Raw genomic sequence first — 115,011 nt, 5'->3', positions numbered from 1 at the left:
CGGGCCCGTCGATCCGCGCGTGGCGACCCCCGCTGGACGGTGTCGCCGAGGTGCTGCACGCCCGGTTCGGCGCGCACGCGTACCCGATGCACGCGCACGACACCTGGACGCTGCTGCTCGTCGACGACGGCGCGGTCCGCTACGACCTGGACCGGCACGAGCGCGGCGCGTTCGGCGAGATGGTCACCCTGCTGCCACCCAGGGTTCCGCACAACGGCACCGCCGCCGACCGGCACGGCTTCCGCAAACGCGTGCTCTACCTGGAACCCGGTCACCTGCCCGGCAACCTGGTCGGCGCGTCCGTGGACACCCCGGCACTGGCCGACCCGGCGCTGCACCGGATGATCTCGACGGTGCACCGGCTGGTCCGCTCCCCCGGCGACGAACCGGCCGCCGACGACCTGCTCACCGTCGCCCTGGAACGGTTGCGCAGCCGGCTCGGCGACCACCCCGCGCCACCGCCGCACGGTGGCGCGGCCCGGGATCTCCGCGAGCTGCTGGAGGCGCACATCGTGCCGGGCCTGCCACTGCGCACGGCCGCGGCCACGCTGCACTTCGCGCCGGCGCACCTGGTCCGGTCCTTCCGGCGCGAGTTCGGCATGACCCCGCACCAGTACGTCATCTCCCGCCGCGTCGACCTGGCCCGCCGCCTGATCCTGGCCGGGCAGCCGATGCCCGCGGTCGCGGTGGGCAGCGGCTTCTACGACCAGCCCCACCTGATCCGGCATTTCAAACGGATCCTCGGGGTGAGCCCGGGTCGCTTCGCCCGCCCGCGCTGAGCGCCCCCCGCTGACCTGCCCTTACCCGAACCTTTCGCCGGCCTTACACAGGTCTTACTCCAGCCTCGCTCCGGCATGGGGCCGACCTCGGCCCGGCCTCACGACCGGTCTCGGCCCGGCCCCTCGGGCGGCCACGGCCCCGGCCTCTCGAGCGGTCTTCTCCCGGCCCCTCGGGCGGCCATGGCCCGGACCCGCCCTCGGCCATGGCCCGGCCTCTCGGGCGGCTTGACTCTGACCCAAGGGGAAGGTTCAGGCTGGTTGCCGAGGGCGGGTTTCCGATGTGGGACGCGGGTCAGGAGCGATGGGCGACGGTGCCGTCCACAACGGTCAGCGGGACCGCAGACTCGGCGAATTCGTCCGGGCCGGCGGTCAACGGGTCCAGGGTGAAGGCGGACAGGTCGGCCCGGAAGCCGGGCGCGATCCGGCCGATGTCGGTCCGCCCGGCGGCGGCCGCAGCCTGCGTGGTGTATCCCTCGAGGGCCATCCGGGCGGTGAGCGCCTGGTCCGGCAGGATCGGCTCCACCTCCGGCGCACCGGCCGGCCGCCGCAGCCGGGCCGCCGCCATGATCCCGCGCGGGTCGAAGGACGCGATCGGCCAGTCCGACCCGAGCGCCAGCCGAGCACCCTGATCCCGCAGGTCACGGGCCCGGAAAGCGCGGTCGGCGCGCTTCTTGCCGAGCCGCCGCGACCAGTTGTCGGTGTGGTCTGCCCGGGTGTAATGCGTGCAGTGCGTGGGCTGCATGCTCGCGGTCACGTCCAGCTCGGCAAACCGTGCGACCAGCTCGGACGGCATGGTCTCCAAGTGTTCGACACGGTGCGGCACCCGCGGCCGGGGCAGCCCGGCGAGGGTGTCCAGGACGTAGCGGATGCCGGCGTCGCCGATCGCGTGCGTGACGATCGGGATGCCGTGCCCGGCGAGGTGTCCGGCCGCCGCGGCGTATTCGGCCGGGTCGGGCCAGAAACAGGCCGTCGACTCGCCGTGCGTGTCCGGCTCGTCGAGCCAGGCCGTGCCACCGTCGATGGTTCCGTCGATCATGAATTTGGCGCCCTCGACCCGCCACCGGCGGCCACTCAGCCGCTGCTGCTCGACACACTGCTCCAGACCGTCGCCGGGCATCACGAACGGGGCGCAGCGCCAGGTCAGCGGCAGGTCACCGTCGGCCTCCAGGTCGCGGAACAACTCCAGCGAGTCCAGCCCGAAATCCATCGCGTTGGCCGAGGTCAGCCCGCTGGCCGCCATCCGGTTCATCAGGTCGCGCAGCCGGGCGCGCCGATCGCACGGGTCGTCCGCCGGCAGCATCTCGTGCACCACCATCGCCGCTTCGAGTTCGAGCAGGTGCCCGGTCGGCCGCCCGGCTGGGTCACAGACCACGCTCGCCCCGGAGGCGAACTCCCGCGGCCCGGTGATCCCGGCGATCTCCAGCGCCCGCGGGCTGACCAGCGCCGAGTGCGCGTCGAAGAGCACCAGGAAGACCGGCACGTCCGGCCCGAGCGCCTCCACCAGCGGCGCGTGGGTGACCGGGGCGCCCTCGAACGCGTTCGGGTCCAGCCCGAATCCCTCCAGCCATTCCCCGGCCGGGCCGGCCGCGGCACGCAGCGTCTTTGTGAGCTCGTCGCGGGTGCGCACCTGGGACAGGTCGACGCCCCGGGTCATGCTGAGCCCCATCACCGGGTGCGCGTGCCCGTCGACCAGGCCCGGCGTGATCGTGGCGGCGCCCAGCTCGATCAGTTCGGTGCCGGGGCCGCGCCAGTCACGGACGTCCGCCCGGTCGCCGACCGCGGTGATCACCCCGTCCGCGACGGCGATCGCGGTCGGCTGTGGACCGGGAAGCAGGGTGTGGATCCGATCCGCCATCAGGATCAGGTCGGCGGCGGTCATGTGCGCGCTCCTCACGGACGGTGGTCACACGGCTACTACTTGCCTGTGTACCGCCTCCGGTGCCACCCGGTTCAGCCCCCGTTCCGGCAAATCTCGGCCGGACTACTCGGACGGGACCATCCAATCCAGCACCGGTGTCCCCTGCAGAGTGACGATTACGCACATCAGGAGCAGCAGCACCCCGCTCCAGAGCACCACCTTGCGGAAGATGTCGCCTTCCCGACCGGCCATCCCGACGGCGCCCGCGGCGATCGCCAGGTTCTGCGGGCTGACCATCTTGCCGAGCACCCCGCCGGAGGAGTTGGCGGCGGCGAGCAGCAGCGGGTCCAGTCCGGCTTTCGCCGCGGTCTGCACCTGCAACGCGCCGAACAAGGCGTTCGCCGAGGTGTCCGAGCCGGTCACGGCCACCCCGATCCACCCGAGGATCGAGGAGAGGAAGACGAAGACACTGCCGGCCGTGGCCAGGAACGCGCCGAGGGTGCTGGTCTGGCCCGACTGGTTCAGCACGTAGGCCAGGGCCAGCACGGCCATCACGGTGACGATGGCATGCCGCAGCTCGACATAGGTCCTTCCGTAGGCTCGCAGCGCCGCACCGGGCCGGACCCGCAGCACGACCGTGGTCAACACACCGGCGATCACCATCAGCGTGCCGGCCGCCGGCAGCCAGCCGAAGGTGAAGTTGGTCGAGGCCAGGGGTTTGCCGTTGACCCCGACGACATCCAGGCCGGGCCACCTGAAGACCACCGTCCACGGCTCACCGGCCAGCGCCTCCTTGACCGGCCCGAGGTTAGCCACCGCAAAAATCACGATGATGATCAGATAGGGCGCATAGGCCCGCGCAACCTCCACCGGCGCATCACGCCCCGCAACGCCGCCCTCAGCGCGCCCGGCCACACCCTGCCCGGCCCTCGCGGACTCATCCGCGGCCCGATCCGGCCGCGCCCGATCGCCGCCCGCCCCACCGGCCGCCTCCGGACCGCCCAACGCCGCCCCACCCCCAGCGCCCGCGCCATCCGACCCGCCCGCAGTCCCCGCATCGCCCGACCCACCCGGGTCGCCCGCATTGCCCGCGCCGCCCGCGTTGCCCGACCTGTTTGGGGCGCCCGCAGCATCCGGGCCGCTCCCGGTGCCCGCGCCGCCCGGCCCGTCCTCGGTGCTCGCACCACCCCGCCCATCTGCGGCTCCCGACGGATTTCCGGAACCCGACCCACGCGCCGGACCGGCGGAGCCGGCCGCTGGGCCGACGGTGCCAGCCGACCGGCCGACGGTGGTGAGGGACGCCGGCGAGCGCTCTCGGCTGACCTCCTCGGACAGGTCCGGGGTTTCCGAGGGCTGCCAGAAGCGCAGCAGCAGGACGACCGCGGCGGCTGCCGCCAGGGAGGCGATGATGTCGGTGAGGGGAACGGAGATGTAGTTCGACGCGAGGAACTGGCCGACTGCGAAAACGAAGCCCGCGACAACAGCGACGGGCCAGGTCTGCCGGATCCCGCGACGACCGTCCACGACGGCCACCAGGACCAGTGGCACCACCAGGGCCAAAATCGGCGTCTGCCGGCCGACCATCGCGCCGAGCGTGTCGGTGTTCAGGCGCGGGTCGGTGCTCGCGCCGGCGGTCACCGTGCCGAGCGTGGTGATCGGTGTCGCCAGGGCGCCGAACGCGACCGGCGCGGTGTTCGCGATCAGCGCGACCGCAGCGGCCCGCAGCGGCGGGAAGCCGAGCGCCATCAGCATCACCACGGTCACCGCGACCGGGGTGCCGAACCCGGCGAGCGCTTCGAGCAATGCCCCGAAGCAGAACGCCACGATGATCGCCTGGATCCGCATGTCCGGGCTGACCCGTTCCATCGAGCGGCGCAGCACGTCGAAGTGGCCGCTGACCACGGTCAGGTTGTAGACCCAGATCGCGTTGATCACGATCCACAGGATCGGGAAGAACCCGAACGCGGCGCCCTCGGACGCCGACAACAGCGCCTGACCGACCGGCATCGCATAAACGGTGACCGCCACGATCAGCGCCACCACCAGCGACACCACCCCGGCCAGCCAGGCCCGGACCCGGAACACCCCGAGCAGGAGAAAGAGAGTGAGCAGCGAGAGCACCGCGAAGATCGCCGAGAGCGCCACGGAGTCCGCGACGGGGTCGGTCACGATCTGGAACTGTTCCGCAAGCAGCCGATCCGCCATCGCAGCCATCCAGGGTCATCGATCACCTCCCCGCAATCTAGCCGCAAACCCCCAGCAACGAAACCACACCGCGAAACGAAGCCCCCCACCGCGCGCGGCACCGCCGGCCAGGCCCGTTCGCCCTCACCAGGAAGCCGCAGGCCGGGGTGACCTGACCCAAGGAGACCACCGAAGACCAGCCGGCACCCGCTCGCGCGACGTCCAGCCAGCACCCGCTCGCGCGACGCCCAGCCAGCACCCGCTCGCGCGACGCCCAGCCAGCACCCGCTCGCGCGACGCCCAGCGGGGCCGCCAGCAGCGACCCACCACCCGGCAGCCGACAGCGTCCAGAGAGGCGGCACTTACCGCCTCTCTGGCATCCTAGGAGGCTGGGTTACCAGACCAGGCGCCCCGATCCCCGCGGTGGAATGCCCTGCCCCTCGACCGACCGGGTCGCACAGGAAGCCGGACGACCATCGGGTCAGGCGGCCGGATCGTCGCGGCCGGGCGGCCGATGTGGCCGGGCGGCCGGCGCGGCCGATGTGGCCGGGCGGCCGATGTGGCCGGGCGGCCGATGTGGCCGGGCGGCCGATGTGGCCGGGCGGCCGATGCAGCCGAGCAGCCGACGCGGCCGATGCGGCCGGGCGGCCGGGCGCGATGGCCACCGCGAGCAGCACGGCGGGCGCAGGCGCTACCTATTGCATCGCGAGCCAGATCCGGTCGGTGGTGAACGGGATCTCCGTCATCCGCACCCCGATCGCGTCCCGCAGCGCGTTGGCCAGCGCCGGAGCGACCGGGTTGTACGGGCTCTCACTCATCGACTTCGCCCCGAGCGGCCCGATGCTGTCCACCGTCGCCGCGAAGTGCACCTCCGTCCGCGGGGTGTCCGCGAACGTCGGCAGGTGGTACTGCCGGAACGTGGTCGTGGTGACCGCCCCGGTCTCGTCGAGGTCCACGTGTTCGGCAAGGGTCGCGCCGAGCGCCTGCGCCACCCCGCCCTCGATCTGCCCGCGCAGCTGCAGCGGGTTCATCACGGTGCCGGCGTCGGCGCTGTGCACGCTGCGCAGGATCCGCAGCTCACCGGTGTCCGGGTCGACCGCGACCCGGAACCACTGCGCGTTGAACGCCACCGACCGGGGTGTCCCGTCGAAGTGCCCGTGCGCGACCTCGCCCCCCTCGGTGCGCAGCGCGCGCGCCGCCCTCAGCACCGCCTTCCCGGCCACCACCACGCCGGTGGAGGCGAACGCGCCGGTGTCGTGCTTGACCACGTCGGTGTCCGACTGCCGGATCACGATCTTGTCGGGGGTGACGCCGAGCTCGTCCGCGGCGATCTGGGCGTGCACGGTGGTGCTGCCGTTGCCGAACTCGGCGGTGCCGACCGAGAGTTCGAAACGTCCGCCGGGGAGCCGGCGGACGGTGGCGTCGGCGAAGTGCCCGCCGGGCGGACCGGCCGCGATCATCGCGATCGCCATGCCCTCGCCGACCAGCCAGCCGTCCGGGGCATCGTCCGGCAACGCCGCAGCGGCACGAAGACGGGCGAGGCACTGGTCCAGGCCGTAACTGGCGATGCCCAGGTCCTCGACGTGGTCGCCGGGCGCGGTCAGGTCGTCGCCGTCGCGGACCACGTTCAGCTCGCGGAACGTGACCGGATCCATCCCGATCCTGCGGGCCACCTCGTCGAGCACCGACTCGACGGCGAAGGTGACCTGGCCCAGGCCGTAGCCGCGGAACGCGCCGGCCGGGACGGTGTTGGTGTAGACGGCGTGCGCGTCGGTGCGCATGTTCGCGCACCTGTAGACCGCGACCGACTCGTGGCAGCCGTGGAACATCACCGAGGCGCTGTGGTTGCCGTACGCCCCGGCGTCGACCAGCACGTCCAGGGTCAGCGCGGTGAGCGTGCCGTCCCGTGTCGCGCCGGCCTTCATGGTCACCGTGAACGGGTGCCGGGTGGTCGAGCCGTAGAACTGCTCGGAGCGGGTGTACTCCCACTTCACCGGCCGGCCGGTGCGCATCACGGCGAGCGCGACCAGGTCCTCGACCAGCATCTCCTGCTTGCCGCCGAAGCCGCCGCCGACCCGGCCGGCGATCACCCGGACCCGGTCGAGGGGCAGGTCGTAGAGCGACGCGACGGCCCGCCGGGTCAGAAACGGGGTCTGCGTGCTGGACCGGATCACCAGGCGGCCGTCGTCGTCGAGCCAGCCGACCGCCCCGTGCGTCTCCAGCGCGGCGTGCTGCACCCGGGCGGTACGGAACGTCGCCTCGTACACCTCGTCGGCGGCGGCGAACCCGCCGGCCACGTCACCCATCGACGCGTGCAGCTCGCCGATCACGTTGCGGTCGAGCTTGTCGCCGTGCACCAGCGGCGCGCCGCCGGCCAGCGCGAGGGCCGGGTCGAGCACGGCCGGGAGGATCTCGTACTCGACGCGCAGCCGCCGGCAGGCCTCCTCGGCGGCCGCCTCGCTGGTCGCCACGACCGCCGCGACACGCTGGCCGACGAACCTGACCACCTCGTCCAGCACCCGGGTGTCGGCCGGGTCCTCGGCCACGTTCTCGTGCTGGGCGGTGGAGAAGAGCCGGTCCGGCGCGTCCTTGTGGGTGAGGATCGCCTCGACCCCGTCGACCTGGAACGCGGCCGAGGTGTCCACCGCGACGATCCGGGCGTGCGCGTGCGGCGAGCGCAGCACCTTGAGGTGCAGCACGCCGGGCACATCCAGGTCGAACGTGTACCGGGCGGTGCCGGTGACCACCTGCGGGCCGGCCGGTGCGCCGAGCGCCGCGCCGACCGCGCAGCCCGGGCCGGGCGTGGCCAGGTTGTCCACGCCGGCGACCGCGTCGGCGATCGCGCGGTAGCCGGTGCACCGGCACAGGTTGCCCTTCAGCGCGCGCGGCAGGTCGTCGTGCTGCTCCTCGGTCAGCGCCGCGGTCGTCATGATCAGACCGGCCGTGCAGAACCCGCACTGGAAGCCCTGCGCGTCGAGGAACGCGCGCTGCACCGGGTGCAGCTCGTCGCCGCGGGCCAGGCCCTCGACGGTGGTGACCCGGCGGCCCTGCGCGCGGAACGCCGGGTAGACGCAGGAGTGCACCGGCTCGCCGTCGACGTGCACCGTGCAGGCGCCGCAGTCGCCGGCGTCGCAGCCCTTCTTGACCCCGAAGCAGCCCTCCTCGCGCAGGTAGGTGCGCAGGCACTGGCCGGGCCGGGGCGCACGCTCGTGCGACGTTCCGTTGATCTCCACGCTCATGCTGCGCCCTCCTTCGGCATGCCCTTCCGGCCCTCGCCTGCGAGATCATGATTCGGTGCGGCCAGGTGCCGCTCGGTGCAGGCGGTCATGCCCCTATCTCCGTCCTGATCTGCTCCGCGAACAACCTGGTCAAGTGCATCCGCCAGGCCGGGCGGCCGTGGATGTCGTCGGTGTAGGCGTCCGGCGGGATGGTGGCCACGGCCGCTTCCACGTCGCCCGCCGACGGCGGCGCGCCGAACCGGAACACCCAGGGCCGGCGGGTCGCGGCGGTCACCGTCAGCGTCAGGCCGCCTCCGGGCTCCGCCCGGCCGATCAACAGGGCCGCGGACCGTCCGTGCTGATGCAAAGACCCTCTTCGGTACGACGTACGCGACCGGAGCGACGCCGCGGGCAGCAGGACCGAGCGCAGCAGCTCCCCGTCCCGGAGCACCGTCCGCCCGTCGCCGGTGACGAACTCGGCGACCGGGACGCGGCGCTCGTCCCCGGCCGGGCCGATCAGCGTGCACACCCCGTCCAGCGCCGAGCCCAGCGAGATCATCGGGCCGGCCGGCAGCGCGGCGCACAGGTTGCCGCCCACCGTGGCCACGTTCCAGATCTTGAAGGAGGCCAGGAACGAGTGGCAGCACTGCCCGACGATCCGGTGCCGTTTCAGCCGGGCGGCCAGTTCGGCGATCGTGCAGGTGGCCGCGACCTCCACCCCGTCGTCACGCACGGTCAGCGACGGCCAGCCGGCCGAGGGCAGGTCGAGCAGCCGGGAGACGTGTGGACGTGGCTCGCCGAACAGCGCCGTGCCGCCGCCCAGCCAGGCGTCGCCGGGCCGCCACATGCCGGGTGCCGCGGGGCTGATCACTTCGGTAACCGTGTGCAGATCCACGTTCGTACGCTACGCGCCGCGTGTTTCGGATCTTGGATTCTCGAAAGACGGTTCCGGGCGGGACCTTGTGTGGTCCGCAGTCGGGACCTTTGGCCCTGATCGACGGGTATCACCTGGTCAAGGCTCATGGGGACGTTGCGGAAAGGATCTTCGGTGGATTCGCTCGACCTATCGCGGTGGCAATTCGGAATAACCACCGTGTACCACTTCATCTTCGTTCCGATAACGATCGGACTTTCGGCCCTGGTCGCCGGACTGCAGACCGCCTGGGTCCGGACCGGCAAGGAGCACTACCTCCGGGCGACCAAGTTCTGGGGCAAACTCTTCTTGATCAACTTCGCGATCGGGGTGGTCACCGGCATCGTGCAGGAGTTCCAGTTCGGGATGAACTGGTCGAACTACTCACGCTTCGTAGGCGACATCTTCGGCGCCCCGCTCGCCATCGAGGGCCTGCTCGCGTTCTTCCTGGAGTCCACGTTCCTCGGCCTGTGGATCTTCGGCTGGGACAAGTTGCCGAAGCGCCTGCACCTGGCCACCATCTGGCTCGCCTCGCTCGGCACGATGCTCTCGGCGTACTTCATCCTGGCCGCCAACTCCTGGATGCAGCACCCGGTCGGCTGGACGATGGGCGACGGCCGGGCCGAGCTGACCAGCATCGGCGCGGTGCTGACCAACAGCACCACACTGGTCACCGTCCCGCACACGCTGACCGCCTGCTTCCTGACCGCCGGCGCGCTGCTGCTCGCGGTCAGCGCCTGGCACTTGCGCAAGGGCCACCAGGAGGAGGTGTTCCGGCCGTCGCTGCGGCTGGGCGCCTGGGTGGTGCTGATCGCCGGGCTGGGCGTGCTGATCACCGGTGACCTGCAGGCCCGGGTGATGACCGAGCAGCAGCCGATGAAGATGGCCGCCGCCGAGGCGCTCTACGAGAACACCGAGTCGGCCTCGTTCTCGGTCTTCACGATCGGCTCGCTGGACGGCAGGCAGGAGGTCTGGAGCGTTCGGATCCCGTCGCTGCTGTCCTTCATGGCCACCGGCACCCCGGCCGGCGAGGTCGAAGGGATCAACGACCTTCAAGATCAATACCAGCAGACGTACGGCGAGGGCGACTACACGCCGATCGTGCCGGTCACCTACTGGTCGTTCCGCCTGATGATCGGGTTCGGCGGGCTGGCCATGCTGGTCGCCCTCGCGGCGCTCTGGTTCAACCGGGGCGAGCGCCGGGCCCGGAGCCGCTGGCTGTGGATCGCCGGGATCGGCACGGTGGCGATGCCGCTGCTGGCCAACTCGTTCGGCTGGATCTTCACCGAGATGGGCCGCCAGCCCTGGACGGTGTTCGGCCTGTTCAAGACCGCCGACTCGGGCAGCCCGTCGGTCTCCACGACTGAGGCGGCCACTGGCCTGATCGTGCTCACCGTGCTCTACGGCGTGCTCGCGGTGATCGAGGTCGGGCTGTTCCTGAAGTACGCCGGAGCCGGCGCCCCCGAGATCCCCGCTGACCCCGGTGACGAGGCCGAGGACCGGCCGCTCGCCTTCGCGTACTGAGGACGACATCCATGGAACTCACCACCTTCTGGTTTCTGCTGATCACCGTGCTCTGGGCCGGCTACTTCCTGCTCGAGGGCTTCGACTTCGGCGTCGGCATCCTGCTGCCGTTCGTCGGCCGGGACGATCGCTCCCGCCGCCTGGCGATCAACACGATCGGCCCGGTCTGGGACGGCAACGAGGTCTGGCTGATCGTCGCCGGCGGCGCCACCTTCGCGGCGTTCCCGGAGTGGTACGCCACCCTGTTCAGCGGCTTCTTCCTGCCGCTGCTGCTGATCCTGGTCTCATTGATCGTGCGCGGCGTGGCGTTCGAGTACCGCGGCAAGCGCGACGGCGTGACCTGGCGCAAACGCTGGGACATCTCGATCTTCGTGTGCAGTCTCGTGCCGGCGGTGCTCTGGGGTGTCGCGTTCGGCAACATCCTGCGCGGCGTGCCGCTCGACGCCCGGCACGAGTACGTGGGCGGATTCGTCAACCTGCTCAACCCGTACGCCCTGCTCGGCGGGCTGACCACGCTGGCGCTGTTCACCCTGCACGGCGCGGTGTTCCTGGCGCTCAAGACGGACGGGCCGATGCGCGAGCAGTCCGGTCAGATCGCCGAGACCATGGCCATGGTCGCGGTGCCGGTCGCGGCCGGGTTCCTGCTCTGGACCGGGATCGCGCACGGCGACGGGTGGGGCATCGCCGTCTCGGTGCTCGCCGCGCTCACCCTGGTCGCCGCGATCCCGCTGACCCGGGCCCGGCGCGAGGGCTGGGCGTTCCTGGCCACCGCGGCGACGCTGGTGCTCGCCGTCGCGGCGCTGTTCGTGACCCTGTTCCCGGACGTGATGCCGTCGACGCTCGACCCGGCCAACAGCCTGACCGTGCACAACGCGTCGTCGACGCCGTACACGTTGCGGGTGATGACCTGGGTGGCGGTGTTCTTCACCCCGGTCGTGCTGCTCTACCAGGGCTGGACGTACTGGGTGTTCCGCAAGCGCCTCAAGCTCAGCGACATCCCGGCGTGAAGCCGCTCGACCCCCGGCTGCTGAGGTACGCCCGGAGCACCCGGGCCTACCTGGCCGCGACCGTCGTGCTCGGCGGTCTGCACGCCGTGCTGCTGGTCGCCCAGGCCACCCTGCTGGCGAGCGCGATCACCGCGGTCTTCCTGGACGGCCGCCACCCGGCCTGGCTGCTGCTGGCCCTGACCGTCCTCGGCCGGGCCGGGGTGGCCTGGCTGCAGGAGCTCGCGTCGGCCCGGTCGGCGGCCGCGGTCAAGAGCGAGCTGCGCGGCCGGCTGCTCGGCCACCTGGTCGCGCTCGGTCCCGCCCGGCGCCGACCGGCCGGCGAGGTCGCCACCCTGGTCACCCACGGCCTGGACGCGCTCGACGGGTATTTCGCCAAGTACCTGCCGCAGCTGGTGCTGGCCGTGCTGGTGCCGGGCATCGTGCTGGTCCGGCTGCTGCCCGCCGACCTGACCGCGACCGTCACGATCGCGGTCACCCTCCCGCTGATCCCGGTCTTCATGGCCCTGGTCGGGATGCACACCGAGGCGCAGAACCGGCGGCAGTTCCGGCTGCTGGCCCGGCTCTCGCACCACTTCCTGGACGTGGTGGCCGGGCTGCCCACCCTCAAACTGCTCGGCCGGTCCCGGGCCCAGGCCGGGATCATCCGGCGGATCAGCGCCGAGCAGCGCGAACAGACCATGCGCACGCTGCGGACCGCGTTCCTCTCCTCGCTGGTCCTGGAGCTGCTGGCCACCCTGTCGGTGGCCTTGGTCGCGGTCGGCATCGGCCTGCGCCTGGTCTCCGGGAACCTGGACCTGAGCACCGCGCTGCTGGTGCTGATCCTGGCGCCGGAGGCGTACCGGCCGCTGCGCGAGGTGGGCGCGAACTACCACGCCAGCGCCGAGGGGCTGGCCGCCGCCGAGGAGGTCTTCGCGATCCTGGCCGAACCGGCCGCGCCGGACGGGACCCGGGCGCCGGTCTCCGGCCCGATCGTCTTCGACGGCGTCGAGGTGCGCTACCCGGACCGTGCCGAGCCCGCCCTGCGCCTCACCGCGACGATCCTGCCCGGCGAGGTGGTCGCGCTGACCGGCCCGTCCGGGTGCGGCAAGTCCACCGCCCTGTCGGTGCTGCTCGGGTACGCCACCCCGGCCGCCGGGCAGGTCACCGTCGGCGGGGTGCCCCTGGCCGAGCTGGACCGGGCGGCCTGGCGGCGCACGATCGCCTGGGTGCCGCAGCGCCCGCACCTGTTCGCCGCGTCGCTGCGGGACAACATCGCGCTCGACGCCGGCCACACCGAGGCGGAGATCCGCGCGGCTGCCGAGGCGGCCGGGGTCAGCGAGTTCGCCGCCGGGCTCCCGGACGGCTACGACACCGTGCTCGGTGACGCCGGGACCGGACTGTCCGCCGGGCAGCGGCAGCGGGTGGCGCTGGCCCGGGCGTTCGCGCGGGACGCGCCGATCGTGCTGCTCGACGAGCCGACCGCGAACCTCGACGAGGCCACCGCGGCCGGGGTGATGGCCGCGATCCGTGAGCTGGCCCGCGGGCGGACCGTGCTGATGGCGGCCCACCGACCGGAACTGATCAGCCTGGCCGACCGCGTGATCGAGGTCGGCGCTCCCCAACTCCTCCCCGCGGGACGGTCATGACGCTCTCGACCTACCACGTCCTGCGCCCCGCCTGGGGACGGCTCACCCTGGCCGTGCTCGCCGGAGCCGGTGCGGCCGGATCCGCGGTGGCCCTCGCGGCGATCTCCGCGTGGCTGATCTCCCGCGCCGCGCTGCACCCGCCGGTCCTGCACCTGATGGTGGCGATCGTCGCGGTCCGCGCCTGTGGCCTGAGCCGTGGCGTGCTGCGCTACCTGGAACGGCTGATCGGGCACGACGCCGCGTTCCGGATCCTGGCCGGCGTGCGGGTCGGCCTCTACCGGCGCCTCGAGGTGCTCGCACCGGCCGGGCTGGCCGACTTCCGCCGCGCCGACCTGGCCCAGCGGCTCGCCGCCGACGTCGACGCGGTCCTCGACCTGGTCACCCGGGTGCTGCTGCCCTACGCGGTGGCCGCCGTGGTCGGGCTCGCCTCGGTGCTGGTGATCGGCGCGCTGGTGCCGGTCGCCGGGCTCACCCTGGCCGCCGCGCTGCTGGTCACCGGGGTGCTGGTGCCGCTGCTGCAGCGGGCCGCCGCGCGCCGGGCCGACGGGCGCCTGGCGCCGCTGCGGGCCGAGTTGGCCACCGGCGTCGTCGACCTGGTGCACGGGATGCCGGACCTGCTGGCGTACGAGGCAGTCGAGAACCGCCGCGAGCGGCTCGCGGACCTGGACGCCCGACTGACCTCGGCCTCGCGGCGCTCCGCGGCGACCGCGGGGGTCGGCGCCGCGGTGACCGCCCTCGGCACCGGCGTCAGCGTGCTGGCCGGGCTGCTCGCCGGGGCCGCCGCGGTGCGCGCCGGCAGCCTGCCCGGCGAGCTGCTCGCCCTGGTGGTGCTCACGCCCCTCGCGGTCTTCGAGATCGCCGGGCCGTTGCCGGCCGCCGCTCAGCGGTACGCGACCGCCCGGACCTCGCTGCGCCGCCTCACCGAGATCTGGTCCGTCCCGGACCCGCTCAGCGGAAAGGACGCAACGGTTCCGACCGTCGCCGCTGATCCACTCGACTGGCCCGCTGAGATCCACGCTGCGGGCTCAACGGCGTCGATCGGTACCCGAGTGCCGCATCTGAAAATGGCGGGCGTGACGGCCGCCTGGACCGCCGATCGCCTGGCGGTGACCGAACTCGATCTGGACCTGCCGCCCGGCGCGCGCGTCGCCCTGGTCGGGCCGAGCGGGTCCGGCAAGAGCACGATCGCCGCGCTGCTGGTCCGGTTCCTCGACCCGCGCACCGGCCGGATCACCCTGGACGGCACCGATCTGCGGGACATCCCGGCCGCCCGGGTCCGGGAGATCGTCGGCTACCTGCCCGAGGACGCCTACCTGTTCGACACCACGATCGGCGCGAACCTGCGGATCGCCCGGCCCGGCGCCACCGACGCCGACCTGCTCGGCGCGCTGGCCGGCGCCCGGCTGCGGGACTGGGTGGACACCCTGCCGGACGGGCTGGAGACACTGGTCGGCGAGCACGGCCTGGCGCTCTCCGGCGGGCAGCGGCGACGCCTCGCGCTGGCCCGGCTGCTGCTCACCGGCGCCCGGGTGCTGATCCTGGACGAGCCGGGCGAGCACCTGGACGACGCCACGGCCGGCGCACTGGTCCGCGACCTGCTCCAGGCGGCCGGCGAGCGGACCGTCCTGCTGATCACCCACCGGACCGCTGACCTGGCCGGACTGTCGGTCCACGCGCTCTAGGACACCGGGACCGGGGCCGGCACCGGCACGGCGGGCAGCGTGACGGTGAACGTGCTGCCCCGCCCCACCACCGACTCCACCGAGATCGACCCGCCGTGGTCGCGGACGATGTCCCGGACGATCGCCAACCCCAGCCCGGGCCCCTGCACCGCCTGGTCCATCGCGTTGCCGGCCCGGTGGAACGGGGTGAACAGCCCGGACACGTCGGCGGCCGGGATGCCGATCCCGGTGTCGATGACCACGATCGTGACGGTCTCCTCGTCCGCGCCGCACCGGCAGGTCACGCTGCCGCCGGCCGGGGTGAACTTGATCGCGTTCTCCACCAGCTTGCGCAGCGCCCGCTGCAGTTGCGTCCGGTCGCCGCGCACCCAGGCCGGCTCGGCGGCGACGGTGACCCGCAGCTCCTTGGCCTGCGCCGCCGTACCCAACTCGGCGTGCACCGCGGCGGTCAGCGCGGACAGGTCGACCGGCTCGGTGAGCGTGTCCGCCGCGGTGGCCGGCCGGTCCAGCAGCAGCAGGTCACCGATGGTGTTCTGCAGCCGGTGGGCGTTGCGCAGCACCGCGTTGACCGAGCGGCGCTGCGTCGGCGACAGCTCGTCGTCGTCCTCGGCGAGCATCTCGGTGTAGCCCAGGATGCTGGTCAGCGGGGTGCGCAGCTCGTGGGTGACGGTCTGGATGAAGACGTCCTTGCGCTGGTCGAGCATCCGCAGCTCGCTGATCAGCAGGTCCTGGTGCACCCGGACGCTCTGCTGGCGCAGCGCCCGCTCGATCTCCCGGGCCACCCCGGCGAGCAGCCGCCGCTCCGACTCGGTCCACGCCGCGGCGTCCTCCCGCCGCTCGGACGAAGCGGCGTCCACCCGCCGCTCCGACGGGTCGATCCGGTCCGGCCCGTCGGCCCGGCAGACGTAGAGGTAGCCGCCCGGGCACTCGGCGTCGCCACCCAGGGTGACGGACAGCCCGCCGTCGGCGTGCGTCACCGGCTCACCGACCGGCCCGTCGGACAGACCGTCGACGATCGCCGGGTCGAGGTCCGGGGCACCGGCCGGCCAGCACACGGCGACCTGCCCGGTGCCCGGCACGTACAGCCGGCTGCGCACGGTGCCCGCGCCGAGCGCGGCGCCGATCTGCGCGACCACCCGGTATCCGGTGATCGCCGGGTCGGTGTCCTCCCGCTGCAGCTCGGCGGCGACCGTCTGGCGCAGCCCGGCCCGGGCCGACCGGGTCTTCTCCGCGGCGAGCAGCTCCTCGGTCTGCGCCGCGAGGTCGTTGAGCGCGTCGACCACGGTGCGCAGTTCGACGGCGCCGTCGACCGCGACGCGGGCCGAGCGGTCCCCGGCGGCCTGCCGGCGGATGGTGTCGCCGACCCGGGCCAGCGGGACCAGCAGCTGACGGCGGCTGACCCGGACCAGCAGGTATCCGGCGATCAGCACGGCCACCACCAGGGCGCCGGACGAGATCGCGAGCGTCCGTTCCATCCGGCGGTCGGCGGTCTCCTCGGAACGCCACTCGGCGGCGATCGCGTCGTCGGCGGCGCTGTTCACGGTCCGCAGCCGGTCGAAGAGCTGCTTGCCCAGGGCGTTGCTGGGCATACCGACCGGCGAGCCGCCGGTCGCGATCGGGATGGCGTACTGGTCGAGCCAGTCGTCGACCGCCTGCCGCTCGGCCCCCAGCAGTTCGACGGCCTGCCGGTCGCGGGTCTGCGCGGCCGCCCGGGCCAGGACGACGAGGGCGGCGCCCCGGCCGTTCTGGTACGGCTCCAGGAACAGCCGTTCGCCGGTGAGCTGAAACCCCCGGAGCCCGGTCTCCGCGTCGGTCATCCGCTGCAGGGCGAGCCGGTTGGCCTCCCGGGCCGCGGCGATCCGGTCATTGCGCCGGTGATGGTCCTCGCGCAGCTGCGCGCCGACGCCGAACTGCACCACGAGGAACGCCGTGAACAGCACCAACAGGGCGGCGAAGCCCAGGTTGAGCCGGCGCTGCAGGCTCATCGGCCGCGCTCCTCGGACACGATCATGCTTCTCACATCGGCAGGGAGCGGTCGGCACATGAGCGGGGCAGCCCATTCGGTGGAGATCAACATCCCCCGGACCGGCGGTTCACCTCGCCGTAGCGGTCGGATAAACCCGTTTCTGAGAGTTCTCTGGATTTCGTTACCGATCCGTAACCGACGATGCGTCATAACCCGCGGTCACCACGCCGGTCGTGGATCGAGGCCGGTTGTCCGGTTTGCTGCAGGAATTTCGGACACCCGGGACAGCAACATCACGCTGCGTTAACAAGATCAAGTGATGTGGGTTACTGACTAGTAGCCAAGCCCCTTGTAGTCACCGTGCGGGGGCGGCAACATTTCCCGAACATTACGACGACGGCATCGACTTGCCTCACTGTCGACGGTTGGCAGAAGTGTCGCCCGTCGATGCGAGCCATTGGCGGTGCGGCAGTCTCGCCGTCATCACTTTCTATTGGAGGATCCGTGAAGGATGCGCAGAGCGCTCCGGCCGCCGGACGCACCAACTGGCGCCGGTTTGCCGTCGCCGTGGGCGTTCCGACCGCCGTGGCCGGTGGACTTGTCGTTGCCCTCGCGCAGGGCGCCCTCGCCGCGAACATCACGGTGTCGGGCACGCAGTTCAAGCTGACCGCCGACCACCTCGAGGGCCGGGGCTTCACCCAGTACGGCGGTGCGGTCACCGACGTCAGTGGCAAGACCACCTACGACGCCACCTCGGGCATCCAGCACGCCGACCTGTACAACCTGTGCCAGTCGGTCAACGCGGGTGTGTTCGTCCTCAAGATCACGGCGGCCACCGACGCGAAGTACGACGCGGCGAACCCGGCCGACTCGGCGAAGAACGCGGTGCAGGCCGACGACCTGCTGATCGGCATGTCCGAGCTGGGCGGCGACGCCACGTTCAAGAACATCCAGATCGGCCTGGACGCCTCGACCCTGAACGCGGACGGCGCTGCCACCCACGGCCGGGCCGGCACCTTCGGTCAGCAGGCCAGCGGCGTCAGCATCGAGAACCTGAAGCAGCAGGCGTACCTGACCACTGCTTCCAGCTTCAAGCTCAAGGGCATGAGCCTCAAGCTGCTCTTCGGTGGCACCAAGGACGAGTGCTACTGATCTAGCTCGACCGGGGCTCGTGGAGCGACTTTCCGCGGGCCCCACCCTTTTGCCCGGTAAAAAAACAATGGAGGACGAGTGGCGACCGACGACTTCTGGAGCAGGTACCGCCGGTGGCGGCGGAACCGGCCGTTCTGGGGTGGCCTGTTCCTATCGCTGTCCGGTCTGCTGCTGTTCTTCAGCTCCAACCTCTCCCTCTTCAGCGACCTCAAGCTGGAGATTCACATCGGGCCGCAGGGCTTCCTGTCCTACGTGCTGCCCGTCGTGATGCTGATCTGCGGCATCCTCGTCTGGACCACCCCGGCCCAGCGGATGTTCTACGGCATCGTCGGCCTGCTGACGGCGCTCTACTCGTTCATCGGCCTGAACTTCGGCGGCTGGTTCCTCGGCATGCTGACCGGCCTGATCGGCGGCGCGCTGGCGATCTCGTGGATCCCGGCCACCGCCGGACCGGACGTCCCGGCTCAGGAGCCGCTCGACAGCTCCGGCCCGGACAGCTCGGTGGAATACCCGGACTCCCCCCAGGTCTACACCGGGCCGGGCGAGTCCACCCAGGTCATCCCGGTCGCCGGGCACGACGACCGGCCGCACGGCACCGCCACCCTGCGCTCCTCGGCGCAGAGTGACCCGAGCATCCTGCCCGGCTTCGACCAGCCGCGCGGCGACGAGCCGGATTCCGGCCGGGGCATCAACCGCAAGACGCTCGCGCTGATCCTGGTGCCGGCGTTCGTCGGCGCCAGCATGCTGGTCGGCAGCCGGATGCCGGCCAACGCCGCCGAGGAGTGCCCCGAGGGCCTGCCCTCGATCACCACCTCCGCCTCCGCCTCGCCGTCGCTGTCGGCCTCCGCCTCGACGGCGCCGGCCAAGGACGCCGAGAAGCCCGCGGCGTCGAGCTCGGCCAAGCCCAGCGCCACCAAGACCACCACCGCGCCGGAGACCTCCGCTTCCGCCTCGGCCTCCGCGTCCCCGGCCGCCACCGAGGACGGCAACCCGGTCCTGGACGGCATCCAGGACGTGGTCGACGGCGTCGGCAACCTGCTCGGCCTCGGCGACGAAGAGGAGTCGCCCACTCCGAGCGCGTCGCCGTCGGCGTCGGCGACCGAGCCGGCTGAGCCCACCACCGCGCCGGCCACCACCCCCGCGACCACCGCTCCGGCGACCGGCGACACCGCGCCCGCCGCCCCGGCCAGTCCGGCCGGCGGTTCGGCGTCGGCTTCCGCCTCCGCGTCGGTCTCCGCGTCCGCCTCGGTCGACCCGGACATCCTCCCCTGCCTCGGCGCTCGCCAGCAGGGCAAGGTCGCCGAGGGCGCCGTCCCGAAGTCCGCGATCAAGCCGGGCATCATGAAGGTCGGCACGCTGAACATGTACGACCCGAAGTACGTGGGTGTCATCGACCTCCCCACCGCGAACGGGCCGGTCAAGGTGCTGCAGTTCGACATGTCCAAGGCCACGAACGAACCGTTCAGCCTGACCATCGACGAGGCCGGCGACGCGACCACGGTGATCAAGAGCGCCAAGCTGACCACCGACGGGAACGTGAAGTTCTACACGCCGAAGTTCTCCGGCAAGTTCTTCGGCGTCCTCCCGATGACCTTCACGCCGGAGGAGCCGCCGCCGCTGACCCTCCCGTGGATGGTCTTCACCGACGTGACCATCGACCTGGCCTACGTCAGCTGCAACACGCTGACCGCCGAGCCGATCACCATCACCGCGAACTGAAACTCCCCCGAGAACGGCCCGGCTGATCGCTGCCGGGCCGTTTTTTCCACCCCTCTGCGGTACGACTACGGAGCGCCCGTCCGCAGGCTACGAGCCGAGTCCCGCCCGTGAGGCGAACGCGAGACTGCTCCCACTCCCGGCCGCAGCGCGACTCCCGACTTTGGCTGGCTCTCAGGGGTGTCTCCGCGCTGCGGAGACACCCCTGAGGCCCAGCCGGGACCCGCAGGCGCGCCTCGGTCCAGGGCAGGCCGCGGTCCTGCGGGGTCGTGCCCACCCACGGACGTCGCCCCGGAGGGCTTCGCGTTCTGGACGCGCCAGCGGCCAGCGAAGCCCGCAGGGGTCCCGGCGGGAGCGACGATCTGTACCCCGGCGGACGCACGACATCAAGCTCTTGATCTTGAATTTTCGCTAGGCGGATGCCGGCCAGATGTCCGGTTCGAACCAGCGGACTACCCCCTTGCCGGAGGCCTTGGCGGCATACATCGCGGTGTCGGCCTGGCGCAGCAGCGAGCTGATGCTGCCCGCCTGCCCGGACCGCAGCGCCGCCAGGCCGATGCTGCCGCTGATCGTGACCTCGGCGCCGTGCACGGTCATCGGTTCCGACAAACGGCGCAGAAGCCGCTTCGCCACCGCGTCGGCGCCACCGCCCACATCGGTCACCAGGATCGCGAACTCGTCCCCGCCGAACCGGCTGACCAGGTCGGACTCGCGCAACTCGGCGGTCAGCCGCTGCGCCACCACGATCAGCACCTCGTCGCCGGCCGCGTGACCGAGCGTGTCGTTGACCGGCTTGAAGCCGTCCAGATCGAGCATCATCGCGCAGACGCCGGCCCGGCGGCGGGTCAGTATCTCGGCGGCGCGGGCCCGGAACGCCACCCGGTTCGGCAGGCCGGTCAGGGCGTCGTGGTGCGCCTGGTGCGACAGCGCGAGTTTCTGCGCCTCGAGGACCACCGCCATCCGACCGACAGTGATCAGGGTGAGGAACTGCCGGATCAGCACCAGCGAGAAGCTGGACAGCAACAGCCAGACCAGGACCGGGTTGAGCCGGCCGTCGCGCGCCTCGCGGGCCGCCGCGACCCCGACCGCGATCACCACCGGCAGGTACGGCAGCAGCGCCCACGGGCCGAAGACCAGGCGTTCCATCACGTCGGCGCCGGGCCGGGAGATCCGCAACCGGCTGGAGACCGCGGTGGCCCAGGCGCCCAGCACGTAGCCCGCGCCGACGCCGTGCTGGTACCACGGCCCGCCGACGACGTCGTTGCGCAGCGAGAGCATCACCGTCGCGGCCTGCAGCAACGCGGCGCCGGCCAGCACCTGCTGCGCGCTCATCCCCCGGTTCGGCGCGGACTCGGAGAGCGTCACCAGCGCCACCGACGAGCCAAGCATCAGGACCGCGACGATGGCGATCGCGTAGCCCTCCGGCACGCCGCCGATCCGCCCGGTCACCCCCGAGAGCACGTATTCCCAGGCCAGCGCGAAGACGGCGCCGGAGACCGCGGCCACGTCGAGCACCCGGCGCACCGCGGCGATCCCGCGCAGCCGGTGCCCGGCCAGCAGCACGGCGGCCGGGACCAGGGCGGCCGCGACCATGGAGAGCAGCGCGCCGGCGCCGTTGAGGGCGGGCAGGCCGGCCGTGGCGGCCAGCATCAGCAGGTTCGAGACGCTCCAGGCGGTGCAGGCCACGGCGCCGAACGCGTACCCGATCCGGATCGGCCGGGCGTCGCGGGTCTGCCGTGCCCGCCGCCGGTAGTGCCACGCGGCGTAACCGCTCGCGGACGCCACGATCATGTCAGAGAGGGCAAATCCGACGGACCGCGGCAAGTACGGGTGGAGCAGTTGGACCGCCGCGGCGAGGCACGCACCCACCGTCAGCGCCGTCCGCAGTCGCATGCCCACCCCACGTTCCCCGTAGAGAGAGGTGTGTACGGCTTCCCGGGTCGCGCCGGATGGCCGAGTATGGCATAGATCCCCGACCAGATCCGGTCCCGCCGAGGAGGCCCGCCGTGTGCCGCAACATTCACCAACTGCACAACTTCGAACCGCCCGCCACCTCCGACGAGGTGCACGCCGCCGCGTTGCAGTACGTCCGCAAGGTGGCCGGCTCCACCCGCCCGTCACAGGCCAACCAGGCCGCTTTCGATCAGGCCGTGGCGGCGATCGCGGCGGCCACCCAGGAGCTGCTGGACAGCCTGGTGACCACCGCGCCGCCGAAGGACCGCGAGGTGGAGGCGACGAAGGCGCGGGCCCGGGCGGAGAAGCGCTACGCGTCCTGAGCCGCTTTGGGGTGATGTTGTACGGTCCTCACGGCAATTTCGGTCGATCATGGACATCGATCGGAGTCGGGGCACCGGCCCCGGATGCCCGGGCGGTGGGAGCGTGAGATGTCGCGGCCGAGTGACTGGTGGATCCTCGACCTGGGCGCCGACCCGGCACCGGGTGAGCCCGCGAACCTGCTCACCACGGGCAGCCGGTTCCTCGACTTCGCCGACGACGCGCGCCGCGCCCGGCTCGCGGTGGACTCGCTGCAGGGCGACGGCGCGGTGCTCACCTGGATCGGCCAGTCCGGCGATGTGTTCCGCGAGCAGTTCGGCGAGCTGCCCGACCAGCTGCGCAAGGTCGACGAGTCGCACCGGACGGCGGGTGAGGCCCTGCAGGCCTTCGCGCCGAAGCTGCAGAACGCGCAGGCGATGGCGGACCGGGCCCTGGCCGACGGGCGGATCGCCCGGGAGCAGCTCGACGGCCTGGCCGGCCGGCTCAACCTGGCACAGGGCGACATGACCGCGATCTCGCGGCAGGCGCAGTCCCTGCAGCAGGGCACCGACCCCGACCCGGAACAGGTCAAACAAGCACTCCGGGACTCCACCGCGGCGCAACAGCGGCTGGCCGACGTGCAGGGCAAGGTGGCCTCCGCCGAGCAGGCGCTGAACGCCGCGAAGTCGCTCGCCGAGCAGGCCCGGGAGCTGCGCGACGGCGCCGCCCGGGAGTGCCGCCGGGAGATCGCCGAGGCGTCCGACGCCGGCATCCAGCCCCGGTCGTTCTGGGAGAAGCTCGGCGACTTCTTCAAGGGCCTGTGGGACATCATCTGCGAGGTGGCCAAGTGGGTCGCCCTGGTGGCCGGCATCATCGCGATGATCATCGGCGGTCCGCTGGCCTGGATCGCCCTGGCGGCCGGCGCGATCCTGTTGATCAAGGCGATAGTCGACTATGCCCAAGGTAAGGGCAGCATCGCCGATCTGATCTTCGGCATCCTCGGGATCATCCCCGGGGTCCGCGGCCTGACCTCGCTGGGCCGGCTCTCCGCGCTCTACAAGGCCGGTGGCCTCAAGGCGATCGGCCAGGCCGCGATGGCCTCGATGCAGCAGACCCTGCGCGGGATGGCCGGTGCCCTCGGCCACGCCGCCGGTGGCACGGTGACCGTCGTCAAGAACCTGATCAACAAGCTGTCCGGGAAGATCAACGACCTGCCGATCCGTACGTCGAAGCGCTCGATCGAGATCCCGGCCTGCGGCGACCCGGTGGACATCAGCACCGGCCGGGTCTTCATGACCGAAACGGATCTCGACCTGCCGGGCGCGCCGCCGCTGCTGCTGGAACGCACGCACCGCTCCGACTACCGGGACGGCCGCTCGTTCGGCCCGTCCTGGGCGTCGACGCTGGACCAGCGGGTCGCGGTGGAGCCGGACGCCGTCCACCTGTTCCTCGCCGACGGTGCGCTCCTGACCTACCCGGTGCCCGCGGACGGCGAGACGGTGTTCCCCGGGCACGGGCGGGCGGTGCCGCTGCGCCGTACCGCGAACGGTTTCGCGGTCAGCGACCCGGCCGCCGGCCTGACCTGGCTGTTCGAGCTGCCCGAGGAGCCGGGCGCCGGGCACGCCCCGCTGACCGCGGTCGCCGGCCCGGACGGTGGCCGGATCGCGATCGTCCGGGACGACGAGGGGGTGCCGGCCGAGATCCGGCACCCGGACGGCCGGCGGATCACCGTCACCTCCGAGGACGGCCTGATCACCGCCCTGCACCTGGCCCCCGCGGACGGCGGCGAGCCGGTGCCGCTGCGCACGTTCTCCTATGCGGACGGGCACCTCACCGAGGTGGTCAACGCGTCCGGCCTGCCGATGCGGTTCACCCACGACGAGGACGGCCGGCTGATCCGCTGGGACGACCGGAACGGCATGTGGTACCGCTACACCTACGACGACGAGGGCCGGTGCGTGCTGGGTGAGGGCCGCGACGGGTTCTTCACCTACCGCTTCGCCTACGACGCGGAGCAGCGCCTGACCCGGGCCACCGATTCGCTGGGCCACACCACGGTGTTCGAGCTCAACGAGGACCTGCAGGTGGTGGCGGAGACCGACCCGCTCGGCAACACCGTCCGCAGCGAATGGGACACCCAGCACCGGCTGCTGTCCCGGGTGGACGCGCTGGGCCGCACCACCGGGTTCCGCTACGGCCCGGACGGCGAGCTGGACACCGTGGTCCGCCCGGACGGCAGCCAGGCCGCGGTGATCTGGTCGGACGGCCGGATCACGGCGGTCGTGGTGACCGACGAGGACGGCGGGGTGTGGCGGCGGGGCTACGGGCCGGCGGAGTCGCCCGACCCGTACACCGAACCGCTCGGTGTCGAGCTGCTCGCCGGGCACCGGGAGGTGGCCGAGGAGCCGGTCCGCCCTGCTGATGATGCCGCCGAGCCCACGACGCCCGCGGTGCCGACCGCCCTGCTGATCGGCGCCACCGCTCCCGAGGTGGCGGTGATCGGCCGGGACGCGCTCGGCCGGCCGGCGGCGCTGAGCGAACCGGTCACCCTGGGCTGGACCACCGACGGCACGCAGGCCTGGCGGGACGACGCGGCGAGCGGGCGTACCGAGTGGACCTACGACGGCGAGGGCAACGAGGTCACCGAGACCGACGCGCTCGGCGCCACCACCCGCACCGAGTACGGCCCGTTCGACCTGCCGGTGGCGACCGTGTCCCCGTCCGGCGCGCGGACGGTGTTCACCTACGACACCGAGCTGCGGCTCAGCGGGGTCACCGACCCGGCCGGGCGGCAGTGGCACTACCGGTACGACCCGGCCGGCCGCCTGGTCGAGGAGATCGACTTCGACGGGCGCGCCACCCGTCGCACCTACGACGCGGCGGGCCGGTTGATCCGCACGGTCAACGCCGCGGACGAGAGCGTGGTGGTCGAGTACGACGTGCTCGGCAACGTCGTACGCCGGCACGCCACGTCGCCGGACGGGGAGAGCCGGACCACGACGTTCCGGCACGACCCGGTCGGCCGGCTGACCGAGGCGACCAGCCCGGACGCCACCCTGACCGTCACACGGGACTTCTTCGGCCGGGTCACCGCCGAGACGATCGACGGCCGGGCGGTCACGTTCACCTACGACGACGCCGGCCACGCGGTGCACCGCGGCACCCCGACCGGGGTCGGCACCCGGTGGTCGTTCGACCCGTCCGGTACGCCGGCCGCGGTGACCATGGCCGGGCACGAGCTGACCCTGCTGCACGACGAGCACGGCCGGCACGTCGGCGAACGGCTCGACGCGTCGGTGACCGTGGCCCGCGAGTACGACGCCGGTGACCGCCTGGTCGGGCAGCGCCTGGCCGGTGGCGCCGCGCCGGAGGTGCACCGGACGTTCGGCTACCGCGCGGACGGCGCGCTGACCACGGTGACCGACAGCCGGGACGGCGCCACCGCGTACCGGCACGACGACGAGGGCCGGATCACCGGGGTGGACGGCCCGGCGCGCCGGGAGGAGTACCGCTACGACCCGTCCGGTGACGTGATCGGGGCGTCCGGCGCGACCGTCCAGGGGGAACGGGCCTACCAGGGCACCGAGCTGGTCCGGGCCGGGCAGCAGACGTACCGCTACGACCGGGCCGGGCGCCTCGCCGCCCGGCAGGGGCCGGACGGCACCTGGACGTACCGCTGGACCGCCGACGGCCACCTGCACGCCGTGATCGCCCCGGACGGCGGCCGCTGGCGGTACGGCTACGACGCCCTGGGCCGCCGGGTCAGCACCCAGCGCCTCACCGACGGACCGGCCGACGCCCCGCTCGACGGACCGGTGCTGGAACGTACCGACTTCGCCTGGGACGGCCCGGTGCTCGTCGAGGAGTCGGTCTCCTCCGGCCGGGTCACCACCTGGCAGCACGACCTCGACGGCCTGCGCCCGCTGCTGCAGTACGACGGCGCCCTGCAGCTGCTGGTCTGCGACCCGAACGGCGCGCCGACCGACCTGGTCGCGGCGGACGGCACGGTGACCTGGCGGTCCAGTGCCGACCTGTGGGGCGGTCAGGCCGGCTCGGCGGCGGGCACCGTGCTGCGGTTCCCCGGCCAGCAGGCCGACCCGGAGAGCGGGCTGCACTACAACGTGCACCGCTACTACGATCCGGGCACCGGCCGGTACCTGAGCCCGGATCCGCTGGGTCTGGGCGCCGGGCCGAGCCCGGTCCGGTACGTGGACGATCCGCTGCTGCAGTCCGACCCGCTCGGCCTGATGCGCTGCCGGCGGGACGCCGCCGAGCGCGGCGAGGCCCAACGGGCCGCCCGGGAGGCCGCCGACAAGGCCAACGCCCGGGGCCTCGCCAGTCTGCGCCGGACGGCCGCCGGCGCCGTGACGAAGCCGCCCACCGCGGGCCCCTCGAAGCCCGCCAAGGTCCTGTTCAACCTGGCGCCCGACCAGCGCACCATCCCGAAGATCAGGCAGGCCCTGGGGAACGACCCCCTCATCACGCCGAGGATCAACAAGTACACACCCGGACGGTTCGACAACCCCCAGGAGGTGGACAAGGTCCTCTCCGGCCCCGGGTACGGCTCGACGCCGGAGTACAGCGAGAACTGGGCGACCGAGTGGCTGATCCGGAGCGAGCGCACCCCCGACGTGCAGGCCCACCTCGAGTCGCTCGGCGTCGCGAAGAGCGGATGGATCAAGGGCCATCTGCTCAACGCGGATCTCGGCGGCCTCGGGGTCACCGAGAACTTGACCCCGCTGACCAACAAGGCGAACGCCGCGTTCAAGAACGTCATCGAAACCCGGGTGAAGGACTCGTTCACCATCTTCAACCAGCTCAAAACCACCTATAGAGTGCAGGGCGACTTCACCGTGAAGTTCAACGTGCGCCCCAGCGGCACCAGCATGTTCCCGAACAGCACCGACCTCGGCGAGCTGAGCATCCGGCAGTTCCTCGAGTTCGACGTCCAGTACCTGCGCAACGGCGTCGCGCTCACGCCGGCGGAACTCGCCGAGCTCAACGGTCGCATCAGCGGGACGTCCCTGAAGCCGCTGCCCCCGGCCGGCACCACGATGAACCCGCTCTCCGGCGAGTTCATCACGCCCGACCTGCAGATCTGGAAAGGCTAGACATGGGTTCGTCCGACCAGTTGAAGGTCGATCTCGGTGGCCTGGAAGAGTTGGCCGGCACGCTGCAGCGGATCCGCGACAACCTGAACGGCGCGGACCGGTGGATGCTGCAGTTCGTCGGCGAGCTGGGTGGCGACGACGTCGACGACGCGCTCGACGACTTCGAGTCGCACTGGAGCGACGGACGTTCCCGGGTCGACAAGAACTGCGAACGACTCGTCAAACTCTCCCAGCAGGCGGTCGAGCACTTCCGCAAGGCCGACGACGAGCTGGCGAAGGAACTACAGGACCAGGTGAAGACATGACCGACCCGACCGGCTTCGCGATCACCGTGCCCGAGTCCTGGTTCGAGATCGACGTGCATCCGGACACCAGGAACAGCGCCCTCAGCGCGCTGGTGAACGAGCGGGTCCGGAATGTTCCCGCGCTCGCTCCGCATCGCACGGCGCTGACCCGTGCCCTGCGCGGCGTCGCCCGTTCCGCGTACGCCAACGGCGTGGCCTACTGCGCCGCGATGGTGCAGGGCTTCGACGAGGCACTGCTGACCGCGAGCGTCACGGTGAGCATCGTGCGCAACCCGGACCAGGACACCGGCCCGTCCGCGATCGCCGATCAGCTCCGGCCGCTGCCCCGCAGTGGCGCCGACGGGCCGTGGCGCGAGGTGGTCCAGGCGGACCTGCCGGGGATCGGCCCGGTCGCCCGCACCCGCGGGGTGACCGACGTCGTGCTGCCGGAGGGCGAGGGCTGGATCCGCTCGGTCGCCATGCAGACGTTCGTCCCGTTCCCCGGCCCGCACGCCGACCGCATCGCCGTGATCACCGGAAGCTCACCGATCCTGCCCCTCACCGACGACCTGCTGGACCTCTTCGACGCGGTCACCGGAACCTTCCGCTTCACCCCTTGACCGTACGATCGGAGCCGCGACCGCATGCTCTACGCGATGCCATCGCTGGATGGCCCGGACCTCCGGGTCCTCAGGGAACTGAACACCGCTGGAGCCGATGTACACCGGCCCGGACGCCGACCTGGTCCCCGGTCTGATGACCGAACTGGTCGACTGGCTCCGCGACGGCGACCTCGATGCGCCCGCCTACGCACGTGCAGCGATGGCCCACCTGAACCTGGTGGCGATCCACCCCTGGCGCGACGGCAACGGCCGGACCGCACGCGCGCTGCACACCCTGGTCCTGGCCCGTACCGGGGAACTGGCTCCGGAGTTCTCCTCCATCGAGGAGTGGCTGGGGGAGCAGACCAACACCCTGCAGTACTACGACACGCTCCGTTCCACGCAGGGCGGCAGTTTCCAGCCGGAACGCGACGCACACCGATGGCTCACGTTCGTGTTCGCGGCACATCACCGTCAGGCCCAACGAGTGCAGCGGCGATATACCTGGACCGTACGTCTGTGGAACGACCTGGCCGGCCTCGCCGAGCGAACGGTGTCCGCTCTCTACGCGGCCGCGATCGGCGAGCTGCGGCGCACCACCTATCAGCAGGACGAGAGCCTCAGCCGCGATCAGGCCATCCGCGACATCCAGACGCTGACGCGCAGCGGACTGCTGACACCGCACGGCCACGCCACCGCCCGGGTCTACACGCTCGCCGGGGCCGCTGTGGAGATTTCCGAGGCCGCTTCCGCCGCGGTCCGGGGACCCGGCCGCGACCCGTACGCATGATCCGATGAAACCTTGCCACGCCTCTTGACCAGCCGCACTGCCGGCGACAGCGCGGCGGCTAGGCCTCTTGGTCGGCTGCCTTGTCGGCGGCGGCGCGCTGCCGGGGCAGCACCACCGGGGCGCTCCCGGACGATGCGGCCGGTGAGCCGAGCCGCAGCCGCGGGTCCAGCACCCGCAGCACGGTCCCGAGCAGCAGCGCGATCACCACCACGGCAGCCATGTTGATCATCACCTGCGGGTAGCCGAGCGCGTCCACGTCGGTGAACGGATACGGATACCAGCTGGTCGCCGCGCCGTGCGCGATCGTGTAGCCGATCCACAGCGCCGGCCAGAGCGCCGCCCAGGCCAGGGTGCGCGCGTCGATCCGCGGCCGGGGCCCGAAGAGCAGCCAGCCGAGCAGCGCCGCCCACGGCGCGATGTAGTGGAAGCCCAGGTCGGCGAGGTAGGCCGCGCCGTGCAGCTCGACCTGCCCGGCCAGGATCGTGGCGTACACGATGCCGGTGATCACAATGCCGAGCAGCGCGTCCAGCCGGATCACCCGCCAGACGCGGCCGTCCCGGGCCGGGTCGCGGGCCAGCCCGACGATGGCGATCAGCACCAGCAGGTTGCTCTGGATGGTGAAATAACTGAACAACCGGACGAACCGCGTCACCGTGGTCTCGTGCACCGGCGGCCCGGCGTGCGGCGCGCTGTCGGTGGCGGTCAGCACGATCTGAGTGATCAGCGAGGCGAGCACGATCAGCGCGAGCGTGCCGTGCCAGACGCGGGACTTCATGATCTCTCCAGCCGGCTGTCGTTGATCTTCCGCGGCAGCGTAACGCAGGTCACCGCGGTTGCGGGCCCAGGCCCAAGCCCGGACCCGCCACCCGGTGACAGCCTCTTTCCCCGCGCCCCGCGGCCGCTTCCGGTCCGCGGTCCGGCTGACGATCCAGGCCGATTCAGCTCGCGGCGGGCTTGTCCGTCACGGCCGCTTCCGGCTTGCGGCTGGCTTTCGCGTACGCCAAGCCGGCCAGCACCAGCGCGATCAGCCCGGCGATCAGTCCCGCGAGGCCCAGCCCGGAGCCGCTGCCCGAGTCGTCGGAGTCGGCCGCCTCGGCAGCCGGGGCCGCCGCCGCGGTCGTCGCCGCGGCAGCGCTGTCCGCGGCCGGGACGATCTTCAGAACCGGCGCCGGGCTCTCCGGCTCGGTGCCGTCGGTGGCCGGCTCGTCGATCCAGCGCACCACGTCACCGTTCGAATACGTCTGCAGCGCCTTGAAGACGATCTGACCGGACTCCGGCAGCGCGCCCATCGACACGTCGAACTCCTGGAACTCGCCCGGCTTGATCTCCGAGCCCTTCGCCGCGGTCCAGGTGATCTTCGAGACCGCCTCGGTGATCTCGGTGTCGTGCGCCTTGATCGGGGTGGCCAGCTTGCTCTTCACCGCCACAACGGTCCAACCCGGGATCGGCTTGACCGAGACCGACGCGATCGGCTGATCGGCCGGAAGGTTGACTTCGAGCTTGGTGGTGGAGGCGCTGTCCGACTCGTTCGGCACGCGGAACGACACCTTCGTATAGCCGCCCGCGGTGGCCGTGCTCGGGTTGACCGTCACGTGCGCGGCGGCCGGGCCGGCCAGCGCCAGAGTCATCAGTCCGGCCGCGGTGGCCACCACTGCGGAACGCTTGAGCAGCGACATGGTGGGGGGAAACCTTCCGTCGTATCGTCGCCCGCTGCCGGGCACGCCCATTGGTCGGCCCGACGATGAAGAAAGTTCCCGCGACTTGCGGCGTTTTCCACCCCGGGTCAGCCATCCGTGCTCCCGCCCGCCGCGCTACCTGCCCTCGACCCGGCTCATGACCTCCGCGCCACCGTCGACCCGGCTCGTGACCGCCGCGTTCTTGGCGGTCGCCCGTGCCTCCCCCGGCTTCCGGTTCGCCGGGCCGGATTCTGCCGGGCGCGGCAGGCGTACCTCGACCCGCAGGCCGGGCTTCGCATCGCCGAGCGTGATCGAACCACCGTGCCGGCGCACCAGCTCCCGGACGATGGCCAGGCCCAGCCCGGAGCCACCGGCGTCCCGCGCCCGGGCGTCGTCGAGCCGGGTGAACCGGAAGAACACCCGCTCCCGGTCCTCGGCCGGAATGCCCGGCCCGTCGTCGGCCACCGTCAGCACCAGATCCGGCCCGTCCGTCCCGGTGCTGACGGTCACCTGCGACCGCCGGTGCCGGCACGCGTTGTCCAGCAGGTTCGCCACCACCCGGGCCAGCGCGTCCGGCTCGGCCACCAGCGGCAACGGCTCGACGGCCGCCTCGTACCGGACCTCCGGATAACGCGCGGCCACCTCACCCACCAGCTGCCTGAGGTCGACCTCCTCGATCCGTCCGGAGATCGCCCGGCCCGCGCCGTCGTCCGCACGGGCCAGCAGCAGCAGGTCGTCCACCAGCCGGGAGAGCCGCTGCACGTCGGTGAGCAGGTCCTCGCTGAGCGCCGGCCAGTCGGTGTCGTCCGGCAGCCGTTGCGCCACCTCCAGCTCGGTGCGCATGTTGGTGAGCGGGCTGCGCAACTCGTGGGCGGCGTCCGCCACGAACGCGCGCTGCCGGGCCCGGGCGGTGTCCAGCCGGTGCAGCATGTCGTTGAGGGTCAGCGCGAGCCGGCGGACCTCGTCGTGCGAGCCGGGCACCGGAAGCCGACCGGCCCGGGTGCCCCCGGTGATCTCCTCAGCCCCGGCCCGCAGCGCGTCGACCGGGCGCAACGCCGCGCCGAGCGCCCGCCACAACCCGGCCGCCAGCAGCGCGACAAGCAGCGGAAACGCAATCAGCAGGGTGACCCGGAGCAGGTGCACACTCTGGCTGAGCTGGCTGGTGGACCGGGCCACCAGCACCCGCAGCGGCTGGGTCGGCAGGCCGGCGGTGACCTTGACGACCCGGGCCGAACCGTCGAACCCGATCCGATTGCCCGGGATCGTCACGCCCTCGCCGTCCGGCAGATCGCGCAGCTCGTCCTCGTAGAGGATCGGCACCAGCCGGTCGGCGGTCGCGGAGACCGCCCGGATCTTGTTGTGCTCGTCGATGACCTGCACCTGAACGCCCGGCGTGACCGTGATCGGGTCGGTCAGCTGCCCCTGGTCGACGAGCCGGGCCACACCCTGCGCGGTCTCCAGCGCCTCGGCGTGCACCGCCCGCCCCTGCGCGAAGGTCAGCACCGCGACCAGCAACACCCCACCCGCGGCCAGCCCGAAGGACAGCGCGGCGGCAGAGATCAACAGCAGCCGGGCCCGCAGGCTGAGCTCACGCAGACGGCGTCGCATCTACCGCTCCACCCTCTGCTTCTCCCCCGCCGGCCCCGCGGTCTCCCCTGCCTGCGCCGCGTCCTCCCCCGCCGGGGCGTGCGCGGCGACCAGGCGATACCCGGCGCCGCGGACCGTCTCCAGCCGCTCCCGGCCGATCTTGCGGCGCAGGTAGCCGATGTACACCTCCACCGCGTTCGGCGCGGTGTCCAGCGCGGCGTCCCAGACGTGGTCGAGCAGCTCGGTCTTGGAGACCACCTCGCCGGGACGGCGGATCAGGTACTCCAGCAGGGCGAACTCGCGGGTGGTCAGGGTCACCTCGGCCCCGCCGACCAGCACGCGTTTCTCCGCCGGGTCGAGCTCGACGTCGCCGCACGCGAGCACCACCGGGCGGGCCTGGGTGCCGCGGCGCAGCAGAGCACGCAGCCGTGCCAGCAATACAACGTACGAAAAAGGTTTGGTCAAATAGTCGTCGGCGCCGCAATCCAGGCCATCGGCCTGGTCATACTCGCCGTCCTTGGCGGAGAGCATCAGCACCGGCAGCCACTGCCGCTCGGCGCGCAGCTGCCGCACCACCCGGTAACCGGAGAGCCGGGGCAGCATCACGTCGAGGATCATCGCGTCATAGCCACCGTGCCGGGCCATCTCCAGGCCGTCCTGACCGTCATGGGCCACGTCGACCGCGAACCCCTCGGCCTGCAAGCCGCGTCGCAGCGCGGCGGCCAGCCGTTCCTCATCCTCCACCACCAGCAACCGCACCCCCATACCTTGGCACGTGCACATCCACGGGGACCATCGGCTCTCAGTCACCTCACAGCCGGGGTCACCCCTACAGCCCGGCCCCTACGGGTCGTTCTCAGCCTGGTCACAGCGGGTCCGAAGCAGGATGGCCTCATACCAACGGGAGGTGGACATCGTGTCCGTGTGGAAATCCAGGCCTGCTCTGCGATGGCTGGTACCGGGGGCCACCGCGGTCGTCGTCATCGGAGGCGGCGCGGCGGCCGGCACGATCGTGGCCAGCGCCGAACCGTCGCTGCCGGACCGCAGCGCGGCCCAACTGCTCGTGGACCTGTCGAGCGCCAAGCCGGCCGGTCTCTCCGGCACCGTGGTGCAGAGCGCCGACCTCGGCCTGCCCGGTGTCGCCGGACTGGCGGGCAGCCTCGGCGGCTCCGCGGGTGGCGGCCTGACCAGCTTGATCGCCGGAAGCAACACCGCCCGCGTCTGGTACGCGGGAGAGGACAAGGTGCGGGTCGCCCTGCAGAGCACGCAGGGTGAGACCGACGTGATCCGCAACGGTCCGGACCTGTGGCAGTGGAGCAGCTCGGACAACACCGGGACGCACCTGAAGCTGAAGGGCGACGCGGCGTCCCCGAAGCACTCGCTGCCCAGCTCGGTGCCGTCGTCGCCGCAGGACGCGGCGGCCGCGGCGCTCGCCGCGATCGACCCGAGCACCAAGGTGGAGACCACCGGCGCGGCCCAGGTGGCCGGGCGGGACGCATACGAGCTGGTGCTCAGCCCTAAGGACACCGACTCGCTGGTCGGGCAGGTGCGGCTGGCGATCGACGCCGAGCAGCACATCCCGCTGCGGGTCGAGGTGTACGCGAAGAACACCGTGAAGCCGGCCGTCCGGGTCGCTTTCGACACGATCAGCTTCCAGGTGCCGGACGCGGAGCAGTTCACGTTCAACCCGCCGCCCGGCGCGAAGATCGACGAGGCCGGCACGAAGGCTCTCGACCAGGCCGACGCCACGAAGAAGGGTGTCCCGCACCCGTCCTCGACGGCGCCGTCGGGCGCGAAGAATGACCCGAAGGTGATCGGCAAGGGCTGGACCACGATCGTCTCCGCCACGCTGCCGACCGACGCGCTGTCCGAGCTGACCACCGCCGGCAAGGGCACGGGCAAGGAGGCCGACACGGCGAAGGCTCTGCTCGGTGTCCTGCCGGAGGTGAGCGGGTCGTGGGGCAAGGGCCGGTTGCTGACCGGATCGTTGTTCAGCGTGCTGATCACCGATGACGGCCGGGTGCTGGCGGGTCTGGTGACCCCGGAGGCGCTGTACAAGGTCGCCTGACCTCCGCTCCGAAATAGTTCTAGAACTCTGCCGCCTCATTGTGCCATGATGGGGCGGCAGAGTTCTATAACTTTGGAGCGCCAAATGGTGATAGAGACAGCCCTCGTGTCGCAGATGGACGCGCCGACCGCCGCTGGGCGGTTCGGCGATTTCGGCGGGCGTTACGTGCCCGAGTCCCTGATCCCGGCCTGCGCCGCCTTGGAGGCGGCGTTCCGGGAGGCCTGGTCCGACCCGGAGTTCCGCGGGCACCTCAGCCGGCTCCGCTCCGAGTATGCGGGGCGCCCCACCGCACTGACCCCCGCGGAGAATCTCTCCGCCCAGCTCGGGGTGACCCTGCTGCTCAAGCGGGAGGACCTGGCGCACACCGGCTCCCATAAGATCAACAACGTGCTGGGCCAGGCGCTGCTGGCGCAGCGGATGGGCAAGACCCGGCTGATCGCCGAGACCGGCGCCGGCCAGCACGGCGTCGCCACCGCCACCGCGGCCGCGCTGTTCGGCATGCGAGCCACCGTCTACATGGGCGAGCGCGACATCGCCCGGCAGCGGCTCAACGTCTTCCGGATGGAGCTGCTCGGCGCCGAGGTGATCCCGGTGACCAGCGGCAGCCGCACCCTGAAGGACGCCACCAACGAGGCGATGCGCGCCTGGGTGGCCGCGGTCGACGAGGCGCATTTCTGCCTCGGCTCGGTGAGCGGCCCGCACCCCTATCCGTGGATGGTCCGTGAGCTGCAGCGGGTGATCGGCGAGGAGGCCCGCGCGCAGGCGCCGGCACTTCCCGACGTGGTGGTGGCCTGCGTGGGCGGCGGGTCCAACGCGGCCGGCACATTCGCCGGGTTCGTCGACACGCCGGCCCGGCTGATCGGGGTGGAGGCCGACGGCGGGGCCGCGATGACCTACGGGACGCCCGGGATCGTGCACGGCAACCGTTCGCTGGTCCTGCAGGACGCGGACGGGCAGGTGCGCGAGGCGGAGTCGATCGCGGCCGGGCTCGACTATCCCGGTGTCGGGCCGGAGCACGCCCACCTGGGCACGTCCGGCCGCGCGGAATACCGCACGGTGACCGACGACGAGGTGCTCGTCGCGGTGCGACGACTGGCCCGCAGCGAGGGCATCATCTGCGCCCTGGAGTCGGCGCACGCGGTGGCCTGGGTCCTGCGCGCGGCCGGCACTCCCGACCTGCCGACCGGGTCGACGGTGCTGCTCACCCTCTCCGGCCGCGGCGACAAGGACATGGCGACCCTGGCGGGTGAGGTCCGGTGAAGCACCTCAACCCGTACCTGACCGGCGGCATCACCCCGGACTGGATCGACTACCTGCTGGCCTTCCAGGAGGCCGGCGCCGACGCGGTGGAGATCGGGCTCCCGTTCTCCGACCCGATGCTCGACGGCGCCACCATCCAGCAGGCCTCCGACCAGGCCCTGCGCCGTGGCGCCTCGGTCACGTCCATCCTGGCCGACCTGACAGCGGCCCGCGACCGCATCCGGATCCCGCTGATCGCCATGACCTACGCCAACCTGGTCTTCCACCACCCCACCGCCCGGCCGCACGCCGGCGGCACCGTGCCGGGTCGTGAGCCGCAGGACGCCGGCACCACTCCAGGCCGTGAGCCGGCAGACGGCACCGCGCCAGGCCGCGAGCCTGAAGCAGGCGACACCACGCCGGGCCGTAAGCCGGAAGCAGACGGCACCACGCCGGGCCGCGAGCCCGAGGCCCTGCGCCTCGCGGAAGACGGCGGGACCAGGGCGGCCGGTGCCGCCCGAAGAAGCAGTTCCGGGCCGGATGGCGCCGCGCACAGCGGCGAAACCGGTCCGGACCGTGCCGCCCACGGCAGCGAGCCGGATGCGGGTGACGCCGCGTCCGGCGGTGGGCCGGAGGCGTTCTGCCGGCGGCTGGCCGCCGCCGGATTCTCCGGGCTGATCGTGCCTGACGTGCCGATCGACGAGCTCGACCAGCTCGAGGCAGCCGCCGCGGCGTCCGGCATCGACCTGATCCTGCTGGCCGCGCCGGTCACCCCGCCGGATCGGCTGGCCGAGATCGGCGCCCGCAGCCGCAACTTCGTCTACGCGGTGAGCGTCATGGCCACCACCGGCGAAAGGGACGCGCTGGCCGAGTCCGCGGCGCCGCTCGCCGACCGGATCAAAGCGGTCACCGACCTGCCGGTGCTGATCGGTTTCGGTATTTCCACGCCGGCACAGGCCGCCGAGGCCGCCCGCGCCGGGGACGGGGTGGTGATCGGAGCGGCTCTGATGCGTAGGGTTCTGGACGGTGCGTCACCCGCTGACCTGCGCGTCGAGGTCGCCGCGTTCCGCACCGCCCTTGATCAGCTCGACCAGGAGGTGCCCGCTGCCCCCGCGCACGCCGAAATATCAGGTGATCGCCGATGACCTGACCAGCAAGATCAAGGACGGCGAGCTGCCGCCCGGTTCCGCCCTGCCCCCGCAAAAAGAGCTCAGCACGCGGTACGGGGTGACCCTGGCGACGCTGCGGCAAGCCCTCAAGCAGCTGGAGGACGAGGGCCTGCTGTCACAGCAGCCCGGCCGGGGCACGTTCGTATACCCCCGGGTGAAATATCAGCTCACCTCGCTGCACGGCTTCGCCGAGGACCTCCGGGCCCAGGGCCAGACGGTGACCACGGAGATCCTCGACCAGTCCGCGGGCACACCACCCGACTGGGCCGCGGAGCTGCTCGGCCACGACCCGGCGCTGCGCCTGGAACGGCTGCGCCTGGTCGCCGGGAGGCCCGCGGTGCACCAGCTCTCCTGGGTCCGCGGCACCGACCTGGTGGAGGCGGACCTGAGCGACACCTCGCTGTACGCGGCCCTGAGCAGCCTGGGGCGCCTGGTGAACCGGGCCTCCGAAGTGGTCCGGCCCGGGCTGCTCGACGAGCCGGTGGCCGCCCTGCTGCGCCGGACGCCGGGCGAGCCGGTCCTGGTGTCGGAGCGGGTGACGTACGCGTTGGACGAGAGCGCGCTGGTGGTGGACCGCGCAACCATGCTCGGCTCCGCAATGGAGATCCGGACCGAACGCGCAGCGACCGGCCTGTCCCTGCAGTGGAGTCGCCCCACCACCTGACCCTCCCGAGCCCGGCCATCTGCACGCGACCAGATGGCCGGGGCGCCCCGGCCGCAAGATCAGGGCAACCGAGCCCGCAGCCGCTGCCTGCCGGGCACCCGTCACCCGGCCACGCGGAGGCTGTGCCCAAGGCGATCCGGGAAAGCCGCCATGAGCCTGCGGCCAGCGGCGACGGATGCCATCCGGCCGCTAATGCGCCTGCGGTCAGCGAGCGAGAGATGACATCCGGCCGCCCACGCGCCTGCGGTCGGCGAGCAAGGGATACCGTCGGGCCCCGGGCCTGCGGTCAGTCGGCCGGCGGCGGGCCGGTGCGGAACCACGGGGTCAGGGCCACGCCGACGGCGACCTGGACGGCCTGCTGGACCGCGGCCGGGTCGGTGGAGGGGTCAAGATCCTCCAGTAGGACCTGCAGGGCACCCATGACGGCGCCGACGAACGCTCCGGTCAGGGCAGCGGCGCCGACCTCGTCGATCTGGTCGGGGAACGCGGCGGCCAGATGACGGGCGATCTCCCGCTGGGCGTCCAGCTGCAGCTGGAGCCCACGGCCGCGGACCGCCGGAACCGTGCGCACCAGGTGCAGACGCAGCGCGGCGAGACGGCCGGCGAGATCATCGCTGTCCTCACCCACCTTCCGCAGGGCGCGCAGCAGCACCTCGGCGGGGCCGTCCGCCGGGCCCCGGACGGCGATGGCGTCGACCGCGGCGTGCACCCGGAGGTCGACCTCCGGGAAGAGCAGGTCTTCCTTGCTCGGGAAGTAGCTGAAGAACGTCCGGGTGCCGATCTCCGCGGCCGACGCGATGTCCGCGATGGTGGTCTCGTCGTAGCCACGGGACTCGAAAAGTTCGGTCGCGGCGGCGACCAGTGCCTGCCGGGTCCGGGCGCGCTTGCGATCACGAAGGGACACGTTCTGCACCTTACCGCACCAAATGCAAAACAGCACTCATTGCAATTCCGCACTGACTGCGGTTTTATGGAGGCATGACGAAACGCACCGCACTCGTGTCAGGCGCCGGGATCGCCGGCGCCACGGTCGCCTACTGGCTGGCCCGCGACGGCTGGGCGATCACCCTGGTCGAGCGAGCCGGAGACCTCGTCTCCAGTGGCAACCCCGTCGACGTTCGAGGCCCGGCCCTGCCGGTCGCCGAGCGGATGGGGATCCTGCCGGAGCTGCGGGCCATGGCCACCCACGCGAAGGCGATGCGTGTCCTCGACCCGGAGGGGCGCTCCCTCGCCCGGATCCCGATGCCCTCCCGCGACGGCGAGGTCGAGGTCCTCCGGGGCGATCTGGCCGGCGCCCTCTGGTCGGCCACCGAGGACGACGCCGAGCTGCTGCTCGACGACACGATCACCACCCTGCGCCAGGATCCCGACGGCGTTGACGTCACCTTCGAGCATGCCGCGCCGCGCCGATTCGACCTGGTCATCGGGGCAGACGGGCTGCACTCCGCGGTGCGCCGGATCGCTTTCGGCCCGGAGCAGGAGTTCCGCCGGCACCTGGGGCTCTATGTCGCGACCGTGCAACTCGGCGGACCACCCGCCGAGCCGGAGGAGGTGATGCTGCTCAACGTCCCTGGCCGGCTGCTCGCGCTGCACCCCGCGCGCGGCGTGGCGGGTGCCGCGTTCATCTTCCGGCACCCGGAGATCACCGGGCTCGACCGCCGGGACACCGCCAGGCAGAAGCAGGTGGTGGCGGAGGCATACCGGGGCATGGCGTGGCGCGTACCGGAGATCCTCGCCCGTCTGGAGGAGTCCGACGACCTCTACTTCGACGCGGTCAGCCAGGTCAGCATGGACACCTGGACCCGCGGCCGGGTCGTCCTGGTCGGCGACGCCGCGTCCTGCGTCTCACTCTTCGGCGACGGCTCGACCCTGGCGATGGCCGGCGCCCACAGCCTGGCGACCGCGCTCAGCGAGGGGTCCACCGACCTTGCGACCGCTTTCCGGCGGTACGAATCCAGCCACCGCAAGCTGACCACCCCGAAACATCGCCACGTCCACCGCACCGCGGCCCTCCTGGTCCCGGCCAGCCGGCTGGCTCTGGCCACCCGCAACCGAGTCGCCCGCCACCTCCTCAGCCGCGCCTGACCCGGCCCTCCCCGCTGACCAGACCCCTCCCCGCCGGACCACCCCGCCAGATTCCACCCCGCCAGACCCCGCGCCACCAGATCGCCCCCACCAGATCGCCGCCCGGCACGCCGGCGACGCCACGCGCCCCCATCCGGTACCGGCTCCGGCCCAGCGACACCAGGGTGCACTCGCGTGGCCGGCGTAGATCGAGGATCCGGGCGAGGTCCCGCGCACCAGCCGCTCGCCACCGCGCAAGATGCCCGCCGCCACGCGATGCTCCGGACCGCACGCGAAAAGGCACCGACCACAGCACGGCCGAACCGGATCACCCATTCGTGCGCGTTGAGGAATGTGGGCAGCGCCAGGAAAGCGCCGGCCAGGAACGGCCGATGATCACACGGCGCGTTGATCACCTTTCGGTGGGGGAAATGATCCAGAATGCCCGACGTGACCGTTGATGAATTGGCGGATCACTCGCATATCCGGCTGGTGGCCGGGCTCGGGGCGGGTGGTCAACTTGTCTACGAAATGGTGCTGACCCGGACCGTCGAGCCGGATCTGCACCTCGTCCTCGGTACGCCCGCGCTGGTGGAGGGGATAGCGGCCGGTGATCGGATCCGGATGCATGCGGGCGGCGGCTTCGAGGTGGTGCAGCGGGGCGGCAACATCTGCCTGCTCGTGGTGCTCGCGACACCCGCCGACGCCGAGGAGCTGGCGCCGTTGCGGGATGCCTTCGACGATCTGGGCGGGATCGTGGAGATGCCGCCGGACCGGCGGTTCATCGTCATCACCGTGCCGGCGGCCGCCGGGTTCGACGCGGTCGAGGAGACGATCGACGCCTGGACCGCGCCGCGCGGCGACCATTGGGAGTACGGCAACGTCTACGACCCGGACGGCCAGCCCCTGAACTGGTGGGAACAACCCCACCCCGGCTGACCACCCACCCCCGTCCTACCGCGACCTCGACGACTCACGGCCGCATACCGACCCAAGATCGCGAGACGGCAAGCGGCGGCAGAGCAAGGCGAGGGCGGCGGCAAAGCAAGGCGAGGGCAGCGGCAAGAGACAAAGGCAGGCGGCAACGAGAGACGGGCAGCGACAAGGGCCAGGCCGCAAGCCAAGCGAGAAGCGCGGGTCACCGGGCGGCACTGCGCCCACGAGCTCGGCCACCGGCTGCGGCTGCGGCAGACGAACGCGAGCGGCCGCCCAAACCCGCTACCCCCGCAGAGCGGGCTCCTCCACCGGCAACACCCGCTGCCGGGGCACCGCACCCACGCCCACCAGCTCCGGCACCGGCACCGCCACCGGGTACTGCGCCCGCACCACCCAGTACGCCACCCCGAGCAACCCCACCGCCGCGATCGCGTCCAGCCAGTAGTGGTTCCCGGTCCCCACCACCACCAACAACGTGACCACCGGGTGCGCCAGCCACAGCCCACGCCACCGCCCGGACGTCGCGGCGATCAGCGCGACCGCCACCACCACCGCCCATCCGACGTGCAGCGACGGCATCGCCGCGTACTGGTTGGAGAGCTGGTCGGTCTCCGGCGCGCCGTAGACGGCCGGGCCGTAGAGGCGGCCGAGGTCCAGCATCCCGGTGTCGGTGAGCATCCGCGGCGGGGCCAGCGGCATGACGAAGTGCACGAGCAGCGCGGTGCCGGTGAGCAGGACCAGGATGTTGCGGGTCCACCGGTAGTGCGCCGGGCGGTAGACGTACAGCCAGATCAGGCAGGCGATGGTGGCCGGGAAGTGGACGTACGCGTAGTAGCTGTTCGCCACCTCGACCAGCCAGTGCCAGGTCAGCAGCCGGTGCTGGAAGCTCAGCTCACCGGGCAGGTGCAGCCGGTGCTCCAGGTCCCAGACGGCGCGCGCGTTGCTGAACGCCTCGGACACGTGACCGTTCGCCGCAAGGCGGCCGACCTTGTAGATCAGGAACAGGACCGCGACCAGACCCAGCTCACGGAGCGCAGACAACCAGCGGGATGGGGCGACGGTCACAGCGAGCTCCTCGATGAGCCGACACCGGCCTGACACACCGGCACGATAAAAACGAAAAGTCGTCACATCGTTGAGGGAAACCGATATGACGGGATACCGGGGGCCACGGTAGTGATCGCCCGCAACACCGCCCTGACCAGCGGATCTTCGCGAGAGGTTAAACGGAGCTTGAACGAACCATGACGCCCAGCATCCGTAGATCTTGCCACTTGTGCAAGATTCACCCTGCGGATAGTGACGTAACCCGCACCCGAAACGCGCCCGACATCATCAGCAGCCCCACCGCCCCCACGGCGAGCAGCAACGGCAGCCAACGTCCGGTCACCGCGTACGTCAGAAGCATCGCGACCGAACCACCCGCCGCCACCAACCCGGTGATCACCCCGCGCCGCGGCAGGAATGCCAGGCACCGCCAGGGCACGCGTCCGGCCGGCAGCAGCACCCGGGCCGCGAAGCTGACCATCACGACCGCCACCACCAGCGCGATCGCCTGGGCGAAGCACCCCGCCAGGGCCCACCAGCGGGCCGTCAGGCGCACCGCGAGGACCAGCGGCACCCCGACCGCGAGCCCCCGCCGCAACCCGGCCAGCACCCCGACGATCGGCCAGGCGAGGGCCTGACCGTCGAGCCGGGCCGGATGGTCCGCGGCCAGCTCCCGCAGTCCGCGCATGGCGTCGGCGACGTGCAGGCGTTCCGCGTTGAGCAGGGCGATCAGCCAGCGGCCGCCGGGATGCTCCGGATCCTCGGCGAGCGCCGCCTTGGTGGCACGCGCGGCGGCCCGGCGGCGGCCGGCCACCCGCTCCACCTCGGCCAGGGTGAGCAGGCTGGGCACCGACCGCGGGTCGAACGCGAGGGCCTGCCGGGCCGCGGACCGGGCCGGCCCGAAGTCCCGGCCGGCCAGGTGCGCGCGGGCCAGCACCCGGTGGACCTCCGGTTCGGCGGGGCGCAGCCGGACCGCCTCGCCGGCCGACGCCACCGCCGCGGCCGCCCGGGACAGCGCGATCAGGTTCTCGGCGCGCTCCGCGTGCGCACCGGCCCAGCCCGGTTCGGCCGCCACCGCGGCGTCCGCGGCGACCAGCGCGTCCGCGGGCCGGCCGGCCACCCGCAGCACCGCAGCGAGCAGCGCCAGCAGTTCCGGATCGCCGGGCCGGTCGAGCAGCCCGAGCCGCAGCTGCTCCTCGGCCTGGTCATACCGCCCCAGCTCAGCGAGCACCCGCGCACGAGACCCCGCCGTCATCGAGGCCCGCGCTTCTCAAAAAAGATCATCGAGGCCCGCGCTTCTCAAAAACCTCACCGCGGCTTGCGCTTCTTGAGGTACGCGGCCAGGTCGTCGTACTCGCCGCTCTGATTGGCGAACATGGCGACGTTGCGGGCGGTGGTGAACCACGCGTCGGTGGACGGCCGGATCTCCCGGGCCGCGGCCAGCATGTCCGCCTGGTTGATCATGCGGATCTCGCCGCTGTCGATGGAGTCGCGCATGGCGAACTCGGCGGCCGTCTCGCACAGGTGCGCGAGGTCGGCGCCGGAGTAGTTGTCGGTCGCCGCGGCCACCACGTCCAGGTCGATCCCCTCGACCGGACGGTCCCGCAGGTGGTACTCGATGATCGAGGCGCGGGCCGGCACGTCCGGCGGCAGCACCAGCACGGTCCGGTCCAGCCGGCCCGGCCGGCGCAGCGCGGCGTCCACGTCCCACGGCGCGTTCGTCGCGGCGAGCACGAAGACGCCCTCGTTGCCGCCCTGCACCCCGTCCAGCTCGGTGAGCAGCTGGTTGACCACGGTACGCATCGCCGACGAGTGCAGCTGGCTGCGCTTGTGCCCGAGCGCGTCGATCTCGTCGAGGAACAGCACGCACGGCGCGTGCCCGCGCGCCGACTCGAACAGGTCGTGCAGGTTGCGTTCGGAGCTGCCCACCCACATGTTCAGCACGTCGGTGATCGACAGCGAGATGAACGCCGCGCCCATCTCCCCGGCGACCGCCCGGGCCAGGAAGGTCTTGCCGCAGCCGGGCGGCCCGTAGAGCAGCAGACCGCCGCGCAGGCTCTTGCCGAACAGGCTGCGGAGTTTCGGGTTGCGCAGCGGTCCGAGGAAGGAGACCTCGAGCCGCTTCTTGACGTCGGCCATCCCGCCGACGTCGGCGAGGGTGACGGTGGACCGCTCCACGTCGAACGACCGGTCCCCGTGCCCGCTGACCGGTTCCGGCTCGTCTCCGGACCGGTTCCCGGCGAACCGCGGCGGCACCACGTCGCCGAACTGCTGCTCCATCGCCGCCCAGTCCACCCCACCCGGCCGCGGCACCGGATCGCCGGCCGCCGGATCGTCCGCAGCGGCAGGCTCCCCCGGCTCGTGAGCAGCCGGCTCCCCGGGTTCTCCCGCCGCCCGGGGCTCCCCCGGCGCCCGGTGACCACCCTGCGGCGGACCGCTCAGCGCCATCGTCATCAGCCGCTGGGCGGCCGCGTTGCCCGGTTCCCGGCTGAGCACCTGAGCCACATGCCCGATCGCTTCGGCACCCCGCCCGGCCGTCACCAGCAGCTCGGCCAGATGCAGCCGCAGCGGCAGGTCGTCCGGGCGGGCCTGCACCGCCGCAGTGAGGCTGTCGATCAAGGCGTCGCTCATGACCGCGATTATGCCCGCGCCGCCCACAACCCCCATCGCACCACCGGCCCGTCCCCCCGCTTGCGGTCCGCGTTCCCTTTCAAAACCCCCATGCGGTACGACTACCGAGCGCTCGTCCGCAGGCTACGAGCCACGCCCCGCCCGTGAGGCCGCCGCGACACCGTGCCCACCCCGGACCGCAACGCGCCTCCGGGTCCTGGCTGGGCCTCAGGGGTGTCTCCGCGCTGCGGAGACACCCCTGAGAGCCAGCCGCCCAACCGCGAGCGCGCCGACCGCCGCGAGCGGCAGCTGGCACACCGGGAGGGCGCCGACCGCCGCGACGGGTCAGCGGTTGGTGAGGGTGCGGAAGAAGTTGGTGACGTCGGCGGCGAAGAGATCCGGGACCTCCAGGGCGGCGAAGTGGCCGCCGCGGGGGAACTCGGTCCAGTGCCGGATGTCGAAGCGCTGCTCGGCGAACGGGCGGATCGACTGGGTGAGGTCACCCGGCAGGACGGCCACCCCGAACGGCACGGTGACCACCGGCGGCCGGGTCGTCCAGCTCTCCTTGATCAGGCGGGCCGAGGATCCGGCCGTCCGGTGGAACCAGTGGTGGGCCACCCCGGCCAGGATCCGGTCGTCCGGCACCGGGGTGGCCGGGTCGGACCAGGTGTCGAACTTCTCCGCCCAGAACGCGAGCAGGCCGGCCGGTGAGTCGGTGAACGCGTACGCCGGGGTCTGCGGCCCGGCCGCGAACAGCAGCTGGTGCGGGTGCCGGTTCGCGGCGAGTGCCATGGTCTTGGCCAGCCGGGCCTGGTCCGCCGGGGACAGGCCGTCCGGGGCGCCGGTGGTGGGCAGGTAGTTCACGTGCACCCCGGCCACCCGGTCCGGGGCGAGCGCGGCCAGGTGCTGGGAGATCCCGGCGCCCCAGTCGCCGCCTTGCGCGCCGTACCGCCGGTAGCCGAGCGCGGCCATCAGCTCGGCCCAGGCGCCGGCGACCCGCCGGACGTCCCAGCCGCGCCGGGTGGTCGGCCCGGACAGCCCGAAGCCGGGGATGGCCGGCACCACCACGTGGAAGTGCTCGGCGAGCAGCCGGAGGACGTCCAGGAACTCGACGGTGCAGCCCGGCCAGCCGTGGGTGAGCACGATCGGCAGCGCCCCCGGGTCGGGGTGGCGCAGGTGCAGGAAGTGCACCCGGTCGCCGCCGATCTCGGTGACGTACTGCGGGTGGGCGTTGAGCTCGTCCTCGTGGGCGCGCCAGTCGAAGGCCTGCCAGCGGTCGGCGAGGGCGCGGACCCGGGCGAGCGGGAGGCCGTACTCGTCGCCGGCGTCGGGCAGCTCGTCCGGCCAGCGGGTGCGGGCCAGCCGGTCGGCCAGGTCGTCGAGGTCGGACTGCGGGAGGCGGAGCCGGAATTCATTCATGCGACTAACGTTAGACCGACTAACGTTAGTTCGTCGAATGGTATTGTCGGCACGTGGAGAACCTGCCGAGCTGGCTGCTCACCCAGACCGCCGCGCACGCGCACCGCCTGGTCGGCGACGGTTTCGCCGAGGTCGGCGCGCGGGGCTACCACTACCGGCTGCTGGCGTCGCTGATCGCCGAGGGGCCGGCCAGCCAGGCGGCGCTGGGCCGGCGCACCGGCATCCACCTCAGCGACCTGGTCGGCGCGCTCAACGAGCTGGAGACGGGCGGGTTCGTGGGCCGATCCCCCGACCCGGCCGACCGCCGCCGCAACGTCATCACGGTCACGACGGCGGGGCGGGAGCGCGCCCGGGAGCTGGGCGAGCGCGCGGCGGCGATCCAGGACGACCTGTTCGCCCCGCTGACCGCGGACGAACGGGACCAACTGGCCGGGCTGCTGCGCAAGGTGCTCGCGCACCATCAGTGATCCCGGCTGGGCCTCAGGGGTGTCTCCGCGCTGCGGAGACACCCTGAGAGCCAACCCCCTGGCGGCGCGCTGCGGCCGGGAGTGGCCACGGTCGCGCGCGAGACCATCACGGGACTCGGCTCGTAGCCTGCGGGCGGGGAGTCATCGCTCGTACCAAAAAGGTGGTCGGGACCGAAAGCGGTCAGGAAGCGAAAGGGCCGCCCCCGAGAACAACCGGGAGCGGCCCTGCCTGATCTGGAACGGTCTAACCGGGCCGGCGGTAACCGGCGATCGGACCGCGGTCGATCGTCGCCATCCGCACGAAGTCGCCCGTGTGCGGTGCGTGCACCACCATGCCGCCACCGATGTAGATGGCCACGTGGTGCACGTCGGAGTAGTAGAAGACCAGGTCACCCGGCTGCAGCTCGCTGCGGCTGACCGACTTCCCGGAGCCCCACTGATCCTTCGTGTAGTGCTCGAGGTGCACCCCGACGGCCGCCCAGGCCTCCTTCGTCAGACCCGAGCAGTCGTAGCTGTTCGGACCCTCGGAGCCGAAGACATAGGGCTTGCCGATCAGGTCACACGCACGCTGAGCGGCACGGCCGCCCTTGTCGTTGGTGTAGTCGACCGGACACGGACCGGTCTTGTACGGCCCGTCGCTCGCGCCGGACGCGCCATACGCCTTGATCCGGAGCTTCTGGAGGGAGTTGATCTCCTTCTCGATCGCCGACTTCTTGGTCTTGAGGTCGGTGTCCCGAGTGGAGATCTCGGATGCCAGCGCATCCACCTTCTCCTTGTCGGTCGCGTACTTGTCGCGGAGCTTCACCACGCCCTGGATCGACGCCGTGCGCTTGCTGGCCAGCTGCTCGAGAAGGGAGAGCTTCTCGGTCAGGCCGGTCGGCTTGCCGCTCAGGATCGCCCCGATGGTGCTCGGCGGACCCTGCATGTAGGCGTCGGCAGCCAGGCCACGGACGTCCGTCATGGCCGCGTCGACCTGCTTCTGCAGCGGAGCGAGCGTCTTGTTCAGCTGCTTCTGCTGCTTCTGCAGCTTGAGCAGCTTCCCGTGCACGTCGTTGTAGTCCTCGATGACGGGCTCGAGCTCGTTCCACTGCTTGTCGATCTGGGTCTCGACGCTGCCCGGCGAGGGCGTGGCGTGGGCAACGACAGGACCGGTGAGAACGAGTCCGGCTGTGGCGGCCGCGCAGAGAACACTGCGCAGCACACCACGCGCGCCTATCCGTTTCACGTAGGTGCGTTGTCCTTTCTTCCCACTCGGCCGCCGACCGGGTTAGCTGACGGGTTCGGGCGGGAAGCACGCCCGGCCGCGCGAACGCGGCTTCACCCCGGGTGCGTGGGTCCCCGGCTCGCCTCGCGGCGATTAGGCGGTGGTTCGTCAGATCGGCCGGATGGACGATGGGGGGCTGCCGAACCGGGGATCACCGTACTCGGATCATGCAGGCAACAAAAGCATGCGTGAGGGGGGAAACCGCACGCACACTCACCAGCACTCAGAGTGAGCGGAATGGCCAGGCGTCCAGGGCCCGGCCGAGCCAGGGCACCACCAGGATCACCGTGGGTAACACCAGGAGACCCGCCGCGGCGAGGCCGGCGAGGACCGACAGACCTGTCGCACCGGGCGCCGGACCGGCCAGCCGGTCGAGACGGCGACGCCGGGATTCACCCGCCGGGTCGGCCGGGGCCTCCTCCGCGAGGGGTACGGCGTCGGAGAGCCGGGCCAGCGCCTCCCGCAGCGGCACCGGCCCGGTACGCCGGCGAGCCGCGTCGTCGGCGACCATCTCGAGCAGCAGGTGCACCGCGTCGAGGGGCGCCCGGCTGCGCAACGGCCGCGGCACCGCCTGATAGAACGCGGTGAACGACTCCATCACCAGCTCGTGCCGGTGCCGCAGGTGCGCCTGCTCGTGGGCGAGCACCGCGTCCACCTGCGCCCGGTCCAGAATCCGCAGCACCGCGTCGCTGAGCACCACCCGCGGCTCCCGCCCCGGCACGCAGTAGGCGAGGGGCAACGCCCCGTCGAGCACCCGCACCTCGGCCCCGCCCAGCTCACGGTGCCGTTCCACCCGGTCCAGCAGGTCGACGAGCATCCGGTGCCGGGCGCGCCGGGCGCGGGCCCGGACACTCACCTTGACCAGCGAGATCAGCAGCCGGATCACGATCACGGCGGCCACCACCAGCGAGAACACCAGCGCCGCGACGGTCCACGGGTGGTCCGCGCCGGACGCCCGGGTCATCTCCTCCGGGGCGGCGAGGACCACGCCGAGCGCGCAGAGCACCGCGGTCAGGGTGAGCGCCTGCCAGAGCAGGACGGCGGCGACCGGGGCACGGTCCGGCCAGCGCGCGCCGGCCAGCACGCCCGGTACGGCCAGCGAGAGGGTGAGCCCGAGGGCGCCCAGCAGGAGTGCGGTCACGTCTCTTTCGGTGGGACGTCCAGGGCGGCTCGGATGGCGCCGGGGGGCAGCTGACCGAGGAAGTATGCCAGCGCGGCGTCCCGATCGGGAGTGGCGCTGAGCGCGTCGAACATCAGCGCCGCGGTCATCTCCTCGCGGGACTGGGCGGGGGCGTACTTGTAGGCACGGTCCGCCTTCTGCTGGACGACCAGCTTCTTCTTGGCGAGACGGTCGAGGACCGTCATCACAGTCGTATACGCCAAATCACGATTTCTGCTGAGAAGGTCGTGCACCTGCCGCACGGTGAGCGGCTCGGACGCGTCCCACAGCTGTGTCATGACCTCACGTTCAAGGTCGCCTAGTGCCATGTGACCCATCCTACTAGGGCCGGTCGTACTACGTCTCGTAGTATCTACTACGAAGAGTCGTAGAGGGGACACCCGATGGACGTGCTCGACCTGACCAGGCTGCAGTTCGCGGTCGTGACGGTTTACCACTACCTGTTCGTACCGCTGTCGATCTGCCTGTCGGCGGCCGCGGCGGGGCTGCATCTGACGTGGCTTTTCACCCGGGACGAGCGCCATCTCGCGCTGACCAAGTTCGTCGGGAAGCTGCTGATCGTCACGTTCGCGGTCGGCGTGGTGACCGGGCTCGTCCAGGAGTTCCAGTTCGGGCTGGGCTGGAGCGCGTTCGCCAAGTTCTACGGCGACGTGTTCGGGCCGACCCTGGCGGTCGAGGGGATGCTCGCGTTCTTCCTCGAGGCGACGTTCCTGGCGCTGTGGTACTTCGGCTGGGATCGGCTGCCCCGGCGGCTGCACGCGGCGACCATCGTGGTGGTGGCGGTGGGGACGCTGCTGTCGGCGTACATCATCCTGGCGGCGAACTCGTTCATGCAGAACCCGGTCGCGTACGCGATGGACCCGGTCACCGGGCGCGCGCACCTGACCAGCTTCGGCGAGCTGCTGACGAACGAGGTGGTGCTCGCCGCGTTCCCGCACACGATGGCCGGTGCGGCGATGGCCGGCGGCGGGCTGCTGCTCGCCATCGGGGTGTGGCGGCACGCGGCCGATCCGGCGTTCCGGACCCTGGCCCGGCTCGGCGCGTGGCTGATGCTGATCGGCGGGGCGATGACCGCGATCACCGGCGACCACCTCGGCAAGGTGATGACCGCGGTGCAGCCGATGAAGATGGCCGCCGCCGAGGCGCTCTACGAGACCACCACCGGGGCGCCGTTCTCGGTCTTCGCGCTCGGGACGCTCGGGCACGACAAACCGTTCCTGACCGTGGAGATCCCCCGGCTGCTGTCCTTCCTGGGCACCGGATCGTTCGGCGGGACGGTGCAGGGGATCGACGACCTGCAGGCGCAGTACGTGGCGCAGTACGGGCCGGGCAACTACATCCCGATGATCCCGGTGGCGTTCTGGACGTTCCGGCTGATGATCGGGGCGGGGGTGGCGGGGATGGCTCTGGCCGCCTACTACCTGTGGGCGTCGTCTCTTCGCCGTCGATTCCGGATCCCGTTGCTGCCCGCGTTCCTGCAGATGGGAGCCGGTGTCCCGACATGGATCAAGCGGATTCTCCTGCTCTCGCCGCTGCTGCCGGCCGCCGCGAACACGTTCGGGTGGGTGTTCACCGAGACGGCTCGGCAGCCGTGGCTCGCGTTCGGCATCTCGAAGGTGTCCGACGGGATCTCGCCGGGGTTGACCAGCGCTGAAGTCTTGCTGTCGCTGGGCGGGTTCACGCTGGTCTACGGGTTGCTGGCGATCGCTTGGTACAAGCTCGTCGTCCACTTGTCGCGCCAGGCACTATTTCCCGAGATCTCGGAGAAGTCGCCTGTCGAACCTGCCCCCGCCTACTGAGGAGCGCCTCCCATGATCACTTTCTGGTTCGCGATCCTCGTCCTCGCCTGGGTGCTCTACTTCGTCCTCGAGGGCTTCGACTTCGGCGTCGGCGTGCTGGCACCGTTCCTCGGCCGGGACGAGCACGAGCGCGGGGCGGCCATCCGGACGATCGGCCCGTTCTGGGACGGCAACGAGGTCTGGCTGGTCGCCGCGATCGGCGTCACCTTCGCCGCCTTCCCGGACTGGTACGCGGTCCTGCTCTCCGGCCTGTACCTGCCGATGGTCGGCATTCTGCTGCTGCTCGCGGTGCGCGGCGTCGCCCTGGAGTTCCGCGGCAAACACGACTCGCCGTCCTGGCGCCGCCGCTGCGAATGGCTGCTGTCCGCCTCGTCGGCCGGCGTGGTGCTGCTCTGGGGCGCCCTGCTCGGCGTCTTCACCCACGGCCTGGCCCTCGACGCGAACGGCACGGTCACCGGCCACGGCATCAGCCGCAGCCTGTCCCCGCTGTTCACCCCGGCGGCCGGCCTCGGCGCCCTGGCCGCCCTGATCGCGACGATCCTGCTCGGCGCGACGTTCCTCTCCCTGCGCACCACCGGGCCGGTCCGCCGCCGCGCGGTCGCGCTGGCCCGGCAGGCCGGCAACATCGGCACGGTCGGCCTGCTCCTGGCCGGCGTCGCCACCGGCTCCCGGCTGACCCTGGTCGCGGCGGTGGTCAGCTTCATCGCCGGCATGCTGGCCCGCCAGGGCCGCGAGGGCGCCGCGTTCACCGCGACCGCGATCGGGGTGGCCGGCGCGGTGGTCGCGGTCTTCACCACGAACGGCTCCGTGGTGTTGCGGAGCACGCTCGACCCGCTGTGGTCGCTGACCCGGTCGTCGGCGGCCGCGAGCCCGTCCGCACTGAAGGTGATCACCGTGGCCGGCGTGCTGATCCTGCCCGGCGTGCTGGCCTATCAGGCCTGGTCCTACTGGGTCTTCCGCCGCCGCGTCGCCAGCGAGCGGGTGCCGTCGTGACCCCCGCGTCCCCCCGCGGTCTTGTCCGCAACGGATCGCTGCGGCCGGGCCGCGGGTGGGCGCGGTTCCTTCCCCGCCCCCAGGCCGATTCTCCCGGCAAACCCCTTTCCGGTACGCCCTCAGCACCGTCCCCGCACCTTCCCGGCGCGGATTCCGCTCCTGGCGGGCGGCGGGGATCGGACTCCTCCCGCTCGCCCAGCGGGCCGGACTCCTCCCCCGGGCCGGACTCCTCTCCCACGCCGGGCTCCTCCCCCGGGCCGGGCGGGCGTCGTGCCGGCCGGGGGCCGATCGATCCGCGGCTGCTGCGGCACGCCCGCAGCGGCCGGGCCGGGGTCGCTCTGCTCGCCCTGATCGGAACCGGACAGGCCACCGCGACGCTGGCCATCGCGGTAGCGCTCTGCTGGATCGTCGCCCCCTCGATGTCCCCCTCGCTGCTGCTCGGCGGCTCCCGCACCGCGGCGATCACCCTGCTCGCCGGGGCGTTCGTGGCGCGCGGGCTGCTCTCCTGGACCGAACAGGTGGTCGCCCGCCGCACCGCCGCCCGGGTCACCGACGAGCTGCGCCGTTCCCTGCTCGCGGCGATCGTCCGGCGCGGACCGGCGTGGGTGGCCTCCTACGGTGCGGGCCGGCTCACCACCGTGCTCGGCGCCGGGCTGGACTCGCTGCGCCCGTGGTTCTCCGGATACCTGCCGTCCCTGGTCCTCGGCGTGCTCCTGCCACCCGCGGTGATCGTCGTGATGGCCCTTGTCGACCCGGCCTCCGCGATCATCGCCCTGCTCACCCTCCCGCTGGTACCGCTGCTCGGCGCTCTGATCGGCTGGGCCACGCAGGCCCGCTCCCGTCAGCGCTGGGCGGCCGACGCCCGGCTGGCCGGCCACTTCCTCGACGTGGTGCACGGCCTCGGCACCCTCCGGATGTACGGCCGTGCCGAACGCCAGATCACCGTGATCGCCGACCTGACCGAACGCCACCGGCACGCCACCCTGCGGGTGCTGCGCGTCGCCTTCCTCTCCTCGACCGCCCTGGACCTGGTCGGCACCCTGGCGGTCGGCCTGATCGCGGTACAGGCCGGCCTGCGGGTGGCCGGCGGCTCGATGTCCCTGGCACCGGCCCTGCTCGCGATCCTGCTGGCCCCGGAGGCCTACCGCCCGCTCCGCGAGATGGCCGCCCGCTACCACGCCGCCACCGACGCCACCGCAGTCATCGCCGACGTCGACGACATCCTCACCACCCCCACCCCAGCGAGCAGCGATAGTGCATTCGCGGCCGCTCGCCACGCCGCGGGTGGTGCCTCCGGGCAGGACGACCCGGAGGCGGCGAGCGCCGGACGCGCGGAGTGGGCGGCCCTCACCGACGCGGCCCGGTGGGGAGTGCTCGCGGCGGGAGTCCGGGCCGCCTACCCGGGCACCTGCGGTGACGCGCTGTGGCTGCCGGAGCTCGCGGTCCGAGCCGGAGAGCTGGTCGCACTGCGCGGGCCGTCCGGTGCGGGCAAGAGCACCGCGCTGCGGGTCTTCGCCGGTCTGCACCCGGCCGAGGCCGGCGCGGTCGCGGTAGGACGCGCGTTCCACCTGTCACAGCGCCCGGCGCTGCCGCACGCCCGCACGGTCGGTGAGGCCTTCGCTGACGACACCACCGCCGAGGAGATCCTGGCCGCGCTACGCATGGTCGGCCTGGATGACGAGGTCGCCGCGGACACCCCGCTCGGCGAGCACGGCAACGGCATCTCGGCCGGCCAGCGCCAGCGCCTGGCCCTGGCCGCGCTGCTGCACCGAGCCGGCCGCGCCGCCGCGCTGACCCGGCGCGCCGCCGCCCGCCCGCAGCGCGACGAGCCCGGCCCGCGGCGCCACCCGTTCCCGGTCGTCACCCTGCTGCTCGACGAACCGACCGCCCACCTCGACCCCACCGCCGAACGCCTGGTCGTGGCCCGCCTGCGCGAATTCGCCCAACGTGGCTGCGCGGTCCTGGTAGTAGCCCACCGCCCAGCCCTCCTAGCCGCCGCCGACCGCGTCATCACCCTCCACCCCCAAACCCCAGCTGGCCACGAGGGGTGTCTCAAGGACCCCGAGACACCCCCCGACGCCAGCCACCACAGCTCGGCTGGCGCTCAGGGGTGCCTCAACAACCCCGACACACCCCTCAAGACCAGCCAGCGCAGCTCGGCTGGGGTTGCGGGCTCTGACACGGCCGCCGGCGTCGGCCGGATGCTGGCGTGGCGGCGGCCGTGGGTGGCGGTGGTGCTCGGGGCCGGGTCGGTGCTGGGTGGGATCGTGCTGACCGGGTCGGCGGCGTGGCTGCTGGTTCGGGCGGCGAGTCTGCCGCCGGTGCTCACGCTGTCCGCGGCGGTGGTGCTGGTGCGCGGCAGTGCGGTGGCCCGGCCGTTGCTGCGGTATCTGGAGCGGCTGGTCGCGCACGATGTGGCGTTCGCGCGGTTGGGGAGCCGGCGGGCGCGGGTCTATGCGGACCTGATCCCGCGAGTGCCGGGGCCGCGGCTGCATCGGCGCGGGGATCTGCTGACCCGGCTGGTCGACGACGTGGACGCCCGGGTGGACGGTCTGCTCCGGGGCCGGCTGCCGGCGCTGACCGCGGCGGTCACGATCGTCGTCGGGGGCGCGGCCGCGGTCGGCATGGCGATCGCCGGGGCATCGGCGGCAGGAGCAGCAGGCGGCGCGCTGGGGATCGCGCTGGGCGTGGTCGTGCCGCTGGTGGCCGGGGTGCTGATCGCCGGGGTGCTCGCTCCGCTGGTGGCCGGGTGGCAGGCGGATCGGCAGGACGCGGCCACCGGGGTGGCCCGGGCCGCGCTGCGCGATGCGATGGTGGAGACCGTCGACGGCGTGGAGGAGTTGGGCGCCGGGGCGGGGCGGTCCGGCGTACCGGAGGAACGGAGCCGGACCCTCGCGAACCTGGAGGCGCGCGCGGCCCGGACCGCCGGACTCGCCGCGGCGATCGCTCACCTGGGGTGGGCGGTGGCGGCCGCCGGGACCGCGCTGGCACTGGACCGCACCGGACTGTCCGCGGAGTGGAGCGCGGTGCTGATGCTCGGCGTGATCGCTTTCGGCGAGCCGATGGTGACCCTGCCGGAAGCGGCCATCGCCCGCCGGCGAGCGGCCGGCGCGGAACGCCGCGTCACCGCCCTGACCACCGAACCCACCCCGGAAACGACACCCGCGACCGGCAAGGAGAAGGACGCCCGAACCGCGGCGGGGGCGGTATCGGTCACCGGGCTGGTCGCCGGCTGGGATCCGCGCGCCGAACCCACCCTCGACGGCCTTGAACTCCACCTCGCCCCGGGTGCCAGGATCGCCGTCACCGGGCGCTCCGGCGCCGGGAAGTCCACGCTCGGCGCCGTGCTCGGCGGGCTCCTCACGCCACGGGAGGGGCGCGTCCAGGCAGGTGGCAAGGCAGTGCTCGTCGGGGAGGAGACCGGGCACGTCTTCGCTTCCACCGTACGGGAAAATCTGCGTCTCGCGTCGCCTGCCGCAACCGATCCGCAGCTCCTCGCCGCCCTGCGGCGTGTCGGTCTCGCACCGTGGCTCGCCGCGCTGACGGACGGTCTGGACACCTGGCTCGGCACCGGCGGCAGCACGATGTCCGGCGGGCAACGACGACGGTTCGCGACGGCGCGGGCCCTGCTCGCCGACCCGGCGCTGCTGATCCTGGACGAGCCGACCGAGGGCATCGACGAGGACGGCGCGCGGGAGTTGATGGCGGATCTGCTGGACGCGGCGTCCGGGCGGACCGTGCTGATCTTCGCGCACCGGGCGGAGGGGCTCGAGCTGGTGGACCAGGTTTACGAAATGGCCGACGGCAAGCTAAATGTCCGGTTGGACCGATCGGTCCTCTAGGGTGGGTTCATGGCACGTACGCCGGTTCCGGGCACCCGTGACACCATTCTGACCGCGGCCGCCGGACTGTTCTACCGGTACGGCGTGCGCGCGGTCGGGATGGCGCAGGTCGTCGAGGCGGCGCACTGCGGGAAGAACCTGCTCTACCGGCACTTCCCGGGCAAGACCGAGCTGGCCACCGCCTATCTCACGCTGTCCCGCCGGGAGCGCGAGAAGGCCGCCGCCGAGGCCCTGCGCTGGGCGAACACCCCGGCCGCGCAGCTGGTCGCCCTGGTCACCGAGATCGCCGAGAGCACCCGCCGGCCGGGATACCGGGGGTGCGCGTTCCGCAACTACCTGACCGAGTTCCCGGGTGCCACCGACGAGCCGGCGCAGGTGGCCCGGGCCTACCTGGCGGACAGCCGCGCCCAGGTCGACCGGCTGGTGACCGAGCTGGGCGGGAACGACCTGCTCGCCGACCGGATCTGGCTGATCGTGGACGGGGTGCACAGCGGGCCGCCGGAGCAGGCCCAGGTGGCCGTGGACTGGGTGGCCGAGCTAGTCAAGGTGCCGGGCATAAAGTAATTTGTCGTAACGACGCGCACCAAAAGTGACAAAGCGCTCCAGGACGCCATATTTCCGAAAGCCCAGCGACTCGTACAACGCAGCCGCCCCCACATTGTCCCCGCGAAGATCGAGCGTGAGCACCTCGATCCCCGCCTCCTCAGCCGCCGCGATCAGGGCAGACATCACCGCCCGCCCCACCCCCATGCCCTGAAATTTCGGACTTATCGCCAATTTCTCGATGTCTGCGTTCATCCGATGGGTCGGCCGTTCATAACGCCGCCAATACCCGAACCCGATCGCCTCGCCGCCGGAGAAAGCGACAGCCAACACCGTCACCCCGGCCAGCAGCTCCACCACCTCCGGCACCGGCGGTGGCTCCACCCATCCCAGCGCCGCTCCCCCGGCCACCAGCTCCCGCACCACTCCCGCGAGCGCCACCGCGTCCCGCTCGGACACCGCGCCCAGCCGCACCTCGACATCCGCCACCCGGCAAGTCAATCAGGTCCGGTAGTGCGCCACCGTCGACTGCAGGTCCGCCGCCGTCCGCGCCAGATCCGCCGCGGTCTGCTGCGTCTCGGTCGCCCCCGCCGTCACCTGCGCCGCCGCCTGCGCCACCCCGGCGATCGTCCCGGCGATCGCGGTCGAGCCCTCGGCCGCCTGCCCCACACTCCGGGCGATCTCCGCGGTCGTCGCGGTCTGCTCCTCCACCGCCGCCGCGATCGTCGTCGCGTAGTCGTTGATCGTCGCGATCACCGCCGCGATCTGCCCGATCGCGTGCACCGCCCCGTCCGTCTCGGACTGGATCGACGCCACCTGCGCGGTGATCTCCTGGGTGGCCCGGGCGGTCTCCTGGGCCAGGTCCTTGACCTCGGCCGCGACCACCGCGAACCCCTTGCCCATCTCACCGGCCCGGGCCGCCTCGATCGTCGCGTTCAGGGCCAGCAGGTTGGTCTGCTCGGCGATGCTGGTGATCAGCTTGACCACCGTGCTGATCTGCGCGGACGCCTCGCCGAGCCGGGACACGCTGGTGTTGGTGTTCTCCGCGGTACGGGCCGCCTCGGCCGCCACCCCGGCCGCCTCGTTGGCGCTGTTCGCGATCTCCCGGATCGACACGCCCATCTCGTCGGCACCGGCGGAGACCGCCTGCACGCCGTCGGAGACCCGGCCGGCCGACTCGGAGACCGTGCTGACCTGCGCGGACGTCTCCTCGGCGGAGACCGACAGCTGGGCCGAGACCGAGGACAGCTCCTCGGAGGCGGAGGCGAGCACGTCGGCGCTGCCCCGGACCCGCCCGACCAGGGTGTCCATCGCCTCGGCGGTGTGGTTCAGCGCGTCCGCCATCCGGCCCACCTCGTCGCGGCTGCCGACCTGCGCGCGGGCGGTCAGGTCACCGTCGCGGAGCCGGTCCAGCACGCCGACGCAGCGCGACAGCGGCCGGACGATCATCTGGCTGACCAGGACCGCGAGCGCCACCCCGATCAGCGCGCTGAGCACCAGCATGATCAGCACCCGCCACTTGGTGTGCTGGTAGCGGTCCTCGGCGACGGTCTCCTGCTCCGCGGTGGCCTGCACGGTCAGGTCGGAGAGCGTGGTAAGCCGGGTACGCACCTCGGTCATCAGCGGGGTGATCTTCTCGGTCCGGATCGTGTTCACCCTGACCTGGTCCCCGGCGGCCGGCAGCAGGGTGCCGGTGAGCACGTCCAGGTACTGACCCCACCCGGTGCGGAACGCGGCCAGCGCGGACGCGGCGGCCTCGCTCAGCGGGTAGGCCTGGTACTTCGTGGCGTACTGCTCGACCTGGTCCTCGGCGGTGGCCAGCGCGGCGGCCGCGGTCGCCCGGCCGGCGGCGTCGGCGGCCAGCAGGTCGTCGCCGGCCGCCAGCCAGGACCGGTTCACCGCGCTCCGCAGGTTCCCGATCGTCTCCAGCTCCAGGCTGTGCTGATAGCCCGCCTTCACCTGGCCGTTCGTGGCGCCGAGGCTGCCCATCGCGAAGAGGCCGTCGGCGACGCTGAGCACGGCGACGACCAGCACCGCGAACATGATCTTCGCGCCGACCGGCCGATCGGCCAGCAGACGGAACGAGCGTCCGGTCATCACCTCACAGTGTCAGCACCGGGGTGGCCCGATCAGCTCAAACGCCGAAACGCTCGCGCCGGTAGCCGTCCCGCGCGCTCTCCAGCCGCTGCTTCTCGAACGCCGACCGGCCGGTCCGGTACCGCGCCCGGCCCGCCTCGGTGCGGAACGCCGAGCGGGGCACCGCGTACCGGCCGAGCATCCGGCGGGTGACGAAGAGCAGCACCTCGTCGAGCGCGGCGGCGGCCTTCGCCAGGTCCTCGGCGGCGTACCGGTCGGCGACCAGCATCCACTGGCCCGGATCGAGCAGCTGGGACGGCGTGCAGCCGTCACCCCACCGGAAGATGTCACCCGTCCGGGGGAACGGTTCCGGCTCCCCCGGGGTGCGGAAGTGGTACTCCCGGGGGTGGCCGCACCCGGGGCAGGCCCAGTCGTACCGGACGGTGTTCTCCCGGCCCACGTCGAGCACCGAGGCACTCCACGGCAGGCCCCGGCCAGGGAAACTCCCGTCGCCGCAGGGGCACGGGTGGAACGCCAGGAAAAGGGTCGTTTCCGCAGAGGTCCGCGCGAACGGTATGCGCATGCGAAGACGCTAGCGAGCCGCTGCCCGAGACGCCATCACGTGCCCTGACCGGCCGCTGTTAGGGTCCCGAGCTGTGAGCGACATCAGCGGCGCCCGGATCATCGGCGGCCGGACCTTCGATTTCTCCCGCCGTGCCGTCGTGATGGCGATCGTGAACCGGACCCCCGACTCGTTCCATGACAAAGGGCGCACCTTCGCGCTGGAGAAGGCCACCGAGGCGGTCCGGGCCGCGGCCGCCGACGGCGCGGACTGGATCGACATCGGCGGGGTGCCGTTCGCGCCGGGTCCCGAGGTGAGCGCGGCCGAGGAACTGGACCGGGTTTTGCCGGTCGTCGAGGCCGCGCAGGGGCTGGCCGTGGTCTCGGTCGACACGTTCCGCCCGGAGGTCGCCGCCGAGGTGATCAAGCGGGGCGCGGGCGTCGTCAACGACACCTCCGGGCTGCGCGATCCGGCGATGGCCGAGGTGGTCGCCGGCACCGACGCCCAGCTGGTGATCTGCCACAGCCTGGCCGCGCCGCGCACCCTGCACCCCAGCCCGCAGTACCGGGACGTGACCGGTGAGGTCGCCGCGTTCCTGCGGGCGAAGGTCGCGCTGGCGCTGTCCCGCGGCGTCCGCCCCGACCAGATCATCATCGACCCGGGCCACGACCTGAACAAGAACACGCTGCACTCGCTGGAGCTGACCCGACGCCTCGACGAGATCGCCGCGATCGGGTACCCGATGCTCGCCGCGCTGAGCAACAAGGACTTCATCGGCGAGACGCTGGACCGCCCGCAGCAGGAGCGCCAGGCCGGCACCCTGGCCACCGTCGTCTTCAGCCTGCTGCGCGGCGCGCGGATCATGCGGGTCCACGACGTGCGCGCGGCCGTCGACGCGGTCCGGATGACCGAGGCCATGCTGGGCTGGCGCGAACCGGCCTACCTCAAACACAACATCTAAAACCCTGTTCGGTACGACCTCGGCCTGCACCAACCGCAAGCAGCCCGTACCGGGCCTCCACGCGACGCCCAGCCCGCACCGGATCGCTGTGCCGTTCCGGGCTGGATCCGGTGGTCCCGGCCGGCGGTCCCCGGCGCGGCGTCAGTCAGCCGTGTCGCCCTCGGCCGGCAGCGTGCTGAGCAGGTCGATCATCCACGACTGCTGGGCGACCGCGTCCGGGCCGACGACGCGCATCGCGCCGAGCACCGTGAGCAGCATGCCCATCGCGAAGAAGTCCCGGGTCTCCTCGGCGCTGGCCCCGGTCAGCTCCCGGACCAGGTCGTACTGACTGCCGAAGCAGGCGCGCACTGCGTCACCCAGCACCGGATCGTCGCCGCCGGCGGCGAACCCGTGCAGCAGCACGGTCAGCAGGTCCCGCTCGGCGAGCAACTCGTGATACGCGTGACCCAGCCCGGCGAGGGTCGGCTCATGCTCGGCGGCCGCCCGCCACAGCGCCTCGATCCGCAGGCTCGCCTGACGCACCGTGGCCAGGAAGAGCTCCTGCTTCGACCCGAAGATCCTGATCACGTACGGCTGTGACACACCGGCCAGCCGGGCGACCTGGTCGGTGCTGGTGCCGGCGTATCCGCCCTGCGCGAAGGCGGTGATCGCGGCGGCCACGATCTGTTCCTGACGTTCCGATGCGGTGAGGCGGGTCCGAGTCACGTTGACATGTTATCAGTTGATGCTTACCGTACTTAGTTATCAGCGGATAACAACTTCCGTGGACTCCAGGGGGATGTCGTGACCACTCTCGTACCGGAAAAGCCCGACTCTCTCGCGCCGGACGGACCCGCCGCCGGGGCGCGGACCCGGACCGCCCGGCCGATCGCGGCGATCCTCGCCGCCGTCGGCATCCCGACCTTCATGGTGTCGCTGGACAACCTCGTGGTCAGCACGGCGCTGCCGGTGATCCGCACCGAGCTGCACGCCTCGATCGCCGACCTGCAGTGGTTCGTCAACGCCTACACGCTGCCGTTCGCGGCGTTCCTGCTCACCGCGGCCGCGTTCGGTGACCGGATCGGCCGCCGCCGGATGTTCATCGCCGGCATCGTCGTCTTCACCCTCGCCTCCGCGGCCGCCGCGCTCTCCACCGAGGCCTGGCAGCTCACCGCGGCCCGGGCGGTGCAGGGCCTGGGCGGCGCGGCGATCACCCCGCTGGCGCTGACCCTGCTGGCCCGGGCGGTGCCACCGCAGATGCGCAACGCCGCGGTCGGCATCTGGGGTGGCATCACCGGTCTCGGCGTCGCGGTCGGCCCGGTCGTCGGCGGCGCGGTCGTCAACGGCCTGCACTGGTCCTGGATCTTCTGGCTGAACGTGCCGGTCGGCGTGATCGCGGTGATCCTGGCGACCACGGTGCTCGACGAGTCCCGCGGTGACGGCCGCAAGCTCGACCCGATCGGCCTGGTCCTCTCGGCCGGCGGCATGCTGCTGCTGATCTGGGGCGTGGTGGACGGCCCGGACCGCGGCTGGACCTCCGGCCGGGTGCCGGTCATGCTGGTCACCGCGGTCGTGATGCTCGCCGGGTTCCTGTTCTGGCAGTCCCGCAACAGCTCGCCGATGCTCCCGCTGCGACTGTTCCGCAACCGGGGCTTCAGCCTGGTCAACGCGGTGACCCTGACGTTCTCGGCCGGCGCGTTCGGCTCGGTGTTCCTGCTCGCCCAGTTCTTCCAGGTGGTGCAGGGGCTCAGCCCGCTGCAGTCCGGCCTGCGCACCCTCCCGTGGACCGCCGCCCCGATGCTCGTCGCTCCGCTGGCCGGCCTCTTCGCCAGCCGGATCGGCCAGCGCAACCTGATCGTCACGGGCCAGGCGTTCCTCGCGGCCGGCCTGCTCTGGGTGGGCCTGACCCTGTCGGTCACCGTGTCCTACACGTCGCTGATCGGCGCGTTCGTCCTGGCCGGCATCGGCATGGGCCTGACCTTCGCCCCGGTGAGCACCATGGTGCTGGCCAGTGTCGACCCCGCCGAACACGGCGTCGCCTCGGGCACCAACAACACCATCCGCGAGTTCGGCGTCGCGGCCGGCGTGGCGGCGCTCTCCTCGATCTTCAGCTCGCTCGGCGGCTTCTCCAGCTTCGACAGCTTCCTCGACGGCACCCGCCCGGCGGTCCTCACCGGCGCCGCGATCCTCGCCGTCGGCGCCGTGATCGCCCTCTGGCTCCCCCGCCGCGCCTGACCCCGCCCGCGCCCGCCCCGCCTCGCACCTGACCCGCCTCGCACCCGACCCGCCGCACCGGGCCCGCCGCACCGCATCGCACCGCGGCCCGCCCGCACCCTCGCGGCGCGGCGCCTCCCGACTTTGGCTGGCTCTCAGGGGTGCCTCCGCGCTGCGGAGACACCCCTGAAGCCCAGCCCCGGTGCGGCGCGGCGCGGCACGGCATGGCACGGCGCGGCACGGCATGGCACGGCACGGCACGGCGCGGCGCGGCACGGCGCGGCACGGCGCGGCACGGCGCGGCGCGGCGCGGCACGGCGTGGCGCGGCACTGATCGAAAAGCGACGGCCGGAAACAATCCGAAGTGAACTGTTGCACTCACGCAACATGGCTGCAACGATGACCTTCAATTCCGAGCTGCATGGTCACCGTGAGGACATCGGCCTCGTCCGGCCGGTCCAACCCCACCTCACGGCAGCCGTCACGGCAGCACGGAGAGCACCGCCCGCCACCCCCGGCGGCGCGAAGACAGCGTGTGCCGGACCTCCGACCGGCACACGCTGTTACGTTCCCGGCTGGCATTCACGGTCGCCTCAACGCCCCGGACACAGCCCTCAGCACCAGCCGAAACCCGCACCGCGCCGCGGTCCCGGCCCGCAGCGAGGTCCCGGCTGGCGCTCAGGGGTGTCTCGGCGGGCCGGAGGCACCCCTGAGGACCAGCCGGGGCCTGGGGGCGCGGCTGGGCATGGGGGTGGGCGGATGTGGCGCGAGGCCACCACGGGACTCGGCTTGTAGCCTGCGGCGGGCGCTCCGTCTCCGTACCGGACAAGGGCGGTCGGAAGCCGGGACTTCCGGGAGTTAAGGGACGACCAGGAAGTCGGTGACAAAGCAGGCGACGTCGCCGGACTCGGTGAGGCCGACGTAGGTCGGGTAGTAACCGTCGCCCCAGCCGGACTCGACCATGATCAGGTTGGCGCCGGACTTCTCGTCGACGACCTGGGCGAAGTGGCCCGGGACCGGCGCCTCCGGGAAGTCGTCCGGGTCGAAGGCCTCCTCGAAGTCCTCCGAGTCCCAGCGGGCCAGGATCTGCCCCACGGTGATGTCGGCGAAGGCGCCGCCGCCGGTCTCCACCGCGTAGCCGAAGAACTCGCCGTCCTCCAGGTCGGCCGGGTCGTCGCCGTCGACGAGCGCCAGCTCCCAGGTGGCGACCGGCTCGTCGCGGATCGTCAGCTGGACGGCGGCGACCCGGCGCTGCCACTCGCGGTCCTCCTTCTCGAGCACCGCGACCCAGGCGGTCACCGGGTAGGCGCCGGGCGCGACGGTGATCGAGAACGGCTCGTCGTCCTCGTCGGTGATGCCTGGGTCGAAGGCGGCCAGCCGGCCGGTGGGCAGCGAGAGGTCGCCGAGCGGGTGCGCCTCGACGACGTAGGTCACGTCGTCGTGGGCGTAACGGGAACCGGCCTGCAGCAGGCGGTCGAGTTCAGGCATGCGCGCAAGGTACCGGACCGGTACGACACCTACCCGATCTGCACCCACACATCGTCGATCGTTCCGCGGAACTGGTCGCCGCCGACGGTCAGCGGCGCGGTGCTGTCCAGCGCGAGCGTGGCCGGCACCGGGACGGTTTCCTGCAGCACGTCGTCGACGTACAGGGACAGGCCCGGATCGGAGCGGCGGCACTCCAGGGCGTGCCAGGCGCCGTCGGTGACCGGGACCCTCCCGTGCGCCACGTGGACGGCGTCGATGCCACAGGCAGGCGTGCCGGCCACGACCTGGAGTGCGTACCGGCCGCCGGACAGCAGGGTGGACGTCTCGGGGGCGGCGAGCTGCACGCTCGCGCCGTACCGGAGGGGCCGGGTGCCGGGGGTGAGATCCGGGGTGGCCTCGCTCTGCAGCATCAGCCCCGGGAAGCGCAACGCCTGCCCGGTGCCGTGCGCCACCAGGGTGGGCGCGGCGGCGGTGCCCGGCACGGTACGCAGCGGGTGCCCCCGACCCGACCCGTCGTCGAAGGTACCGTCCGCGACGGTCGTGTCGAAGTTGTACGAGGCCACCACGGGTGACGTGACCGGGGCGTCCTTGAGGTTCGCCGCGGCCACGCCGAACTCCGCGTACCGCTTGCGCGGCTGCCCGCCGACCGTGGTGAAGTCACCGGCCGCACTGACCGACGCGAGCTCCGCGCTGGCCGCCAGGGATCGGGTCCCGGCGACACCGTTGGCCTGCGGCGCCCAGTCGAGCAGGTTGCCCTGCTGGTCGACGGCGGCCAGCTTGCCGCGCGGCACCGAGCCGTCCGTGCAGATCCCCTTGACCCCGTTGTTCGTGGTCGTGCAGGCCTTGTCGAAGTGCCCGCCGACGTAGACGGTCCCGCCCAGCACGGTGATCGCCTGCGCGTCACCGTCGAACACCCGGGTCCAGCGGATCGCCCCGGTACGCGTGTACGACACCGCCCGCCCACCCTGCCCGCCGAGCGCCGCGTACACCCCGTCGTCCGCAGCGGCCAGCGCGAACACCTGGGACACCGGCTTCGGCAGGAACGTCGGGTCGAGCACCCCGGTGACCGGGTGCACCGCGGTCAGCCGCAGCGTCGAGCGCGCCCCGTTGGTCCGGTGGAAGCTGCCGCCCAGGTAGATCCGGCCGGCCGTGGCGGCGAGCGCGTGCACGGTGTCGTCGGTGGTCGGCGCCCACGCGTCGAGCGCGCCGGTCGTGGTGCTGAACGCGGCCAGGTTGGTCCGCGGCACCCCGTCCACCGCGGTGATCCGGCCGCCGACGTAGACCCGGCCGTTCCCGGTGGTGAGCGCGTTCGGCTGGCCCAGGACGGTGTGCCGCATCGTGGTCAGCACGCCGTCGGCGGCACCGATCCCGGCGATCGCGTCCCGGGGCTCACCGTTGACCTTGTCGAAGTCGCCGGCCGCGAAGACGGTGTCGCCGTCCACGGCGAGAGCCCGGACGTTGGCGTCGGCGCTGGGCTTCCAGTCGAGCAGGGCGCCGGTACGCGAGTCGAACGCGGCCAGCCGGGTGCGTTCCACCGCGCGGCCGGCGGCGACGGCCTTGGTGAAGTTGCCGCCGACGTAGACGGTGCTGCCGCGGTAGGCGACCGCGTAGACCGAGCCGTTGAACGACGGGGAGGTCACCGGGCTGGAGGAGACGATCTCGGCGTACGCGGTGCCGCCGACGGCGACGAGGACCGCCGCGATACCTCCGATAAGTGCTTTTCCAGGGAGATTGGCCACGTTGGTAGCTAACTTCCCGACCCGGTAAAGGTGGCGCGCGGCGGGCGACTGCCGGTGGGGCGAACTATGCTGCCGCGTACCCGTCATCGAGAAAGGGGAATGCCGATGCGCCACCGCACCGTCATGCCCATCACCATGATCGCTATCGCGGCACTGGCCGCCGGCTGTGAGATCGACATCCCCCCGGAGGCGATCCCGGCGCCGTTCAGCGTCGCGCCGATCCCCTCCGCCTCGGCCGGCCAGCCAAAATACGTCTGCACCGCGGTCTACAAGATCCTCACCGACGGCGCGATCCGGGCCGCCGCCTACGCGACCGGCTCGGGTGACGACGCCCGCGAGGGCCTGCAGAAGACGTTCGCCGACATGGCCGCCCAGGTCACCGCGGCCGGCGCGAAGAGCGACGTGGCCACCCAGCGGGCCGCCGTCGACGAGGTCGCCGCGGCGCTCACCCAGGGCGCCCAGTCCACGGATCCGAAGGCGTTCCTCAACGGGGAGTTCGCCACCGTCGGGCAGAAAATCGACAGCACCTGCCCATAAGCTCGACACATGATCGATAGGCCGGTTCGGATCGGGCTGCAGTTGCAGCCGCAGCACATGGACTACGACACCATCCGCCGGACAGCCTCGGAGGCGGAAGAGGCCGGGGTCGACGTCCTGTTCAACTGGGATCATTTCTACCCGCTGTACGGCGAGCCGGACGGTCCGCACTTCGAGTGCTGGACCATGCTCGCCGCCTGGGCCGAGTCCACCTCCCGGGTGGAGATCGGCGCGCTGGTGTCCTGCAACAGCTACCGCAACCCCGAGCTGCTGGCAGACATGTCCCGCACCATCGACCACATCAGCGCCGGCCGGCTCATCCTGGGCATCGGCTCGGGCTGGTTCGAGCGCGACTACACCGAGTACGGCTACGAGTTCGGCACCGCCGGCGGCCGCCTCGACGACCTGGCCGAGGCGCTGCCCCGGATCGAGTCCCGGCTCGGCAAGCTCAACCCGCCGCCGACCCGCAAGATCCCGGTGCTGATCGGTGGCGGCGGCGAGAAGAAGACGCTGCGCCTGGTCGCCAAGCACGCCGACATCTGGCACTCGTTCGCCGACGCGGAGACCCTCGAGCACAAGCTGGGCGTGCTGCGCGGGCACTGCGAGACGATCGGCCGCGACCCGGCCGAGATCGAGGTGTCGGTGGCCGGCAACCCGGAAAGCCTCGACCGGATGCACGAGCTCGGCGGCCGGCTCTTCACCCTCGGCGTCGGCGGCCCGAAGCCGGACCTCGGCGAACTGCGCGAGCTGCTCGCCTGGCGCGACGACATGAACCGGAGCTGAGAGACAGGTCGTGTCCCGCGGATCACGCGGGACACGACCTGAGCCGTTCCGCCGTGGTGAACGCACCGCCAGGACCCCTTCTAGATCGACATATCTTGATACGCTGCGGGCAGGTCCGAGCGGTCTCGTCGGGGGATCTCCGCCTCGATCCATCCGTTCCCTCGTGACGGGACGGGTCGACGATGAGCGACGAGATGCACGGCGCCGTGTTCGGCGGCCCGCTCGAACGGCTGCGCGAGGGCGCCCGGGTCGACCTCCCACGTCTCGCGGACGAGTACGCGAAGATCCGCAACGACTGCGAGACCAGTTCCGGCTCCGACGACAAGCTGGACCGGCCCGCCTATTTCCGCTCGCCGGCGCTCAAGGGCGCCTGGACGCAGCTGCGTGATGTCGTCTGGACGGCCGCCGGAGAGACCAGCGAGAACGTCTGGGCCCTGTCGCAGGGCCTGGAGACCGCGCTCGACACGTTCATCGCCCAGGACACCGAGGCCGGGAAGGAGCTGGCGAAGAGTCGGCTGGACCGGCAGGGCGACGGCACCACGACAAACGACGAGTGGACGGCTGGGTACGACACCGGCAACTACCCGCACGCGAGCCGGTAGCCCTCGATGGCCGACTTCCCGCAGAGTCTCGAACTCGCGATCAGCAGCCTGGTCAACACGCTCGTCCACAAGCTCATGAGCCGCGAGGGCGACACCGACGCTCTCGCGGAGTTCGTCCAGGTCACCGGAGTCCCCTACGTCAGCGACGTGACCGTCCGGAACTACGCGAACGACAAGGCCGAGGAGATCTGGGGCCCCTACCGGGAGCTGCCCCCGCCGTCCTCTCTCGACCTGTCGATCCAGGCCCTGGCCGGCGCCCACGGCCGGCTCACCACCACCGGGGTGACCGATCTGCAGGACGCCGAGCACTTCAGCCTCGGCGCCCTGGTGCCGGACATCATGGACGACTTCCGGATCAATCAGGCCGGCTGGCGCGGCGAGACGATCGAGGCCGTCCGCAGCGGCTACCTCGACCGGTGGGGCGCCATGGTGTTCCTGCAGGCCAACACGCTCGCGCTGCTCTGGCTGGCGCTCAGCGCCTATCGGGAGCAGCTCGTACAGGCGCAGCAGGACGTGGTCAACCTGGTCAACCGCGCCGAGGAGGCGATCGCCGCCTACCGCCCCGACTCGATGTGCGGGTCGAGCGACAAGAAGAACGTCACCTTCAACATCGCCGTCGGCGTACTCGGTGTCCTCTCCGCGGGCGCGGGGCTCGCAACCGGAACCGGGGCGGCCGTCACCACCATCGTCGCCGCGCTCGGCGCGGGTGGCCTCGGCGTGGCCAAGGACAAGTACGAACCGGAAGGGCCCAGGGACCACGACATCCAGGGCGACAGCGTCGCCGAGCTGTGGCAGAGCATCCTCGATGCGACCGAGAAGCTCCGGCAGCAGTTCGAAGCGTCGGAGAAGGAGCTTCACGACATCGTCGCCAGCTTCCACGACGGAGTCGTCAACGGAAGCGTCACCATCGGAACCTCCGGCCAGGGCCGCCCGGTGACGACGCCGGCGATGGAGGTGTTCCGCTCGAAGCAGCTGGGCGGGGGCACCACCCATCTGCAGCGCCCACTGAGCGGCTCGGCCAACGTGGACCCGGCCCATCCCGTCGAGCCCACTGATCCATACGGGAGGTGACGGTCCATGGGCACCATCGCGAATGATCTCAACGAAATAGTCGTGACCGTGACCTCACCGGACGGACGTGTTCAAGGGCGGGCCGAGTCGCTGCAGTACCTCACGCTGCGTTTCCTGCACGACAGTTACGAGGGCTACTATCGGCACCGTGACGCCGCGGTGCTGGCACATCAACTGGGGCGAGCGGCCACCTTGATGTCCACGGCGTACCAGAAGGCTCGGCGTGAGGTCATGTCCGCGCACGACTTCGAGCGGTCCAGCGTGCTGCAGCCGCCGTTCCACTCCCGCCACCGCGAGTACAACGAGCGCGGGCTGAAGATCACCGCACAGGGCGGCTCGCCGGATGGGGAGATCCGGGTGACGACGACCGGCCTGCTCGACTTCGACGTCCGCATCCGGCACGACGTGCTGGACCGCCTCGGTGAGCGGCCGTTCCTGCAACTCGCCGACCAGGCCGTGCACCACCTGCGGGCGGACTACCAGCGGGTGCACACCGAGCTGCGCCGCGAGCTGTACCTGAAGTATCAGGGCAGGGAACGATGACCCGTGACCGGCGCCTGTCACGACGACGTCTGCTCCTGGCCGCGCTCGGGATCACCGCCGGAGTCGCCGCGGGATGCACCGGGCAACCGCCCAGCAAGGAGCCGTCGCCGAGCCCGGACGCGTCGCTGCTGCACGACGACATCTCCGACGGCGTCACCGTGCAGGACCGCGGGTTCTCGACCTTCGCGGTGGCCGGCGGTGAGGCCGGCCGGCGCATCGTCGGCGCGGCCGCGGTCCTGAGGAACACCACGGGCAAGCCGATGCGAGCCCACGTCCGCCTCCGGCTCGTGGACGGCAGCGGCCACGGATGGCGGTCTGCGGAGCAGAACGACTGGACATCGGTCATCAACACCGGCTGGGTCAATCTCCCTCCCGGACAGTCCGTCGACTTCGGCGGCGCCTACCAGGTCGACGCGAGCCAGGCCGCCCGGGTCGCCGGGGTCGTGCTCTACGTGCGGGGCGAGACCGTGGACCAGTCCGTCCTGCTCCCCGCGACGATCGGCAAGCTGACGCCCCCGACCACCCCGAAGGACGAGTGGAGCTACGTCACGTTCGGCGTGGACAACACCGGCGCCGGCTTCAAGGAACCGAACTACAGCCTGGTCTTCCGCTCCCCCGAGGGACGCCTGATCGGCGGCTGGTTCGTCGACCGCGCCACCTCGCTCACCATCACACCGGCGCTGCCCGAGGGCGAGACCGACGAATACCCGAGGGGCGCGAGCGAGCACACGCTGCCCACCTGGCTCCCCCCGGGCATCCAGCCGAAGAACACGACCATGTACGTCTGGCCCTGATCTCCGAAAAGCTGGAACCGCGCCGTCTCAGCCGATCGTCACGTCCAGCGTCCGGGTGCCTGACCCGGCCACCCGCACCGGCGTGGTGCGCGCCCAGCCGGAACGACTCTCACCGCCGGCCTGCACGCTCCAGCGGACCTTGATCGATTGCGGACCGGCAAGCGGCATCGCATAGCTCCGGTCCACGGCCGTGCCGGAATCGGCGACACCGATCTGGTCACCGGTGACCGCGCTCACCGCGGTGAGCCGCCAGCTGTCCACGGCCGCACCGCCGCGCACGGTCACCCCGCCGCGCAACAGACCGCCGCGGGCCAGTTTCAGGTCGTGCGTGGTGTCCAGCCCCGCCCGGACCCGGACCCGATCGGCCTGGAACCGGTTGCCCACGCCACCCGACCACTGCCGCGGCAGGACTCCGCCCGAGGTGGCGGAGAGCGGCCAGGAGTACGGCCCGAGCACGTCGAGCCGATACCGGCCCTGATCATCAGCGGTCACCGCGCCGAGCGACGGGCCGACGCCGAAACCCCACGCGGTGATCGAGACGTCCGCGGCGGGCACCGGGGCGCCGGCCGGATCGCGGACCACCCCGGTGATCGCGCCGGGCCGGTCGAGCCGCACCGTGGCGGCCTGACTGGTCCGCCCGGCCCGGACCTGGATCCGGGCGGCATCGCGCTGGTCGCCGGTGCCACCGTTCGCACCGGCCCACTGGTAGCCGTATCCGGTGGGGGTGAAGACGAACATCTGGTAGGTGCCGGCCTGAACCCGGCCGGTGGTCACCCGGCCCCGCTGGTCGGTGACGTCGCCGCAACCGTCCGGCAGGCCACCCTGCCCGGGCTGCACCAGCACGACGCAGGCGTCGGCCACCGGGTTCCCGGTGGCGCGGTTGACGACGGTCACGGCGACCCGGCCGCCCGGCGCGGTGCCGGCATGAACCGGCGCGCCGAGGCCGACGGCGGACAGCGCGGTGGCACCGAGCACGGCACCGACGCGTAAGCCACGTTGACAGGTCATTTCACAAGCCCCCGTTCCTGTTGTTGGCCAGGAGCGTAGGCAGGGCAGAACCCAGCAAAGCGTCCATGAACCGACCCGGATCGGGTCGGTTCATGGACGAAACAGAACGGGCTCAGACCACCAGGCTGAGCAGCATCACGCACGCGAACCCGACCACCGAGATGATCGTCTCCATCACCGACCAGGTCTTGATGGTCTGCCCGACGGTCATCCCGAAGTACTCCTTGACCAGCCAGAACCCGGCGTCGTTGACGTGTGAGAAGAACAGCGAGCCGGAGCCGATCGCCAGCACCAGCAGGGAGAGCTCGGGCTTGTCCAGGGTCGCGGCGAGCGGCGTGACGATGCCCGCGGCGGTGATCGTGGCGACCGTGGCCGAGCCGGTCGCCACCCGGATCCCGACCGCGACCAGGAAGCCCAGCACCAGCGCGTTGAGGTTCGCGTCCCGGGCCGCGTCGGCGATCACGTTGCCCACCCCGCTGTCCACCAGCACCTGCTTGAAGCCACCACCGGCGGCCACGATCAGCAGGATCCCGGCGATCGGGGGCAGCGCGCCGCCGACGATCGAGGACGTCTCCCGGCGGTCGAACCCGGCCCGGAAGGCGAGCGACCACATCGCGACCAGCACGCCGAAGAGCAGCGCCACGACCGGCGTGCCGAGCACCTCGACCGCGGAGCGGAACCCGTTGCCCTCGGGCAGGGTGAGCTCGGCGACGGCCCGGCCCAGCATCAGCACGATCGGCAGCAGCACGGTGAGGATCGCGGGCCAGAAGCCCGGGTTGCGACGACGCCCCTCGGCGCGGTCCGGCGTCCCGTCGGCGTCCAGGTCCTGCGGGTCGCCGTGGCCGCCGGCCGCGCGGTCCGCGTCGGCGTCCGGGACCTGCCCGCCGCCGGAGCCGACCAGGGCCGGGACCGCCAGGGGCACCCGCGGCGCGATGAAGTTGGCGAAGACCGGTCCGGCCACGATCACCGTCGGGATCGCGCAGATCAGCCCGAACATCAGCGTCAGCCCGAGGTCGGCGTGCAGGCTGTCGATCGCGACCAGCGGTCCCGGGTGCGGCGGCACGAGCCCGTGCAGCACCGACAGCCCGGCCAGCGCCGGGATGCCGATCCGGAGCAGACCCACGTCGGTACGCCGGGCCACCAGCACCACGATCGGCACCAGCAGCACCACGCCGATCTCGAAGAACAGCGGCAGCCCGACCAGCGCCGCGACCCCGGCCATCGCCCAGGGCAGCGCCGAACCGGACACGCTCGTCACGATCCGTTGCACGATGCCGTCCGCGCCGCCGGTCTCGGTCAGCAGCGCCCCGATCATCGAACCGAGCGCGATCAGCACACCGACGCTGCCGACCGTGTTGCCCAGCCCGCTGGTGAACGAAGTGACGATCTTGGCGGGCGCGGCGCCGGCCACCAGGCCCAGCACGCCGGTCCCGATGATCAGGGCGAGGAACGGATGCCACTTGGCCCAGGCGATCAGCACGACCACGGCCGCGATACCCAGCACCGCGGCGACGATCAGCTGGCCGGTTCCGGCATCGGTGATGGTCGACATGACGCGCCGTTACCCATCCGGAGAATGTTTCACTCCTGTTTCCGGCCGCCAGATCAACATCAACCCCATTTGGTACGAATACGGAGCGCCCGTCCGCAGGCTACGAGCCACGCCCCGTGGTGGTCTCGCGCGACGTCCGCGCCGCGAGCCGACCGCAGCGCGCCGCACCGGCGCCGGCTGGCTCCCAGGGGTGTCTCCAGGGGTGCGAAGCACCCCTGGAGACCAGCCGGAACGGGGACGCGCGCCACGGCCGGGAGTGGGCACGGTGTCGCGCGAGACCATCACGGAACCTGGCTCGTGGCCTGCGGACGGGCGCTCCCCGTCGTACTGGAAAAGGATTGTCAGGCGGAGAGGCCGGCCTTGACCGTGCGGGACAGGTCGTCGGCCAGCACCTCCGGGGCGCCCGCCGCGACCGCCTCCAGGGCGAGCTTGGCGACCAGCGCCGGGTCGATCTTCTGGTCGGCGGGGACCGAGGCGGCCATGTCGGTGTCCATGTAGCCGACGTGCAGGCCGGTGACCACGATGCCCTTCGGCGCGAGCTCCTCGCGGGTGGCGTTGGTGAGGGCCCAGGCCGCCGCCTTCGTCGCGGAGTACGCGCCGAGCGGGGCCGGGTGCAGCCAGGACAGCACGGAGAGCACGTTGAGGATCGCTCCCCCGCCGTTCGCCTCGAGCACCGGCGCGAACGCGCGGGTGGCGCCGAGCACACCGAAGTAGTTGGTCTCCAGCTCGGCGCGGATCAGGTCGAGATCGCCGGCGACCAGCGACTGACCGGTCGCGGCGCCGGCGTTGTTGATCAGCAGGGTGGCGTCGGCGGCCGTCACGGCGGCGGCGGCGATCGAGGCGGGGTCGGTGACGTCGAGGCGCAACGGGATCGCGCCGGGCACGTCGACGGTCTCCGGGTTGCGGGCCGCGGCGTAGACCTTGGCACCGCGGGCGATCAGCTGGGTGGCGAGGTGACGGCCGAAACCGCGGTTGGCTCCGGTGACGACGGCGACGGCGTTGGTGAGTTCCATGGGACTTAGATTACGAGCATCATCTAAAGCTCGCAAGGTAATAGATGACACACGTCATCTATAGTGGCGGCCATGGCACGGGTATCGCAGGCACAGGCCCGGGAGAACCGGGAACGGATCGTCGCGACGGCGGCCCGGCTCTTCCGCGAGCGGGGTGTCGCCGGGGTCAGCGTCGCCGACGTGAGCGCCGCGGCGGGGCTGACCCACGGCGGCTTCTACAAGCAGTTCGCCTCGAAGGACGCGCTCGTCGACGAGGCGATCGGGTACGCCTTCCAGCAGCAGGCCGCCCGGCTGGGCGACAGCGCCGGGCTGCCGGCGTTCCTGGACACCTACCTGTCCACCGGGCATCGGGACGACCCCGGCCCGGGTTGCCCCACCGCCGGTTTCGCCGGCGACGTCGCCCGGGCGGCGGGCGGCCCGGCGGCCCGGCAGACCTACGCCGACGGGGTGGCGGCCTACGCCCGGATGCTCGGCACGGACGGCGAGCCGGACCTGGCCGCGGTGAGCATGCTGGTCGGCGCGCTGATGCTGTCCCGCGCGACGGCCGGCACCGAGATCTCCGAGCAGCTGCTGACCGCCGCCCGGGACCGGCTACGCGAGGGGTAGCCCCCGCTGGAGCAGGTCGAGCCCGTCGAGCAGCCGGGCGAAGTCCTCGGTCTGGATGGACGCCTCGCCGGTCATCCGGCCGGGTGGCATGACCGCCATCACCACCCCGGTGATGGCGCCGCTCATCGCCCGGATCCGGATGTCGTCGGCGGCCAGGCCGGTCCGCTCGGCGAGCACCACGGTGATCATGTCGATGGCCTCGCCGAGCTGGTGCATGGCCCGCACCCGCAGCTCCGGGACCTCGGACATCAGGCGCTGACGGCGGCGCTCGTCCTCCCAGATCTGCGGGGTGAAGGTCTCGAACACCTCGCGCATCCCGCGTTTGATCGCCTCGATCGGCGGCACGTCCGGCGGCTGGCGGCGGACCGCGGCGAGGATCACCGGGTCGTAGTCGTCGACCAGGATGACGTCCTCCTTGGTCGGGAAGTACCGGAAGAACGTGCTCGGCGAGACCTCGGCCGCCTCCGCGATCTGGTCCACGGTGGTCGACGCGTACCCCTGCTCCTCGAACAACCGCATCGCGTGCTCGCGGATGGCGGCCCTCGTCTTCGCCTTCTTGCGTTCGCGCAGGCCCGGGGTCGCTGTCATACCCCCGATTCTGCCAGCACGATCGGCGCCGGATCGCCGGCCGGGCGCCGGGTGTGCCGGGGCAGGATCAGCACCAGCAGCACGCCGGCCGCGGCGACCGCCCCGGTGGTGACCAGCGCGACGTCCAGTCCGTGGGTGAACGCCTGGCGCACCGTGTCGAGCATCCCGGGGTCACCGGAGCTCTTGGCGATCGCGACGCCGGCGGCCGCGCTGTCCCGGGCCGCGTCCGGCAGGCCGGCCGCGTCGATCCGGTCGCGGTACCCGGAGTTGAGCACGGTGCCCAGCACGGCGACCCCGATCGCGCTGCCGACCTGGCGCATCGCCTGGATCAGGCCGTTGCCGACGCCGCTGCGTTCCGGGGTGAGCGCGCCGAGGGCGGCGTTCATGGCCGGCGGCATCGTGAAGCCGAGCCCGACGCCGGCCGCCGTGATCCAGGCGGCGACGTAGCCGTAGCCGGTGTCCGCGCCGGTCCGGGCGCCGGCCAGCAGCGCGCCGGCCATCAGGATCAGGCCGGCGCCGACCACCACCCGCGCGCCGAGCCGGGCGACCAGTTTGTCGGCGGTGCGGGCGCCGACCAGCAGGCCGCCGATCACCGGGAGCAGCCGCAGGCCGGTGCCGAGCGCGTCCTGGCCGCCGACCGCCTGGAACAGCTGCGGCAACGCGAAGAGCAGGCCGAAGAACGCGAAGCTGGCGATCGTGGAGAGCAGCGCGCCGCCGGTGAAGCCGCGCGAGCGGAACAGGTCGAGGTCGATCAGGGGCGCGGCCGCCCGTCGCTGCCAGACCGCGAGGGCGACAAGGGCGACGACACCGCCGACGATGGTCCCGGCCGCTCGCGGGTCACCGAGGCCCTTCTCGCCGGCTTCGATGATCCCGTACGTCACGGCGACCAGTCCCGTCGCGGAGAGCAGCACGCCGGGCAGGTCCAGCCGGCGGCGCCGGTCGCCGTGCGACTCGGGCACCCAGGCGGTGACCGCGAGCAGCCCGAAGGCCACGATCGGCAGGTTGATCAGGAAGACCGAGCCCCACCAGAAGTTGTCGAGCATCCAGCCACCCAGCAGCGGGCCGAGCGGGATGCCGAGCGCGTTCGCGGTGACCCAGATGGAGAGCGCTTTCGGCCGGGTCTGCTCGTCGAAGACCACGGTGAGGACCGCGCCGATCAGCGCCATGATCACCGCGGAGGCGAGGCCGAGCACGGCCCGGGCCGCGATCAGCTGACCGGTGCTGGTGGCGTAGGCGCAGGCGACCGACGCGGCGCCGAACATCGCGAGCGCGCCGAGCAGGAACTTCTTGCGGCCGTACCGGTCGCCGAGCATCCCGGCCGGCAGCAGCGTGGCGGCCAGCACCAGCAGGTACGAGTTGGTGAACCACTGCAGGTCACCGGTGGAGGCGTCGAGGTCGTGGGCGAGCGTGGGCAGCGCGACGCTGAGCACCGTGCCGTCCAGGCCGACCGCGAGGGTGCAGAACGCCAATGCGGCGAGCGCGAACCAGCGCGCTTTAGAAGTAGCCATGAAATGAAGGTAACTGTCAAAATCTAGTGACTTCCAGTTTCCTCAGTCTCCTCTCAGGTTCTGGCGTGCCTTCCCTACAGTTCTCCCTGACCGTGTGAGGATCTTGGATGGCGCTGTGGGGGTGGGGAGAACCATGAAGAAGGTGCTCAGCTGGGTTCTGCTGTTCTTGCTGGTCTTCTGGATCGGCACGAACCCCGGGCCGGCCGCCGACGTGGCCCGGGGCATCGGCGACGGGGTCTCCGAGATCTTCACGAACATCGGCACGTTCTTCGTCGATCTGGCAAACGGCTGATCGGCCCGGTCATCTCCGTCGGGTAGTCCATTGACGACTGCTCGTGATCACGCCTACCGTCGTCCGATCAGGATCTCCGCGCTCCGCCGACGACGGATTGACGCCGATGACGACCGTGCACCACCAGCGTGAAGCCGGCAACACCCCGCTCTCCATGCCGCACTACACCCCGGCGGGCACCCGCCTCAGCAACACCACGCGCTATCTCTGCACCGCCGCGTTCCTGGTGCCGGGCTTCGCCGACACCGTCGTCGACACGCTGATCGGCGACATGCGCCGGTCGGTGCCGCCGTCGCACGGCTTCGACCTCGACCCGATCGTGCGGCAGTGCTTCCGGGTCCGCCGGCGACAGGCCGCGCAGCACGCGATCGGGACCGTGCTGCTGCTGATCGCGGCCTATCTGAGCATCGTCACCGTGCTCGCCGTCGCGGCCCTCGGCGCGCTCGTCGCGTTCGCCCGCTCGGCGACGCTCCGCGAGCTGCTCGAACGCCTCCGCCTCCCCTCGCTGCGCTGGATCCTGGCCTGGGCCCTGGCGCTGTTCGGCGGCTGGATCGTCTACGGGCTGTGGCAGCTGATCGACGAGGAGGTCCCGTCGGACTACACCGACACCGCGGCCGACGCCGCCGGGGACCACCCGTGGGTGGCCCTGGCCGTCCTGCTCGGCATCGCCGGGATGCTGTACGCGTTCCGCCGCGAGGACTACCGGATCGTCACCGCCGAGTTCGCGCCCGGCGCGGCGCCCCGGCGTCTCCGGCTGCGCGACACCCTGATCGAGGACCGGCTGGCCCTGATCGCGGCCGCCCAGCGCGGCAACGTGGTGGTGCACCACGACGACCCGTTCCTCGGCTGCGGCCGGGTCCGGCAGGGCTGGTCGCTCAGCCTGACCCTGCGGCCGCGCACCCCGGACGGCAACCGCCCGGAAGAGCCGGTGGCGATCGACGCGGTGGCCCTGAACCAGCGGATCAAGAAGGCCATCGAGTCGATGCGCGCCGACTGGCTCGACGAGGGTCAGCGGGTCGCCGGGCTGTCCGTCCGGTCGTACGTGGTGGCCGACGGGATCCGTGACGAGCACGATCCGGTGCTCGACCCGGTGAGCGGGATGCCGTACACGATGGCCGACGACGCCACCGTGGACGCGATCGTGGCGAACCCGCAGGGCGGCCTGCGGCAGTACCTGCGGGTGGTCATCCCGGTCCGCGGCAAGGCCATCCGGGACCAGCACGACGACGTCATCCTCGGCGCGCAGGCGCTGGGCATCTCGGTCAGCGCGTTCGTGCACGTGGCGGTCGAGGGCGGGATGCTCTACGCCGAGTTCATCGGCACCGTGCTGCCGCCGCTGCGCCCGGAGTGCCTGCTCGCCGACAGCCTGCGCCCGGAGAAGGCCGCCTCGTACGCCCTCGGCAGCACCCTGCGCACCGCGATCGTGGACGTGGTCGCCGGCCCGCTGCGCCTGGCCCAGGCCGCCGACCGGGCGATCCGGTTGCGCCTGGCGATGAGCCGGTCGGTCGCCGCGTCGACCGAGTTCCGCACCCACGACTACGGCGCCCGGGTCAGCGTCCGCGACCTGGCGTCCGACCGGGTGCCGCAGAGCTATCTGCAGAAGCTCGACGGGGTCAAGTACGTGAAGCTGGTCGACCGGATCGTCGGCGAGGCGATCATCGACTTCCTGGTGGAGGCGGGTGTCGACCCGCTCGAGTTCCGCCAGGCGGTCAACCAGATCACCATGAACAACAGCAGCCTGGTCCAGGTCGGCACGGTCCTGGGCGGGCAGAACAACTTCGGCGGCTCCGGCAACGTCTTCACCAGCAGCGGAGGATCGGCCCATGCCTGACGCGAACAACTTCCGGATCGGCAGCATCAGCGGCGGCCAGAACAATCTGGGCGGCGACGGCAACGTCTTCAACCAGCAGAACAACGGTCTCGACGCGGCGCAGGTGGGCGCGCTGCTCGGCCGGGTCCGGGCGAACCTGGCCGACTTCGCCGACCCGGAGGCGGCCGCGCGGACGCTGACCGAGCTGGAGAAGGCGCGACCGGCCGAGCTGGCCCAGCCCGGCCGGATCCGCACCATGCTCGACGACCTGGTCCGCTATGCCGCGCCGGGCACCGAGGCACTCGCCGCGCTGACCGCACTGGTCACCGCCCTCAACGGGTGAGCGGCTGACCCGGCGTCCGCGCGCCGCTCGGCCGAAAGCCCGGCGGCGGCCGGAAAGGCGGCTAGATCCCGTCCCGCTCCCGGGCCGGCAGGCCGAGACCCACGGCCACCGGATTCCACAGGCTCAGGAATTGTTTTTTCGCGGCGCCGGCGGATGTCGACTCGGCATCCCCGGCGATGCGATGAGCCTCGGCCTTCGTCGTTTTGCGGCAGCCGTTCCCCTGCCTTTCCTGTGCCCATTTCACATAATGCCGGTCGGCGGCCAGCGAATGTGAGAACGCCGTGTCCAGCGTGCTGCGGATCTGTTCGCCGTTCGCCAGCGCGGACAGGTCAAGACCGTTCAGCGTGGCCCGCTCGGCGCCGCGTTCCGTGCCGACCTCCTGCAACCGCTCGATCGCGGCGGCCAGGTCGCCGCACGAGAAGACCACGTCGTTCGCCTCGACCAGCTTGAGCCGGCTCTGCCCGCTCAGGTCGAGCAGCCGGTCCACGGCCGCGCCCTGCACCGCCGGGTCGGCGGCCGGCGAGGCTTCCGGCACAAACGGAGCCAGGGACGGGTCGACGGACGGTTCGGCGGATGGGACGCCGCCCGGCTCGGCGGCCGAGGGCTCGACAAAAGAGCTGGTGGTGACGGGTCCAGGATCGGCGGCTTGCTTCTCGTCACGGTGCAGCGCCAGCGCGACTCCCCCGGCCGCACCGGCCAGCGCCAGCACCGCGACCCCGATCAGCAACGGACGGGTCAGCGGCCGCGACGGCGCGGGCGGCGGGCCGGGCACGACGACCCGGGTCGCATCCCGGTCGTAGCCGTAGTCGTAGTCGTAGTCGTCATCGTCGTCGCGCGGCGCGGGGGCCGGCGCCGGGCGGGGGCGCGGCACCACCACCGGCTGCGGCGCGGAAATGACGGTGGCGCCGGAATCGCGCAGCGGGTGCTCACAATTGTCGCAGTATTCCAGCGACGGATCGTTGTCCAGACCGCAGGCTTCGCACCTCATTCACCGAGGATAGCGACATCGACCGTGATCATAAACAGAAAAGCGGCCCCGGAAGAGATCCAGGGCCGCTTTCACCATTTTTCAGACGATCAGACGGTACGAGCCAGCCGGTCGGCGAGCAGTTTCGCGAACCGGGCCGGGTCCTCCAGGTCGCCACCCTCGGCGAGCAGGGCCGTGCCGTAGAGCAGCTCGGCCGTCTCCGGCAGCGCCGGGTCCTCGGCGCCGCGCTCGTGCGCCGACCGCAGCCCGGCGACCAGCGCGTGGTTCGGGTTGAGCTCGAGGATCCGCTTCACCCGCGGGCCGTCCTGGCCCATCGCCCGGTACATCTTCTCCAGTGCCGGGGTGATGTCGTCGGAGTCGCTCACCAGGCAAGCCGCCGAGGTGGTCAGCCGGTGCGACAGGCGCACCTCCTTGACCTGCTCGTCCAGCTTCTCCTTGAGGAAGCCGAGCAGCGGCGCGAAGTCACCCTCGGGCTCCTTCTCCTCCGCGTCGTCCTTCTTCAGGTCGACCGAGCCGCGGGCGATCGAGCGCAGCTTCTTGCCGTCGAAGTCCGGCACCGCGTCGACCCAGATCTCGTCGACCGGGTCGGTGAGGATCAGCACCTCGTAGCCCTGCGCCTGGAACGCCTCCATGTGCGGGGAGTTCACCACCTGGGACCGGGACTCGCCGGTCAGGTAGTAGATCTCCTCCTGGTCCTCCTTCATCCGCTCCACGTAGGCGGCGAGGGTGGTCGGCTCGTCCTGGGCGGTGGTGCCGAAGGACGCGATCTCCAGGATCGGCTTGTGGTTGTCCGGGTCGTTGAGCAGGCCCTCCTTGACGGCCCGGCCGAACTCCCGCCAGAACGTCGCGTACTTCTCCGGGTTGCTGCTCATCAGGTCCTTGATGGTGGACAGGACCTTCTTGATCAGCCGGCGCCGGATCATCTGGATGTGCCGGTCCTGCTGCAGGATCTCCCGGGAGATGTTCAGCGACAGGTCGGCGGCGTCCACCACGCCCTTGACGAACCGCAGGTAGTCCGGGATCAGCTCCTTGCTGTCGTCCATGATGAAGACGCGCTTGACGTAGAGCTGCAGCCCGCGGCGGGCGTCCCGCTGGAACAGGTCGTGCGGCGCCCGGGACGGGATGAAGAGCAGGGCCTCGTACTCGAACGTGCCCTCCGCCTTCATGTTGATGATCTCGAGCGGCTCGGACCAGTCGTGGCTGATGTGCTTGTAGAACTCGTGGTACTCCTCGTCGGTGACCTCGCTGCGCGGACGCGCCCAGAGCGCCTTCATCGAGTTCAGCGCCTCGTCCCCCATCCGGATGGGGAAGGAGATGAAGTCCGAGTACCGCTTGACGATCTCCTTGATCCGCCACTCGTCGGCGTAGTCGTAGAGCGCGTCCTCCTCGTCCTTCGGCCGCAGTTGCAGCGTGACCGTGGTGCCGACCGGCGCGTCCGGCTCGTCCTCGATCGTGTACGTGCCCTCGCCGGCCGACTCCCAGCGCGTGCCGTGCCCCTCGGTCCCGGCCTTGTGGGTCACCAGGGTGACCTTGTCGGCGACCATGAACGTCGAGTAGAAGCCGACACCGAACTGACCGATCAGCTCCGCGTCGCCCTTCGCCTCGTTCGCTTCCTTGAGCTTGGCCAGCAGATCCGCGGTCCCGGACTTGGCGATCGTCCCGATCAGCGCCACGACCTCCTCGCGGGTCATGCCGATGCCGTTGTCCCGGACGATCAGCGTCCGCGCCTCGGTGTCCGCCTCGATCTGGATGTGCAGATCGGAGGTGTCCGCCTCCAGGCCGTCCTGCAGCTTGGCCAGGCGCAGCTTGTCCAGCGCGTCGGACGCGTTCGAGATCAGCTCGCGCAGGAAGATGTCCTTGTTCGAATAGATCGAGTGGACCATCAGCTGCAACAGCTGGCGCGCCTCGGCCTGGAACTCCAACGTCTCCATCGTCACCCGTTTCCGTCCTTGTCCGGCGTTACAGGCCGATGGTATGACGCCACGATCCGCCACCGGTCACCACCACGGCCCTAGGCGTTCAAACCTTTTGGGTACGCACGTGAAGGCGCCGGAAGTCCCGCCGCCGGGCCAGCCGCAAAACGAGCGCCGCCGGGTGACCGAAAGCGGCCAGACCAGCGCTGGGCGGGACCGGGTCGACGCGGTCTATCTGATAGGTGACGCCCCGGTGCAGCACCGTGCAGCCCCCGGCCGCGAGCGTGTTGCGCAGCCACGCGACATCGGGGCCATAGGTCAGCTCGGCGAGGAAGTCCGGCCCCACCCGCACCAGCAGCATCGGCGTCTCGTAACGGGTGCCGGTCCGCCGTCCCACGTGCTGCACCAGCGAGAGCGGGCCCCAGCCGCGGCGCACCACCGCCACCGCGACCGGGTTGACCGTGGTCGTCAACAGCCGGAACCAGCCCCGCTTGATCGTGGAACCCGCCGTCATGGGACTCATCCCACCACGGGGGTTTTCCCGGTTTGACCGTGCCCACCCACGGACGTCGCCCCGGAGGGCTTCGCGTTCTGGACGCGCCAGCGGCCAGCGAAGCCCGCAGGGGTCCCGGCGGGAGCGACGATCCGCACCCCGGCGGACGCACGACATCATGAATTTGATCTTGCTTTTTCCTCCTTGGCCACCGCCGGCGTCTTCCGCCCGGTGCCGTTGAACAGCAGGTTCAGCAGGAAGACGACAACGACGGTTGTGGTGATGCTGCTGCCGAAGATGATCTGCAGCTCGTCGGGCATCTTCTCGTAGAAGTTCGGCGCGACCACCGGGATCATGCCGACGCCCAGCGAGACCGCGATGATCAGCAAGTTCTGGGTGCCGTCGAACTCGACGCGGCGCAGGCTGCGGATTCCGACCGCGGTGACGGTGGCGAACATGACCAGGGCGGCGGCGCCGATCACCGGGCCCGGCACCGCCGCGATGATCTCGCCGAGCTTGGGGATCAGGCCGAGCGCGACCAGGATGACGCCGGCCGCGGTGACCACGAAGCGGCTGCGCACCCGGGTCACCTGCACCAAACCGACGTTCTGGGCGAACGCCGTGTCCAGGAACGAGTTGAAGACACCGGCCAGCACACCGGAGAGGCCGTCGGCGGCGAGCCCGCGGGCGATGTCATTTTCGGTCGGCGGCTTCTCGACCGCCTCGCCGACAGCGATCATGTCGGCGGTCGACTCCACGAAGATCACCAGCATCACGATGCACATCGAGACGATCGCGGCGACCTGGAACTCGGGGGCACCGAAGTAGAACGGCCGGGCCAGCCCGAACCAGTCCGCGTCGCCGACGCCGGAGAAGTCGACAAGGCCCATGAAGGACGCCGCGACGATGCCCGCGACCAGGCCGATCAGCACCGACAGCGAGGCGAGGAAACCGCTGGTGAAACGGTTGAGCAGGATGATCAGCAGGACGATCGCGCCGGCCAGCGCGAGGTGGCTGAGCGAGCCGTAGCCCGGCGCGTCCTCGTTGGTGCCGGCGATCAGACCGGCTCCCGCGTCGATCAGCGACAGCCCGATGATGGTGATCACCGTGCCGGTGACCAGCGGCGGGAACAGGTGGATGACCTTCGCGAACGGCTTGGCGATCAGCAACCCGAAGACGCCGGAGACCAGGATCGCGCCGTAGACGGCGGGCATCCCGTACTTCGCGCCGATCAGAATCATCGGGTTCAACGCGGTGAAGGTGGCGCCGGCGACCACCGGCAGGCGCACTCCGAAGATCTTCCAGATCCCGAAGCTCTGCACCACGGTGATCACACCGGCCACGAACAGATCCGCGTTGACCAGGATCGCGATGGTGCTGCCGTCGAGCTTGAGCGCGCCGCCGACGATCAGCGGTACGGCGACGCAGCCGGCGTACATGACGAGCACGTGCTGCAGCCCGAGCACGGCGAGCCGGCCGAACGGGAGCATCTGGTCGACCGGGTGCTTCTCGACCTCTGTGGACATGCGAAACCCTTCCAGCTGGAAGAAACGTTTCGCGGATTCTCGGCATCGATTGTTTTCAGCAGAGGTCGGCGCGTTGCGGCCCGGTGAATTATCGGTATACCAGTAGCCGGGCAAGTCCTGGGCGGCCCCGGGGCGGCTCTGGCCTCAGCCCTGGCCGGCCCTGACCACAGGCTGGAGCGGGCCTGACCTCAGCCCGGAGCGGGCCTGGCCCGGCTCAGCAGCCCGGTCCGGCGGCCACACCCTTGACGATCCGGTAGCGGGAGATGTCGCCCTTCACGTACGGCCGGAGCTGGGCGACCGACGTCGGGTCGGTGCCGTTCACGGCGATGAACCCGACGATCGCGGTGTCCACCGTCCGGCACGTGGCACTGTCCGCCACGATCCTCGCCTGAGCCTCCAGCTTCTGCGGATTTAACGCAGAGTAAGAAGCGCCGGAAATACCCAGCGTCACTGCACATACCGTTGCCATCTCGATCAAACGCACGTCAGCAGGCTAATGATCATCACGCCGGGTAGCCAACGGACCGTTCGGCCACGATCGTCGGTACGGACAGCAACGCAGCGCGCCGGTGTGCCAATCCGGAGGAATGAATACTCGTGAGGGTTTACGCAACACCTGCCGGTTTTATACCGTGATTACTCGCAGCAACGGTTTGATAGCGCTGGAGGATCCCATGCGTCGTGCCGCTGTCGTTCTCGCCCTCGTCGTCGCCGGTCTGTGGATCGCGTCGCCGGCCCAGGCGTTCGCCCACAACAACGTCCACAACACCTACCTGCACGCCGTGCTCGACGGTCTGACCCTGCTGGTCGCGTCGGCCCCGGTGTGGACCGCGATGCTGTGGAACGGCGGCCGCAAGTGGCTGCTGGCGGCACTGATCGCGGTGGTGCAGATCCCGGTCGCGGTGATCGGCTTCGTGCCGATCGTGAACCCGTACCTGCACTTGACGCTCTTCGTCCTGGCGATCGCCCTGACCGCGCTCTCCTTGCGCCTCGTCCGCAACCAGGCGCGGGCCGTCGCCCCCGCCCACCGGTAGACGGCCGGCGCGCTCACCGCGAGGCGCGGCATCCACCCCGCCTCGCGGCCGCCTGGCGGCACACACCGCCCGCCGCCAGGCACGGCACCCGCCGCTCCGCCACCGGCCAGCGCCGCCGGCGGCGGCATCAGTCGCTCCGCCGTCGGCGGTGTCGGTCGCTCCGCCGCCGGGGGGTGTCGGTCGCTCCGCTGCCGGGGGTGTCAGTGGCTCCGCTGCCGCCGGGGGTGTCAGTGGCTCCGCCGTCGGCGGCGGTGTCAGTGGTGGAGGGCGCGGATCCAGTCGCCGGTGGAGGCCTGGACGGCCAGGCCGACCACGGCCGGGCCCTCTCTGATCAGCTCGACCTGCGGACAGCCCGCGACGGCCGGGTGCCAGCCCCCCGCCCGGTCCCGGACGGCGTTGTGCCGGCAGTGCTCCTCGTCGACATATCCCCAGGCGAGCAGCAGTTCCTGGTCGCCGAGCGAGTACCGGCCGACACTCGCGACCCGGTCACCCTCCGGGCGGCGGAAGAACTCAGCCCGGAGCCCCGGTACCGTCATCCCTTCGAAGGACGCGTCGTCCTCGGTCCGATGCGGCACAAATTCCGACAATTCGGGTAGATCCACTAGCGCAGTCAAACACAGCCGGTGGCCTGAGCTGGGGAAGGCGGCGCTTCCGGACCCGGATCGCCGATCGGCCCGGCTGACGCGAAACCAACTCACCTTGATCTGGTCATCCGTTGTGATCCGGTTTTAACCTGACTGTCGGTGAGCGCCGCCACAATGGGCCTCGTGGTGACCGAGACGATGATGCCGGTCAACGGCATCCAGGTGTGCCTGGAGACCTTCGGCGAACGTACCGAGCCTCCTCTCCTGCTTCTCGCCGGAGAGGCCAGCTCGATGGACTGGTGGGACGACGAGTTCTGCCGCCGGCTGGCCGCCGGCGGCAGGTTCGTCATCCGGTACGACCATCGCGACACCGGCCGCTCCACCCCGTTCCCAGCCGGGGCCACGTATTCGGGTGTGGACCTGATGAACGACGCACTCGGCGTGCTGGACGCGCTCGGTGTGCCGGCCGCCCACCTGGTCGGCCTGTCGCTCGGCGGCGCGCTGGCCCAGCGGATCGCGGTCGAGCATCCGCACCGGGTGCTCACCCTGACCCTGATCGCCACCAGCGCTGGTCTGGGCCCGGACGCCATGCCGGTGCTGGCCGGGGTCGGCGCCGTCGCGGTCCGCACCGTGCCGGCCACCGAGGTCCGGGTCCGCACCGCCACCGACGAGGTCGACTGGTCGAACCGCCGGTCCGCGGTCGCCGGGATCATCGCCGAGGTCCGCGCCCGTGGTGGCCCGTTCACCCCGGACGAGCCGCAGCTGCGCCGGCTCGCCGAGCGCGTCTACGACCGCTCGGCCGACCTGGCCGCCGCCCGCCTCAACCACCGCTGCGCCGGTTACGGCCCTCCGGTCCGCGACCGGCTCGCCGCCATCGACGTGCCGACGCTGATCCTGCACGGCACGCTCGACCAGCGGTTCCCGTCCGAGCATCCGCGCGAGCTGGCCCGGGTCATCCCCGGTTCCCGGCTGGTGTGGCTGGAGGGCGTCGGCCACGAGGTCCCGCCCCGCGCCGTCTGGGCCCAGGTCCTCACCGAAATCCTCGGCGAACCCGCCGAACCCTTGTCCCCCGCCCCCTGACCACCCACCCGCTCCCGGCAACCGGCTGGCCCTCAGAGGTCCCTCGAACACATCGAGACACCCCCAGAAACCAGCCCGCTCCCGGCAGCAACCAGCTGGCCCTCGGAGGTGCCTCAAACACCACGAGACACCCCCAGAAACCAGCCGGCTCCCGGCGGCGATCGGCTGGCGCTCGGGGGTGTCTTGATGCGGTCGAGACACCCCCGAGGACCAGCCGGGGCCGGGAGCAGGGCTGCGGGTCAGCGGGGGTCGGGGTGGCGGAGGCCGATCAGCAGGGACAGACCCGCCACCACTGAGCCGCCGCAGGCGACCAGATACGCCAGGAACAGCGCGAACGCCTCACCCGCGCCCGTGCCGATCAGCGCCATCGCCATCAGCAGCGCGAACGCCGCCGTGCCGCCGGTCAGCACCCAGGCCGCCGCCTTCTGCCCGGTCGACCAGCGCGGTGACCCGGTGGCGATCAGCAGGCCCGCGACCGGGCTGATCACCGGCATCAGGAACGTGCCGCCGACCAGCAGCGCGATCGCCGTCGAGTCGGCGCCGCCGACCACCGAGACCCGGGCCGGGCCGGGTGGCGCCGGAGCCGGCAGCGGGACGCGCAGGTGCAGCGGCAGGTAGCCACGGCGGGTGGCGTCGACGAGCTGCTCCGGCGGCCCTAACCGGGCCAGCACCGGGGCCGGGTCGGCGCCGGGCTCGTGGCGCAGCGCCAGATAGTCGGTCACCGTCCGCATCAGCTCGTCGCGCAGGTCGGGTGGCAGGTCGGCGCTCCCGGCCCACAGCTCGGCCAGATAGTCGAGGACGAGCTCGTCGGAGCGGGCCAGCGCGGATTGGGCCAGTGCGGTTGTCGTCATCTCGGTCTCCCCCGGACGTTCGAGCGATACCGGTCAGCTTTGTCGCCGCAAGCGCCCGGCACATCGGACCGAGGTCGTATTCCGCACGGCCCGCATCCCACTTTCGGCCGAGGCGGGATGAGGCGCCCCAGGGCTGCGGGAGGGCAGGATGAGGGTATGCGCCTGGTCTCCCTGCTCCCCTCCGCGACCGAGATCGTCTATGCCCTGGGCCTCGGTGACGACCTGGTCGGCGTCACGTTCGAGTGTGACGAGCCGCCCGCCGCGCGCACCGCGAAGACCGTGGTGGTCGGCGGCCGGGACACCCGGGACCTCACCCCGGCCGAGATCGACGACTACGTGCGCACCCAGATGGCGGCCGGCGGTGACCTCTACACCCTGCACCCCGACGCCCTCGCCGGGCTGGCCCCGGATCTGATCCTGACCCAGGACCTGTGCCGGGTGTGCGCGCTGCCGTCCGGGCACGTCGACGATGCGCTGAGCCATCTCGGGTGCCGGGCCGACGTGCTGAGTCTCGACCCGTACAGCCTGGCCGACGTGCTGGCCACGTTCGTCGAGGTCGGCGCGGCCGCGGGCGTGCCGGAACGGGGTCACGAGCTGGTCAGCGGCCTCGAGGAGCGCCTGGCCGCCGTGACGGCGGGAGTGGCCGGCCGGCCCCGGCCCCGGGTGGCGATCGTCGAGTGGGTGGATCCGCCGTTCACCGGCGGGCACTGGGTGCCGGATCTGATCACGGCGGCCGGTGGTGAGGCGGTGGCGGCGCGGGCCGGTAAGCGGTCGGTGCAGGTGTCCTGGGCCGAGCTGGCGGCACCGGAGCCGGAGGTGGTGCTGGTCACCCCGTGCGGCTATCACCTGGACGGCGCGGTCCGGCAGGCCGAGGCGGTGCTGCCGCACTTCCCGGACGCCCAGGTCTGGGCGATCGACGGGGACGGCCTGGTGGTCCGCCCGGGCCCGCGGCTGATCGACGGTGTCGAGGCGATCGCCGCGATCCTGCACCCCGGCGCGGTCCCCGCAGCACGCTCGGGGACTGTCCAGCGCGTCCAATAAGAAAGCGGGTCCGACAGGAAAACGGGTCCGACAGGAAAACGGGTCCGATAAAACAGTCAGCGCGCGAGGGCCGGCTCGCGATGCGACGACGACCAGCGCGTCTGCGCCGCCGCCCGCACCTGCGACGCCTTGTGCAGCCACGCGATGTCCCGCCCGAACGACCAGGTCAGCGAGCCCAGCGCCACGGCCAGGACCCCGGCACCGGCCCAGAAGGGCAGCAGCCCGGACGCCACCACCACGAGCAGGATGCCCTGCTGGGCGGCGACCACCTTGCGGGAGAACTTCGGCGGCAGCGCGGCGTTCAGCCAGGGCAGCGCCCACGAGGCCGCCACGAAGGCGTACCGGAAAATGCCGATCGCGAGGGCCCACCAGCCGTAAGTGACAGCGGCATAGACGCTGAGCACCAGGATCAGGAACGCGTCCACCTCCATGTCGAAGCGCGCGCCCAGCTCCGAGGTGGTCCCGGTACGCCGGGCCACCTGCCCGTCCACCCCGTCCATGGCCAGCGCCACGGTCGCGATCGTGACCAGCAGCCAGACCGGCACCGGGTGGCCCAGCACCGAGCTGGTGACCAGCGCGGTCACCCCGCCGGCCAGGATCGCCCGGCTGAAGGTGACCAGGTTCGCCCAGCCGAGGAACGTCATCCCGGAGCGCTGCAGGGCCATGCCGAGCAGGCCGCAGAGCACCACGCCGTACGTGATCCCGGCGATCCCGCCGCCCAGCGTCAGCCCGGCGGTCAGGGCGAGCAGGGCGATGAGCAGCACCTGGGCCGCGAATCCGGTCATCGGCGCCCGGGACGGGGTCGTGGCGGTACTGGTGGTCACCGTGCCTCCTGGACTTAGGGTTAACCGCTGTCCCCCACACACACGCTTGCCGGGGACTTTCGGTTCAGAGGAGTTGGTTCGTGTTCGACGCGAGTGCCTTTTGGTTGGCTTCCCCCGGATCGGGGGAGATACGCACGGAACAGGTGCCGGATCCCGGTTCGGACGAGGTGATGGTGCGCACCCTGCACTCCGGGGTGAGCCGGGGCACCGAGACGCTGGTGTTCCAGGGCCGGGTGCCGGAGAACCAGTGGGCGACGATGCGCGCGCCGTTCCAGGCCGGTGACTTCCCGGCGCCGGTGAAGTACGGCTACCTGAACGTCGGCGTGGTCGAGGCCGGCCCCGCGCACCTGCTCGGCCGTACCGTGTTCTGCCTGTTCCCGCACCAGACCCGGTACGTGGTCCCGGTCGCGAGCGTGACCGTCGTCCCGGACGGGGTGCCCGCCGCCCGTGCCGTGCTGACCGGCACCGTGGAGACCGCGGTGAACGCGATCTGGGACGCCGCCCCGCAGCTCGGCGACCGGATCAGCGTGGTCGGCGGCGGCATGGTCGGCTCGTCGGTGGCCGCCGTCCTGGCCGGCTATCCGGGCGCGGACGTGCAGCTGGTCGACGCCGACCCGGCCCGCCGCGCGGTCGCCGACGCGCTCGGTGTCGACTTCGCGCTGCCCGAGCACGCCCGCGAGGAGCGGGACCTGGTGATCCACGCCAGCGCGTCGCCGGCCGGGCTGTCCCGGAGCCTCGAGCTGCTCCGCACCGAGGGCACCGTGGTCGAGCTGAGCTGGTACGGCGACCGCGAGGTCCCGTTGCGGCTCGGCGAGGGTTTCCACTCCCGGCGGCTGACCATCCGGAGCAGCCAGGTCGGTGGGATCGCCCCGCAGCGCGGCCGTTCGTACGCGGAAAGGTTGGGTCTGGCTCTGCGGCTGCTGCGCGATGACCGGTTCGACGCGTTGATCACCGGCCGGTCCGGTTTCGCCGAGTTGCCCGCGCTGCTGCCGAGGCTCTCCGACGGCAGCCTGCCCGCGCTCTGCCACGTGATCGACTACCCGGACGGGAATTGATCTTCCCGCTCCGGGTACCCGTAGTGCACTGCAGATCCACGACCCGAGGAGTAAGCCCTTGTTCAGCGTCACCGTCCGGGACCACATCATGATCGCGCACAGCTTCTCCGGCGAGGTCTTCGGACCCGCGCAGCGGCTGCACGGCGCGACCTTCGTGGTCGACGCCACGTTCCGCCGCCCGGAGCTGGACCAGGACAACATCGTCGTCGACATCGGCCTGGCCAGCGAGAAGCTGCACGCCATCTGCGGCAGCCTGAGCTACCAGAACCTGGACGACGACCCGGAGTTCGCCGGCGTCAACACGTCCACCGAGTTCCTGGCGAAGCTGATCGCCGACCGGCTGGCCGTCCGGATCGGCGCCGGCGAGCTCGGCCCCGGCGCCACCGGACTGACCGGCCTCGAGGTCACCCTGCACGAGTCGCACATCGCCTGGGCGAGCTACGAGCGAACCCTGAGGTGATCTCTCCGCTCTACGCGGTGCTGCCGGCCGGCGTCGACGACCCGGCAGCACCCAGCGGCGGCAACCGCTACGACCGCGAGGTCCTCAACCACCTGACCGACAAAAACCCCGATTTGGTACGGGAAACGACCGTCCCCGGCAGGTGGCCACGCCCGGCCGCGTCCGATCGGGATCACCTCGCCCGGGTCCTCGGCGAGTTCCCCGACGGCGCCCTGGTGCTGCTCGACGGCCTGATCTGCTGCGGAGTCCCGGAGGTGCTGGAGCCGCACGCGGCCCGGCTGCGCCTGGTGATCCTGGTGCACCTGCCGCTCAGCGACGAGACCAGCCTCTCCGCCGAGGAGGCCGCCGAGCTGCGCACCCTGGAGGGCCGGGCCCTGCACCTGGCCACCGGGGTGATCGCCACCAGCGACCGGGCCGGCGCGCACGTGGCGGCGATGCACGACCTGCCGGTGGTCCACGTCGCCGCGCCGGGCGTCGACCGGGCCACCCCGGGTACGCCCTCGCCGACCGGCCACCGGCTGCTCTGCGTGGCGTCACTGGGCCCGCGCAAGGGCCAGGATCTGCTGCTCACCGCGCTGGAACAGCTCACCGACCGGTCCTGGGAGTGCACCTTCGCCGGGGCGGGCCGGGTGCCGCCGGTGCCCGCCACCCTGTCCGGCCGGGTCACCTTCACCGGGCCGCTGGCCGGTGGGGCGCTGGCCGCCGCGTACGAGAATGCGGATCTTTTTGTGCTCCCGTCGCGGGCCGAGACGTACGGCATGGTGGTGACCGAAGCCCTGGCACACGGCCTCCCGGTGGTGGCGACGGACGTCGGCGGGGTCGCCGAGGCGCTCGGCGCCGCCGAGGCCGGAGGACGGTCCGGCGTGCCCGGACGCCTGCTGCCCCCGGAGGATCCGGACCTGCTCGCCGCGACCCTGCGGACCTGGCTCACCGACGCCGCCCTGCGCGACGACTGGCGGGCCCTGGCCCGCGCCCGCCGGGAAACCCTGACCGGCTGGGACGAGACCGCCCGCCGGCTGGCCACGATTCTGAGAGACATCGAGGAAGGAACCGCATGACCGGAGAATTCAGCGCCGGATGGCTGGGCCTGCGCGAGCCCGCCGACGCCGACGCCCGCTCCCTGGAGCTGGTCGGGCTGCTGCCCCGCCCGGTCAAGGTGATCCGCGACCTGGGTTGCGGCACCGGCTCGCTGAGCCGCTGGCTGGCGCCGCGGCTGCCGGTCCCGCAGACCTGGATCCTGACCGATCTCGACCACGACCTGCTCGAGATCGCCGCGGACCGGATGCCGGAGGGCGCCACCCCGGCCATCGACGAGCGGAATGTGACCGCACTCACCCGGGACGACCTGGCCGGCGCCGACCTGGTCACCTGCTCGGCACTGCTGGACCTGCTGACCGCGGGCGAGGTGGACCGGCTGGTCGAGGTGTGCGCGCAGGCCCGGACGAACGCGCTGTTCACGCTCTCGGTCACCGGCGACGTGCGATTCACCCCGGAGGACCCTCGTGACCAGCGGGTCCGTGACGCGTTCAACGCGCACCAGCGCCGGGAGACCGGTGGCCGGGTGCTGCTCGGGCCGGACGCGCCGGACTACGCGACGGCGGCGTTCGAGAAGGCCGGCGCCCGGGTCGTCACCCGGGAGAGTGCCTGGCAGCTCGGTGCGGCCCGGCCGGAGCTGACCGCCGAGTGGCTGCGCGGCTGGTTCGGCGCGGCCGCCGAACAGGACCCTGACCTGCGCTCCGACGACTATCTCGCGGCTCGCCTGGCGGCGCTCCCGGAGGTCACGGTTGGGCACAAGGATGTTTTAGCGATCTTCGAGTGAACCTTGTCCGGGCGGTCCGGCGTACTAGTCCCTGAGGGATCGACGAGGGGACAAGACAAGTGAGCCGATCGTTCTGGGCATGGGTACGCCTGCTGGGCGGAGCCGGGATCATCGCGCTGGTGCTGTGGCGACTGGGCACCGGCGCGTTCCTGGACGGGCTGCGGGTGCTCGACGCCGGCACGCTCGCACTGGCCTTCGGGATCGGTGTGCTGACCACGGTGCTCAGCGCCTGGCGCTGGTGCCTGGTGGCCCGCGGCCTGGGCATGCGGCTGTCGCTGAAGGCCGCGACCGCCGACTACTACCAGGCGCTGTTCCTGAACGCGGCGCTGCCCGGCGGGGTGCTCGGCGACGTCGGCCGCGCGGTCTCGCACGGCCGCGACGAGGGCGACGTCGGCCGCGGGGTCCGCGCGGTGGTGCTGGAGCGGACCGCCGGACAGGTCGTGCTGCTGGTCGTCGGCGGTGTGGTGCTGGTCTCGGTGCCGTCCCCGGTGCTCACCCTGATCGGCGAGCACGGGACCGCGGTCGCGGCCGGTGCCGCGATCATCGCGATGATCACGTTGCTGGTGGTCGGTACCGTGCGGCGGATGAAGCGCGGCGGCTCGAAGCTGGCCGGCGCTGCCCGCACCGGCGCCGCGGAGATCCGCTCCGGTCTGCTGGCCCGCCGCAACTGGCCGGGTGTGCTGTTCGCCTCGGCCATGGTGCTGGCCGGTCACCTGGCGACCTTCCTGGTCGCGGCGCGGGTGGCCGGTAACGGCGCCTCGCTGCTGACCCTGGCCCCGATGCTGCTGCTCGCGCTGCTGGCCATGGGCATCCCGCTGAACGTGGGCGGCTGGGGCCCCCGCGAGGGCGTGCTGGCCTGGGCGTTCGGTGCGGCCGGGCTGAGCGCCGAGCAGGGCGTGACGATCGCCGTGGCGTACGGGATCTGTGCCTTCGTGGCGGCGGCGCCGGGCCTGGTCGTGGTCGTGGTCCGCGCGGTGCGGAAGGCCCGGCGGCCGGTGGCCGCGCCGAACCAGCCGGTGGCCGAGGCGATCCTGGAGGTCGCGGTGCAGACCGACTTCCGGGTACGGGCGACCGCCCCGGTCTCCCCCGCCGTCGTCATCTCCACGCCCGAGCCGGTCCGGATCCGCCGGACCACCGTGCGCCAGCCGGCGGGGGCCTCGGCTTGACCGAGCAGCCCGCCGGGTCAGCCCCCGTCGAAGCGGTCCGAGAGCGCGTATCGGAGCAGGACCACGTCGCCGATCTGGCGGACCTCGGCCAGCCGGGCGCGGTTCTTCGGGCCCGCCGGGAAGGCGCCGTCGTGCACGAACCGCGGCGCCCGCGAGTCACCGACGAAGAACGGCGCCACCACCAGCTGCAACTCGTCCGCGAGGTCGCGGGTGAGGAACTGGGTGTGCATGCTGCCGCCACCCTCGACCATCAGCCGGCGCACCCCTCGCGCGGCCAGGTCGGCACTGACCAGGTGGACGTCGACCGGGTCGCCGCCGTCGACCACGGTGGCCACCGCGCCGAGCCGTTCGCGCGCACCGGCCACGCTCGCGGTGGCGCAGTAGACCAGCTTCGCCGACTCGCCGGTGGCGAAGAACGCGGCGCCCGGATCCAGGTCGCCGCGCCCGGTGACGGTCACCTTGACCGGGTTCGCCGCCGTGCCGCGGGCCACCCGCGCCGCGCGGCGCCGCTCCGAGCGGACCAGCAGGCGGGGGTTGTCCTGGCGGATCGTCGTCGCGCCGACCAGGATCGCGTCGCACCCGGCGCGCTCCTCGTCGACGCGGTCGAAATCCGCGTCGTTCGAGAGGAGCAGCCGCTCCTCGGTGGTGTCGTCGAGGTAACCGTCGATCGACATCCCGCAACTCAACAAGGTGTAAGGACGCTCAGCCATCGTGCGTCCACGATAATCCGCGGTGTGCGGCGACCGATCTTCGGGCATTGCCTCTGCCACGGCGTCATGAAAAATGAGGAGGACCGATGTCAATGGCCACCGTCCGGCGTCAGGTGACCGTACCGCTGCGGTTTTCCGACGGATACGCCACTACTGCCCAGGTGATGACGTTCGACGGGCTGGCGGACGGCCGTGAGCACCTGGCGCTGGGCCTGGGTGACTGGCGGCGTGCGCTGACCAAGTCGGCGGCCGGCGGCCGGGCGCCGCTGGTCCGGCCGCACAGCGAGTGCCTGACCGGTGACGTGTTCGGCAGCCAGCGCTGCGACTGCGGCCCGCAGTTGCGCGAGGCCGCCGAGCGGATCACCGAGCAGGGCGGTTTCCTGCTCTACCTGCGCCAGGAGGGCCGCGGCATCGGGCTCTACGCCAAACTCGACGCGTACGCCCTGCAGGACGACGGGCTGGACACGTACCAGGCGAACCTGGCGCTGGGCCGGGGCGAGGACGAGCGGGACTACACCGCCGCCGCGCAGATGCTCCTCGCCGTCGGCGTCGACCGGATCCGGCTGCTCAGCAACAATCCGGACAAGGCGCTGCAGTTGGACGAGCTGGGCATCGAGGTGACCCAGCGGATCCCGACCGGGGTGCACGTGTCGGCGGCCAACGTCCGCTACCTGCGCACCAAGGCGTCGCACACGTCACACACCATCGAACTGCCCCTGGCGGAGTGACGCCGGGCTGCGCCTGGCGGCACCTGGCAGGGTGACGCCGGGTTCCTCCCGGCGGCATTTCCGGCACGATGGCATGGTGACGGACGTGAACATCCCGGAGGCGGGCGACCTGGACGCCATGGTGGCCGCGATCGACCACCTGCCGTTCATCGTCGCCGTCTTCGAGGGACCCGAGCTGCTGATGGTCGCCGCCAACGCGGCGACCCGCGCGGTGCTGCCCGGCCGCGACTTCCTCGGCCGCCCGTGCCGGGAGGTGCTCAGCGACCTGGTCGGGCAGCAGTTCGTGGACGCGTACCACGAGGTCTACCGGACCGGGGAGCCGATCACCGGGCGGCAGTGGCGGGCGCACCTGGACCAGCCGGACGGTTCGGTGCACGAGATGTTCGCGACGTTCACCATCGTGCCGTGGCTCGCCGCGGACGGGTCGGTGCGCGGCGTGATCGGCGCCGGGTTCGACGTCACCGAGCAGGCCCGGGCCCGGCAGGCCGCCGAGACCGAGGCGGATCGGCTGCGCCGGCGCTACGAGCAGAGCCGGGACGTGGTCACCGAGCTGCAGCGGGCGCTGCTGCCGTCCGGGTTGCCGGTGCTGCCCGGCCTGCAGATCGCGGCGAGCTACCTGCTCGCCGACGCGGACACCGCGGCCGGCGGCGACTGGTTCGACGCGATGGCCCGCCCGGACGGGCTCGTCGCGCTGGTGGTCGGCGACGTGGTCGGGCACGGCATCACCGCGTCCGGGACGATGGGTCAGCTGCGCGCGGTGCTGCAGGAACGCCTGGACGCCGGCGCCTCGCTCACCGAGGCGCTGGCCGCCGCCGACCGGTTCGCCCGGCGGGTCCCGGCCGCCCACGCGACGACGGTCTGCCTGGCGCTGCTCGATCCGGGCAGCGGGGAGCTGCTCTACTGCACGGCCGGGCACCCGCCGCCGCTGGTGGTGAGCGCGGCCGGCGAGACCCGGTTCCTGCCGGTGACCGGGGGCGCGCCGCTGGGCACCGGCGGGGCCTTCCCGGTCCGGCAGGACCGGCTGGAGCCCGGTGACCTGGTGCTGCTCTATTCGGACGGGATCCTGGAGCGGCCGTTCGTGGCGGATTCTCCGTCCTCTGCTCCGTCCGCTGCCTCGACTTCGTCCGCTGCCTCGACTTCGTCCGCTGCCTCGTCTTCGTCCGCTGCTGAGCTGGCTCGGGTGGCCGCCGACGCGGCGGCCGGGCGGGCGCTGCGTGACCCGTCGGCGACCGTGGCCGAGCGGGTCTGCGCGCAGACGATCGAGCTGCTGGTCAGGGCCGGTGGGCACGCCGACGACATCACGCTGCTGGCGGCGCAGCGGGTGACCGTCGTACCGGAGCTGGTCCTGGAGCGGGCGGCGGACCCGGCGTCGCTGCGCGGCATCCGCGTCGAGCTGGGCCGCTGGCTGACCGCGCTGGGCGCGGCCGAGCACGACGCGTTCGTGCTGCAGCACGCACTGGGCGAGCTGACCACCAACGCGATCGAGCACGCCTTCAGCGGGGTGTCCCCCGCTGCCACCGAACCCCGGACGATCGCGGTACGAGCCGTGCTCACCACCGCGGGCCGGGTCGAGGCGACCGTTTCTGATCACGGCGGGTGGCGCGCGCCGGAACGGCAGCCGATCCGGGGCCGCGGCCTGGCGCTGACCGCACAGCTGGTGGAGAGCCTGCGGGTGGAGCCGGGCGAGAACGGCACGGTGGCCACCGTCCGGCATCCGCTGAACCGGCCGGCCCGGCTGCTGACCGGCTTCGACGACGCGCCCCGGACGCCCGAGCCGGCCGTGCTGCTCATCGCCGAGCTGCCCGGCGACGACGAGACCCAGGTCCGGCTGGCCGGTCCGGTGGACGCCGCGTCGGCCACGCACGCCCGCCAGGAGCTGCTGCGCCGCAGCCGGGGCGGCGCCGTGCCGATGACCGTCGACCTGACCGGGGTGACCCACCTGGCCAGTGCCGGGGTGGCCGCGCTGTTCCAGATCGCCGAGCAGCACCACGACCAGAAGGCCGCGCTGACCCTGATCGCGGACCCGGGCAGCCCCGCCCGCGAGATCCTCGACCTGGTCGGCCTGCCGGTCACTCCTTAGGGTTGTGCACAGGGCTGGGCAGAATGTCGGTCGGGCTCTCTACTATCGCTGGGTGACCCCGGCTCCCCCGATCCCCGTTTCCAGCGCCACCGACGCGCTCAACCGCATCTTCGGTTACCCGGAGTTCCGCGGCCAGCAGCGCGAGATCGTCGAGCACGTGATCGACGGTGGCGACGCCCTGGTGCTGATGCCCACCGGCGGCGGCAAGTCGTTGTGCTATCAGATCCCGGCGCTGGTCCGGCCAGGCGTCGGCGTGGTGATCTCCCCACTGATCGCGCTGATGCAGGACCAGGTCGACGCGCTGCGCACGCTCGGCGTCCGGGCCGGCTTCCTGAACTCGTCGCAGGACTTCGAGGAGCGGCGCCTGGTCGAGGCCGAGTTCGTCGCCGGCGAGCTGGACCTGCTCTACGTCGCGCCCGAGGGCCTGGGCACCGCAGGTGTGCAGCGGCTGCTCGACCGCGGCAAGATCGCGCTGTTCGCCATCGACGAGGCGCACTGCGTCGCCCAGTGGGGCCACGACTTCCGGCCCGACTACCTCGCGCTCTCGATGCTGCACGAGCGCTGGCCGGACGTGCCGCGGATCGCGCTGACCGCGACCGCGACCACGGCCACCAAGGACGAGATCGCCGGGCGGCTGCAGCTGACCGAGGCGCGGCACTTCACCGCCAGCTTCGACCGGCCCAACATCCAATACCGGATCGTCGCCAAGAACGAGCCCAAGCGTCAGCTGCTCGAGCTGCTGCGCGCCGAGCACGCCGGTGACGCCGGCATCGTCTACTGCCTGTCCCGGGCGTCGGTCGACAAGCACGCGGCGTACCTGTCGGCGAACGGCATCCCGGCCCTGCCCTACCACGCCGGTCTGGACTCCCGGACCCGCGCGACCAACCAGTCCCGCTTCCTGCGCGAGGACGGCCTGGTCATGGTCGCCACGATCGCGTTCGGGATGGGCATCGACAAGCCCGACGTGCGCTTCGTCGCCCACCTCGACCTGCCGAAATCGGTCGAGGGCTATTACCAGGAGACCGGCCGGGCCGGCCGCGACGGGCTGCCGTCGACGGCCTGGCTGGCGTACGGGCTGCAGGACGTGGTGCAGCTGCGCAAGATGATCGACGGTTCGGAGGGCGACGTCGCGTTCCGTCGCAACGCCGGCCGGCACCTCGATGCGATGCTCGCCCTCTGCGAGACGGTGTCCTGCCGGCGCGGCCAGCTGCTGGCGTATTTCGATCAGGAAGCACCGTCGGCGTCGTGCGGCAACTGCGACAGCTGCCTGACCCCGCCGGAGTCCTGGGACGGCACGGTGCCGGCCCAGAAGCTGCTCTCCACGGTGCTGCGGCTGCAGCGCGAGCGGGGGCAGAAGTTCGGCGCCGGCCAGTCGATCGACATCCTGCTGGGCAAGCACACCGAGAAGGTCGCCCAGTTCCGGCACGAGGACCTGACCGTCTTCGGCATCGGCACCGACCTGCGCGAGGCGGAGTGGCGCGGCGTGGTCCGGCAACTGCTGGCCGGGGGTTATCTCGCGGTCGAGGGCGAATACGGCACGCTGGTGCTCACCGAGCGCAGCTCCGAGGTGCTGCGGGGCGAGGTCACCCTGATGATGCGCCGGGAGATCCCGTCCCAGCGGTCCCGGGGCGGTTCGTCCTCCGGGTCCGGCTCCCGCTCGTCGCGCACCCCGGCCGCCGCTCCCGCCGACTTCCCGGCCGAGGCCGAGCCGATGTTCGAGAGCCTGCGGGCCTGGCGGGCCTCGGTGGCGAAGGAGCAGGGCATCCCGCCCTACGTGATCTTCCACGACAAGACGCTGCGCGCGATCGCCGTGCTGTTGCCGTCCTCGTTGGACCAGCTCGGCACGGTCAGCGGCGTCGGCCAGAGCAAACTGACCAAGTTCGGCGACCAGGTCCTGGCCGTGGTCCGCGGCGAGGACCCGCCCGCGCCGGGCGGCGGTGAGCCGTCCTCGTCCGCCGGCGGTGAGCCGCCCTCATCCGGCGGCGGTGAGCCGCCCTCATCCGGCGGCGGGATCCCGCTGGATGAGGAGCCGCCCTACTACGACGAGGAGCCGCCCTACGAGGAGTGAGCCGCCGTCACTGGCCGCCGGCGACGTTGACCATCCACGGGACGCCGAACTTGTCGGTGAGCTGGCCGAACTCGTCGCCCCACATCTGCTTCTCGAACGGGACGGTGATCGAGCCGCCGTCGGCCAGTTTGTCCCAGAAGGCGCGCAGATCGTCGCTGCTGTCGCCGCTGAGGCTCACGGTGATGCTGCTGCCCGGGGTGAACGGCATCCCGGGCGGCATGTCGGAGGCCATCAGGGTGTAACCCTGCGGCGTGTCCAGCATCGCGTGCATCACCTTGTCCTTGAGCTCCGGGTCGGGCGAGCCGAACTCGCCGAACGTGTTGACCCGCAGCTCCCCGCCGAAGACCTGCTGATAGAACTCGATGGCCGCGCGGGCGTTGCCCTGGAAAGCCAGGTACGGGTTGAGTCGGGACGTCATCACAGGCTCCCTTGCCTTCGAACGATGTCCCCTCGGACGCTAGACCCGGCCACCGACATTTTTCGAGGGATCGACGCGGCGCTACCCCGGACGAGACCACCGGGAGGCAGATGACGGCGATCGTCGCGAACGGGACAAAAATCCCCAGCAAGATCAACTTCAAGATCACGATGTCGTGCGTCCGCCGGGGTACAGACCGCCGCTCCCGCCGGGACCCCTGCGGGGCCCGCAGGCCGCTGGCGCGTCCAAACCGCGACCCCCTCCGGGGCGACGTCCGCGTCCGGTAACGGTCACCCCCGGTCCCCGCCGTGCCCGCTCCCCCAACCGGCAGGCACCGCCAGTGGTCACGACCTTCCCGAACCCACCACAGCCGCTCGCCACCCAGCCCCAGCGAGCACCCACGGCCGCCACAACGGTCCCGAACCCACCGCCACAGCCAGCCGAGTGGGACCAGCTGGTCCTGACGGCCGTTAAACCAGCCGGAATACGGCCGCCAGAGCCAGCCGAGTGGGACGAGCTGGTCCTGACGGCCGTTAAACCAGCCGGAATACGGCCGCCAGAGCCAGCCGGGCAGCAACGCGCGCTGCTGCCGCCCCGGAACGCGGAACACCGCGTGGGACAGGTCGGACCGGGGGCTCGTCCGCCTGGTGGGTGCCATGGCGCGGACGAACCCCCGGTCCGAGGTGTGACGGGCGGCCCCGCTCTCCGCCGCGAAGTGGTCGCGGGGCCGCCCGGACGTGACCGGATGGCGAACCGCCACCCGTCCACGCCGGTTCTCGATCAGCGGTGGTCGGAGCCCTCCGACTCCACCGCCGCGCGGCCCGCCTCCAGGCGCGCGATCGGCACCCGGAACGGCGAGCAGGACACGTAGTCCAGTCCGACCTCGTGGAAGAAGTGCACCGAGTCCGGGTCGCCGCCGTGCTCGCCGCAGACGCCCAGCTTGAGGTCGGGGCGGGCGGCCCGGCCCTCCTCCGCGGCGATCCTCACGAGCCGGCCGACGCCCTCGACGTCGATCGACTCGAACGGGCTGATGCCGAAGATGCCGAGTTCCAGGTAGCGCCAGAAGAACGCGCCCTCGACGTCGTCCCGGGAGAATCCCCAGCCCATCTGGGTGAGGTCGTTGGTGCCGAAGGAGAAGAACTCGGCTGCTTCGGCGATCTGGCCGGCGGTCAGCGCGGCCCGGGGGACCTCGATCATCGTACCGATAAGGATCGTGACGCCGGAGTCGCCGACCACCTCGGCGATGATCTTCTCGGCCTCGGCGCGGACCGTCTCGAGCTCCTGCACCGCGCCGACCAGCGGCACCATGATCTCCGGTCGCGGGGTGCCGCCCTCGGCGGCGAGCGCCACCGCGGCCTCCGCGATCGCCCGGACCTGCATGCCGAACAGTCCGGGAATGACCAGGCCGAGGCGAACCCCGCGCAGGCCCAGCATCGGGTTCTGCTCGTGCATCCGGCGGACCGCGGCGAGCATCTGATCGTCCTTGCCGACCGGCCGGCCCAGCTCGTGCGCGACGGCCACCTTGACCGCGAGTTCCTCCAGCGACGGCAGGAACTCGTGCAGCGGCGGGTCGATCAGCCGGACGGTGACCGGCAGCCCGTTCATCTCCCGGAAGATCTCCAGGAAGTCGGCCCGCTGCAACGGCTGCAGCGCCGCGAGGGCCTGCGACCGGTCCGTCTCGGTACGCGCCAGGATCAGCCGTTCGACGAGCTCGCGCCGGTCGCCGAGGAACATGTGCTCGGTACGGCACAGCCCGATCCCCTGCGCGCCGAACCGCCGGGCCCGGGCCGCGTCGGCGCCGGTGTCCGCGTTGGTGCGCACCCGCAGGCGGCGCTTCTCATCGGCGTGCGTGAGGATCCGGTGCACCGCCGCGACCAGCGGCTCGTTGGCCAGTTGCGGGTCCAGGTCGCCCTCGAAGTACTGCACCACCTCGCTGGGCCGCACCGGCACCTCACCGAGGTAGACCCGGCCGGTGGTGCCGTCGATCGAGATGACGTCGCCCTCGTTGACGACCGTCTCACCCACCGTGAACGAGGACGCCGCGACCGACACCTCGTCGGCGCCGCAGACGCAGGTCTTGCCCATCCCCCGGGCCACCACCGCGGCGTGCGAGGTCTTGCCGCCGCGGCTGGTCAGGATGCCCTGCGCGGCGATCATGCCGGGCAGGTCGTCCGGGTTGGTCTCGCGCCGCACCAGGATGGCCGGCCGGCCCTCGGCCGCGACCTCGGTCGCCCGCTGCGAGGTGAAGACCACTTCGCCGTACGCCGCGCCGGGCGACGCGCCGACGCCCCGGGTCAGCGACGTGGGGTCGCCGCCGAGGTCGAAGCGCGGGAACATCAGCTGGCCGAGCTGGCTGCCGGTGACCCGGATCAGCGCCTCGTCGAGGTCGATCACACCCTCGTCGATCAGCTGGGCGGCGATGGTGAACGCGGCGGCGGCGGTGCGCTTGCCGACCCGGGTCTGCAGCATCCACAGCTTGCCGCGTTCGATGGTGAACTCGATGTCGCACAGGTCGCGGTAGTGGCCCTCGAGGGTCGCCATGATCTGCATCAGCTCGTCGTAGGAGCGCTTGTCCAGCTTCTCCAGCTCGGCGAGCGCGAGCGTGTTGCGGATGCCGGCCACGACGTCCTCGCCCTGCGCGTTGGCCAGGTAGTCGCCGTAGACGCCCTGCTCACCGCTGCCCGGGTCGCGGGTGAACGCGACGCCGGTGCCGGAGTCGGTGCCGAGGTTGCCGAAGACCATGGCGACCACGTTGACGGCGGTGCCCAGGTCGGCCGGAATGCGTTCCTGCCGGCGGTAGAGCACCGCACGGTCCGCGTTCCAGGACCGGAAGACCGCTTCGACCGCGAGGTCGAGCTGTTCGCGCGGATCCTGCGGGAAGTCGTGCCCGACATGTTTGGCAAACACTTTTTTGTACGCCGTGACAAGCGCCTTGAGGTCCTCCGCGCCGAGCTGGACATCGTCCTTGACGCCCTTGGCCACCTTCGCCTCGTGCAGCGCGTCCTCGAATTCGTGGCCCGGCACGTCGCACACCGTCTTGCCGAACATCTGGATCAGCCGGCGGTACGAGTCCCAGGCGAACCGGTCGTTGCCGCCGGCCTGCCGGGAGAGCCCGGCCACCGATTCATCGTTCAGTCCGACGTTGAGGACGGTCTCCATCATGCCCGGCATGGAGAACTTCGCGCCGGAGCGCACCGAGACCAGCAGCGGGTCGGCCGGGTCACCGAGCCGGCGGCCCATCGCCTGCTCCAGCCCGGCCAGGTGCGCGTCGACCTCGCCGGCCAGGCCGTCCACGTGCGTGCCGTGCCGCAGGTACTGCTGGCAGGCCTCGGTGGTGATGGTGAAACCGGGAGGCACCGGGAGGCCGAGGTTCGTCATCTCCGCGAGATTGGCGCCTTTGCCACCCAGCAGGTCTTTGAGGTCCTTGTTGCCCTCATGAAAGTCGTAGACGAACTTCATGCCGCACCCACCTCCGCCTAAGAATCCGCGGCTGAATACGTCCTTGCCCCGGGATTCGTAAGGCTAAGCATGGTTGAGGTGAATAGTTAACAGTCCCGTGGCTTTTTCCACACCGGCGCGGAGACGCGTGCTCGGATCACGCTCTCTCCGCGCAGTTATGAGCACCGAGCGAGGGCCGGGTACCGTTTCCGCAATGGAGGGTCTGCGCCGTCGTGCCGAGCGGCGGTTGCGTGGCATCCAGGTGCCGCACCCTTTCGATATCGACCTTTTCAGCGCTGAAGTGGCCGCCCGGCGCGGCCGCCCGCTGCACCGCCGGCCCCTGCTCGGCCTGAGCGCCGGCGCACCCTGCGGACTGTGGCTCGGCGGGCCCTCCGCCGACTACGTCTTCTACGACCCCGGCACCTCCCCGCTGCACGCCGAGCACATCGTGCTGCACGAGATCGCCCACATCCTGTGCGGGCACTCGGCCGGCCCGGGCCTCGCCCACCTCTTCCCCGACCTCGACCCGGCCCTGGTCGCCCGGGCGCTGGGCCGCAGCGGCCACACCACCGCCGACGAGCGCGAGGCGGAGATGCTGGCGTCGCTGATCCGTACGGCCGGCACGCCGGAGACCGACGACCCGCTGGGCCGGTTCGCCGCCGCGCTCGGGGTGCCCCCGTCGTGACCGTGCTGGCCGTCCTGCTCTGGGCGGTGGTGCTGGCCCGGCTGGCCCTGCTGCGCCGGGACCGGCGGCAGCGGCTGCTCTGGGGCAGCCTGTGCACCGGCGCCACCGCGATCACCATCGCGCTGCCCGCGCTGCAGAGCGGCCGGGACGTGCCCCTCGCCGCGCATCTCTGCGCGATCGTCGGCGCGCACCTGCTGCTCCGGCTGGTCTCGGCGGTGACCGGGGCCGGCCGGGCCGGTGTGCAGTGGGCGCTGGCCGGCGCGGTGCTGCTGGTCCTGGCCGTGACCGGCCGGCACGGGGTGCCGGCCAGCCCGGCCCGGCTCACCGCCGGCGTCACCCCGGTCGAGACGGTCTACTGGGTGGTCTTCGAGGGCTACCTGGTGACGGTGCTGGTCCTAGCCGGGTGGGCCTGCGCGACGGTCCGGCGGGCCGCTCCGGCCGGGGCGCTCCGCGGCGGGCTGCTGGCGATGGGCGCCGGGTGCCTGCTGCTGGCCGGGTTCGGCGCCGGCCGGCTGGTGCTGGTGCTGGCCCGCAGCGGCGGGGTGGCCGTGGACTTCACCGCCTGGGACCCGTGGCTCGGCGCCCTGCGCGGCGCCGGGCTGGTGCTCTTCGTGGCCGGCGGGGCGGCGCCCCCGGTCGCCCGGCTGCGGGCGGTGCTGGCGGCGTACCGGTCGTTGCTGGTGCTGCGGCCGTTGTGGGGCGCGGTCCGGCAGGCCTTCCCGCACGTGGTGCTGATGCGCCCAGCGCACTCCGCGCTGGCCTGGCCGGGCGCGGCCGGTGGGCGGCTGCGCGTCTACCGCCGGGTGATCGAGATCCGGGACGGGATGCTGGCGCTGCGCGAGCATCTGCCCGCCTGCCCGGCCGCCCCGCCCGGCGAGGACCCGGCGGTGACCGAGGCCCGGGCGCTGATCGAGGCGTTGCGGCGGCGCGCGCACGGCGAGCCGCCGGCCGACCCGGGCGGCAACTGGGCGCCGGTCGGGCCGGAGATGACCGACGAGGTGGTCTGGCTGTCCCGGGTGAGTGTGGCGTTCCGCGGCCTCAACCGGGCGGCTGCGGGCCGTGCTCGGCTTCCCAGACCTGCCGGATCGCCTCGCTGATCGCCTCCCGGCCGCGGGGCGACACGTCCGCGGCCCGCAACGCGATCTCGGTCACCCCGGCGGCCCGCAGGCTGCGCAGCAACGCCAGCTGCGCGTCCACCCCGGCAGCCACCTGGTCGTCGAGGAAATACGCCACCGGCACGCCGAAGTAGCCGGCCAGCGCGGTCAGGTGCTGCAGGGTCGGATTGTCCCGGCGCCCGGTGCGCAGCTGCCAGATGTAGGTGTGCGAGATCGGCACACCCTGCTTGTCCCGGATCGCCTCGGCGACCGTCATGTGACTGGGCTCACCGGTGGTGCGGAACAGCCGATCCAACTTCTCCGCGATGGAGAAGACCCCCTCCGTACCGGCCATTCCGCACCACCCCTGTCGCTCCCTCACGAACGCCATGAGCAGCGGCGCTGCCTCGCGGAAGGCAGGCCGATGCACATCCCCCGATGCCGGCGGTCATAAACTGAGGTTGATGAGCCAGGCATGAGCCTAGGCCACGGTTGAGCATCGCTCAAGGTCAGTCACTGAAGAGGGTCAATTCACGACCCGGGGCCTCTGTGGATCGTCGAGGCCGGAAATTAAGGGCGCCGCTGCGAATTCCACGGGGGAAGAACTCGCAACGGCGCACCGCGAACATTAGACCAACCGCGTCCGGCTGTCTATCCCACCCGCTGGACGACCGAGCCGACCAGCTTCTGCCAGTCGGCCTCGAAGCCGGCCGCGGACTCCGACTTGTTCAGCTGATAGATCGCGTAACTGTCCACCAGCACCACGTTGCGGCTGGTCAGCACGGCCACCGCGATGTCCGCGACACCGGGGTGCGAGGCCTCGTACTTCTTGTGCCGCACGAGCACGAACCCGGACCAACCGGTCTCGGCGAGCTCGCGCACCTCGACGCTCTCGGTGTAGGCAGGCTCGGACTTGTCCGAGGTGACCGTCGCCGGCACCGACAGCGTCGGCTGGCAGCCGTCGGCGACCGCGCGCAGCAGCGCCTGCCCGGCCTGCGCCGCCTTCTCGTCCGGATAGACCAGGGCGAGCTGCTCGAGGGTCTGCGCGCCGGTCTCGCCCTCGTCGGCGAACGACGAGGACACCGGGTCGGCGCCGGGCGGGATCGACGGCGGGGCCACCGTGCCGCCGCAGAAACTGACCATCTGCTGCGGGTCGGCGCTGGCCTCCGGCGCGGTCCAGGTCGGCCCGATGTCGGCGGCCTGCAGGAACGCGCCGCGCATGGTGGTCACGTCGATCCGGCCGGCGTCCGGCTTGTCGTCGTCGGAGGTGCAGCCGGCCACCGCGAGCAGGGCGAAGACGGCGGCCACGGCGACCCGGCGAGGTCTGGCGGTCACGAACATCCGGCCATCTTGGCACAGGTATTTCCGATCGCCGCCAGCCCGGACGGCACCATCGACAGGGCGTGACGCGGCACCCACCGAGGGCTGCGGAAAACCGGAGGCGACCGGCGACCGGGCACCGGTAGGGTCGCGTCCCGAACACCACGGCGTGTAGCTCAGCAGTAGAGCGCCCGGCTCTTTACCGGGAGGGGGCGGGGGCGGCACCCGCCACGCCGGCATGAACGAGATCGGCACCGCCTACCCGGAGCGCCGGCGCCGCCTGGCCGACGCGACCGCCACCTCCCACCTCGACCCGGAGACCCGGGAGCGGGCCCGGGCGAAGGCCGCCCGCTGGGCCGCCGCGATCAGCGCGATGGTGGGCGGGCGCGTCCGGACCGGCTCCCGAACCCCGGTCGCCGACCTGCCCGCCTGGGTCACCCTCGAGGTCCTGCACGGCGGTTTCACCACCGGGACGCCGCTGGCCGGCGGGCCGCTGCAACCCTGGGAGATCGCGTACGCGCGCAAGCACGGCCTGCCGCGCACCCGGGCGGCGATGTTCGAGCACCGGATCAGTGGCCGGCACCGTGACGGCTTGGACGCCCTGGCCGGCGCCCCGGCACACGTGGCGCTGCCCGAGGAGGCGGCGCTGCCGGTGATCGCCTGGTTGCGGCGCGCCGGCGACGAGCGGTCCGCGCTGAGCGCGCTGGCCCAGATCCATCCGTACGCCGGGGAGCTCCGCTTCGTCCCCGAGCCGCTCGCCGCGGGGCCGGTGCCCGGGCCGGAGACCGCGTGGCGCCAGCCGGTCGGTGTGGTGCGTGCCGCGCTCGAGCGCCGCCGGCCGAACCCGCGCGTCGAGTCGATGCGCGCCACCCTGGAGGTGTGGAACCTCCACGCCGACCGGGTGCTCGCGCTCTGGCTCCGCGCCCTCGTGGACGGCCAGCTGGTCGTACCCGGAAATGACGAATGGAACCGGGACGCGCGCGCCCTCCTGGCGGAACATCGCGACCTCGCGGCGACGTGTCCGCCGAGCCGGCGGCACGCCGGGCCGAAGGCGAACCTGACGGTGCTGCGGGTCGCCCTCGGTGACGTGCTGGCCGGCCGGGAGTGGCGCCGGGGCCTGGTGCGGACCGTGATCGACGACATGGTGCGCCGACGCGGCGCGCCGGGCAGCCCGGAGCACGCCGGCCTGCGTGCCCGGCAGGCCGGCGTCGCCGCGATCCCGCCGCACCACCTGGCCGCGCACGCCATCGCGGAGCGCCTCGCGACGCTGCCGCAACACACCGGCACGACCGAGATCGATCAGGTGCTCGCGGCCGTGGACGGTGTGCCGGACCGGGTCCGGGCGGTCGTGCGCCGGGCCATCGCCGCGCCGGTCGAGGAGCTGGTCGACGCCGGGCTGGTGTCCTCGGCCGAGGTGCTCGCCGGGCTGGCGCCGCGGATCGCCGCGCAGGCGGTGACCGCCGCCTACCCGGACCCGGACCTGCGCGCCCTGATGGCCGCGAACTACCTGGCCTTCCGCAACCGGCGCTCACTGCTGCTGACCGACCTGGGGTCGCAGGTCCGGCTCGAGGAGCTGCCCTGGGTGCGCACCGTCGAGGGCCACCGCGGCCCGGGCGGCGACAGCCGGGAGGCCGTGGTCACCGCGTTGCGGCGGCTGGGCGGGCTGACCCTGAGCGCGTTCCCGGGCACGCTGGTCCCGAACCCGATGGTCCGCGAGCTGTCCCAGCTCAGCCGGAGGCCGGGCTGGCGCTGCCCTGGGTGGAGGAGCTGGCCACGGACATTTTCGACGGCCGGTTCGTGGCGAAGTTCCCGCGCGCCGCCCAGATCGCCGGCGAGCTGCTCTTCGGCACGCTCTACGAGTGGTACTACCGGATCGACTACCGCGAGATCGCCACGATCAAGGTGGAGCGCGCCTACGGGCGGCCGAACGATCTCGACCCGCGGTTCGCCCAGATCTGCCGGGAGCGGGCCGGGACGACCTCGGGGTGGGGCTCGCCGGCCGAGAACGGGACGGTGATCGAGCAGGCCCAGATCCTCACCACCCACAACCTGGCGACGCTGGTCAAGGCCGGGGTGACGCTCGGCCCGGACGGCGCCGGACACTGCTTCGCGACGGCCCGGCGGCTGGCGGGCCGGCCGCTGGACCGGCGGGCGGTGAAGGACATCGCGTACGCCTGGCGTCAGATGATCTTCCATCTGTCGGTGACCGGTGACGCGGAGCGGTTCGTGGCCGGGCTGCCGGACGACGGACCGCTCGGCCCGGCCGTCGACGGGCTGCGCGCGGCGGTCCGCGGTGAGCAGGTGACGCCGTTCACCGGCTGGTCGGCGACCCGGCACTGGATGCTGCCGCCGCGCTGAGCCGGTTTCACCGGCGGACCGGCAACCGTCGCGCCGGGACCGGATCACCGTTAGCGTGGCGGTAGGCGTCGACGAGGAGGCCTGCGATGACCGGTATCGATGGACTGGCGGCCCGGCTGCGTGCCGGGATCGGCACCCAGCGGGTGCTCACCGACCGCCAGGAGCTGCGCACGTACGAATGCGACGGCCTGGCCCACTACAAGGTCATCCCGGCGCTGGTGGCCCTCCCGGTCACCGCCGCGCAGGTCGCCGCCGTGGTCCGGGCCTGCGCCGCGACCGGCACCCCGTTCGTCGCCCGCGGTTCCGGCACCGGGCTGTCCGGCGGTGCCCTGCCACACGCCGACGGCGTGCTGATCGTGACGTCCCGGCTGCGCGAGATCGTCGAGGTCCGGCCGGAGGACGAGCGCGCCGTCGTGCAGCCCGGGGTGATCAACCTGGACGTCACCAAGGCCGCCACGCCGCACGGCTACTACTACGCCCCCGACCCGTCCAGCCAGCAGATCTGCTCGATCGGCGGCAACGTCGCGGAGAACTCCGGCGGCGCGCACTGCCTGAAGTACGGCTTCACCACCAACCACGTCACCGGCCTGGAGGTGGTCACCCCGGACGGCGAGCGGGTCCGGCTGGGCGGCACCGCACCGGACACCCCGGGGTACGACCTGCTCGGCGTGTTCGTCGGCTCGGAGGGCACGCTCGGGGTGGCCACCGAGGTGACCGTCCGGCTGACCCGGCTGCCCGAGACGGTGCGCACCCTGCTCGCCGCGTTCGGCTCCACCGACCAGGCCGGCGCCGCCACCTCGGCGATCATCGCGGCCGGTGTGGTGCCGGCCGCGATCGAGATGATGGACGCGCTCGCCATCGAGGCCGCCGAGGCCGCCGTGCACTGCGGATACCCGGCCGGCGCGGGCGCCGTCCTGATCGTCGAGCTGGACGGACCGGCGGCCGAGGTGGACGCGCAGTTCGACGAGGTCAGCGCGCTCTGCACGGCGCACGGCGCGTTCGAGACCCGGGTCGCGGCCGACGACGCCGAACGGGCGCTGATCTGGCGGGGCCGCAAGTCGGCGTTCGCCGCGGTCGGCCGGATCAGCCCGGACTACATCGTGCAGGACGGCGTGATCCCGCGGACCGCGTTGCCCGAGGTGCTGCGCCGGATCGGCGAGGTCGCCGACGGGCACGGGGTGCGGGTGGCGAACGTGTTCCACGCCGGCGACGGCAACCTGCATCCGCTCGTGCTCTTCGACGCCGAGGTGCCCGGCCAGGCCGAACGCGCCGAGACGGTGTCCGCGGCGATCCTCGACCTGTGCATCGAACACGGCGGCTCGATCACCGGCGAGCACGGCGTCGGTATCGACAAGGCGAAGTACATGCCGCGGATGTTCACCGACGCCGATCTGGACACCATGCAGCTGCTGCGGTGCGCGTTCGACCCGGACGGGCTGGCGAATCCGGGCAAGGTGTTCCCGACGCCACGGTTGTGCGGCGAACAGCCGGGCCGGCGGCAGGGCACCCACCCCCTGCAGTCCTCCGGCGTAGCGGAGATCTTCTGATGCCCCCGCCGCCCGTGATCCTCTCCCGCACCGCACCCTTCCCCCCGGCCATGACCGGTTCGCTCACGGCGCCGCCGGTGCCCTGGAGCGCCGGCTGATGGCTGCGCTCGACGAGCTGACGACGCCGGCCGGGGACGACGACGTGGTGGGCGGGGTTCCGGCCCGGCTGGTCGCGGCACCGCGGGACACCGCGGAGGCGGCTGCGCTGGTCACGGCCGCGCGGGGCCTGAGTGTGGTGATCCGGGGCGGCGGCACCAAGCTGGACTGGGGCCCGCCACCGCGCGACCTCGACCTGATCATCGACACCCGGCGGCTGACCGGTGTGGTCGAGCACGCCGCCGGCGACCTGATCACCGTGGTCAGGGCCGGCACCCCGATGGCCGAGCTGCACCGGCTGCCCGGTCAGCAGCTCGCGCTGGACGCGCCACCGGCGGCGACGGCCGGGGGCACTGTCGCGGCGAACGCGTCCGGTCCGCGCCGGCTGCGCTACGGGACGGCCCGCGACCTGCTGATCGGGATCACCGTGGTCCGGCCGGACGGAACGGTCACCAAGGCGGGCGGCAAGGTCGTCAAGAACGTCGCCGGTTATGACCTGGGCAAGCTCTACACCGGCGCCTTCGGCACCCTCGGGCTGATCACCGCCTGCGTCTTCCGGTTGCATCCGGTGCCGGCCGCTTCCGCTTTCGTACGGGCGGCAGCCCCGCCCGGTCACGCCGCGCGAGTCCTGGCCGGGCAGTTCGCGGCGAGTGCCCTCGAAGTCAACGCGGAGCCGGGCGCGGAGCCGGAGCTGGCCGTGCTGCTCGAGGGGACACCGGCCGGGGTGCGGGAACGGGCGGCCGCCGTGGCCGCGGTGCTGGACGGCGAGGTGTCGGCGGAGCCGCCGGAGTGGTGGGACGTGCTGCCCTGGGCGCCCGACGGCCTGGGCGTGAAGCTGACCGGCGCGTTGTCGCAGGTGCCGGCGCTGGTGGCGACGGCGGTGGGCGCGGGCGCGACGGTGCGGGGGTCGGCCGGGACGGGGGTGCTCTACGCGGGCTTCCCGGCGGCCGGCACTCCCCCGGGCTCCTCACCGTCCTCCGCGTCGCCGTCTTCCGCGCCGCCGTCCTCTGCGTCGCCGTCTTCCGCGTCGCCGTCGGGCGCGTCGCCGTCTTCGGGGGTGGCTTCCTCCCGGGCGCCCTTGTCGGCGTCGGGGGTGGTGGAGGCCGGGCGGGCGGTGGAGCTGTTGCGGGCCGCGGCGATCCGGGCCGGTGGGCACGCCGTCGTGCTGACCGCGCCGGCCGGGGTGCGCGACACCCTCGACATGTGGGGGCCGGTGCCGGGGCTCGAGCTGATGCGCCGGGTCAAGGACCGGTTCGATCCGGAGCACCGGTTCGCGCCGGGCCGATTCGTGGGAGGCATCTGATGGCAGACCTGGACGCCACCCGAGGCACCGGGTCCGGCCTGCCCGACGCGCTGCGGGCGGCCGGGAACGCGGGCGCGGCGGGCGCGGCGGGCGCTTTCGACGATCATCACCGGCCGCGGGCCGACCAGGTGGCGGACTGTGTGCACTGCGGGTTCTGCCTGACCACCTGCCCGACCTACGTGCTGTGGGGCGAGGAGATGGACTCGCCGCGTGGCCGGATCCACCTGATCGCGCAGGGGCTCGAGGGTGAACCGCTGAGCACGTCGATGGTCACCCACGTGGACCGCTGCCTCGGCTGCATGGCGTGTGTGACCGCGTGCCCGTCCGGGGTGCGCTACGACCAACTGATCGAGGACACCCGCTCGCAGGTGGAACGACGCCATCCCCGTGGCGCACGGGACCGGGCACTGCGGGCGGCGATCTTCGCGCTGTTCCCGTATCCGCGACGGTTGCGGTTGCTGCGCGGGCCGCTGTGGGCGTACCAGAGGTCGGGCCTGCAGGCGCTCATCGGTCGTACACAATTGTTGGAACGTCTCGCACCGACTCTCGCGACCTTGGATGCTCTCGCGCCGCGGCTGCGCGGCGTGCCGCGGCCGCCGCGCCGGGTCGCCGCCCACGGTGACCGGCGGGCGGTGGTGGGCATGCTGACCGGTTGTGTTCAGTCGGCGTTCTTCCCGGACGTCAATGCCGCAACGGTACGGATCCTCGCCGCCGAAGGCTGTGACGTGCTGATCCCTCCCGGCCAGGGCTGTTGCGGGGCGCTGAGTGTGCACAACGGACGGCGCGCCGAGGCGGAGCGGTTCGCCCGGCGGCTGATCGACACGTTCGAGCGGTCCGGCATGGACTATTTCGTGGTCAACGCGGCCGGGTGCGGGTCATCCCTGAAGGAATACGGCGCACTGCTCGCGGACGATCCGGCGTATGCGACGCGGGCCGCCACGTTCGCCGCGAAGGTACGGGACCTGGCCGAGCTTCTGATCGAAATCGGACCAGTCGCGGAACGGCACCCGCTGCCGGTGACGGTCGCCTATCACGACGCCTGCCATCTCGGGCACGCTCAGGGGATCCGGGCGCAGCCACGCACGCTGCTACGCGGTGTCCCCGGCCTGGAACTGCGGGAGATCGCCGACCCGGAGATCTGCTGCGGATCGGCCGGGGTGTGGAACGTGCTGAACCCGGAGCCGGCCGCGGCACTCGGCGACCGCAAGGCCGCCGCGGTCCTGGCCACCGGCGCGTCGCTTCTGGTCACCGCGAACCCGGGCTGCCTGATGCAGGTCGCGGCGGCGGTCCGGCGGCAGGGCGGCGAGATCGCCCTGGCACACACCGCGCAGGTCCTCGACGCGTCGATCTGCGGTCTGGGCCCAGCCGCCCTGACGGACCGCTGACCACGCCCCCTGTCCATCATTCGAGGCCGGCGCGGTTTCTCCGCCCGCATGCCGCGCGTGAATGGCGCTCGACCTTCTCCCAAGGGGAAGGTTCACGCTGGTGGTAGCGGCGGATCCGGGATCGGGTCCGGTGGAGGCCGCGCGATCAGCGGGAGGTGAGGCGGTTGACGATCTCGGCGGGCGGGAGGTCGCCGGTGGATTCCGGGGCGCCCTGGGCGAGCGGGGTGGTGGCGATGTCGGCGTAGACGTCCGCGAGGGCCTGGAACAACGCGGGGGTCAGTCCGGCGCCGGCCTGGGTCGCGGCGATCTCGCGCATCTCGTCGACGAAGCGGGCGGCCTTCGTCGCGGAGCGGGCGATCCCGGCCGATCCGGTGAAGCCGTTGCGCGCCAGGTCCGCGAGCACCGGGTCGAGCACGCCGTGGTGTCCGGCGGTGCGCAGCGCCTGGGTGAGCAGCGCGGTCAGGCCCTTGTAGACACCGGCGGTGCACATCTTCAGGGCGCTGGCGGTGCCGATCTCCGGGCCGAGGACAACCGGTTCGACCTGCCCGTCCCAGGGCAGCGCGGCGACCTCGGCGGCCCGGAGCCCGGACAGGTAGACGTGCGCGCCAGGCGCGGTGGTCGGCGGCGGCCCGGAGATCGACCCGTCCACGACCGGCAGCCCGTCCAGCGCGCGGGCGATCACGGCCATCGTCTCCGGCGAGACCGCGTTGAGGTCAGCCACAACCGGCAGCCCAGCGCCCGCCCCACGGCCCGAGCCACCGCCAACCTGCTGGCCCGAGCCACCGCCAACCTGCTGGCCCGAGTCACCGCCGGCCTCGCGGCTTGGGTCGGTGATTGCGTCGCGGGCCGAGCTTGTGCCGGACCCGCGGGTCGAGCCGGCGCTGGGGTCGGCGTGCAGGCCTGCGGCACGGGCTGCGGTGGCGATGGCGTGGGCGGTGGCGACGGCCTGGCCGGGCGGGACCACCGAGAGGATCACGTCGCTGGCGGCCAGCACGGCGGCGAGGCTCGGCAACACCTCCAGGCCGGCGTCGGTGGCGAGCCGGGCGCTGCGGGCGGAGCGGCCGTCCAGGGTGGTCACCACGCGGGCGCCGCCCGTGCGCAGTGCCTGGCCGAGCCCGGCGCCCATGAAGCCGGGACTCACGATCCCCACGGTTGTCATCCCCCGATTCTGACCGAGGCCACCGACCGCTCTCCCCGGAGGACCGGCACCATCGGGCACCCATTGATATACATTGATGGGAGCGCTCCCAGGCCATGCGCTCCACCGCGCGTGCGCCGCCATCGCTTCCGTTCGGAGGTACCACCATGCAACGACGAAGGCTGGCCGTCCTCGCCAGCGTCTGCACCCTCGTCACCGGCGCCCTGTTCGCGACCGCCACCAGAGCGGACGCGGCGACCGGATGCTCCGTGAAGTACACCGTCTCCAGCCAGTGGCCGGGCGGCTTCGGCGCCGCGGTCGAGGTCACCAACCTCGGTGATCCGGTGACCTCGTGGTCGCTGACCTTCACGTTCGCCGCCGGGCAGAGCATCACCCAGCTCTGGAACGGCTCGGTGAGCCAGTCCGGGACGGCCGTGACCGTACGAAATGCGTCCTGGAACGGAGCGGTCGCGACCGGCGGCATAACCTCGTTCGGTTTCAACGGCGCCTGGACCGGCACGAACCCCGTGCCCACCGCCTTCGCCCTGAACGGGGCGGCCTGCACCGGCACGGTGACCCCGTCGGGCACGCCGTCGGGCACCCCGTCCTCGACACCACCGGCCGGCGCGAAAACCAAGATCATGGCGCTCGGTGACTCGATCACCGGCTCGCCGGGCTGCTGGCGTGCGCTGCTCTGGCAGAAGCTCCCCGCCGAGCAGGTCGACTTCGTCGGGACGCTGCCCGGTCAGGGCTGCGGTTTCGCGTACGACGGTGAGAACGAGGGGCACGGCGGCTACCTGGTCACCAACGTCGCGAGCCAGAACCAGCTGGTCGGCTGGCTCGCCGCGACCGGGCCGGACGTGGTGCTGATGCACTTCGGCACGAACGACGTGTGGAGCAACCTGCCCACCGCGACGATCCTGTCCGCGTACACCACCCTGGTCGGCCAGATGCGGGCCGCCAACCCGGGCATGAAGATCCTGGTCGCGCAGATCATCCCGATGAACCCGTCGACCTGCGCCGAGTGCGCGCAACGGGTGGTCACCCTGAACGCCGCGATCCCGGCCTGGGCCGCCGGCCTGACCACGACCGCGTCACCGATCACCGTGGTGGACCAGTGGACCGGTTTCGACACGGCCACCGACACCTACGACGGCGTGCACCCCAACGACGCCGGCAACGTCAAAATCGCCAACCGGTGGTACCCGGCGCTCGACGCCGCGCTCCCGTGACCGTTCCTGCCCCTCGTTCCTGACCGTCCCCGGCCGCCCGGCCTTCCCCTTGACCGCCTTCCGCAACCGGCGGGCTCGGCCCTGCCTGCGCGGGCCGGCCGGGGCCGGTTGGGCCGGGTCGGCCGGGCAGGTCGGCCCGCGCCGGGTCGGTTGGGCCGGTCGGGTCGGTCGGGTCGGCCGGGTCGGTTGGGTCGGTCGGCGTGGTCGGGTCCTTGGCGGGCGGCGGGAGTCAGGTTCGGTGGACGGCGACGGCGTAGAAGCGGGCGAACGCCGCGTCGGTCACCGTGGGCCAGGGCAGGGCGGCCATCGCCGCGGTCGCCGCCTCGACCACCTCGCCGTTGACCCGCACCTCGGCGGTCAGCGAGTCCGGAGTGACACAGAGGAACACCTTGACGCCGTTGTTCTGCTCCCGGTCGAGGGCGGGAAGCAGCTGCGGCGCGATCGTCCGGAGCAGCAGGTGACCGAGCATCGCGTCCTGTACCGCCGTGGCGCTCGGCTCGTCCGGTCCATACGCGACCACCTCGGAGATGAGCGTGTGCCAGCCCGGCAGCCCGGCCGGGTCGTCCTCGTCGAAGTGACCGGCGAACTCACCGGACCCGCCGGCCGCCATCTCCAGGAAGCACGCGCCGGACGTCTGCTTCCAGATGTCCAGCGCCACGCCGAGGGCCTCACGCGGTTCGCCGAAGCCGCTGACACAGTCCTCGATCAACCCCTCACCCGCGCGGTCGAGCCGAGTGGAGAACGCCAGATCGAAGTGGTTGTCGTGCGGCGTGTGATTCGGCAGCGCCATCACCGCCCACGGCACGTGCCGACCGAGCAGCATGCCGTTCTTGACCACGGCAGGCGCGGCGAGGTCCGGCGCCAGCTCCCTGATCGTCTCGCGGACCTGCCACATGATCTCGTCATCCGACGGCCGGCCGGTGGGATCCGGCTGCGCGGGCCGGCGCCTTCTCCAGAACACCGGCCCACCCTAAAGATCTCCCCCCATTCCCGCCAGCAACAGAGGTCGAGCCACCGCGAATCCCCACGCAACGCGGCTAGCGCTCCGCCCGCAACCCCACCCGCACCCGCACCCGCACCCGCACCCGCACCCGCGAGCAACGACGGGGCGCCCACCGCCCGCAGTCATCGTTGCGCGGAGCCACCGCCCGCACAGGGCCGGCAGAAGTCCGCGATCACCCTGCCGACGGCGCAGGGGCGCACGATGCCCGATCGGCTGCGCCTACCGCTGCCGGGCAGGGCGGTGCGAGTCCGCGTTGCCAGATCGCGTGCGGCTA

98 protein-coding genes, 1 tRNA gene and 1 riboswitch (1 of these 100 only partly in view) are annotated in these 115,011 nt (G+C 72.0%); of the genes, 55 read left to right on the top strand and 44 right to left on the bottom strand.

Features of this window, described 5'->3' with window-relative positions:
- A protein-coding gene (locus Apa02nite_RS24300) for a helix-turn-helix transcriptional regulator (RefSeq protein WP_203827030.1) crosses the window boundary here: on the top strand, positions 1-779 show its 3' portion. The gene continues 7 nt to the left of window position 1, outside the view; the window shows 779 of its 786 coding nt (coding positions 8-786); its start codon lies beyond the left edge, outside the window; its stop codon occupies positions 777-779.
- Between the two features lie 292 nt (positions 780-1,071).
- On the opposite strand, the gene Apa02nite_RS24295 is transcribed toward Apa02nite_RS24300, so the two are convergent.
- From Apa02nite_RS24295 to Apa02nite_RS24275, 4 genes are all read right to left on the bottom strand, one after another.
- On the bottom strand, positions 1,072-2,658 hold the full coding sequence (locus tag Apa02nite_RS24295) for an amidohydrolase (RefSeq protein ID WP_203827029.1): 1,587 nt from the start codon (positions 2,656-2,658) through the stop codon (positions 1,072-1,074).
- Positions 2,659-2,760: 102 nt separating this feature from the next.
- Positions 2,761-4,851, bottom strand: a complete 2,091-nt coding sequence (locus Apa02nite_RS51170; protein ID WP_239164533.1) for an L-lactate permease — start codon at positions 4,849-4,851, stop codon at positions 2,761-2,763.
- 665 nt (positions 4,852-5,516) lie between these two features.
- Positions 5,517-8,060 carry a molybdopterin-dependent oxidoreductase gene (locus Apa02nite_RS24280; RefSeq protein ID WP_203827028.1) on the bottom strand — a complete coding sequence of 848 codons (2,544 nt, stop codon included), beginning with the start codon at positions 8,058-8,060 and terminating at the stop codon, positions 5,517-5,519.
- Between the two features lie 85 nt (positions 8,061-8,145).
- The gene (locus tag Apa02nite_RS24275) at positions 8,146-8,934 is read right to left on the bottom strand and encodes an FAD binding domain-containing protein (RefSeq protein ID WP_203827027.1); all 789 of its coding nucleotides are present in this window, start codon (positions 8,932-8,934) and stop codon (positions 8,146-8,148) included.
- Between the two features lie 153 nt (positions 8,935-9,087).
- On the opposite strand from Apa02nite_RS24275, the gene Apa02nite_RS24270 reads away from it, so the two are divergent.
- Genes Apa02nite_RS24270 through cydC (Apa02nite_RS24255) form a run of 4 tightly spaced genes read left to right on the top strand, consistent with a single transcriptional unit; the run spans position 9,088 to position 14,790 of the window.
- Positions 9,088-10,476, top strand: a complete 1,389-nt coding sequence (locus Apa02nite_RS24270) for a cytochrome ubiquinol oxidase subunit I (protein ID WP_203827026.1) — start codon at positions 9,088-9,090, stop codon at positions 10,474-10,476.
- Between the two features lie 11 nt (positions 10,477-10,487).
- The gene (gene cydB / locus Apa02nite_RS24265; RefSeq protein ID WP_203827025.1) at positions 10,488-11,483 is read left to right on the top strand and encodes a cytochrome d ubiquinol oxidase subunit II; all 996 of its coding nucleotides are present in this window, start codon (positions 10,488-10,490) and stop codon (positions 11,481-11,483) included.
- Positions 11,480-13,108, top strand: a complete 1,629-nt coding sequence (gene cydD / locus Apa02nite_RS24260; protein WP_203827024.1) for a thiol reductant ABC exporter subunit CydD — start codon at positions 11,480-11,482, stop codon at positions 13,106-13,108. Before cydB (Apa02nite_RS24265) ends, cydD begins: the two co-directional genes overlap by 4 nt.
- Positions 13,105-14,790, top strand: coding sequence for a thiol reductant ABC exporter subunit CydC (cydC, locus tag Apa02nite_RS24255; RefSeq protein ID WP_203827023.1), 1,686 nt, complete (start codon positions 13,105-13,107; stop codon positions 14,788-14,790). The genes cydD and cydC (Apa02nite_RS24255) overlap by 4 nt, the downstream gene beginning before the upstream one ends.
- On the opposite strand, the gene Apa02nite_RS24250 is transcribed toward cydC (Apa02nite_RS24255), so the two are convergent.
- On the bottom strand, positions 14,787-16,775 hold the full coding sequence (locus Apa02nite_RS24250; RefSeq protein ID WP_203827022.1) for an ATP-binding protein: 1,989 nt from the start codon (positions 16,773-16,775) through the stop codon (positions 14,787-14,789). The genes cydC (Apa02nite_RS24255) and Apa02nite_RS24250 overlap by 4 nt on opposite strands.
- A gap of 485 nt (positions 16,776-17,260) precedes the next feature.
- On the opposite strand from Apa02nite_RS24250, the gene Apa02nite_RS24245 reads away from it, so the two are divergent.
- Positions 17,261-17,908, top strand: a complete 648-nt coding sequence (locus Apa02nite_RS24245) for a DUF6230 family protein (RefSeq protein ID WP_203827021.1) — start codon at positions 17,261-17,263, stop codon at positions 17,906-17,908.
- Positions 17,909-17,986: 78 nt separating this feature from the next.
- Positions 17,987-19,627, top strand: a complete 1,641-nt coding sequence (locus tag Apa02nite_RS24240) for a DUF6114 domain-containing protein (RefSeq protein ID WP_203827020.1) — start codon at positions 17,987-17,989, stop codon at positions 19,625-19,627.
- A gap of 408 nt (positions 19,628-20,035) precedes the next feature.
- Here the strand turns inward: Apa02nite_RS24240 and Apa02nite_RS24235 are convergent, their stop codons facing one another.
- Positions 20,036-21,415: a GGDEF domain-containing protein gene (locus tag Apa02nite_RS24235; RefSeq protein ID WP_203827019.1), complete on the bottom strand. Its 1,380-nt coding sequence runs from the start codon at positions 21,413-21,415 to the stop codon at positions 20,036-20,038.
- A gap of 215 nt (positions 21,416-21,630) precedes the next feature.
- Here Apa02nite_RS24235 and Apa02nite_RS24230 point away from each other — a divergent pair, with 215 nt between their 5' ends.
- The 5 genes from Apa02nite_RS24230 to Apa02nite_RS24210 all read left to right on the top strand — a co-directional run bounded on the left by Apa02nite_RS24230 (position 21,631) and on the right by Apa02nite_RS24210 (position 28,664).
- The gene (locus tag Apa02nite_RS24230) at positions 21,631-21,900 is read left to right on the top strand and encodes a DUF2277 domain-containing protein (RefSeq protein ID WP_203827018.1); all 270 of its coding nucleotides are present in this window, start codon (positions 21,631-21,633) and stop codon (positions 21,898-21,900) included.
- A 108-nt stretch (positions 21,901-22,008) separates the two neighbouring features.
- Positions 22,009-26,988 carry a DUF6531 domain-containing protein gene (locus tag Apa02nite_RS24225; RefSeq protein ID WP_203827017.1) on the top strand — a complete coding sequence of 1,660 codons (4,980 nt, stop codon included), beginning with the start codon at positions 22,009-22,011 and terminating at the stop codon, positions 26,986-26,988.
- 2 nt (positions 26,989-26,990) lie between these two features.
- Entirely contained in the window at positions 26,991-27,293 is a 303-nt protein-coding gene (locus Apa02nite_RS24220) for a DUF6507 family protein (RefSeq protein WP_203827016.1), read from the top strand.
- Positions 27,290-27,892 carry a hypothetical protein gene (locus Apa02nite_RS24215; protein WP_203827015.1) on the top strand — a complete coding sequence of 201 codons (603 nt, stop codon included), beginning with the start codon at positions 27,290-27,292 and terminating at the stop codon, positions 27,890-27,892. The genes Apa02nite_RS24220 and Apa02nite_RS24215 overlap by 4 nt, the downstream gene beginning before the upstream one ends.
- Before the next feature lie 97 nt (positions 27,893-27,989).
- Positions 27,990-28,664, top strand: a complete 675-nt coding sequence (locus Apa02nite_RS24210; protein WP_203827014.1) for a Fic family protein — start codon at positions 27,990-27,992, stop codon at positions 28,662-28,664.
- Between the two features lie 58 nt (positions 28,665-28,722).
- Here Apa02nite_RS24210 and Apa02nite_RS24205 read toward each other — a convergent pair whose 3' ends face one another.
- The 4 genes from Apa02nite_RS24205 to Apa02nite_RS24190 form a co-directional block, all read right to left on the bottom strand.
- Positions 28,723-29,439, bottom strand: a complete 717-nt coding sequence (locus tag Apa02nite_RS24205) for a Pr6Pr family membrane protein (protein WP_203827013.1) — start codon at positions 29,437-29,439, stop codon at positions 28,723-28,725.
- 163 nt (positions 29,440-29,602) lie between these two features.
- Positions 29,603-30,340 (bottom strand): YcnI family copper-binding membrane protein, encoded by a 738-nt coding sequence (locus tag Apa02nite_RS24200; protein ID WP_067708493.1) that lies wholly within the window; start codon positions 30,338-30,340, stop codon positions 29,603-29,605.
- 135 nt (positions 30,341-30,475) lie between these two features.
- A complete protein-coding gene (locus tag Apa02nite_RS24195; protein WP_373873039.1) occupies positions 30,476-31,906 on the bottom strand; it encodes a sensor histidine kinase in 1,431 nt (476 codons plus the stop codon).
- A gap of 42 nt (positions 31,907-31,948) precedes the next feature.
- Positions 31,949-32,686 (bottom strand): response regulator transcription factor, encoded by a 738-nt coding sequence (locus tag Apa02nite_RS24190; RefSeq protein WP_239164532.1) that lies wholly within the window; start codon positions 32,684-32,686, stop codon positions 31,949-31,951.
- Positions 32,687-32,843: 157 nt separating this feature from the next.
- On the opposite strand from Apa02nite_RS24190, the gene Apa02nite_RS24185 reads away from it, so the two are divergent.
- From Apa02nite_RS24185 to Apa02nite_RS24165, 4 genes are all read left to right on the top strand, one after another.
- A complete protein-coding gene (locus Apa02nite_RS24185) occupies positions 32,844-33,995 on the top strand; it encodes a LolA family protein (RefSeq protein ID WP_203827011.1) in 1,152 nt (383 codons plus the stop codon).
- 84 nt (positions 33,996-34,079) lie between these two features.
- Positions 34,080-35,255: a tryptophan synthase subunit beta gene (gene trpB / locus Apa02nite_RS24180; RefSeq protein WP_239164531.1), complete on the top strand. Its 1,176-nt coding sequence runs from the start codon at positions 34,080-34,082 to the stop codon at positions 35,253-35,255.
- Positions 35,252-36,379, top strand: coding sequence for a tryptophan synthase subunit alpha (trpA, locus tag Apa02nite_RS51165; RefSeq protein WP_239164530.1), 1,128 nt, complete (start codon positions 35,252-35,254; stop codon positions 36,377-36,379). The genes trpB and trpA overlap by 4 nt, the downstream gene beginning before the upstream one ends.
- Positions 36,366-37,067: a GntR family transcriptional regulator gene (locus Apa02nite_RS24165; protein ID WP_239164529.1), complete on the top strand. Its 702-nt coding sequence runs from the start codon at positions 36,366-36,368 to the stop codon at positions 37,065-37,067. The genes trpA and Apa02nite_RS24165 overlap by 14 nt, the downstream gene beginning before the upstream one ends.
- A gap of 286 nt (positions 37,068-37,353) precedes the next feature.
- Here the strand turns inward: Apa02nite_RS24165 and Apa02nite_RS24160 are convergent, their stop codons facing one another.
- Positions 37,354-37,971: a TetR/AcrR family transcriptional regulator gene (locus Apa02nite_RS24160; RefSeq protein ID WP_239164528.1), complete on the bottom strand. Its 618-nt coding sequence runs from the start codon at positions 37,969-37,971 to the stop codon at positions 37,354-37,356.
- A 74-nt stretch (positions 37,972-38,045) separates the two neighbouring features.
- Between Apa02nite_RS24160 and Apa02nite_RS24155 the strand changes: the two genes are divergently transcribed.
- A complete protein-coding gene (locus tag Apa02nite_RS24155) occupies positions 38,046-39,152 on the top strand; it encodes an FAD-dependent monooxygenase (RefSeq protein ID WP_203827009.1) in 1,107 nt (368 codons plus the stop codon).
- 429 nt (positions 39,153-39,581) lie between these two features.
- Positions 39,582-40,070 carry a DUF4265 domain-containing protein gene (locus tag Apa02nite_RS24150; protein ID WP_198170617.1) on the top strand — a complete coding sequence of 163 codons (489 nt, stop codon included), beginning with the start codon at positions 39,582-39,584 and terminating at the stop codon, positions 40,068-40,070.
- 279 nt (positions 40,071-40,349) lie between these two features.
- Here the strand turns inward: Apa02nite_RS24150 and Apa02nite_RS24145 are convergent, their stop codons facing one another.
- The 4 genes from Apa02nite_RS24145 to Apa02nite_RS24130 all read right to left on the bottom strand — a co-directional run bounded on the left by Apa02nite_RS24145 (position 40,350) and on the right by Apa02nite_RS24130 (position 45,143).
- Positions 40,350-41,132, bottom strand: a complete 783-nt coding sequence (locus Apa02nite_RS24145) for a phosphatase PAP2 family protein (RefSeq protein ID WP_239164527.1) — start codon at positions 41,130-41,132, stop codon at positions 40,350-40,352.
- Between the two features lie 220 nt (positions 41,133-41,352).
- Positions 41,353-42,345: a tetratricopeptide repeat protein gene (locus Apa02nite_RS24140; protein WP_203827008.1), complete on the bottom strand. Its 993-nt coding sequence runs from the start codon at positions 42,343-42,345 to the stop codon at positions 41,353-41,355.
- Positions 42,346-42,422: 77 nt separating this feature from the next.
- Positions 42,423-43,745: an AAA family ATPase gene (locus Apa02nite_RS24135; protein WP_203827007.1), complete on the bottom strand. Its 1,323-nt coding sequence runs from the start codon at positions 43,743-43,745 to the stop codon at positions 42,423-42,425.
- Positions 43,746-44,069: 324 nt separating this feature from the next.
- Entirely contained in the window at positions 44,070-45,143 is a 1,074-nt protein-coding gene (locus tag Apa02nite_RS24130; protein WP_203827006.1) for an epoxide hydrolase family protein, read from the bottom strand.
- A gap of 53 nt (positions 45,144-45,196) precedes the next feature.
- Here Apa02nite_RS24130 and Apa02nite_RS24125 point away from each other — a divergent pair, with 53 nt between their 5' ends.
- Positions 45,197-45,610: a MarR family winged helix-turn-helix transcriptional regulator gene (locus Apa02nite_RS24125; RefSeq protein WP_203827005.1), complete on the top strand. Its 414-nt coding sequence runs from the start codon at positions 45,197-45,199 to the stop codon at positions 45,608-45,610.
- Positions 45,611-45,854: 244 nt separating this feature from the next.
- Here Apa02nite_RS24125 and Apa02nite_RS24120 read toward each other — a convergent pair whose 3' ends face one another.
- From Apa02nite_RS24120 to Apa02nite_RS24110, 3 genes are all read right to left on the bottom strand, one after another.
- Positions 45,855-46,835: a C40 family peptidase gene (locus Apa02nite_RS24120; RefSeq protein WP_239164526.1), complete on the bottom strand. Its 981-nt coding sequence runs from the start codon at positions 46,833-46,835 to the stop codon at positions 45,855-45,857.
- A gap of 16 nt (positions 46,836-46,851) precedes the next feature.
- Positions 46,852-46,984: riboswitch (cyclic di-AMP (ydaO/yuaA leader) on the bottom strand.
- 113 nt (positions 46,985-47,097) lie between these two features.
- Positions 47,098-48,015, bottom strand: a complete 918-nt coding sequence (locus Apa02nite_RS24115; protein ID WP_203827004.1) for a M56 family metallopeptidase — start codon at positions 48,013-48,015, stop codon at positions 47,098-47,100.
- Complete coding sequence (locus Apa02nite_RS24110) at positions 48,012-48,362, bottom strand: BlaI/MecI/CopY family transcriptional regulator (RefSeq protein WP_067686159.1); 351 nt, start codon at positions 48,360-48,362, stop codon at positions 48,012-48,014. Before Apa02nite_RS24110 ends, Apa02nite_RS24115 begins: the two co-directional genes overlap by 4 nt.
- A 75-nt stretch (positions 48,363-48,437) precedes the next feature.
- On the opposite strand from Apa02nite_RS24110, the gene Apa02nite_RS24105 reads away from it, so the two are divergent.
- Genes Apa02nite_RS24105 through Apa02nite_RS24090 form a run of 4 tightly spaced genes read left to right on the top strand, consistent with a single transcriptional unit; the run spans position 48,438 to position 55,252 of the window.
- Positions 48,438-49,853: a cytochrome ubiquinol oxidase subunit I gene (locus tag Apa02nite_RS24105; protein WP_203827003.1), complete on the top strand. Its 1,416-nt coding sequence runs from the start codon at positions 48,438-48,440 to the stop codon at positions 49,851-49,853.
- Positions 49,854-49,865: 12 nt separating this feature from the next.
- On the top strand, positions 49,866-50,846 hold the full coding sequence (gene cydB, locus Apa02nite_RS24100; protein WP_203827002.1) for a cytochrome d ubiquinol oxidase subunit II: 981 nt from the start codon (positions 49,866-49,868) through the stop codon (positions 50,844-50,846).
- A complete protein-coding gene (gene cydC / locus Apa02nite_RS24095; protein WP_239164525.1) occupies positions 50,843-54,688 on the top strand; it encodes a thiol reductant ABC exporter subunit CydC in 3,846 nt (1,281 codons plus the stop codon). The genes cydB (Apa02nite_RS24100) and cydC (Apa02nite_RS24095) overlap by 4 nt, the downstream gene beginning before the upstream one ends.
- Before the next feature lie 9 nt (positions 54,689-54,697).
- The gene (locus Apa02nite_RS24090) at positions 54,698-55,252 is read left to right on the top strand and encodes a TetR/AcrR family transcriptional regulator (RefSeq protein ID WP_203827001.1); all 555 of its coding nucleotides are present in this window, start codon (positions 54,698-54,700) and stop codon (positions 55,250-55,252) included.
- Here the strand turns inward: Apa02nite_RS24090 and Apa02nite_RS24085 are convergent.
- From Apa02nite_RS24085 to Apa02nite_RS24075, 3 genes are read right to left on the bottom strand one after another with little or no spacing between them, the layout of a single operon-like run.
- Positions 55,226-55,720, bottom strand: coding sequence for a GNAT family N-acetyltransferase (locus Apa02nite_RS24085; RefSeq protein WP_239164524.1), 495 nt, complete (start codon positions 55,718-55,720; stop codon positions 55,226-55,228). The genes Apa02nite_RS24090 and Apa02nite_RS24085 overlap by 27 nt on opposite strands.
- 12 nt (positions 55,721-55,732) lie before the next feature.
- A complete protein-coding gene (locus Apa02nite_RS24080) occupies positions 55,733-57,328 on the bottom strand; it encodes a methyl-accepting chemotaxis protein (RefSeq protein WP_203827000.1) in 1,596 nt (531 codons plus the stop codon).
- A gap of 37 nt (positions 57,329-57,365) precedes the next feature.
- Positions 57,366-57,890, bottom strand: coding sequence for a hypothetical protein (locus Apa02nite_RS24075; protein WP_203826999.1), 525 nt, complete (start codon positions 57,888-57,890; stop codon positions 57,366-57,368).
- A 73-nt stretch (positions 57,891-57,963) separates the two neighbouring features.
- Between Apa02nite_RS24075 and folP the strand changes: the two genes are divergently transcribed.
- A complete protein-coding gene (folP, locus tag Apa02nite_RS24070; RefSeq protein WP_067686180.1) occupies positions 57,964-58,830 on the top strand; it encodes a dihydropteroate synthase in 867 nt (288 codons plus the stop codon).
- A gap of 141 nt (positions 58,831-58,971) precedes the next feature.
- Here the strand turns inward: folP and Apa02nite_RS24065 are convergent, their stop codons facing one another.
- Positions 58,972-59,535, bottom strand: a complete 564-nt coding sequence (locus Apa02nite_RS24065; protein WP_203826998.1) for a TetR/AcrR family transcriptional regulator — start codon at positions 59,533-59,535, stop codon at positions 58,972-58,974.
- 78 nt (positions 59,536-59,613) lie between these two features.
- Between Apa02nite_RS24065 and Apa02nite_RS24060 the strand changes: the two genes are divergently transcribed.
- Positions 59,614-61,044, top strand: a complete 1,431-nt coding sequence (locus tag Apa02nite_RS24060; protein ID WP_203826997.1) for an MFS transporter — start codon at positions 59,614-59,616, stop codon at positions 61,042-61,044.
- A gap of 837 nt (positions 61,045-61,881) precedes the next feature.
- Here Apa02nite_RS24060 and Apa02nite_RS24055 read toward each other — a convergent pair.
- Positions 61,882-62,511 (bottom strand): DUF4241 domain-containing protein, encoded by a 630-nt coding sequence (locus Apa02nite_RS24055; protein ID WP_203826996.1) that lies wholly within the window; start codon positions 62,509-62,511, stop codon positions 61,882-61,884.
- A 29-nt stretch (positions 62,512-62,540) separates the two neighbouring features.
- Positions 62,541-64,250, bottom strand: coding sequence for a hypothetical protein (locus Apa02nite_RS24050; protein WP_203826995.1), 1,710 nt, complete (start codon positions 64,248-64,250; stop codon positions 62,541-62,543).
- 123 nt (positions 64,251-64,373) lie between these two features.
- Here Apa02nite_RS24050 and Apa02nite_RS24045 point away from each other — a divergent pair, with 123 nt between their 5' ends.
- From Apa02nite_RS24045 to Apa02nite_RS24020, 6 genes are all read left to right on the top strand, one after another.
- On the top strand, positions 64,374-64,787 hold the full coding sequence (locus tag Apa02nite_RS24045; RefSeq protein ID WP_232343964.1) for a hypothetical protein: 414 nt from the start codon (positions 64,374-64,376) through the stop codon (positions 64,785-64,787).
- Positions 64,788-64,796: 9 nt separating this feature from the next.
- The gene (locus Apa02nite_RS24040; protein WP_203826994.1) at positions 64,797-65,570 is read left to right on the top strand and encodes an LLM class F420-dependent oxidoreductase; all 774 of its coding nucleotides are present in this window, start codon (positions 64,797-64,799) and stop codon (positions 65,568-65,570) included.
- A gap of 182 nt (positions 65,571-65,752) precedes the next feature.
- The gene (locus Apa02nite_RS24035) at positions 65,753-66,172 is read left to right on the top strand and encodes a hypothetical protein (RefSeq protein ID WP_203826993.1); all 420 of its coding nucleotides are present in this window, start codon (positions 65,753-65,755) and stop codon (positions 66,170-66,172) included.
- 6 nt (positions 66,173-66,178) lie between these two features.
- Positions 66,179-67,243 carry a hypothetical protein gene (locus Apa02nite_RS24030; protein ID WP_203826992.1) on the top strand — a complete coding sequence of 355 codons (1,065 nt, stop codon included), beginning with the start codon at positions 66,179-66,181 and terminating at the stop codon, positions 67,241-67,243.
- A 6-nt stretch (positions 67,244-67,249) separates the two neighbouring features.
- Positions 67,250-67,786, top strand: coding sequence for a hypothetical protein (locus Apa02nite_RS24025; protein WP_203826991.1), 537 nt, complete (start codon positions 67,250-67,252; stop codon positions 67,784-67,786).
- Positions 67,783-68,580: a hypothetical protein gene (locus tag Apa02nite_RS24020; protein WP_203826990.1), complete on the top strand. Its 798-nt coding sequence runs from the start codon at positions 67,783-67,785 to the stop codon at positions 68,578-68,580. Before Apa02nite_RS24025 ends, Apa02nite_RS24020 begins: the two co-directional genes overlap by 4 nt.
- Positions 68,581-68,607: 27 nt before the next feature.
- Here the strand turns inward: Apa02nite_RS24020 and Apa02nite_RS24015 are convergent, their stop codons facing one another.
- From Apa02nite_RS24015 to Apa02nite_RS24005, 3 genes are all read right to left on the bottom strand, one after another.
- Positions 68,608-69,588, bottom strand: coding sequence for a carboxypeptidase-like regulatory domain-containing protein (locus tag Apa02nite_RS24015; protein ID WP_203826989.1), 981 nt, complete (start codon positions 69,586-69,588; stop codon positions 68,608-68,610).
- A gap of 112 nt (positions 69,589-69,700) precedes the next feature.
- On the bottom strand, positions 69,701-71,140 hold the full coding sequence (locus Apa02nite_RS24010; RefSeq protein ID WP_203826988.1) for a GntP family permease: 1,440 nt from the start codon (positions 71,138-71,140) through the stop codon (positions 69,701-69,703).
- Positions 71,141-71,481: 341 nt separating this feature from the next.
- On the bottom strand, positions 71,482-72,153 hold the full coding sequence (locus Apa02nite_RS24005; RefSeq protein WP_203826987.1) for an SDR family oxidoreductase: 672 nt from the start codon (positions 72,151-72,153) through the stop codon (positions 71,482-71,484).
- A 72-nt stretch (positions 72,154-72,225) separates the two neighbouring features.
- On the opposite strand from Apa02nite_RS24005, the gene Apa02nite_RS24000 reads away from it, so the two are divergent.
- Positions 72,226-72,759: a TetR/AcrR family transcriptional regulator gene (locus Apa02nite_RS24000; RefSeq protein WP_067686888.1), complete on the top strand. Its 534-nt coding sequence runs from the start codon at positions 72,226-72,228 to the stop codon at positions 72,757-72,759.
- Here the strand turns inward: Apa02nite_RS24000 and Apa02nite_RS23995 are convergent.
- Together Apa02nite_RS23995 and Apa02nite_RS23990 are read right to left on the bottom strand one after the other, a co-directional pair.
- The gene (locus tag Apa02nite_RS23995) at positions 72,745-73,347 is read right to left on the bottom strand and encodes an acyl-CoA-like ligand-binding transcription factor (protein ID WP_203826986.1); all 603 of its coding nucleotides are present in this window, start codon (positions 73,345-73,347) and stop codon (positions 72,745-72,747) included. The genes Apa02nite_RS24000 and Apa02nite_RS23995 overlap by 15 nt on opposite strands.
- The gene (locus tag Apa02nite_RS23990; protein WP_203826985.1) at positions 73,344-74,855 is read right to left on the bottom strand and encodes an MFS transporter; all 1,512 of its coding nucleotides are present in this window, start codon (positions 74,853-74,855) and stop codon (positions 73,344-73,346) included. The genes Apa02nite_RS23995 and Apa02nite_RS23990 overlap by 4 nt, the downstream gene beginning before the upstream one ends.
- Positions 74,856-74,988: 133 nt before the next feature.
- On the opposite strand from Apa02nite_RS23990, the gene Apa02nite_RS23985 reads away from it, so the two are divergent.
- The 3 genes from Apa02nite_RS23985 (at position 74,989) to Apa02nite_RS23975 (ending at position 77,300) form a co-directional block, all read left to right on the top strand.
- Positions 74,989-75,147, top strand: coding sequence for a hypothetical protein (locus tag Apa02nite_RS23985; protein ID WP_198170651.1), 159 nt, complete (start codon positions 74,989-74,991; stop codon positions 75,145-75,147).
- 106 nt (positions 75,148-75,253) lie between these two features.
- Complete coding sequence (locus Apa02nite_RS23980) at positions 75,254-76,978, top strand: AbeC-like domain-containing protein (protein WP_203826984.1); 1,725 nt, start codon at positions 75,254-75,256, stop codon at positions 76,976-76,978.
- Positions 76,971-77,300, top strand: a complete 330-nt coding sequence (locus Apa02nite_RS23975; RefSeq protein ID WP_203826983.1) for a hypothetical protein — start codon at positions 76,971-76,973, stop codon at positions 77,298-77,300. The genes Apa02nite_RS23980 and Apa02nite_RS23975 overlap by 8 nt, the downstream gene beginning before the upstream one ends.
- A gap of 61 nt (positions 77,301-77,361) precedes the next feature.
- On the opposite strand, the gene Apa02nite_RS23970 is transcribed toward Apa02nite_RS23975, so the two are convergent.
- The 5 genes from Apa02nite_RS23970 to Apa02nite_RS23950 all read right to left on the bottom strand — a co-directional run bounded on the left by Apa02nite_RS23970 (position 77,362) and on the right by Apa02nite_RS23950 (position 82,704).
- Positions 77,362-78,288 carry a zinc finger Ran-binding domain-containing protein gene (locus Apa02nite_RS23970; RefSeq protein WP_203826982.1) on the bottom strand — a complete coding sequence of 309 codons (927 nt, stop codon included), beginning with the start codon at positions 78,286-78,288 and terminating at the stop codon, positions 77,362-77,364.
- An 89-nt stretch (positions 78,289-78,377) separates the two neighbouring features.
- On the bottom strand, positions 78,378-80,225 hold the full coding sequence (gene htpG / locus Apa02nite_RS23965; RefSeq protein ID WP_157441252.1) for a molecular chaperone HtpG: 1,848 nt from the start codon (positions 80,223-80,225) through the stop codon (positions 78,378-78,380).
- An 82-nt stretch (positions 80,226-80,307) separates the two neighbouring features.
- Complete coding sequence (locus Apa02nite_RS23960) at positions 80,308-80,715, bottom strand: PNPOx family protein (RefSeq protein WP_203826981.1); 408 nt, start codon at positions 80,713-80,715, stop codon at positions 80,308-80,310.
- A 155-nt stretch (positions 80,716-80,870) separates the two neighbouring features.
- The gene (locus Apa02nite_RS23955; protein ID WP_203826980.1) at positions 80,871-82,220 is read right to left on the bottom strand and encodes a nucleobase:cation symporter-2 family protein; all 1,350 of its coding nucleotides are present in this window, start codon (positions 82,218-82,220) and stop codon (positions 80,871-80,873) included.
- A 214-nt stretch (positions 82,221-82,434) separates the two neighbouring features.
- Positions 82,435-82,704: a hypothetical protein gene (locus Apa02nite_RS23950; protein ID WP_203826979.1), complete on the bottom strand. Its 270-nt coding sequence runs from the start codon at positions 82,702-82,704 to the stop codon at positions 82,435-82,437.
- A 190-nt stretch (positions 82,705-82,894) separates the two neighbouring features.
- Here Apa02nite_RS23950 and Apa02nite_RS23945 point away from each other — a divergent pair, with 190 nt between their 5' ends.
- Positions 82,895-83,254 carry a hypothetical protein gene (locus Apa02nite_RS23945; RefSeq protein WP_203826978.1) on the top strand — a complete coding sequence of 120 codons (360 nt, stop codon included), beginning with the start codon at positions 82,895-82,897 and terminating at the stop codon, positions 83,252-83,254.
- A 254-nt stretch (positions 83,255-83,508) separates the two neighbouring features.
- On the opposite strand, the gene Apa02nite_RS23940 is transcribed toward Apa02nite_RS23945, so the two are convergent.
- A complete protein-coding gene (locus Apa02nite_RS23940) occupies positions 83,509-83,829 on the bottom strand; it encodes a hypothetical protein (protein WP_203826977.1) in 321 nt (106 codons plus the stop codon).
- Between the two features lie 168 nt (positions 83,830-83,997).
- On the opposite strand from Apa02nite_RS23940, the gene Apa02nite_RS23935 reads away from it, so the two are divergent.
- Entirely contained in the window at positions 83,998-84,918 is a 921-nt protein-coding gene (locus Apa02nite_RS23935; protein WP_239164523.1) for an alpha/beta fold hydrolase, read from the top strand.
- A 239-nt stretch (positions 84,919-85,157) separates the two neighbouring features.
- Here the strand turns inward: Apa02nite_RS23935 and Apa02nite_RS23930 are convergent, their stop codons facing one another.
- A complete protein-coding gene (locus Apa02nite_RS23930; protein ID WP_067684949.1) occupies positions 85,158-85,769 on the bottom strand; it encodes an HAAS signaling domain-containing protein in 612 nt (203 codons plus the stop codon).
- Between the two features lie 156 nt (positions 85,770-85,925).
- On the opposite strand from Apa02nite_RS23930, the gene Apa02nite_RS23925 reads away from it, so the two are divergent.
- On the top strand, positions 85,926-86,810 hold the full coding sequence (locus Apa02nite_RS23925; RefSeq protein WP_203826976.1) for a cobalamin-binding protein: 885 nt from the start codon (positions 85,926-85,928) through the stop codon (positions 86,808-86,810).
- Positions 86,811-86,866: 56 nt separating this feature from the next.
- Here Apa02nite_RS23925 and Apa02nite_RS23920 read toward each other — a convergent pair whose 3' ends face one another.
- Positions 86,867-87,634 carry a CDP-alcohol phosphatidyltransferase family protein gene (locus Apa02nite_RS23920; RefSeq protein WP_239164522.1) on the bottom strand — a complete coding sequence of 256 codons (768 nt, stop codon included), beginning with the start codon at positions 87,632-87,634 and terminating at the stop codon, positions 86,867-86,869.
- 143 nt (positions 87,635-87,777) lie between these two features.
- Here Apa02nite_RS23920 and Apa02nite_RS23915 point away from each other — a divergent pair, with 143 nt between their 5' ends.
- Genes Apa02nite_RS23915 through Apa02nite_RS23895 form a run of 5 tightly spaced genes read left to right on the top strand, consistent with a single transcriptional unit; the run spans position 87,778 to position 92,134 of the window.
- Positions 87,778-88,689 (top strand): zinc-dependent alcohol dehydrogenase, encoded by a 912-nt coding sequence (locus Apa02nite_RS23915; RefSeq protein ID WP_239164521.1) that lies wholly within the window; start codon positions 87,778-87,780, stop codon positions 88,687-88,689.
- A 58-nt stretch (positions 88,690-88,747) separates the two neighbouring features.
- Positions 88,748-89,149, top strand: a complete 402-nt coding sequence (locus Apa02nite_RS23910; protein ID WP_067684942.1) for a 6-pyruvoyl trahydropterin synthase family protein — start codon at positions 88,748-88,750, stop codon at positions 89,147-89,149.
- A complete protein-coding gene (locus Apa02nite_RS23905; RefSeq protein WP_203826974.1) occupies positions 89,146-90,207 on the top strand; it encodes a glycosyltransferase family 4 protein in 1,062 nt (353 codons plus the stop codon). Before Apa02nite_RS23910 ends, Apa02nite_RS23905 begins: the two co-directional genes overlap by 4 nt.
- On the top strand, positions 90,204-90,968 hold the full coding sequence (locus Apa02nite_RS23900; RefSeq protein WP_203826973.1) for a class I SAM-dependent methyltransferase: 765 nt from the start codon (positions 90,204-90,206) through the stop codon (positions 90,966-90,968). Before Apa02nite_RS23905 ends, Apa02nite_RS23900 begins: the two co-directional genes overlap by 4 nt.
- A 38-nt stretch (positions 90,969-91,006) precedes the next feature.
- On the top strand, positions 91,007-92,134 hold the full coding sequence (locus Apa02nite_RS23895; RefSeq protein ID WP_373873038.1) for a lysylphosphatidylglycerol synthase transmembrane domain-containing protein: 1,128 nt from the start codon (positions 91,007-91,009) through the stop codon (positions 92,132-92,134).
- 17 nt (positions 92,135-92,151) lie between these two features.
- Here the strand turns inward: Apa02nite_RS23895 and Apa02nite_RS23890 are convergent, their stop codons facing one another.
- A complete protein-coding gene (locus Apa02nite_RS23890; protein WP_203826971.1) occupies positions 92,152-92,844 on the bottom strand; it encodes a RibD family protein in 693 nt (230 codons plus the stop codon).
- A gap of 86 nt (positions 92,845-92,930) precedes the next feature.
- Here Apa02nite_RS23890 and Apa02nite_RS23885 point away from each other — a divergent pair, with 86 nt between their 5' ends.
- The 3 genes from Apa02nite_RS23885 to recQ all read left to right on the top strand — a co-directional run bounded on the left by Apa02nite_RS23885 (position 92,931) and on the right by recQ (position 97,720).
- Positions 92,931-93,572 carry a GTP cyclohydrolase II gene (locus tag Apa02nite_RS23885; protein ID WP_067684937.1) on the top strand — a complete coding sequence of 214 codons (642 nt, stop codon included), beginning with the start codon at positions 92,931-92,933 and terminating at the stop codon, positions 93,570-93,572.
- Positions 93,573-93,657: 85 nt separating this feature from the next.
- The gene (locus Apa02nite_RS23880) at positions 93,658-95,652 is read left to right on the top strand and encodes a SpoIIE family protein phosphatase (protein WP_373873035.1); all 1,995 of its coding nucleotides are present in this window, start codon (positions 93,658-93,660) and stop codon (positions 95,650-95,652) included.
- 52 nt (positions 95,653-95,704) lie between these two features.
- Entirely contained in the window at positions 95,705-97,720 is a 2,016-nt protein-coding gene (gene recQ, locus Apa02nite_RS23875; protein ID WP_203826969.1) for a DNA helicase RecQ, read from the top strand.
- Between the two features lie 7 nt (positions 97,721-97,727).
- On the opposite strand, the gene Apa02nite_RS23870 is transcribed toward recQ, so the two are convergent.
- A complete protein-coding gene (locus tag Apa02nite_RS23870; RefSeq protein WP_067684933.1) occupies positions 97,728-98,138 on the bottom strand; it encodes a VOC family protein in 411 nt (136 codons plus the stop codon).
- A 780-nt stretch (positions 98,139-98,918) separates the two neighbouring features.
- Positions 98,919-101,597, bottom strand: coding sequence for a pyruvate, phosphate dikinase (ppdK, locus tag Apa02nite_RS23865; protein WP_203826968.1), 2,679 nt, complete (start codon positions 101,595-101,597; stop codon positions 98,919-98,921).
- 193 nt (positions 101,598-101,790) lie between these two features.
- Here ppdK and Apa02nite_RS23860 point away from each other — a divergent pair, with 193 nt between their 5' ends.
- Positions 101,791-102,261: a hypothetical protein gene (locus Apa02nite_RS23860; protein ID WP_203826967.1), complete on the top strand. Its 471-nt coding sequence runs from the start codon at positions 101,791-101,793 to the stop codon at positions 102,259-102,261.
- Complete coding sequence (locus tag Apa02nite_RS23855; RefSeq protein WP_203826966.1) at positions 102,258-103,358, top strand: MAB_1171c family putative transporter; 1,101 nt, start codon at positions 102,258-102,260, stop codon at positions 103,356-103,358. Before Apa02nite_RS23860 ends, Apa02nite_RS23855 begins: the two co-directional genes overlap by 4 nt.
- Here the strand turns inward: Apa02nite_RS23855 and Apa02nite_RS23850 are convergent.
- On the bottom strand, positions 103,300-103,710 hold the full coding sequence (locus Apa02nite_RS23850) for a helix-turn-helix domain-containing protein (RefSeq protein WP_067684926.1): 411 nt from the start codon (positions 103,708-103,710) through the stop codon (positions 103,300-103,302). The genes Apa02nite_RS23855 and Apa02nite_RS23850 overlap by 59 nt on opposite strands.
- Positions 103,711-104,006: 296 nt before the next feature.
- Positions 104,007-104,696 carry a hypothetical protein gene (locus Apa02nite_RS23845; protein WP_203826965.1) on the bottom strand — a complete coding sequence of 230 codons (690 nt, stop codon included), beginning with the start codon at positions 104,694-104,696 and terminating at the stop codon, positions 104,007-104,009.
- A gap of 144 nt (positions 104,697-104,840) precedes the next feature.
- Between Apa02nite_RS23845 and Apa02nite_RS23840 the strand changes: the two genes are divergently transcribed.
- From Apa02nite_RS23840 to Apa02nite_RS23815, 6 genes are all read left to right on the top strand, one after another.
- Positions 104,841-104,912 (top strand) — tRNA-Lys (locus Apa02nite_RS23840).
- Position 104,913: 1 nt separating this feature from the next.
- Positions 104,914-106,692, top strand: coding sequence for a hypothetical protein (locus Apa02nite_RS23835; protein ID WP_203826964.1), 1,779 nt, complete (start codon positions 104,914-104,916; stop codon positions 106,690-106,692).
- On the top strand, positions 106,689-107,033 hold the full coding sequence (locus tag Apa02nite_RS23830) for a hypothetical protein (RefSeq protein ID WP_203826963.1): 345 nt from the start codon (positions 106,689-106,691) through the stop codon (positions 107,031-107,033). The genes Apa02nite_RS23835 and Apa02nite_RS23830 overlap by 4 nt, the downstream gene beginning before the upstream one ends.
- A gap of 86 nt (positions 107,034-107,119) precedes the next feature.
- Complete coding sequence (locus Apa02nite_RS23825; protein WP_203826962.1) at positions 107,120-108,580, top strand: FAD-linked oxidase C-terminal domain-containing protein; 1,461 nt, start codon at positions 107,120-107,122, stop codon at positions 108,578-108,580.
- A 97-nt stretch (positions 108,581-108,677) separates the two neighbouring features.
- Positions 108,678-109,979 carry an FAD-binding oxidoreductase gene (locus Apa02nite_RS23820; protein ID WP_203826961.1) on the top strand — a complete coding sequence of 434 codons (1,302 nt, stop codon included), beginning with the start codon at positions 108,678-108,680 and terminating at the stop codon, positions 109,977-109,979.
- Entirely contained in the window at positions 109,979-111,364 is a 1,386-nt protein-coding gene (locus Apa02nite_RS23815; protein ID WP_203826960.1) for a (Fe-S)-binding protein, read from the top strand. The genes Apa02nite_RS23820 and Apa02nite_RS23815 overlap by 1 nt, the downstream gene beginning before the upstream one ends.
- A 145-nt stretch (positions 111,365-111,509) precedes the next feature.
- Here the strand turns inward: Apa02nite_RS23815 and Apa02nite_RS23810 are convergent, their stop codons facing one another.
- Positions 111,510-112,523, bottom strand: a complete 1,014-nt coding sequence (locus tag Apa02nite_RS23810) for a DUF1932 domain-containing protein (RefSeq protein ID WP_203826959.1) — start codon at positions 112,521-112,523, stop codon at positions 111,510-111,512.
- A gap of 146 nt (positions 112,524-112,669) precedes the next feature.
- Between Apa02nite_RS23810 and Apa02nite_RS23805 the strand changes: the two genes are divergently transcribed.
- Entirely contained in the window at positions 112,670-113,734 is a 1,065-nt protein-coding gene (locus Apa02nite_RS23805; RefSeq protein ID WP_203826958.1) for a cellulose binding domain-containing protein, read from the top strand.
- A 229-nt stretch (positions 113,735-113,963) separates the two neighbouring features.
- Here the strand turns inward: Apa02nite_RS23805 and Apa02nite_RS23800 are convergent, their stop codons facing one another.
- Complete coding sequence (locus Apa02nite_RS23800) at positions 113,964-114,695, bottom strand: DUF6348 family protein (protein WP_203826957.1); 732 nt, start codon at positions 114,693-114,695, stop codon at positions 113,964-113,966.
- Positions 114,696-115,011 lie beyond the last annotated feature (316 nt).

It is taken from the genome of Actinoplanes palleronii, from assembly GCF_016862315.1.
Classification (GTDB): Bacteria; Actinomycetota; Actinomycetes; order Mycobacteriales; family Micromonosporaceae; genus Actinoplanes; species Actinoplanes palleronii.
This window is presented reverse-complemented; position numbering and strand designations above follow the sequence as displayed.

Excerpts from the sequence above, each read along its gene's own strand:
- Apa02nite_RS24295 (WP_203827029.1), bottom strand. The coding sequence starts at position 2,658 with ATGACCGCCGCCGACCTGATCCTGATGGCGGATCGGATCCACACCCTG.
- Apa02nite_RS51170 (WP_239164533.1), bottom strand. The coding sequence starts at position 4,851 with ATGGCTGCGATGGCGGATCGGCTGCTTGCGGAACAGTTCCAGATCGTG.
- Apa02nite_RS24280 (WP_203827028.1), bottom strand. The coding sequence starts at position 8,060 with ATGAGCGTGGAGATCAACGGAACGTCGCACGAGCGTGCGCCCCGGCCC.
- cydB (WP_203827025.1), top strand. The coding sequence starts at position 10,488 with ATGGAACTCACCACCTTCTGGTTTCTGCTGATCACCGTGCTCTGGGCC.
- cydC (WP_203827023.1), top strand. The coding sequence starts at position 13,105 with ATGACGCTCTCGACCTACCACGTCCTGCGCCCCGCCTGGGGACGGCTC.
- Apa02nite_RS24250 (WP_203827022.1), bottom strand. The coding sequence starts at position 16,775 with ATGAGCCTGCAGCGCCGGCTCAACCTGGGCTTCGCCGCCCTGTTGGTG.
- Apa02nite_RS24235 (WP_203827019.1), bottom strand. The coding sequence starts at position 21,415 with ATGATCGTGGCGTCCGCGAGCGGTTACGCCGCGTGGCACTACCGGCGG.
- Apa02nite_RS24225 (WP_203827017.1), top strand. The coding sequence starts at position 22,009 with ATGTCGCGGCCGAGTGACTGGTGGATCCTCGACCTGGGCGCCGACCCG.
- Apa02nite_RS24220 (WP_203827016.1), top strand. The coding sequence starts at position 26,991 with ATGGGTTCGTCCGACCAGTTGAAGGTCGATCTCGGTGGCCTGGAAGAG.
- Apa02nite_RS24215 (WP_203827015.1), top strand. The coding sequence starts at position 27,290 with ATGACCGACCCGACCGGCTTCGCGATCACCGTGCCCGAGTCCTGGTTC.
- Apa02nite_RS24210 (WP_203827014.1), top strand. The coding sequence starts at position 27,990 with ATGTACACCGGCCCGGACGCCGACCTGGTCCCCGGTCTGATGACCGAA.
- Apa02nite_RS24205 (WP_203827013.1), bottom strand. The coding sequence starts at position 29,439 with ATGAAGTCCCGCGTCTGGCACGGCACGCTCGCGCTGATCGTGCTCGCC.
- Apa02nite_RS24200 (WP_067708493.1), bottom strand. The coding sequence starts at position 30,340 with ATGTCGCTGCTCAAGCGTTCCGCAGTGGTGGCCACCGCGGCCGGACTG.
- trpB (WP_239164531.1), top strand. The coding sequence starts at position 34,080 with ATGGTGATAGAGACAGCCCTCGTGTCGCAGATGGACGCGCCGACCGCC.
- Apa02nite_RS24155 (WP_203827009.1), top strand. The coding sequence starts at position 38,046 with ATGACGAAACGCACCGCACTCGTGTCAGGCGCCGGGATCGCCGGCGCC.
- Apa02nite_RS24135 (WP_203827007.1), bottom strand. The coding sequence starts at position 43,745 with ATGAGCGACGCCTTGATCGACAGCCTCACTGCGGCGGTGCAGGCCCGC.
- Apa02nite_RS24130 (WP_203827006.1), bottom strand. The coding sequence starts at position 45,143 with ATGAATGAATTCCGGCTCCGCCTCCCGCAGTCCGACCTCGACGACCTG.
- Apa02nite_RS24110 (WP_067686159.1), bottom strand. The coding sequence starts at position 48,362 with ATGGCACTAGGCGACCTTGAACGTGAGGTCATGACACAGCTGTGGGAC.
- Apa02nite_RS24105 (WP_203827003.1), top strand. The coding sequence starts at position 48,438 with ATGGACGTGCTCGACCTGACCAGGCTGCAGTTCGCGGTCGTGACGGTT.
- cydB (WP_203827002.1), top strand. The coding sequence starts at position 49,866 with ATGATCACTTTCTGGTTCGCGATCCTCGTCCTCGCCTGGGTGCTCTAC.
- Apa02nite_RS24090 (WP_203827001.1), top strand. The coding sequence starts at position 54,698 with ATGGCACGTACGCCGGTTCCGGGCACCCGTGACACCATTCTGACCGCG.
- Apa02nite_RS24080 (WP_203827000.1), bottom strand. The coding sequence starts at position 57,328 with ATGACCGGACGCTCGTTCCGTCTGCTGGCCGATCGGCCGGTCGGCGCG.
- Apa02nite_RS24075 (WP_203826999.1), bottom strand. The coding sequence starts at position 57,890 with ATGCGCATACCGTTCGCGCGGACCTCTGCGGAAACGACCCTTTTCCTG.
- Apa02nite_RS24055 (WP_203826996.1), bottom strand. The coding sequence starts at position 62,511 with ATGCCTGAACTCGACCGCCTGCTGCAGGCCGGTTCCCGTTACGCCCAC.
- Apa02nite_RS24045 (WP_232343964.1), top strand. The coding sequence starts at position 64,374 with ATGCCCATCACCATGATCGCTATCGCGGCACTGGCCGCCGGCTGTGAG.
- Apa02nite_RS24040 (WP_203826994.1), top strand. The coding sequence starts at position 64,797 with ATGATCGATAGGCCGGTTCGGATCGGGCTGCAGTTGCAGCCGCAGCAC.
- Apa02nite_RS24035 (WP_203826993.1), top strand. The coding sequence starts at position 65,753 with ATGAGCGACGAGATGCACGGCGCCGTGTTCGGCGGCCCGCTCGAACGG.
- Apa02nite_RS24030 (WP_203826992.1), top strand. The coding sequence starts at position 66,179 with ATGGCCGACTTCCCGCAGAGTCTCGAACTCGCGATCAGCAGCCTGGTC.
- Apa02nite_RS24025 (WP_203826991.1), top strand. The coding sequence starts at position 67,250 with ATGGGCACCATCGCGAATGATCTCAACGAAATAGTCGTGACCGTGACC.
- Apa02nite_RS24020 (WP_203826990.1), top strand. The coding sequence starts at position 67,783 with ATGACCCGTGACCGGCGCCTGTCACGACGACGTCTGCTCCTGGCCGCG.
- Apa02nite_RS24015 (WP_203826989.1), bottom strand. The coding sequence starts at position 69,588 with ATGACCTGTCAACGTGGCTTACGCGTCGGTGCCGTGCTCGGTGCCACC.
- Apa02nite_RS24010 (WP_203826988.1), bottom strand. The coding sequence starts at position 71,140 with ATGTCGACCATCACCGATGCCGGAACCGGCCAGCTGATCGTCGCCGCG.
- Apa02nite_RS24005 (WP_203826987.1), bottom strand. The coding sequence starts at position 72,153 with ATGGAACTCACCAACGCCGTCGCCGTCGTCACCGGAGCCAACCGCGGT.
- Apa02nite_RS24000 (WP_067686888.1), top strand. The coding sequence starts at position 72,226 with ATGGCACGGGTATCGCAGGCACAGGCCCGGGAGAACCGGGAACGGATC.
- Apa02nite_RS23995 (WP_203826986.1), bottom strand. The coding sequence starts at position 73,347 with ATGACAGCGACCCCGGGCCTGCGCGAACGCAAGAAGGCGAAGACGAGG.
- Apa02nite_RS23990 (WP_203826985.1), bottom strand. The coding sequence starts at position 74,855 with ATGGCTACTTCTAAAGCGCGCTGGTTCGCGCTCGCCGCATTGGCGTTC.
- Apa02nite_RS23985 (WP_198170651.1), top strand. The coding sequence starts at position 74,989 with ATGAAGAAGGTGCTCAGCTGGGTTCTGCTGTTCTTGCTGGTCTTCTGG.
- Apa02nite_RS23980 (WP_203826984.1), top strand. The coding sequence starts at position 75,254 with ATGACGACCGTGCACCACCAGCGTGAAGCCGGCAACACCCCGCTCTCC.
- Apa02nite_RS23975 (WP_203826983.1), top strand. The coding sequence starts at position 76,971 with ATGCCTGACGCGAACAACTTCCGGATCGGCAGCATCAGCGGCGGCCAG.
- Apa02nite_RS23970 (WP_203826982.1), bottom strand. The coding sequence starts at position 78,288 with ATGAGGTGCGAAGCCTGCGGTCTGGACAACGATCCGTCGCTGGAATAC.
- Apa02nite_RS23960 (WP_203826981.1), bottom strand. The coding sequence starts at position 80,715 with ATGACGGCGGGTTCCACGATCAAGCGGGGCTGGTTCCGGCTGTTGACG.
- Apa02nite_RS23955 (WP_203826980.1), bottom strand. The coding sequence starts at position 82,220 with ATGTCCACAGAGGTCGAGAAGCACCCGGTCGACCAGATGCTCCCGTTC.
- Apa02nite_RS23945 (WP_203826978.1), top strand. The coding sequence starts at position 82,895 with ATGCGTCGTGCCGCTGTCGTTCTCGCCCTCGTCGTCGCCGGTCTGTGG.
- Apa02nite_RS23930 (WP_067684949.1), bottom strand. The coding sequence starts at position 85,769 with ATGACGACAACCGCACTGGCCCAATCCGCGCTGGCCCGCTCCGACGAG.
- Apa02nite_RS23925 (WP_203826976.1), top strand. The coding sequence starts at position 85,926 with ATGCGCCTGGTCTCCCTGCTCCCCTCCGCGACCGAGATCGTCTATGCC.
- Apa02nite_RS23900 (WP_203826973.1), top strand. The coding sequence starts at position 90,204 with ATGACCGGAGAATTCAGCGCCGGATGGCTGGGCCTGCGCGAGCCCGCC.
- Apa02nite_RS23890 (WP_203826971.1), bottom strand. The coding sequence starts at position 92,844 with ATGGCTGAGCGTCCTTACACCTTGTTGAGTTGCGGGATGTCGATCGAC.
- Apa02nite_RS23885 (WP_067684937.1), top strand. The coding sequence starts at position 92,931 with ATGTCAATGGCCACCGTCCGGCGTCAGGTGACCGTACCGCTGCGGTTT.
- Apa02nite_RS23870 (WP_067684933.1), bottom strand. The coding sequence starts at position 98,138 with ATGACGTCCCGACTCAACCCGTACCTGGCTTTCCAGGGCAACGCCCGC.
- ppdK (WP_203826968.1), bottom strand. The coding sequence starts at position 101,597 with ATGAAGTTCGTCTACGACTTTCATGAGGGCAACAAGGACCTCAAAGAC.
- Apa02nite_RS23860 (WP_203826967.1), top strand. The coding sequence starts at position 101,791 with ATGGAGGGTCTGCGCCGTCGTGCCGAGCGGCGGTTGCGTGGCATCCAG.
- Apa02nite_RS23850 (WP_067684926.1), bottom strand. The coding sequence starts at position 103,710 with ATGGCCGGTACGGAGGGGGTCTTCTCCATCGCGGAGAAGTTGGATCGG.
- Apa02nite_RS23845 (WP_203826965.1), bottom strand. The coding sequence starts at position 104,696 with ATGTTCGTGACCGCCAGACCTCGCCGGGTCGCCGTGGCCGCCGTCTTC.
- Apa02nite_RS23835 (WP_203826964.1), top strand. The coding sequence starts at position 104,914 with ATGAACGAGATCGGCACCGCCTACCCGGAGCGCCGGCGCCGCCTGGCC.
- Apa02nite_RS23825 (WP_203826962.1), top strand. The coding sequence starts at position 107,120 with ATGACCGGTATCGATGGACTGGCGGCCCGGCTGCGTGCCGGGATCGGC.
- Apa02nite_RS23820 (WP_203826961.1), top strand. The coding sequence starts at position 108,678 with ATGGCTGCGCTCGACGAGCTGACGACGCCGGCCGGGGACGACGACGTG.
- Apa02nite_RS23815 (WP_203826960.1), top strand. The coding sequence starts at position 109,979 with ATGGCAGACCTGGACGCCACCCGAGGCACCGGGTCCGGCCTGCCCGAC.
- Apa02nite_RS23810 (WP_203826959.1), bottom strand. The coding sequence starts at position 112,523 with ATGACAACCGTGGGGATCGTGAGTCCCGGCTTCATGGGCGCCGGGCTC.
- Apa02nite_RS23805 (WP_203826958.1), top strand. The coding sequence starts at position 112,670 with ATGCAACGACGAAGGCTGGCCGTCCTCGCCAGCGTCTGCACCCTCGTC.